General features: G+C 65.9%; 114 protein-coding genes, 1 tRNA gene and 1 pseudogene (1 of these 116 running past the window's edge). 71 read left to right on the top strand and 45 right to left on the bottom strand.

All coding sequences use genetic code 11. The features are described 5' to 3' along the window. The 3 genes from V7Q48_RS02850 to alr form a co-directional block, all read left to right on the top strand. Positions 1–225, top strand: the final stretch of a protein-coding gene (locus tag V7Q48_RS02850) for an HpcH/HpaI aldolase/citrate lyase family protein (protein WP_333836145.1). 621 nt of this gene lie to the left of the window's left edge; 225 of the gene's 846 nt are visible here — the last part of the coding sequence; the start codon falls outside the window, past its left edge; its stop codon occupies positions 223–225. Positions 226–304: 79 nt separating this feature from the next. Next, positions 305–3,373 (top strand): sensor histidine kinase, encoded by a 3,069-nt coding sequence (locus V7Q48_RS02845; protein WP_333836144.1) that lies wholly within the window; start codon positions 305–307, stop codon positions 3,371–3,373. Between the two features lie 121 nt (positions 3,374–3,494). After that, positions 3,495–4,604: an alanine racemase gene (gene alr, locus V7Q48_RS02840; protein ID WP_333836143.1), complete on the top strand. Its 1,110-nt coding sequence runs from the start codon at positions 3,495–3,497 to the stop codon at positions 4,602–4,604. A 9-nt stretch (positions 4,605–4,613) separates the two neighbouring features. On the opposite strand, the gene V7Q48_RS02835 is transcribed toward alr, so the two are convergent. From V7Q48_RS02835 to V7Q48_RS02825, 3 genes are all read right to left on the bottom strand, one after another. After that, positions 4,614–5,987, bottom strand: coding sequence for a M24 family metallopeptidase (locus tag V7Q48_RS02835; protein WP_333836142.1), 1,374 nt, complete (start codon positions 5,985–5,987; stop codon positions 4,614–4,616). Positions 5,988–6,067: 80 nt separating this feature from the next. Next, a complete protein-coding gene (locus V7Q48_RS02830) occupies positions 6,068–6,838 on the bottom strand; it encodes an ABC transporter permease (protein WP_333836141.1) in 771 nt (256 codons plus the stop codon). After that, positions 6,835–7,761: an ABC transporter ATP-binding protein gene (locus V7Q48_RS02825; RefSeq protein WP_333836139.1), complete on the bottom strand. Its 927-nt coding sequence runs from the start codon at positions 7,759–7,761 to the stop codon at positions 6,835–6,837. The genes V7Q48_RS02830 and V7Q48_RS02825 overlap by 4 nt, the downstream gene beginning before the upstream one ends. 169 nt (positions 7,762–7,930) lie before the next feature. Here V7Q48_RS02825 and V7Q48_RS02820 point away from each other — a divergent pair, with 169 nt between their 5' ends. Continuing rightward, positions 7,931–8,716, top strand: coding sequence for a hypothetical protein (locus V7Q48_RS02820; RefSeq protein WP_333836138.1), 786 nt, complete (start codon positions 7,931–7,933; stop codon positions 8,714–8,716). A 105-nt stretch (positions 8,717–8,821) separates the two neighbouring features. On the opposite strand, the gene V7Q48_RS02815 is transcribed toward V7Q48_RS02820, so the two are convergent. Further along, positions 8,822–8,912 (bottom strand) — tRNA-Ser (locus tag V7Q48_RS02815). 74 nt (positions 8,913–8,986) lie between these two features. Between V7Q48_RS02815 and V7Q48_RS02810 the strand changes: the two genes are divergently transcribed. After that, positions 8,987–9,940, top strand: coding sequence for a peptidylprolyl isomerase (locus tag V7Q48_RS02810; RefSeq protein WP_333836137.1), 954 nt, complete (start codon positions 8,987–8,989; stop codon positions 9,938–9,940). Between the two features lie 44 nt (positions 9,941–9,984). Here V7Q48_RS02810 and V7Q48_RS02805 read toward each other — a convergent pair whose 3' ends face one another. After that, the gene (locus V7Q48_RS02805; RefSeq protein ID WP_333836136.1) at positions 9,985–12,075 is read right to left on the bottom strand and encodes a RelA/SpoT family protein; all 2,091 of its coding nucleotides are present in this window, start codon (positions 12,073–12,075) and stop codon (positions 9,985–9,987) included. Positions 12,076–12,192: 117 nt separating this feature from the next. Then, positions 12,193–13,305: a helix-turn-helix transcriptional regulator gene (locus V7Q48_RS02800; protein ID WP_333836134.1), complete on the bottom strand. Its 1,113-nt coding sequence runs from the start codon at positions 13,303–13,305 to the stop codon at positions 12,193–12,195. Positions 13,306–13,634: 329 nt separating this feature from the next. Between V7Q48_RS02800 and V7Q48_RS02795 the strand changes: the two genes are divergently transcribed. Both V7Q48_RS02795 and V7Q48_RS02790 read left to right on the top strand, forming a co-directional pair. Further along, positions 13,635–13,937: a hypothetical protein gene (locus V7Q48_RS02795; RefSeq protein WP_333836133.1), complete on the top strand. Its 303-nt coding sequence runs from the start codon at positions 13,635–13,637 to the stop codon at positions 13,935–13,937. Then, positions 13,931–14,542 carry a hypothetical protein gene (locus V7Q48_RS02790; protein WP_333836132.1) on the top strand — a complete coding sequence of 204 codons (612 nt, stop codon included), beginning with the start codon at positions 13,931–13,933 and terminating at the stop codon, positions 14,540–14,542. The genes V7Q48_RS02795 and V7Q48_RS02790 overlap by 7 nt, the downstream gene beginning before the upstream one ends. A 20-nt stretch (positions 14,543–14,562) precedes the next feature. Here V7Q48_RS02790 and V7Q48_RS02785 read toward each other — a convergent pair whose 3' ends face one another. Continuing rightward, complete coding sequence (locus V7Q48_RS02785; RefSeq protein WP_333836131.1) at positions 14,563–15,210, bottom strand: GNAT family N-acetyltransferase; 648 nt, start codon at positions 15,208–15,210, stop codon at positions 14,563–14,565. Beyond that, complete coding sequence (gene hemF / locus V7Q48_RS02780) at positions 15,210–16,073, bottom strand: oxygen-dependent coproporphyrinogen oxidase (protein ID WP_333836130.1); 864 nt, start codon at positions 16,071–16,073, stop codon at positions 15,210–15,212. The genes V7Q48_RS02785 and hemF overlap by 1 nt, the downstream gene beginning before the upstream one ends. A gap of 58 nt (positions 16,074–16,131) precedes the next feature. Here hemF and pdeM point away from each other — a divergent pair, with 58 nt between their 5' ends. After that, positions 16,132–16,824, top strand: coding sequence for a ligase-associated DNA damage response endonuclease PdeM (gene pdeM / locus V7Q48_RS02775; RefSeq protein ID WP_333836129.1), 693 nt, complete (start codon positions 16,132–16,134; stop codon positions 16,822–16,824). Between the two features lie 143 nt (positions 16,825–16,967). Next, positions 16,968–17,492: a translation initiation factor IF-3 gene (gene infC / locus V7Q48_RS02770; protein ID WP_333836284.1), complete on the top strand. Its 525-nt coding sequence runs from the start codon at positions 16,968–16,970 to the stop codon at positions 17,490–17,492. Positions 17,493–17,563: 71 nt separating this feature from the next. Here the strand turns inward: infC and folP are convergent, their stop codons facing one another. Further along, positions 17,564–18,676: a dihydropteroate synthase gene (folP, locus tag V7Q48_RS02765; protein WP_333836127.1), complete on the bottom strand. Its 1,113-nt coding sequence runs from the start codon at positions 18,674–18,676 to the stop codon at positions 17,564–17,566. Positions 18,677–18,695: 19 nt separating this feature from the next. Then, positions 18,696–19,835, bottom strand: coding sequence for a site-specific DNA-methyltransferase (locus V7Q48_RS02760; protein ID WP_333836126.1), 1,140 nt, complete (start codon positions 19,833–19,835; stop codon positions 18,696–18,698). A 369-nt stretch (positions 19,836–20,204) separates the two neighbouring features. On the opposite strand from V7Q48_RS02760, the gene V7Q48_RS02755 reads away from it, so the two are divergent. The 3 genes from V7Q48_RS02755 to V7Q48_RS02745 are packed head-to-tail and all read left to right on the top strand — an operon-like array spanning position 20,205 to position 24,212. Further along, on the top strand, positions 20,205–21,308 hold the full coding sequence (locus V7Q48_RS02755) for an LLM class flavin-dependent oxidoreductase (protein WP_333836125.1): 1,104 nt from the start codon (positions 20,205–20,207) through the stop codon (positions 21,306–21,308). Positions 21,309–21,312: 4 nt separating this feature from the next. Next, positions 21,313–21,882, top strand: coding sequence for an NADPH-dependent FMN reductase (locus V7Q48_RS02750; protein WP_333836124.1), 570 nt, complete (start codon positions 21,313–21,315; stop codon positions 21,880–21,882). Beyond that, positions 21,879–24,212 (top strand): glycoside hydrolase family 3 C-terminal domain-containing protein, encoded by a 2,334-nt coding sequence (locus tag V7Q48_RS02745; protein ID WP_333836123.1) that lies wholly within the window; start codon positions 21,879–21,881, stop codon positions 24,210–24,212. The genes V7Q48_RS02750 and V7Q48_RS02745 overlap by 4 nt, the downstream gene beginning before the upstream one ends. A gap of 139 nt (positions 24,213–24,351) precedes the next feature. Here the strand turns inward: V7Q48_RS02745 and V7Q48_RS02740 are convergent, their stop codons facing one another. The 9 genes from V7Q48_RS02740 to V7Q48_RS02700 form a co-directional block, all read right to left on the bottom strand. After that, positions 24,352–24,558, bottom strand: coding sequence for a DUF2945 domain-containing protein (locus V7Q48_RS02740; protein ID WP_333836122.1), 207 nt, complete (start codon positions 24,556–24,558; stop codon positions 24,352–24,354). 147 nt (positions 24,559–24,705) lie between these two features. Then, positions 24,706–25,257 (bottom strand): F0F1 ATP synthase subunit B family protein, encoded by a 552-nt coding sequence (locus V7Q48_RS02735; RefSeq protein ID WP_333836121.1) that lies wholly within the window; start codon positions 25,255–25,257, stop codon positions 24,706–24,708. Then, positions 25,250–25,744, bottom strand: a complete 495-nt coding sequence (locus V7Q48_RS02730) for a F0F1 ATP synthase subunit B family protein (protein ID WP_333836120.1) — start codon at positions 25,742–25,744, stop codon at positions 25,250–25,252. The genes V7Q48_RS02735 and V7Q48_RS02730 overlap by 8 nt, the downstream gene beginning before the upstream one ends. Before the next feature lie 86 nt (positions 25,745–25,830). Next, complete coding sequence (locus V7Q48_RS02725; protein ID WP_022677864.1) at positions 25,831–26,058, bottom strand: F0F1 ATP synthase subunit C; 228 nt, start codon at positions 26,056–26,058, stop codon at positions 25,831–25,833. Positions 26,059–26,115: 57 nt separating this feature from the next. Next, positions 26,116–26,898 (bottom strand): F0F1 ATP synthase subunit A, encoded by a 783-nt coding sequence (locus V7Q48_RS02720; protein WP_333836119.1) that lies wholly within the window; start codon positions 26,896–26,898, stop codon positions 26,116–26,118. Between the two features lie 91 nt (positions 26,899–26,989). Next, positions 26,990–27,307 carry an AtpZ/AtpI family protein gene (locus V7Q48_RS02715; protein ID WP_333836118.1) on the bottom strand — a complete coding sequence of 106 codons (318 nt, stop codon included), beginning with the start codon at positions 27,305–27,307 and terminating at the stop codon, positions 26,990–26,992. Between the two features lie 211 nt (positions 27,308–27,518). Further along, entirely contained in the window at positions 27,519–27,923 is a 405-nt protein-coding gene (locus V7Q48_RS02710; protein ID WP_333836117.1) for a YdbL family protein, read from the bottom strand. Between the two features lies 1 nt (position 27,924). Beyond that, complete coding sequence (locus tag V7Q48_RS02705) at positions 27,925–28,203, bottom strand: YnbE family lipoprotein (RefSeq protein WP_333836116.1); 279 nt, start codon at positions 28,201–28,203, stop codon at positions 27,925–27,927. Next, positions 28,200–31,421: an intermembrane phospholipid transport protein YdbH family protein gene (locus V7Q48_RS02700; protein ID WP_333836115.1), complete on the bottom strand. Its 3,222-nt coding sequence runs from the start codon at positions 31,419–31,421 to the stop codon at positions 28,200–28,202. The genes V7Q48_RS02705 and V7Q48_RS02700 overlap by 4 nt, the downstream gene beginning before the upstream one ends. A 119-nt stretch (positions 31,422–31,540) precedes the next feature. Here V7Q48_RS02700 and V7Q48_RS02695 point away from each other — a divergent pair, with 119 nt between their 5' ends. The 8 genes from V7Q48_RS02695 to V7Q48_RS02660 all read left to right on the top strand — a co-directional run bounded on the left by V7Q48_RS02695 (position 31,541) and on the right by V7Q48_RS02660 (position 37,702). After that, complete coding sequence (locus V7Q48_RS02695) at positions 31,541–32,149, top strand: JAB domain-containing protein (RefSeq protein ID WP_333836114.1); 609 nt, start codon at positions 31,541–31,543, stop codon at positions 32,147–32,149. Between the two features lie 177 nt (positions 32,150–32,326). Then, on the top strand, positions 32,327–33,580 hold the full coding sequence (locus V7Q48_RS02690) for a tyrosine-type recombinase/integrase (protein ID WP_333836112.1): 1,254 nt from the start codon (positions 32,327–32,329) through the stop codon (positions 33,578–33,580). Next, positions 33,577–33,996, top strand: a complete 420-nt coding sequence (locus tag V7Q48_RS02685) for a nuclease (RefSeq protein WP_333836111.1) — start codon at positions 33,577–33,579, stop codon at positions 33,994–33,996. Before V7Q48_RS02690 ends, V7Q48_RS02685 begins: the two co-directional genes overlap by 4 nt. A gap of 43 nt (positions 33,997–34,039) precedes the next feature. Next, on the top strand, positions 34,040–34,408 hold the full coding sequence (locus tag V7Q48_RS02680) for a type II toxin-antitoxin system RelE/ParE family toxin (protein WP_333836110.1): 369 nt from the start codon (positions 34,040–34,042) through the stop codon (positions 34,406–34,408). Position 34,409: 1 nt separating this feature from the next. Then, positions 34,410–34,796, top strand: a complete 387-nt coding sequence (locus V7Q48_RS02675; protein ID WP_333836108.1) for an XRE family transcriptional regulator — start codon at positions 34,410–34,412, stop codon at positions 34,794–34,796. Then, on the top strand, positions 34,717–35,700 hold the full coding sequence (locus tag V7Q48_RS02670; RefSeq protein WP_333836107.1) for an ABC-three component system protein: 984 nt from the start codon (positions 34,717–34,719) through the stop codon (positions 35,698–35,700). Before V7Q48_RS02675 ends, V7Q48_RS02670 begins: the two co-directional genes overlap by 80 nt. Further along, on the top strand, positions 35,697–35,942 hold the full coding sequence (locus tag V7Q48_RS02665) for an ABC-three component system middle component 6 (RefSeq protein ID WP_333836106.1): 246 nt from the start codon (positions 35,697–35,699) through the stop codon (positions 35,940–35,942). The genes V7Q48_RS02670 and V7Q48_RS02665 overlap by 4 nt, the downstream gene beginning before the upstream one ends. After that, complete coding sequence (locus tag V7Q48_RS02660; protein ID WP_333836105.1) at positions 35,939–37,702, top strand: ABC-three component system protein; 1,764 nt, start codon at positions 35,939–35,941, stop codon at positions 37,700–37,702. Before V7Q48_RS02665 ends, V7Q48_RS02660 begins: the two co-directional genes overlap by 4 nt. Positions 37,703–37,857: 155 nt before the next feature. Here the strand turns inward: V7Q48_RS02660 and V7Q48_RS02655 are convergent, their stop codons facing one another. After that, positions 37,858–39,753, bottom strand: a complete 1,896-nt coding sequence (locus tag V7Q48_RS02655) for a putative bifunctional diguanylate cyclase/phosphodiesterase (RefSeq protein ID WP_333836104.1) — start codon at positions 39,751–39,753, stop codon at positions 37,858–37,860. Positions 39,754–40,153: 400 nt separating this feature from the next. Here V7Q48_RS02655 and V7Q48_RS02650 point away from each other — a divergent pair, with 400 nt between their 5' ends. From V7Q48_RS02650 to V7Q48_RS02635, 4 genes are all read left to right on the top strand, one after another. Then, positions 40,154–41,347, top strand: coding sequence for a DUF932 domain-containing protein (locus V7Q48_RS02650; protein WP_333836102.1), 1,194 nt, complete (start codon positions 40,154–40,156; stop codon positions 41,345–41,347). 175 nt (positions 41,348–41,522) lie between these two features. Further along, a complete protein-coding gene (locus tag V7Q48_RS02645) occupies positions 41,523–43,643 on the top strand; it encodes a ParB/RepB/Spo0J family partition protein (protein ID WP_333836101.1) in 2,121 nt (706 codons plus the stop codon). A 59-nt stretch (positions 43,644–43,702) separates the two neighbouring features. Further along, positions 43,703–43,921 carry a hypothetical protein gene (locus V7Q48_RS02640; RefSeq protein ID WP_333836100.1) on the top strand — a complete coding sequence of 73 codons (219 nt, stop codon included), beginning with the start codon at positions 43,703–43,705 and terminating at the stop codon, positions 43,919–43,921. 67 nt (positions 43,922–43,988) lie between these two features. Next, positions 43,989–44,402 (top strand): hypothetical protein, encoded by a 414-nt coding sequence (locus V7Q48_RS02635; RefSeq protein ID WP_333836099.1) that lies wholly within the window; start codon positions 43,989–43,991, stop codon positions 44,400–44,402. Positions 44,403–44,560: 158 nt separating this feature from the next. Here V7Q48_RS02635 and V7Q48_RS02630 read toward each other — a convergent pair whose 3' ends face one another. Together V7Q48_RS02630 and V7Q48_RS02625 are read right to left on the bottom strand one after the other, a co-directional pair. After that, positions 44,561–45,004 carry a hypothetical protein gene (locus V7Q48_RS02630; protein WP_333836098.1) on the bottom strand — a complete coding sequence of 148 codons (444 nt, stop codon included), beginning with the start codon at positions 45,002–45,004 and terminating at the stop codon, positions 44,561–44,563. A gap of 113 nt (positions 45,005–45,117) precedes the next feature. Continuing rightward, positions 45,118–45,477 (bottom strand): hypothetical protein, encoded by a 360-nt coding sequence (locus V7Q48_RS02625; protein WP_333836097.1) that lies wholly within the window; start codon positions 45,475–45,477, stop codon positions 45,118–45,120. A 228-nt stretch (positions 45,478–45,705) separates the two neighbouring features. On the opposite strand from V7Q48_RS02625, the gene V7Q48_RS02620 reads away from it, so the two are divergent. The 22 genes from V7Q48_RS02620 to V7Q48_RS02515 all read left to right on the top strand — a co-directional run bounded on the left by V7Q48_RS02620 (position 45,706) and on the right by V7Q48_RS02515 (position 65,597). Continuing rightward, positions 45,706–50,034, top strand: coding sequence for a strawberry notch family protein (locus tag V7Q48_RS02620; RefSeq protein ID WP_333836095.1), 4,329 nt, complete (start codon positions 45,706–45,708; stop codon positions 50,032–50,034). Further along, the gene (locus V7Q48_RS02615; protein ID WP_333836094.1) at positions 50,034–51,071 is read left to right on the top strand and encodes a DUF7146 domain-containing protein; all 1,038 of its coding nucleotides are present in this window, start codon (positions 50,034–50,036) and stop codon (positions 51,069–51,071) included. The genes V7Q48_RS02620 and V7Q48_RS02615 overlap by 1 nt, the downstream gene beginning before the upstream one ends. 313 nt (positions 51,072–51,384) lie before the next feature. Continuing rightward, positions 51,385–52,308, top strand: a complete 924-nt coding sequence (locus V7Q48_RS02610) for a DUF2493 domain-containing protein (RefSeq protein ID WP_333836283.1) — start codon at positions 51,385–51,387, stop codon at positions 52,306–52,308. A gap of 84 nt (positions 52,309–52,392) precedes the next feature. Beyond that, positions 52,393–52,971, top strand: coding sequence for a hypothetical protein (locus V7Q48_RS02605; RefSeq protein ID WP_333836093.1), 579 nt, complete (start codon positions 52,393–52,395; stop codon positions 52,969–52,971). Positions 52,972–53,195: 224 nt separating this feature from the next. Beyond that, on the top strand, positions 53,196–53,363 hold the full coding sequence (locus V7Q48_RS02600; protein ID WP_164714525.1) for a hypothetical protein: 168 nt from the start codon (positions 53,196–53,198) through the stop codon (positions 53,361–53,363). A 140-nt stretch (positions 53,364–53,503) separates the two neighbouring features. Then, entirely contained in the window at positions 53,504–53,947 is a 444-nt protein-coding gene (locus V7Q48_RS02595; protein WP_333836092.1) for a hypothetical protein, read from the top strand. A gap of 560 nt (positions 53,948–54,507) precedes the next feature. Next, the gene (locus V7Q48_RS02590; protein ID WP_102959702.1) at positions 54,508–54,834 is read left to right on the top strand and encodes a DUF736 domain-containing protein; all 327 of its coding nucleotides are present in this window, start codon (positions 54,508–54,510) and stop codon (positions 54,832–54,834) included. Positions 54,835–55,017: 183 nt separating this feature from the next. Then, on the top strand, positions 55,018–55,260 hold the full coding sequence (locus V7Q48_RS02585) for a helix-turn-helix domain-containing protein (protein WP_333836090.1): 243 nt from the start codon (positions 55,018–55,020) through the stop codon (positions 55,258–55,260). A gap of 120 nt (positions 55,261–55,380) precedes the next feature. Continuing rightward, positions 55,381–55,644, top strand: a complete 264-nt coding sequence (locus V7Q48_RS02580) for a DNA -binding domain-containing protein (protein WP_333836089.1) — start codon at positions 55,381–55,383, stop codon at positions 55,642–55,644. Positions 55,645–55,763: 119 nt separating this feature from the next. Next, positions 55,764–56,072 carry a transcriptional regulator domain-containing protein gene (locus tag V7Q48_RS02575; RefSeq protein WP_333836088.1) on the top strand — a complete coding sequence of 103 codons (309 nt, stop codon included), beginning with the start codon at positions 55,764–55,766 and terminating at the stop codon, positions 56,070–56,072. A 130-nt stretch (positions 56,073–56,202) separates the two neighbouring features. After that, on the top strand, positions 56,203–56,529 hold the full coding sequence (locus V7Q48_RS02570) for a DUF2285 domain-containing protein (protein ID WP_333836087.1): 327 nt from the start codon (positions 56,203–56,205) through the stop codon (positions 56,527–56,529). Between the two features lie 127 nt (positions 56,530–56,656). Further along, on the top strand, positions 56,657–56,941 hold the full coding sequence (locus V7Q48_RS02565) for a helix-turn-helix transcriptional regulator (RefSeq protein ID WP_333836085.1): 285 nt from the start codon (positions 56,657–56,659) through the stop codon (positions 56,939–56,941). A 12-nt stretch (positions 56,942–56,953) separates the two neighbouring features. Continuing rightward, positions 56,954–57,841, top strand: coding sequence for a replication initiator protein A (locus V7Q48_RS02560; RefSeq protein WP_333836084.1), 888 nt, complete (start codon positions 56,954–56,956; stop codon positions 57,839–57,841). A gap of 208 nt (positions 57,842–58,049) precedes the next feature. Next, complete coding sequence (gene parA / locus V7Q48_RS02555) at positions 58,050–58,688, top strand: ParA family partition ATPase (protein ID WP_333836082.1); 639 nt, start codon at positions 58,050–58,052, stop codon at positions 58,686–58,688. Beyond that, positions 58,685–58,939 carry a hypothetical protein gene (locus tag V7Q48_RS02550; protein WP_333836081.1) on the top strand — a complete coding sequence of 85 codons (255 nt, stop codon included), beginning with the start codon at positions 58,685–58,687 and terminating at the stop codon, positions 58,937–58,939. Before parA ends, V7Q48_RS02550 begins: the two co-directional genes overlap by 4 nt. Further along, positions 58,936–59,454, top strand: a complete 519-nt coding sequence (locus V7Q48_RS02545; protein WP_333836079.1) for a DUF2840 domain-containing protein — start codon at positions 58,936–58,938, stop codon at positions 59,452–59,454. Before V7Q48_RS02550 ends, V7Q48_RS02545 begins: the two co-directional genes overlap by 4 nt. Continuing rightward, entirely contained in the window at positions 59,451–59,996 is a 546-nt protein-coding gene (locus V7Q48_RS02540; protein ID WP_333836078.1) for a S26 family signal peptidase, read from the top strand. Before V7Q48_RS02545 ends, V7Q48_RS02540 begins: the two co-directional genes overlap by 4 nt. A gap of 45 nt (positions 59,997–60,041) precedes the next feature. Beyond that, positions 60,042–60,389, top strand: coding sequence for a DUF736 domain-containing protein (locus V7Q48_RS02535; protein WP_333836282.1), 348 nt, complete (start codon positions 60,042–60,044; stop codon positions 60,387–60,389). A gap of 93 nt (positions 60,390–60,482) precedes the next feature. Next, entirely contained in the window at positions 60,483–61,157 is a 675-nt protein-coding gene (locus V7Q48_RS02530) for a lytic transglycosylase domain-containing protein (protein ID WP_442947080.1), read from the top strand. A gap of 244 nt (positions 61,158–61,401) precedes the next feature. Further along, complete coding sequence (locus V7Q48_RS02525) at positions 61,402–63,141, top strand: relaxase/mobilization nuclease domain-containing protein (protein WP_333836076.1); 1,740 nt, start codon at positions 61,402–61,404, stop codon at positions 63,139–63,141. 25 nt (positions 63,142–63,166) lie between these two features. Beyond that, entirely contained in the window at positions 63,167–65,152 is a 1,986-nt protein-coding gene (locus V7Q48_RS02520; RefSeq protein WP_333836075.1) for a conjugal transfer protein TraG, read from the top strand. Positions 65,153–65,162: 10 nt separating this feature from the next. Continuing rightward, on the top strand, positions 65,163–65,597 hold the full coding sequence (locus V7Q48_RS02515) for a CopG family transcriptional regulator (RefSeq protein WP_333836074.1): 435 nt from the start codon (positions 65,163–65,165) through the stop codon (positions 65,595–65,597). Here the strand turns inward: V7Q48_RS02515 and V7Q48_RS02510 are convergent. From V7Q48_RS02510 to V7Q48_RS02500, 3 genes are all read right to left on the bottom strand, one after another. Further along, the gene (locus V7Q48_RS02510; protein WP_333836073.1) at positions 65,578–66,504 is read right to left on the bottom strand and encodes a LysR family transcriptional regulator; all 927 of its coding nucleotides are present in this window, start codon (positions 66,502–66,504) and stop codon (positions 65,578–65,580) included. The genes V7Q48_RS02515 and V7Q48_RS02510 overlap by 20 nt on opposite strands. 86 nt (positions 66,505–66,590) lie before the next feature. Beyond that, positions 66,591–67,784, bottom strand: a complete 1,194-nt coding sequence (locus V7Q48_RS02505) for a serine hydrolase domain-containing protein (RefSeq protein WP_333836072.1) — start codon at positions 67,782–67,784, stop codon at positions 66,591–66,593. 34 nt (positions 67,785–67,818) lie between these two features. Beyond that, entirely contained in the window at positions 67,819–69,036 is a 1,218-nt protein-coding gene (locus tag V7Q48_RS02500) for an MFS transporter (RefSeq protein ID WP_333836071.1), read from the bottom strand. 169 nt (positions 69,037–69,205) lie between these two features. Here V7Q48_RS02500 and V7Q48_RS02495 point away from each other — a divergent pair, with 169 nt between their 5' ends. The 12 genes from V7Q48_RS02495 (at position 69,206) to V7Q48_RS02440 (ending at position 80,126) form a co-directional block, all read left to right on the top strand. Next, a complete protein-coding gene (locus tag V7Q48_RS02495; protein WP_333836069.1) occupies positions 69,206–70,108 on the top strand; it encodes a LysR family transcriptional regulator in 903 nt (300 codons plus the stop codon). A gap of 278 nt (positions 70,109–70,386) precedes the next feature. Next, a complete protein-coding gene (trbB, locus tag V7Q48_RS02490) occupies positions 70,387–71,370 on the top strand; it encodes a P-type conjugative transfer ATPase TrbB (protein ID WP_333836068.1) in 984 nt (327 codons plus the stop codon). 11 nt (positions 71,371–71,381) lie between these two features. Then, positions 71,382–71,696, top strand: coding sequence for a TrbC/VirB2 family protein (locus V7Q48_RS02485; RefSeq protein WP_442947083.1), 315 nt, complete (start codon positions 71,382–71,384; stop codon positions 71,694–71,696). Beyond that, positions 71,696–71,977, top strand: coding sequence for a VirB3 family type IV secretion system protein (locus V7Q48_RS02480; protein ID WP_333836066.1), 282 nt, complete (start codon positions 71,696–71,698; stop codon positions 71,975–71,977). Before V7Q48_RS02485 ends, V7Q48_RS02480 begins: the two co-directional genes overlap by 1 nt. Positions 71,978–71,988: 11 nt before the next feature. After that, the gene (trbE, locus tag V7Q48_RS02475; protein ID WP_333836065.1) at positions 71,989–74,445 is read left to right on the top strand and encodes a conjugal transfer protein TrbE; all 2,457 of its coding nucleotides are present in this window, start codon (positions 71,989–71,991) and stop codon (positions 74,443–74,445) included. Then, positions 74,442–75,212 (top strand): P-type conjugative transfer protein TrbJ, encoded by a 771-nt coding sequence (gene trbJ / locus V7Q48_RS02470; RefSeq protein ID WP_333836064.1) that lies wholly within the window; start codon positions 74,442–74,444, stop codon positions 75,210–75,212. The genes trbE and trbJ overlap by 4 nt, the downstream gene beginning before the upstream one ends. Positions 75,213–75,222: 10 nt before the next feature. Then, a complete protein-coding gene (trbK-alt, locus tag V7Q48_RS02465) occupies positions 75,223–75,585 on the top strand; it encodes a putative entry exclusion protein TrbK-alt (RefSeq protein WP_333836063.1) in 363 nt (120 codons plus the stop codon). Between the two features lie 4 nt (positions 75,586–75,589). Then, a complete protein-coding gene (gene trbL, locus V7Q48_RS02460) occupies positions 75,590–76,942 on the top strand; it encodes a P-type conjugative transfer protein TrbL (protein WP_333836061.1) in 1,353 nt (450 codons plus the stop codon). Further along, positions 76,942–77,625 carry a conjugal transfer protein TrbF gene (trbF, locus tag V7Q48_RS02455; RefSeq protein WP_333836060.1) on the top strand — a complete coding sequence of 228 codons (684 nt, stop codon included), beginning with the start codon at positions 76,942–76,944 and terminating at the stop codon, positions 77,623–77,625. Before trbL ends, trbF begins: the two co-directional genes overlap by 1 nt. After that, the gene (gene trbG / locus V7Q48_RS02450) at positions 77,622–78,668 is read left to right on the top strand and encodes a P-type conjugative transfer protein TrbG (protein ID WP_333836058.1); all 1,047 of its coding nucleotides are present in this window, start codon (positions 77,622–77,624) and stop codon (positions 78,666–78,668) included. Before trbF ends, trbG begins: the two co-directional genes overlap by 4 nt. Before the next feature lie 5 nt (positions 78,669–78,673). Further along, positions 78,674–79,891 (top strand): TrbI/VirB10 family protein, encoded by a 1,218-nt coding sequence (locus V7Q48_RS02445; RefSeq protein WP_442947082.1) that lies wholly within the window; start codon positions 78,674–78,676, stop codon positions 79,889–79,891. Between the two features lies 1 nt (position 79,892). Beyond that, complete coding sequence (locus V7Q48_RS02440) at positions 79,893–80,126, top strand: DUF2274 domain-containing protein (RefSeq protein WP_333836055.1); 234 nt, start codon at positions 79,893–79,895, stop codon at positions 80,124–80,126. Here the strand turns inward: V7Q48_RS02440 and V7Q48_RS02435 are convergent. From V7Q48_RS02435 to V7Q48_RS02390, 10 genes are read right to left on the bottom strand one after another with little or no spacing between them, the layout of a single operon-like run. Continuing rightward, the gene (locus V7Q48_RS02435; protein ID WP_333836053.1) at positions 80,105–81,007 is read right to left on the bottom strand and encodes a LysR substrate-binding domain-containing protein; all 903 of its coding nucleotides are present in this window, start codon (positions 81,005–81,007) and stop codon (positions 80,105–80,107) included. The genes V7Q48_RS02440 and V7Q48_RS02435 overlap by 22 nt on opposite strands. Positions 81,008–81,057: 50 nt before the next feature. After that, complete coding sequence (locus tag V7Q48_RS02430; RefSeq protein WP_333836052.1) at positions 81,058–81,699, bottom strand: glutathione S-transferase family protein; 642 nt, start codon at positions 81,697–81,699, stop codon at positions 81,058–81,060. Continuing rightward, positions 81,696–82,244: a cupin domain-containing protein gene (locus tag V7Q48_RS02425; protein WP_333836050.1), complete on the bottom strand. Its 549-nt coding sequence runs from the start codon at positions 82,242–82,244 to the stop codon at positions 81,696–81,698. Before V7Q48_RS02425 ends, V7Q48_RS02430 begins: the two co-directional genes overlap by 4 nt. A gap of 30 nt (positions 82,245–82,274) precedes the next feature. Continuing rightward, positions 82,275–83,183 (bottom strand): alpha/beta fold hydrolase, encoded by a 909-nt coding sequence (locus V7Q48_RS02420; protein WP_333836049.1) that lies wholly within the window; start codon positions 83,181–83,183, stop codon positions 82,275–82,277. A gap of 8 nt (positions 83,184–83,191) precedes the next feature. Continuing rightward, the gene (locus V7Q48_RS02415; protein WP_333836048.1) at positions 83,192–83,785 is read right to left on the bottom strand and encodes an isochorismatase family protein; all 594 of its coding nucleotides are present in this window, start codon (positions 83,783–83,785) and stop codon (positions 83,192–83,194) included. 11 nt (positions 83,786–83,796) lie between these two features. Beyond that, on the bottom strand, positions 83,797–84,882 hold the full coding sequence (locus V7Q48_RS02410) for an alkene reductase (protein ID WP_333836047.1): 1,086 nt from the start codon (positions 84,880–84,882) through the stop codon (positions 83,797–83,799). After that, a complete protein-coding gene (locus V7Q48_RS02405; RefSeq protein WP_333836046.1) occupies positions 84,879–85,307 on the bottom strand; it encodes a hypothetical protein in 429 nt (142 codons plus the stop codon). Before V7Q48_RS02405 ends, V7Q48_RS02410 begins: the two co-directional genes overlap by 4 nt. After that, the gene (locus tag V7Q48_RS02400) at positions 85,304–86,023 is read right to left on the bottom strand and encodes an SDR family NAD(P)-dependent oxidoreductase (RefSeq protein ID WP_333836045.1); all 720 of its coding nucleotides are present in this window, start codon (positions 86,021–86,023) and stop codon (positions 85,304–85,306) included. Before V7Q48_RS02400 ends, V7Q48_RS02405 begins: the two co-directional genes overlap by 4 nt. Further along, on the bottom strand, positions 86,020–87,663 hold the full coding sequence (locus V7Q48_RS02395) for a CocE/NonD family hydrolase (RefSeq protein ID WP_333836044.1): 1,644 nt from the start codon (positions 87,661–87,663) through the stop codon (positions 86,020–86,022). Before V7Q48_RS02395 ends, V7Q48_RS02400 begins: the two co-directional genes overlap by 4 nt. 2 nt (positions 87,664–87,665) lie before the next feature. Then, entirely contained in the window at positions 87,666–88,511 is an 846-nt protein-coding gene (locus tag V7Q48_RS02390) for an NmrA family NAD(P)-binding protein (RefSeq protein WP_333836043.1), read from the bottom strand. Between the two features lie 190 nt (positions 88,512–88,701). Here V7Q48_RS02390 and V7Q48_RS02385 point away from each other — a divergent pair, with 190 nt between their 5' ends. Together V7Q48_RS02385 and V7Q48_RS02380 are read left to right on the top strand one after the other, a co-directional pair. Next, positions 88,702–89,673: a LysR family transcriptional regulator gene (locus V7Q48_RS02385; RefSeq protein ID WP_333836042.1), complete on the top strand. Its 972-nt coding sequence runs from the start codon at positions 88,702–88,704 to the stop codon at positions 89,671–89,673. Positions 89,674–89,912: 239 nt separating this feature from the next. Next, the gene (locus tag V7Q48_RS02380) at positions 89,913–90,782 is read left to right on the top strand and encodes an AraC family transcriptional regulator (RefSeq protein WP_333836041.1); all 870 of its coding nucleotides are present in this window, start codon (positions 89,913–89,915) and stop codon (positions 90,780–90,782) included. A gap of 74 nt (positions 90,783–90,856) precedes the next feature. Here the strand turns inward: V7Q48_RS02380 and V7Q48_RS02375 are convergent, their stop codons facing one another. Further along, positions 90,857–91,342 carry a hypothetical protein gene (locus V7Q48_RS02375; protein WP_333836040.1) on the bottom strand — a complete coding sequence of 162 codons (486 nt, stop codon included), beginning with the start codon at positions 91,340–91,342 and terminating at the stop codon, positions 90,857–90,859. A gap of 302 nt (positions 91,343–91,644) precedes the next feature. Between V7Q48_RS02375 and V7Q48_RS02370 the strand changes: the two genes are divergently transcribed. The 5 genes from V7Q48_RS02370 (at position 91,645) to V7Q48_RS02350 (ending at position 96,246) form a co-directional block, all read left to right on the top strand. Beyond that, positions 91,645–92,124, top strand: coding sequence for a (2Fe-2S)-binding protein (locus V7Q48_RS02370; RefSeq protein ID WP_333836039.1), 480 nt, complete (start codon positions 91,645–91,647; stop codon positions 92,122–92,124). Next, a complete protein-coding gene (locus V7Q48_RS02365) occupies positions 92,121–93,131 on the top strand; it encodes an FAD binding domain-containing protein (RefSeq protein WP_333836038.1) in 1,011 nt (336 codons plus the stop codon). The genes V7Q48_RS02370 and V7Q48_RS02365 overlap by 4 nt, the downstream gene beginning before the upstream one ends. 13 nt (positions 93,132–93,144) lie before the next feature. Next, complete coding sequence (locus V7Q48_RS02360; protein WP_333836037.1) at positions 93,145–95,505, top strand: xanthine dehydrogenase family protein molybdopterin-binding subunit; 2,361 nt, start codon at positions 93,145–93,147, stop codon at positions 95,503–95,505. Between the two features lie 148 nt (positions 95,506–95,653). Then, on the top strand, positions 95,654–95,962 hold the full coding sequence (locus V7Q48_RS02355; protein WP_333836036.1) for a hypothetical protein: 309 nt from the start codon (positions 95,654–95,656) through the stop codon (positions 95,960–95,962). A gap of 137 nt (positions 95,963–96,099) precedes the next feature. Continuing rightward, positions 96,100–96,246: a hypothetical protein gene (locus V7Q48_RS02350; protein WP_333836035.1), complete on the top strand. Its 147-nt coding sequence runs from the start codon at positions 96,100–96,102 to the stop codon at positions 96,244–96,246. 61 nt (positions 96,247–96,307) lie between these two features. Here V7Q48_RS02350 and V7Q48_RS02345 read toward each other — a convergent pair whose 3' ends face one another. Together V7Q48_RS02345 and V7Q48_RS02340 are read right to left on the bottom strand one after the other, a co-directional pair. After that, a complete protein-coding gene (locus V7Q48_RS02345; RefSeq protein WP_333836034.1) occupies positions 96,308–96,817 on the bottom strand; it encodes a cupin domain-containing protein in 510 nt (169 codons plus the stop codon). A 55-nt stretch (positions 96,818–96,872) separates the two neighbouring features. Further along, on the bottom strand, positions 96,873–98,030 hold the full coding sequence (locus tag V7Q48_RS02340) for an epoxide hydrolase family protein (protein WP_333836033.1): 1,158 nt from the start codon (positions 98,028–98,030) through the stop codon (positions 96,873–96,875). Between the two features lie 282 nt (positions 98,031–98,312). Here V7Q48_RS02340 and V7Q48_RS02335 point away from each other — a divergent pair, with 282 nt between their 5' ends. Further along, a complete protein-coding gene (locus V7Q48_RS02335) occupies positions 98,313–99,194 on the top strand; it encodes a LysR family transcriptional regulator (protein WP_333836032.1) in 882 nt (293 codons plus the stop codon). Positions 99,195–99,266: 72 nt separating this feature from the next. After that, entirely contained in the window at positions 99,267–100,349 is a 1,083-nt protein-coding gene (locus V7Q48_RS02330) for an Acg family FMN-binding oxidoreductase (protein ID WP_333836031.1), read from the top strand. Between the two features lie 137 nt (positions 100,350–100,486). Here V7Q48_RS02330 and V7Q48_RS02325 read toward each other — a convergent pair whose 3' ends face one another. Next, positions 100,487–100,681, bottom strand: a complete 195-nt coding sequence (locus V7Q48_RS02325) for a hypothetical protein (RefSeq protein WP_333836030.1) — start codon at positions 100,679–100,681, stop codon at positions 100,487–100,489. A 101-nt stretch (positions 100,682–100,782) separates the two neighbouring features. After that, positions 100,783–101,960 (bottom strand): IS3 family transposase gene (locus V7Q48_RS02320; protein WP_333836029.1). Its coding sequence is split into 2 segments (ribosomal slippage): positions 100,783–101,696 and positions 101,696–101,960, totalling 1,179 coding nucleotides; the frame shifts between segments, so codons are not numbered across the junction. Positions 101,961–102,270: 310 nt separating this feature from the next. Here V7Q48_RS02320 and V7Q48_RS02315 point away from each other — a divergent pair. After that, positions 102,271–102,501: a helix-turn-helix transcriptional regulator gene (locus V7Q48_RS02315; RefSeq protein WP_333836028.1), complete on the top strand. Its 231-nt coding sequence runs from the start codon at positions 102,271–102,273 to the stop codon at positions 102,499–102,501. Positions 102,502–102,604: 103 nt separating this feature from the next. Beyond that, positions 102,605–102,769 (top strand): annotated as a pseudogene (locus V7Q48_RS02310) (JAB domain-containing protein); the annotation flags it as partial. A 62-nt stretch (positions 102,770–102,831) separates the two neighbouring features. On the opposite strand, the gene dapA reads toward V7Q48_RS02310, so the two are convergent. Beyond that, positions 102,832–103,713 carry a 4-hydroxy-tetrahydrodipicolinate synthase gene (dapA, locus tag V7Q48_RS02305; protein ID WP_333836026.1) on the bottom strand — a complete coding sequence of 294 codons (882 nt, stop codon included), beginning with the start codon at positions 103,711–103,713 and terminating at the stop codon, positions 102,832–102,834. 138 nt (positions 103,714–103,851) lie between these two features. Between dapA and V7Q48_RS02300 the strand changes: the two genes are divergently transcribed. Further along, positions 103,852–105,882 carry a lytic transglycosylase domain-containing protein gene (locus tag V7Q48_RS02300; RefSeq protein WP_333836025.1) on the top strand — a complete coding sequence of 677 codons (2,031 nt, stop codon included), beginning with the start codon at positions 103,852–103,854 and terminating at the stop codon, positions 105,880–105,882. 26 nt (positions 105,883–105,908) lie between these two features. On the opposite strand, the gene V7Q48_RS02295 is transcribed toward V7Q48_RS02300, so the two are convergent. The 4 genes from V7Q48_RS02295 to recN are packed head-to-tail and all read right to left on the bottom strand — an operon-like array spanning position 105,909 to position 111,009. Then, a complete protein-coding gene (locus tag V7Q48_RS02295) occupies positions 105,909–106,547 on the bottom strand; it encodes a LysE family translocator (protein ID WP_333836024.1) in 639 nt (212 codons plus the stop codon). A gap of 6 nt (positions 106,548–106,553) precedes the next feature. Continuing rightward, positions 106,554–108,659: an NAD-dependent DNA ligase LigA gene (gene ligA / locus V7Q48_RS02290; RefSeq protein WP_333836023.1), complete on the bottom strand. Its 2,106-nt coding sequence runs from the start codon at positions 108,657–108,659 to the stop codon at positions 106,554–106,556. Beyond that, positions 108,656–109,348, bottom strand: coding sequence for a GNAT family N-acetyltransferase (locus V7Q48_RS02285; RefSeq protein WP_333836022.1), 693 nt, complete (start codon positions 109,346–109,348; stop codon positions 108,656–108,658). The genes ligA and V7Q48_RS02285 overlap by 4 nt, the downstream gene beginning before the upstream one ends. Continuing rightward, a complete protein-coding gene (recN, locus tag V7Q48_RS02280; RefSeq protein WP_333836021.1) occupies positions 109,345–111,009 on the bottom strand; it encodes a DNA repair protein RecN in 1,665 nt (554 codons plus the stop codon). The genes V7Q48_RS02285 and recN overlap by 4 nt, the downstream gene beginning before the upstream one ends. Before the next feature lie 207 nt (positions 111,010–111,216). Here recN and V7Q48_RS02275 point away from each other — a divergent pair. Continuing rightward, positions 111,217–112,091, top strand: an 875-nt coding sequence (locus V7Q48_RS02275) for a UDP-2,3-diacylglucosamine diphosphatase (protein WP_333836020.1), incomplete at its 3' end; no start/stop codon positions are given.

Here is a 112,091-nt window from a genome sequence, read left to right as displayed (position 1 = left end):
CGGCGTGACGGCTTTACCGGCATGATGGCGATCCATCCCGCGCAAGTCGCCGCGATCAACGCCGGTTTCTCGCCGACCGAGGCCGAAGTGGCCCGCGCCCGCGCCATCGTCTCCGCCTTTTCGGACAACCCCGGGGCCGGCGCCCTGCGCGTCGGCGGGATGATGGTCGACCGGCCTCACCTCGTCCAGGCGCAGGCCCTGCTCGCGCGCGCCGACGAGGCCTGAGGCCAACACGTCCCACCCGTAAGTGCGCAATCTCCGGGGCGCCATTGACGCAGCCGGTGATCGTTGCGACACGGGCTCCATGAGCGGGGGCACAGCGGCAAAACCGAACCGATTGCGGACCAGGGTTCAGCCCGCCAGGCTTCTGGCGCTTGTCCTTCCGGCACTCGCCCTGCCCGCGCTGGCGGTGGCCGGCCTTCCCTCTGCCCCGCCCGATCGACGCGCCGAGCGCGCAACAGCGCCGAACGCCGCCCAGCCGGCGCAAACCGCCCGCCCGCCTGCCTGGATGCACCGTGCCTGGACCACGCGCGACCACGCGCCGCGCTTTGTCCAAGCGTTGGCGCAGGATCGCGCGGGCTATCTGTGGGTCGGCTCGTTCGAAGGGCTGTTCCGCTTCGACGGCACCACGTTTTCCTACGTCCCGCCGGCGCCGGGGCATCCGCGCACCGCCTCGGCGGTCAGTTCGATGACGGCCGCGCCGGACGGATCGTTGTGGATCGGCTATGCCGGAAGTGGCGGCGTGTCGGTCTACCGCGATGGCAAGGTCCGCGATACCGGGCTCGATGCCCCCAACAGCGAAGTCACCCGACTGGTCGTCGATGCCGACGGCAACGCCTGGGCGGGTCTGGGCAATGGCCCGCACGCCATCTATCGCCACCACGACGGCAAATGGACCCCGCTGATCGATCCTGTTCTCGACGACCGGGAAGGCGAACCCCAGTTCGTCGATCGCAACGGGACGCTGTGGATCGCCACCTGGGGCAGCGACGTCTATTTCGTCCGCCGGGGAGAAACCCGGGCGACACGGGTGCCGATCGCCTCGCGCGGCGGGGGCGTGATGATCGAGGATCGCGACGGCCGGCTGTGGCTGATCGACGACGTCGGGCTGCGCTTGGTGCCCGGTGATGGGCGCGCCACGACAACCGGCCCCGCGCCGGTCGTCCCGCCCGACAAGGCCTTCCCGCCTGCCGCATTCCTGCGCGCCGCGGTCGACCCATTCGGCCAGATCTGGGCGACGACGTATCGCACCGGCGTCTTCACGATGCAGCCCGGCAATCCTACGATCTCGCGGTTTACCGCGCGCAACGGGCTGACCTCGGACCGCGTCTCGCCGGTGCTGGCCGACCGCGCGGGCACGGTATGGGTGGGCGGCGAGCGTGGCCTGGATCGCTTCACGCCCTCGCCGCTTGCCAACGTGCCCGAACTGAACAACCCCGAGGACACCGCATCACGCCGTTACGTCCACAGCGGCGCCAGCGCTGCGGGGCGTGCGTACCTCTCGCTCGGGCACAAGGTCTGGCGCGCCGATCCGGGCCAGCCACTCACCGTCCTCGGACAGGTCGACGACGACATCGGTGCGATTTGCGCGGGCAGCGACGGGTCGGTCTGGGCGATGGACGGCGACGCCATCACCCAGCTGTCCGCCACGCGGCCGCGCGAGAGGATCAAGCTGCCCGAACATGTCACCGACCAGGAAGGCTGCGTGGTCGACGGTCGCGGCGCCGTGTGGATCGCCGCCAACGAATTCGGCTTGCGCCGGCGCGAAGGCGGCGCATGGCGCAGCGTCCCGTTGCCGGCAGGCAGGCAACGCCCGCAGTCCCTGGTTTTCGATCAGCGCGGTCGGTTGCTGCTGATCTTCGACCGTCGTGCCATCGGCATCCTGGCCGACGGTCGCTGGACCGTCCTCGACGGTGAGCGGATCGGCTTCGAGCGTCCCACGTTCGTCACCGTGCGCGACAGCGGCGAGATCATCGCCGGCGGGTTGACAGGCCTCATGCGCCTGACCGAACACGGCCCGCAGATCCTCGACATCCGCAACCATCCCTGGCTCTACGACACGCGCGGCATCGCGAGCGTCGCTGGCGGCGTGAGCTGGCTGATCGGCAATCGCGGCGTCATCCGCATCGCGACAGTGGCGCTCGACCGCGCCTTCGACACGCCACTCCAACCCCTGCCGCATACCGCATTCGACGAGGACGATGCCCGCATCGCCCTGCCCCAGCGCGATAGCGGGCCGCAGGTCGTGGCCGATGCGGAGGGACGCACGTTCCTGATGACGCTGGGCGGCGTGCTCGTGGCCACGCGCTGGACCAACCCGCTGCCGACCGCGCCCTTCCGCCTCACCGTCGATCGCCTGTCCGCCGACGCCCGGTCCTATCCGGCGGTCAACGGCACCGTGCTGCCGATCGGCTCGTCGACGGTGACCATCGACTACAGCGTGCTCGACCTCGTCACCACCGGCCAGCGCCGCTTCCGCGTCCGCCTCGGCGGCCTCACGCGCACATGGTCCGACAATGGCACGCTGCGCCAGATCACGTACGGCAACCTCTCGCCCGGCACCTATCACTTCGAGGTGCAGACCAGCGACGCGAACGGATTGTGGCAGGACGGCGGGGCCAGCGTCGACTTCACCATTCGGGCGGCGCTCTGGCAGCAGACCTGGTTCCGGCTGCTCGGCGCCGCAATCCTGGCTGTGCTCGCGTGGGGCGCATTCCGCTGGCGCACGCATACGCTGGTCGAGCGCGCACGCGCCGCCCGCGAGGGACAGGTTGCCGAGCGCGAACGCATCGCGCGCGAACTGCACGACACACTGCTGCAGGGCGTCCAGGGCATGATGCTGCGCTTCTATGCCATCGCCCACCGCCGCACGCTGCCGCCCGAGGTCAAGTCCGAGATCGAAACCGTGCTCGACCGCGGCGACACCGTCATCGCCGCCGCCCGTGACCGCGTGCTGCAACTGCGCACCGCCAGCGGCACGATCGATCTGGCAGCACGGCTCAACGACGTCATCGAGCCGGGGGCCATGCCGCCCGTGGTGCTCCACTGCGAAGGCGAGCCACGGCCGGTCTGCGCCGGCATCGCCGAGGATCTGCTGGGCCTGATCGGCGAGGCCGTATCGAATGCCCGCCAGCATTCGCAGGCGACGCGGATCGACGTCGTGCTGCGGTTCCGCCGGCGCGAGCTCATCGTCCGCATTCGCGACGACGGCATCGGCTTCAAGGGCACGCCATCCAGTGCAGAGGGGCATTTCGGGCTGGTCGGGATGCGCGAGCGGGCACGGCAGCTGCAGGCACGGATCGACATTCGCAACCATGCCGATGGCGGCGCGATGGTCGAAGTGATCGTGCCGGCGCGCGTCGCGTTTCTCTGATCGGCATAGTGTCCGTTCACAGCAGGGGGATGGTCGGATGCCTTGTCAGGCCCGCGCCCCCGGCGTATCCGCCACAGGCTCCGGTCCCCCAGCCGGCGACGGACGACGAACGAAAGCAGGCATGACCACAGTATCGACCGGCACCGCAGGCACGCTGCACATCGACCTCTATGCCGTTGCCGCCAATTACCGCACTCTGGCTGGCCAGATCGGCAGCGCGCGATGCGGCGCGGTGGTCAAGGCCGACGCCTATGGCCTCGGCGCCGTGCCCGTGGCGCGCGCCCTGGCAGAGGCAGGCTGCCGGCACTTCTTCGTCGCCCATCTGTGCGAGGCCCTGGAGGTCCGCCCGGCGCTGCCCGATGACGCGTCGGTGTTCGTCATGCACGGCCTCAACCCCGGCGACGAACCTGCCTGCGCCGCGCAGGCGATCGTGCCGGTGCTCAACTCCCTCGACCAGGTCGATCGCTGGGCCGCGCAGGCACGGGCGGAGAACCGGCCGCTTGCCGCCGCGCTCCAGGCCGATACCGGCATGTCGCGCCTTGGCTTGTCCGCCGAGGAACTGGATGTGCTCGAAGCGGACCCGCACCGCCTCGGCGGGCTGAGCGTGATTCTCGTCATGAGCCACCTTGCTTGCGCGGACGTCCCCGCGGACTTCTTCACCCAGACCCAGCTGGCCCGCTTCGATGCCTTCGCCGCCCGCTTCCCGGGCGCGGCACGCTCGATCGACAACTCTGGCGGCACCTACGTCACACGCCCCGACCACGGCGACATCGCCCGCCCGGGCATGGCGCTTTATGGCGGAGAGGTCCGCGAAGGCGTACCGACGCTTGCGCGCGTCGCCACCCTCAACGCACGTATCATCCAGCTGCGTACCGTCGAGGCGGGCACGGGTGTCGGATACGGCCTGACGCACCGCACCGCCAAGACCACCCGCCTTGCGACGATTTCCGCCGGATATGCCGATGGCTGGCCGCGCAGCCTGAGCGGCCGCGGCGCCGTTTTCATCGGCGGGGTCGAGGCGCCGATCCTGGGCCGCGTATCGATGGACAGCACCATCGTCGACGTCTCGGATGTTCCCGAAGACGCTCTCTACCCCGGCGCGCCGGTCGAGCTGATCGGCCCCAACCAGAGCGCCGAGCGCGTGGCGGAACTCGCAGGAACCTTGTCCTACGAGATCTTCACCCGGCTCGGCCGCCGCTACACCCGCATCTACACGAACGAGCAGGCCTGACCACGTCCTTCAAGGTCTGGACGGAATGAGCGCCAGTTCGGTCTGCCGCCCGTCGATGTAGCGCACGCTCTTGCCGTCGAAGAACGCGTTTTCCTCCGCGCGGAAATCAACGCGCTGGCCGCCCCATTCCGGCACCGGCGCGTAAGTCGTCAACTCGATCGACCAGGCCGTATCCGGATCGATCGGCCGCGCGCCCTGCGGATCACCGGCCTGGTTGTCCCAGAAACCGATCGACGGCCCGGCGCCATGGCCATGCAACCCGATGGGATGCGAATAGATCGACGGATCGAGTCCGGCCGCCTTCGCTTCGGCGCGCGCGCGGGCCAACACCTCGTTGCCGCTGCGGCCAACTTCGAATTGCCGCGTCAGGATATCCTGCAGCCGGTTGCTATTCGCCAGCCCCTGCCGCAGCCCGACCGGGGCCTGCGTCTCGCCGGGCTTGAGCACATAGGCCAGGTGCTGCGTATCGGTATTGAGCCGCAGGTACGTGATGCCGAAATCGGTCCAGAGCAGGTCGCCGGGGCGGATCACTTCAGGCCCCTCGATCATGCCCTTCACGCCCTGCCGCTGGATTGCGACCGAGGGATGGAACCAGGGTTCGAGACCCAGTTGCAGCAGGCGGTCGCGATACCACCACTGCACCTGCTCGGCGGTCGTGACGCCCGGCGTGATCACCGCGCGCGAGAACGCCTCGCTGATGATGGCGTGGGCGGTGCGCTCGATCGTCGGGTAAAGCTGCATCTCGGCCGGGGTGCGCGTCTCCAGCCAGCGGATGGCCGTTCCTTCACCGCTGACGATCCGCTGTCGCAAGTCGGGCGCCAGCGCGGCGGTGAAGGCCTCGCGCTGGCTGGCAGTCATGCCATCGGCGAACTGATAGAGGTCTGAGACATTGATCGCGATGCGCTTGGGGTTGCGCGCCGCCACGATCTCGGCAGCGGCCTTCCACTGATCCGGCTGCTTGGCCGGATCCCACGCCGGGGCGAACAGGCCGCCAAGCCCGTAGCGGCTCACGGTCAGTCGCTCGACGGCACGCCCCTGCCCCGGATCGTGGAAGATCAGGATCGTGCGCCGCCGGGCATGCATGTTCTCGCCGTCGAGCATCGAGGCGACGACCGGCTCCTCGAAATACTCGCGCGCCACCAGCAGCCATGTGTCGATGCCCTCGGCCCGCATGATCGCGGGGATCACGGTATCGAGCCGCTCGCGCAGGATACGGTTCTCGGTGTCCGCTCGGTCGCGTGCCGACAGCAGCGGCGGAACTACCGGCGACCGCTCCTCGGTCTCGCGCAATGCCGGCGCTGCGGATGGCGCGGCCAAAACGCCCGCCGGCACCCCGGCCAGACCCATCGCCACGGCCGCCAGCGCCATTCCCCGTATCGTCATCTGCCCCCCTCGATCCCTGAACGGCGCCCACACTGGCCAGTCGGTGCCTTGCGATCAAGCGCGGTTTCGGCCCTGCGGTATCAGGGCTTTAGACGCCAGCCGGTGCGGAAGATCCAGGCGAGCGCGATAAGGCACAGCGCCATGAAGCTGGCGGTGAACGCCAGGCTCGCCGCCACGCCCACGTCGCCGATCCCGTAGAAGCTCCAGCGGAAGCCGCTGACGAGATAGACCACGGGATTGAACAGGCTGACCGTGCGCCACGGCTGGGGCAGCATGTCGATCGAATAGAACGCCCCGCCCAGGAACGTCAGCGGCGTCACGACCAGCGAGGGGATGATCGCCAGCTGCTCGAAGCTCTTGGCCCACAGCCCGATCAGGAACCCGAAGAGGCTGAAGGTAATCGAGGTCAGCAGCAGGAATGCCACCATCCACACCGGGTGCAGGATGCGCACATCTGTGAAGAAGGTCGCCGTGGCGAGGATGATCAGGCCGATCACGACCGACTTGGTCGCCGCCGCCCCGACATAGCCGATCACCGCCTCGACCGCCGACAGCGGCGCTGACAGGATCTCGAACATCGATCCGGTGAACTTGGGAAAGTAGATCCCGATCGAGGCGTTCGAGATGCTCTGCGTCAGGAGGCTGAGCATGATGAGCCCGGGCACGATGAACGCGCCATAGCCCACCCCGCCGACCTGGCTCATCCGCGACCCGATGGCCCCGCCGAAGACGACGAAGTAGAGCGCGGTCGTAATCACCGGCGTCGCGATGCTTTGCCACACGGTGCGCAGCGCCCGGGCCATCTCGGTGCGATAGATCGCCCAGATGCCGTGAAAATTGATGCCGCTCATGCCGCTTGCTCCACCAGGGTCACGAAGATGTCTTCCAGCGAACTGCGTCCGGTATCGAGATCGCGATAGGCGATGCCCAGTTCGCTAAGCCGCTGGAGCAGCGCCGGCATCCCGGTATCATCGGCCTCGGCGTCGAAGCTGTAGGCCAGATGCAGGCCATCCTCGCTCAGCGTCAGTGGCCAGGCGGCAAGTTCAGCCGGCACGCTTTCCAGCGGGGACTGCAGCGTCAGCGTCAGCCGGCGCTTGCCCAGCTTGCGCATCAGCGTGGCCTTGTCCTCCACCAGCAGCAGGCGCCCGCCGCTGATGACCCCGACCCGGTCGGCCATCTCCTCGGCTTCCTCGATGTAATGGGTGGTCAGGATGATGGTCACACCGCGCTCGCGCAGCTTGCGCACCAGCGCCCACATGTCGCGCCGCAGATTGACATCGACGCCGGCGGTCGGCTCGTCGAGGAACAGCAATTCGGGCTCATGGCTCAGCGCCTTGGCGATCATCACGCGGCGCTTCATGCCCCCCGACAATTCCATCGTCCGGGCATTGCGCTTGTCCCACAAGGACAGGTCGCGCAGGATCTGCTCGATATAGGCCGGATCGGGCGCCTTGCCGAACAGGCCCCGGCTGAAGCGTACGGTGTCGATGACCGAGGCGAACATGTCGAGCGCGATTTCCTGCGGCACCAGTCCAATCCGCTCCCGCGCCGCGCGGCGCGCACCGTCGATGTCGTAGCCCGCCACGCTGACGCTGCCGTTACTCCGCGTGACCGCGCCGCAGACGATGCTGATGAGCGTGGTCTTGCCCGCGCCATTGGGGCCGAGCAGCGCGAAGATCTCGCCCCGCTCGATGGTGAGGTCCACGCCCTGAAGCGCCGTGTGACCGGACTTGTACTGCTTGCCGAGTGCTTCGATCGAGAGGATCGGTGGCATGAAAGCTCCTTGGGGGGACAGGAGAAAAAGCGCACCAAGGCATGCCGGCATCGCACCCGCACCCTCGCGCGGCGCGTCGCTAGCACCGATCCATCGCGGCGAGTAGCCGTCTTGGCGTGTGGTTTGCAGGCAGGACGCACAATCCGGGGCCGAGATACCTCCAAAGGTGATGAAACACCCTCTGGTCATCCTGTCGATGCAAGGCGATCAGAACGAATATATGAAGCTCGCCATCATCAGTTCACCGCGTTGCGGAAATACCTGGCTGCGCCGCGTTCTGGCCGAGGGGCTAGATCTGCAGGAAATGGCGGTTCACAATTTTCTCGATGTCGGGGCGGTGCCCGACGCGTGCATTCTACAATTGCACTGGTACCGGGAACCGAATTTCCAGGTTTTCCTTCAGCGACACGGCTTCAAGGTCATCACGCTCGCGCGTCATCCGCTCGACATCCTCCTCTCGATGCTTCGTTTCATCCGGTATGAACCCGAGACAGCCCGGTGGCTCGAAGGCAACTGCGCTATTCCGGCATCGCTGACCTCGGCGACACCGGCATCACCCGAATTTCTCGAGTACGCGCTAGGCTTCGGCTTCGAAAACCTGCTGTCCGTCAGCTACCAGTGGTGGCACGACGAAGCGGCCATCAAGGTTCGGTACGAACAGCTCGTTGCGGCCCCGGAAATCGAAGTGGCAAGGCTCGCTCACCGCCTGGACGCGCCAGTAGATCCCATCCTGGCTGCACTCGCCCGAAACCCTCTGGGACGATTGCAAGCGACTCCCAATCGGCATGGCTGGCGAGGACAACCAGGGCTATGGCGCGAATTGATTCCTCGACCCACCGCCGTCGCCATTCACACCCACTATCGCACTCTGTTTAGACGGATGGGATATACAATTGAACGCGGTGGCGTGGCTCGGCAAGACGCCGAACGCCGATGGTTGCAGCTGGCCGAGTGACCGCCAGATCTCTCGACCCGATGCGTCGTAAAATTTCCGCATCGGAGAAGGCTATTCAAAGGCAGGCCCGGCCCTGTTTAGGAAGCGTCTGGCTTTGAAGAGTGATGGCGGAGCGGGAGGGATTCGAACCCTCGATACGCTTTTGACGTATACTCACTTTCCAGGCGAGCGCCTTCGACCACTCGGCCACCGCTCCGCATGCTCTGGAAGGGGCGCCCTAGCGACCCCGGCGGGGTTGCGCAAGGCCGGTTTGGCGGCCAGAACGGCAAAATGTCGATACGTCGCTTGCTCGCCTTCGTGATCCTCTCGGCCGCGTCCCCTGCGGCGCTCGCGCTCACGCCTGCCCTGCCGGCGCCCGAGGTCGCGCCCTCGGAAATCGTCGCTGCGGCGCCGGCCGAGGCCTGGACCACGATCGCCGCGGACCAGTTGCTGGTCATGGATCTGGCCCCCGATGCTGCAGGTCATGCGCGCCGGGTGGTGATCCAGCTGGTTCCGGCGCCGTGGTCGCAAGGCTGGGTCGGCAATATCCGCAAGCTGGCCCAGGCGCATTGGTGGGACGCGACCGCGATCACACGCGTGCAGGACGGCTATGTCGTGCAATGGGGCGATCCCGATGCCGAGAACAAAGCGCGCGCCAAAGCTCTGCCGTCAGGTTTGCTGACGACATCTCAGGGCGGCTATGTGCTGACCGGCGGGGCGGCGCCGCCGTTGTCGGGGCCAAAGCTGGCCGATGCGCCCTATTCGGCCAAGATACGCTACTTTGCGGGCTGGCCCATCGCCATGGAAGCCGGCCACGCGCCTGCCACCTGGCCGGTGCACTGCTATGGCACGGTCGGCGTCGGCCGCGACATGCCGCCCGATGCCGGCACCGGCGCCGAACTCTATGCGGTCATCGGCCAGGCGCCGCGCCAGCTCGATCGCAACATCGCCGTCGTCGGCCGGGTCATCGATGGCATGGAATGGCTGTCGAGCCTGCCGCGTGGGCACGGCGAGATCGGCTTTTACCAGACCCCGGCCGAACGCACGCCGATCCGCAGCATCCGCCTGGGCAGCGAGGTACCCGACCTCGGCACGTGGCAATACCTGTCGACCGACAGCCCCGCGTTCGCCCGATACGTGGCGGCCCGCGCCAATCGCCGCGACGCATTCTACGTCCGCTCGGCCGGCGGGGTGGACGTGTGCAATGCGCCCGTGCCCATCCGCCGCGCGCTCGCGAAACGCTGATTTTTTGGGGGGAGACGCCGGCCTTCCCCCCGGTCGCCACATCGTCAGACGCGGTCGGCTTGCGCCACCGCATCGCTGGCGCGCAGGGCGCTGGTAATCCGGGTCAGGTGCGCCAGATCGCGCACCTCGAGATCGACCAGATAGGTGTGGAACGGGTTTTCGCGCTGGGTCATTTCGAGGTTGACGACGTTGGCGTGGTTCTTGGCGAAAATCCCCGCCATTTCCGCCAGGGTGCCGGGCCGGTTGTAAAGCTCGGCGCGAATGCGGCCGACCGCGCCATCGGTGCGCTTGTCCCACGACAGGTCGATCCAGTCGGCATCCACCCCGTCCGCCAGCGTTTCGCAGTCGATCGCATGGACCTCGACGCCCTTGCCCGGCCGGCGCAGTCCGACGATGCGGTCGCCGGGCACCGGATGGCAGCAATCGGCCAGCTTGAAGGCCATGCCCGGTGTCAGGCCCTGCACGGCGATAGCCCGCTGCTGGCGCGGCCATTCCTCGGCCTCGGGCAGGTTGGCGGTGCTGCCGGGCACCAGCGCTTCCATGACCTGGCGATCGTCGAGCTTGGCCGTGCCGATCGCGACCATGAGGTCTTCCTCGGTGTTGAGCTTGAGCCGCTTGACCGCGTCGGCCAGCGCCTTCTTGCCCACCTGCGTCGGCAGGCGCTCGGCAATTTCCTCGTAGAGCTTGCGGCCGATCAGGGCGACCTCAGCGCGTTCCTTCTGGCGCACGGCGCGGCGGATCGCGGCGCGGGCCTTGCCGGTGACGGCGAAGCCCAGCCACGAAAGCTGCGGCTCGTTAGTGCGGCTCTTGATGATCTCGACCACGTCGCCGTTGCCGAGCGGCGTGCGCAGCGGCACGTGGCGGCCGTTGATCTTGGCCCCCACTGCCTGCGCGCCGAGGTTGGTGTGCACGGCGAAGGCGAAGTCGATCGGCGTCGCGCCCTTGGGCAGCTGGAACAGCGACCCCTTGGGCGTGAAGGCGAATATGCGATCCTGGTAGATCGCCATCTTGGTGTTCTCGAGCAGTTCCTCTGCATCATGGCTCGCATCAAGGATCTCGACGAGGTCGCGCAGCCAGCCCACCTGGCCATCGGGCTCCCCGCCCTGCTTGTAGGCCCAGTGCGCGGCAAGACCATATTCGTTGCGATGGTGCATCTCGCTGGTCTTGATCTGCACCTCGACGCGCCGCGCATTGTTGTAGATCAGCGAGGTATGCAGGCTCTTGTAGCCGTTGATCTTGGGCGTCGAGATGTAGTCCTTGAAGCGCCCGGGGATCATCTGCCAGGTCTGGTGCAGCACGCCCAGCGCCTGGTAGCAGGCGGCGGTGTCGTCGACGAGCACGCGGAAGGCCATGATGTCGGTGATCTGCTCGAACGACACATGGCGTTCGGCCATCTTCTTCCAGATCGAGTAGGGATGCTTCTCGCGGCCGGCCACCTCGACGCGCAGGCCCGCTTCGGCCAGCGCCTGCTTGATCGATAGCGCGATGTCATCGACCTCGCCGCCGCCCTCGCTGCGGATCGCGGCAAGCCGGCCGGTGATCGTGGCATAGGCCTCGGGCTCGAGCTGCTCGAAGGCGAGCAGCTGCATCTCGCGCATGTATTCGTACATGCCCACGCGCTGGGCCAGCGGCGCGTAGATCTCCATCGTCTCGCGCGCGATGCGCCGGCGCTTGTCCTCGCTCTTGATGTAATGGAGCGTGCGCATGTTGTGCAGGCGGTCCGCCAGCTTGACCAGCAGGACGCGCAGGTCCTCGCTCATCGCCAGCAGGAACTTGCGCAGGTTCTCGGCCGCGCGCTCGCTCTCGGTCATCGTCTCGATCTTGGAAAGCTTGGTCACGCCGTCGACCAGGCGCGCCACGTCGGCACCGAACAGCCGCTCGATCTCCTCGGTCGTTGCCAGCGTATCCTCGACCGTGTCGTGCAACAGCGCGGTGACGATGGTTTCCTGGTCGAGCTTGAGCTCGGTCATCAGGCCCGCAACCTCGACCGGATGCGAGAAATAGGGGTCGCCGCTGGCGCGCTTCTGGCTGCCATGCTTCTGCACGGTATAGACATAGGCGCGGTTGAGCATGGCCTCGTCCGCCTGGGGGGCGTAGGCCAGCACGCGTTCGACAAGTTCATATTGGCGGAGCATTACCCGGCCTAAATGGGGGAAAGACAAGCGAAAGGGCAAGGGGAATTGCCACGATCACTGTGATCGGAAGCCCACGTGCCCCCCTGTTCCCGTGCACGCGATCGTAAAACACGTCGATTAACCCAACCGAGCAATCATGCCAGCGAGTTCGGCCTGCCGCGTGATTCCAAGCTTGCCGAATACCGCCTTCAGATGCTGTCGGACAGTGTGCTCGCTGATGGCAAGGCTGGCCGCGACCTTTGCAATGGCATTGCCCTCGCCCACCGAGGCGGCGACGTCCGCCTCACGCGGTGTCAGATCGAAAAGCACCATCAGATCGTGCCGGCTGGCCCGAACCGGCTGGTCTAGATCGGTCACGGTGATGAGCGCAACGGGATGAAAGATCGCGAAGGCATCGGCCATCGCGGTCAAAGGCAAGGCGCGCAGGATGAGGCCGCGCGGCGCATCGATGGACGCCAGCCGTACCGGTGCCGGTGGGGCATCTGTAATACCGGCACGGATCGCGCTGGCGACGAAACGCTCGACCAGGCTGCGGTGCTGCGGCGCAATCCCAACGAGCCGGGACCGGCGTACCCCGAGCACACGCCCGGTACGCAGGACGCGGGCAAAGCCCGATGAGCATTCGGCCACGCGCCCGGCCCGATCCAGCAGGGCGAAGGCGCGTTCGCTTCCCAGAGCGTCCAGCGCAACAAGGTCGTTGCGCAACCGGTTTGCCGACAACGCCCGGCCTACGGCGACGGCATTGACCAGGTGCGGCGTCATCCGCGTGAAAACCGCGCGATGGTCGTCACTTGCCAGCCCGTGCTGCTTGCTGAAACTCGCCGTCAGAAAGCCGGCATGACTGCCGCGGTTAAGGATCTTGCCACCGATGATATAATGATACGGCGCCCGGCCCAGCCAATCGAGAAACTCATCGAGATGAGGATCGCCCGCCCTCAGAAGTGTGCGGTCGTCGGCAATATGTCCTTCGGGCATTGCGACCGCCCGCGCGATGCGTGGATTGATGTGGAAGACCCGCTCTTCGTAAGCGCGCCGCACATCGTCGTCGAGCGGGACCACATTTTCGATATGTGCGGCGCCAGTGGCCAGGTCCGTCAGTTCCAGTGTGCATGTCACCGCGCCCAGAGCATCGCTCAATGCCGCCATGGCCGGCATCCACCCGGCAGGATCGATCGCTGCCTGGGTAAACTGCCCGATCAGCCGATCGACCGTTTCCGCATCAGGCGTCACGCCAGCCTCCGCAGCGAACCGTCCAGCCGCTCCGTCTTGTTGAATCGCATCGCGCTCCCCGAGATTCGCCTGATGGTCTCAATTCATGGCGCCCCGTGCAAGTAACAACACATCAATTCGGCCACCTTCCCCTGTTTGGGGGAAGCTGGCGGCGTGATTGCGGGATAAGTGCCCCACTGCGGTTCAGAAATGGCATTGGTCCCTCGCCGCGACTATTGTCGCCTGCTGTCGGCCATCTGCCACTGACGACACCCGCACCGAGACTTACGTATCGCCGAAAGGGATTTGTTATGAGGGCATTAGGGGGTTTTCGCAATCGCACGACCGTCGTGGTTACAGCGGGGCTGGTCATTCTGGGGGCGGCCACGGCAAGCAATGTCGCCCTGGCGCAGGACGGGTGTGCCTCGTATCGACAGATAACGCACAGTCCATCTCCTGAAGGTGCCCTCGCCTCGCTGCGCCATCTTATCGAGGTTCTCGAGGCGGCAATCGCTGCGATGGATTCAAAATGCGATTTTGCCATCGAGAACCTCAGCCCCAGCCAGCAAATCGAACAACGCCAGGCTTTCGTCGATCGCCTGCGCCAAACACGAGAGGCCTGCAGCCAGATCGCGTCAGGCTCGTCATGCTGATCCGCATGCCCCCCTGTCTCCGACGGACCATTATCGCCGCCGTCACGTTCGCCGGGGCGGGCATTTCGGGGCTTGCGGGGCTAGCACATGCAGCCCCCAACAGCTGGTCGACCCACGCCGCCGGCGCGTGCAACGTCATCGTCAATTCGGGCAATCTCTACGGGTTCGAAAACCCCGTGGCCGTCACGAAGGTCACCTGGTCCGGCGGCTGCACAGGCGGCCAGGCGGACGGCAGCGGCGTGATGATCGTCTACTTCCGGCAGGACAACGCCCAGATCTACGCCGATTACCACTGCACGTTCGTGCGCGGGCTGATGCAGGGGCCGTGGCGCCAGGCCAGTTTCGAAAAGATGCCCGGATACACCGGAAAGACCGGGCCGGGAGACCCGGCATACATTGGCTCGGCGATCTATACCAACCTGGAACTGGCGGACGGCTGCGTCCTGCGTTTCGAGGGAGAACCGGTCCCGGCGGGGTGTAACAGGGTCACGGGACGCCAGATGGCACAGTCCGCGCTTCAAGCAGCACCCCGCCCTTCGATTACGCCGCAGACCCAGGGGAGCCGGCGCGTCCCCCAAGGCGAGGGTTCACGCGTTTCCCAGTAACCCACGCGCGCCCGGCCACCTTAGCCGGGCGCGTTGTGCCCCAGCATAGGCAAGGCACCCGCGATCTCCAGTGGCAGCCACCCTTGTTCCCGCGGATCGGCAAACACCTCGACAAAGCGGGCATAGGGGGTGAATCCTTGCCCCATGTAGAACGCCAGGGCATGTGGCCCATCCAGCGTGCAGGTATGGACCCAGACCCGCTCCACGCCCGCGCGTCCCCAGGCGCGTTGCAGTGCGCGCCGCATCAGCCATTTGCCGAAGCCCTTGCCGGTCGCGCCGGGGATCAGTCCGAAGAAGGCGATCTCGGCCTCGCCGCTCTTGCGGAAATCGAGTTCGAGCATGCCGATCTCCACCCCGGCGCGGTCGGCCACGGCATAGACCTCGACATCGGCATCATGGACGATCGCAGCCAGCGCAGCGTCGTCCAGCGCGAGGCGCGACCACCACAGCCAGGGCGCGCCGACGCGGCGGAAGAGCATCCGGTATTTCCCGGGCTCGGGCGCCTTCCAGCGCACGAGTTGCAACGGCACGTCGGCCTCGGGCGTCAGGCGCCTGAGGCTTGCCGGCGGCGCGCGCATCTCCAGCGCGGTCACCACAGCCGTGAGATCACCGGGCGCGACCGGGTGGAAGCCATGCGCCAGGGTCGCGCCCGATTGCCCGATCGCCATTAGCTCCAGACCGCTTCGGGCGGCAGGCTCATCAGGATGGCGTCGATGTTGCCGCCGGTCTTGAGGCCGAACAGCGTGCCGCGGTCGTAGACCAGGTTGAATTCGGCATAGCGCCCGCGCCACTGCAGCTGCTGCAGCTTGTCCGCCTCGGTGAACGGCATCGCCATGCGCCGGCGCACCAGGCGCGGGTAGACATCGAGGAAGGCCTCACCGACATCGCGGGTAAAGGCGAAGTTCTCTTCGAACCCGGCGTCGTCGGCGCATTCGAGGTGATCGTAGAAGATCCCGCCGACGCCGCGGTGCACCTTCCGGTGCGGGATGTAGAAGTACTCGTCGGCCCAGGCCTTGAAGCGGGGATAGTACCCCTCGTCATGCGCGTCGCAGGCCGCCTGGAAGCGGGCGTGGAAATCGGCCGTGTCCTCTTCATAGGGCAGCGGCGGGTTGAGATCGCCGCCGCCGCCGAACCAGGCCTTGCGCGTGGTCAGGAAGCGCGTGTTCATGTGCACCGCGGGCACGTGCGGGTTGGCCATGTGCGCGACGAGGCTGATGCCGGTGGCGGTGAACGCCGGGTTCTCGGGATCGGCACCGTTGATCGTGCGGGCGAACTCGGGGCTGAAGGTGCCACCGACGGTCGAGACGTTGACACCCACCTTCTCGAACACGCGGCCCTTCATCAAGCCCTGCACCCCGCCACCGCCATTGGCGACAGGCTCGCCCTCGTGCTCGCGGTTCCACGGCGTGTAGGTGAAGCGCGCATCGCTGCCCGCCTCGCGCTCGATGGCTTCGAATTCGGCGCAGATGCGGTCGCGCAGGCTCTCGAACCAGGTCCGGGCGCGGGCGGTGTGCGGGGTCCAATCGGTCATGCCATCTCCTTGCCGCACCGCGCTTGCCAAATCGGCGGGGCTGCGGCAAGGGGAAGCCATGGTTCCCCTTTCGTTCGCGCCGTTCGAGTTTGCCGGGCACGAGTTGCTGCTGGGCACCGGCCGCGCCGTCTATTGGCCGGCCGAGCAGGCCCTCATCGTCGCCGACCTCCATCTGGAAAAGGCGAGCTGGTATGCCCGCGCCGGGCAGATGCTGCCGCCGTACGACAGCCGCGAAACGCTCGAGCGGCTGGCCGCGCTGGTCGATGCCACCGGCGCCCGGCGCGTGCTGTGCCTGGGTGATAATTTCCACGACGCTCACGGGCCCGCGCGCCTCGATGCCGTCGCCGCCGATCGGCTTGCCGCGCTTGCCCGCCGCGTCGATTGGGTCTGGGTCACCGGCAATCACGACGAGAAGGACGGCGCGGCGCACGGGACCATGCTGCCCGAACTGGCACTGGGCGGGCTGATGCTGCGCCACGAGGCGCGCAGCATGGAAACCATGCCCGAGCTTTCGGGCCACTACCACCCGCAGATGCGCGTCGCCGCGCGCGGCCGCAGCGTGCGCCGCCCCTGTGCCGTCGTCAGCGAGCGCAAGCTGGTGATGCCGGCTTTCGGCGCGCTGACCGGGGGCCTCGACGCCGCCCATCCTGCGCTGCTCAAGGCCCTGCAGCCCGCGCGCAGCATCGCCGCGCTGGTGCCAACCGCGTCGCGCGTGGCCCGATTTGCGTTGTGGCAGGCACAGGCCGCTTGAAATCGGGGCTTTGCGTGCCCACTTTGTGGCCAAGGCTCTTTATCTGCGCCGCCATTGTGGTATGTGCGCGACCCTGAGTCTTATCCAAGACACACCGGATCAACTGTTCAGGAGAAAGCACTATAGCTCCCCCACCCCGGCGCATATTGGCGCCCCCCGTCAAGAGTGGCCCTCGCTTCAACCAGATGATCAACGTGCCCAAGGTGCGCGTGATCGATGAGAACGGCGAAAACCTTGGCGTGATGTACACCCGCGAAGCCATCGATCAGGCAGCCGAGGTTGGGCTGGACCTGGTCGAAGTGTCGCCCAACGCCGACCCGCCGGTGTGCAAGTTCCTCGACGTGGGCAAGTTCCGCTACGAGGCGCAGAAGAAGGCCAACGCTGCCCGCAAGAGCCAGAAGACGCAGGAGATCAAGGAGATCAAGATGCGTCCGAACATCGATGATCACGACTATGACGTGAAGATGCGCAACGTGCAGCGCTTCATCGAGGACGGTGACAAGGTGAAGGTGACGCTGCGGTTCCGCGGTCGCGAGCTTTCGCACCAGCAGCTGGGCATGAACCTGCTCAAGCGCGTGCAGGAAGACGTGGCCGAAGTTGCCAAGATCGAAGCCTTCCCCCGCATGGAAGGCCGGCAGATGCTGATGGTTCTCGCCCCCAAGGGCTGACGACCTTCACCAACCTGAACAAGGAAGGCGCGCCGCAGGGTGCGCCTTTTTTGTATGCGCGCCGCGGATGGTCAGTCGGCCACCTGGGTGAAATCGGTCAGCGCCGCATCGCGCAGCCCCCGCCACACCCGCAAGGCCTGTGCCGTTTCGGCGGCGTCGTGCACGCGCACCAGCTGGCAACCCGCATCCGCCGCGCGAATGGCAAGCTGCAACGATCCGCCAAGCCGCTGGTGCGCCGGCGCCTCGTTCGATAGCGCACCGATCATCCGCTTGCGGCTGGCACCGAACAGGATCGGTTGGCCCAGCGCATGAAACAGCGGCAGCGCGTTGATGAGGGCCAGGTTCTCGGCAAGCGTCTTGCCGAAACCGATGCCCGGATCGATCAGGATCTTCTCGCGCGCGATCCCGGCGACGACGGCGGCATCGCGGCGCTCGCGCAGTGCATCGAAGACATCGAGCACGACATCGTCGTAGCGCCCGTCGGCATGCAGGTCCGCCGCATCACCCGGCGCGTGCATCAGCACCACGGGTGCTCCGCTGGCCGCCACGATCTCCATGCTGCGCGGATCGTGCCGCAGTGCCGAGACGTCGTTGACGATATGCGCCCCGGCCGCAAGCGCGGCGGCGATGACGCTCGAGCGGCGGCTGTCGATCGAGATCGCGGCACCGGCGGCCGCGAGGCGCTCGATCACCGGGACGACCCGCTTGATTTCATCGCCTTCCCACACCGCCGGGGCATTGGGCCGCGTGGACTCGCCGCCGATGTCGATGACCGCGGCGCCGGCCTCGAGCATGGCGTGGGCATGCGCCAGTGCCACGTCGGGCTTGTCGAGGAATTGCCCTCCATCCGAAAAGCTGTCCGGCGTCACGTTGAGGATGCCCATGACCAGGGGCTGGTCGAACCGCAGCAAGCGCTCGCCGCACCCGATCGGTGCGTGAACCCGGCGCAAGTCCGCCCACTGCGCCTGGGCATCTTGGCCGAGCGCATCAGGCAGCGCGGCGATGGCGTCAGGCATGCCATCCGCGCCCACCACCCGGCGCGAGACGACGCGCCCGCCCTCGCGGACGATCACGGCGAAGCGGCTGGCGCAGGCCAGACCCCCGGCCAGGCGAACGGCCTGCCCCTCGTCGGCCTGCGGGCTGTCGGCCAGCGCGACCGGACGCAGATAGACCTTGCGGCTCATGGCCTTGCGCCCGGCCCGCTCAGTCTTCGACCGCCAACAGGTAGCGCTGGCGCAGCACGTCGATCGGCTTCATCTCGCCCTGGTCCATGACGTGCCAGAACGTCCAGCCATTGCACGAGGCGGCGCCCTGCACCTTCGAACCCATGCCGTGGATCGAGCCGCTGTCCTCGCCGACCGCGATGCTGCCATCGGCGCGCACGGTCGCCTGCCAGCGGCGCTTCTTGTCGGCCAGCACGGTGCCCGGCGTCAGCCAGCCCGCCTCGACGAGCGAGCCGAACGGGACCTTGGGCGCGGCCCGCTTGCTCTGCATGGTCTTGAGCGCGCTTTCGTCGAGCGGCAGCGCCATCGCAATACGCTCCTCGGCGACCTCGATGTAATTGTCCTCGCGCTCGCAGCCGATCCAGTTGCGCCCCAGGCGCTTGGCGACCGCGCCGGTGGTGCCGGTGCCGAAGAACGGATCGAGCACCACGTCGCCGGCATTGGTCGTCGCCAGAAGCATGCGATAGAGCAGCGATTCCGGCTTCTGAGTCGGGTGCGCCTTGGTGCCGTTGCGCTTGAGGCGCTCCTTGCCCGAACAGATCGGCAGGACCCAGTCCGAGCGCATCTGCAACTCGTCGTTGAGCGTCTTCATCGCGCGATAGTTGAAGGTGTACTTCGCCTTCTCGCCCTTGGCGGCCCAGATCAGCGTCTCGTGCGCATTGGTGAACCGCGTACCCTTGAAGTTCGGCATCGGATTGGTCTTGCGCCAGATGATGTCGTTGAGGATCCAGAAGCCCATGTCCTGCAGCATGGTGCCGAGGCGGAAGATGTTGTGATAGCTGCCGATCACCCAGATCGAGCCATTGGGCTTCAATAGGCGATAGGCCTCGGTCAGCCATTCACGGGTGAAGCGATCGTAGACCGCGAAGCTGTCGAACTTGTCCCAGGCATCGGTGACGGCATCGACATGGCTGCCATCGGGACGCGCCAGATCGCCGCCGAGCTGGAGGTTGTAGGGCGGGTCGGCGAAGATCATGTCGATTGATCCGCTCGGGAGGCTGCGCATCATCTCGATGCAGTCGCCCTTGAGGATACGGTTGAGCGGCAGGACGGGCGCCTGGACCTGCGCCGCCTTGAAGGCCCGCAGGGCGCGTGCGCGCGGTTTGACTGCCGTAACCATGAACTTTCCTTCCAACATCGCGTGAACGAGGCGGAATCTGAATCATCGCGACTCGCGCGTCAAGTCGCGACTCGGCGAAATACGGCGAGTCGCACCCGGAACGGAACGAGTTCGCAGACTACATCTTGAGTCTGCGCACAGGCACCTGACTCCATATGTGGTGGATACGACGCCCCTAAAATAAATTCGCCGTGCGTCCCGGGATAATCGGTCGGCACGGCAAACGGCGCATTTCGCCGCACGGCTCGAAATTGCAGGTGGACATAGTGGAATTACAGTTCTAATTCTTGACCGTATCGCAGCGCGGGAACGACGGGGCACGATGCCCCTGTCGCAACACCGGCGCGCCAGAACTGTGGGGGAGATACCATGCGCTTTTCCGTCTTCCTGAATGCCCGTTCGATGAGCCCGGCCGAGGACGGCCGCCTGATCACCGACCTGATCGGCCACGCCGAACATGCGGCGACCAATGGCTTCGAGGCGGTGTTCATGCCTGATCACCATTTCAACGGCTACATGCCGGTCGCCAGCGACAGCTTCATCATGGCCGGCTACCTCGCCGCCCGCCTGCCCGACATGTATTTCGGCTTCTCGGTGGTCTCCGTCCCGCTGCATCACCCGGTCCGCTTTGCCGAGCGCATCAACGTGCTCGATCACCTGACCAAGGGCAAGCTGCTCGTCGGCGTCGGCTCGGGCACCACGCCCGAGGAAATGATCGGCTTCAACGTCAACTACAAGGACGCCGGCGCGCTGGCCGACAAGAACCTCGCGATCGCCGAGGAACTGTGGGCCAAGTCGATGTACGACCCCACCGTCGTGATCGACAACGGGCCCTACCAGGGCCGCGTCCTCCAGCGCATCACCCCTGCCCCCTATGGCGAGAAGCATGCCCGCCTGATCCCGGTGGCGATGAAGGAAGCGAGCGCTCGCCGCGCCGCCAAGCACGGCTGGCCGGCGTTCATCCCCGCCTTCACCCCGCCCAAGATCGGCGGTACCGAACCCTTCACTCACGTGAAGAAGTACTTCGACATCTACAAGGGCATGCTGCTCGAGGAAGGTCACAGCGACGAAGTGGTGAAGGATGCGCTGTCGTGGACGACGCACACTTACCAGATGGTCCATGTCGCCGAGACCGAAGAGCAGGCGCGCGAGGAAATGATGGTGATCCTGCGCTCGTACCAGGATGCGATCGAGCGCGAGGCCGAATACAACAACCGCGCCGAAAGCGACGAGGCCAACACCAAGACCGACCGCACGCCCAACGCCCTCACCGAGGACTGGATCGGCACCTGGTGCCTGTGGGGAACGCCGGATTCGGTGATCGAGCACCTGCGTCCCTACAAGGAGCTGGGCATCGGCAACATCCTGTGCGGCACCACCACCGGCCCGCTGACCGAGGAACGCCTGCGCCTCGGCAACCAGACGCTCGACCTGATGGGCAGCAAGGTCATCCCCGCACTCAAGGGGCTTTGATCGCATGCCACGTCCGCTCAAGGTCGTCGGCATCGGCGGCACCCTGCGCGACGGATCCAGCACGGAGCGCCTGGTGGCGGCCGTGCTGGCGGCCTGCGCGGACCAGGGGGCACAGACCCGGCTGTTCGGCGGCAGCGCGCTCAAGGCGCTGCCGCACTTCAATCCCGAAAGTCCCGAACGCACCGAGGGCGAGCGTGCGCTGGTCGAAGCCGTCCGCACGGCCGACGCGATTGTCATCGGCTCGCCCGGCTATCACGGCGGCGTATCGGGCCTCGTCAAGAACGCCATCGACTTGCTTGAGGACTTGGCGCGCGATATCCGGCCTTACTTCGACGGGCGCCCGGTCGGCCTGATCGTCAGTGCCGCCGGCTGGCAGGCCACCGGCATCACGCTGGCCGCGCTGCGCGGCATCACGCATGCCATGCGTGGCTGGCCGACGCCGCTGGGCATTGCCGTCAATACCGTCGCGCAAAAGCCCTTCGGCGCCGATGGCGCCTTGGTCGATGCTGACGTCGCCGCGGCAATCGCTGCGCAGGCACGCCAGATCATGTCTTTTTCCTTAGGTGCTGCATGACCCTTTCCCTCGCCGATGCCGCCCGTCTCACCGCCGGCGCCACCATGTGGACCACCGGCGCCGTTCCCGAACAGGATGCCCGCTCGCTCATGCTGGCCGATGGGCCGATGGGCGTTGCCAGTGGCCGGGTCGACGAGCGCGATGTCTCGATCCTGACGCCCGCCCCGGTGGCGCAGGGCGCCAGCTGGGACCTCGACTTGGTCGAGCAGATGGGCAAGCTGGTCGGCAATGACGCCATCACCATGGGCGTCGACGCGCTGCTGGCGCCCAACGTCAACATGGCGCGCAGCCCGCTCGCCGGCCGGGCCTTCGAATACTATTCCGAGGATCCTCTGCTCACCGGACTGTGCGGCGCGGCGTGGGTACGCGGCATCCAGTCGACCGGAACGGCCGCCGTCGCCAAGCACTTCGTCTGCAACGACAGCGAAACGCAGCGTGACACCATGAACGCCGTCATCACCGACGAGGCGCTGCGCCAGGTCTATCTCCTGCCCTTCGAACTAGCCTGCGAGGCCGGCTGCGGCGGGATCATGACCGCCTACAACCGGATCAACGGCGACTGGTGCGCCGAGGCGGCCGGGCCGCTCTCTATCGTGCGCGACGAGTGGGCCTACGGCGGTGTGCTGATGAGCGACTTCTTCGCGACGCACAGCACGGCAGCGACACTCAATGCCGGTCTCGACCTCGAGATGCCTGGCCCGGCCCGCTTCCTCGGCGCCCGCGCCGCAGAGGCGGCAGCGGCGGGCGACGTGAGTGAGGCGCGCATTGCCGACGCGGCCGAACGCGTGATCCGCTTCAACCAGCGCTTCGGCGGTGACAAGATCCCCGCCGCGCTCGACACTGAAGAACTTCTGACCGCCGGGGCTGCCGCCGGTTTCGTGCTGCTGCGCAACGATGGCCTTCTGCCGCTGTCGAATACGCTCAAGACGATCGCGGTGATCGGGCCCAATGCGACCGCGCCCTGCTACCAGGGCGGCACCTTTGCCCGCATCGCCGTGACGCCCGACGCGCTGACGCCGTTGCAGGCGATCGAGGCGGCACTGGGCGACACCTACACCATCGTCCACGAACCCGGCGTCGATCCGCAGCCTCGCCTGCCGAGCCTGCCCGTGACCCCGGCCCGGGACCTGGGCGATGGGTGCACCAGCGGCATGACGCTCGAATACTTCGCGGGCCACGATTTCAGCGTCGAGCCGCTGAGCCGCGAAACCCGCGCGACCAATTCGCTCGTCTGGTTCCACGGCGTTCACGACCAAGGCCGGTTCAACGAAGCCGGCGCCGTGCGTGCGAGCGGATGGTACACCGCGACCGCCGATGGCCCGCACCGGTTCTATGCCGGCGCAACCGCACCCGTCGTGCTCAAGGTCGACGGCACCGAGATCGTCCGCCGCGACATCCAACCACCGGCGTCGGACATCATGGGCGTGCTCAAGGCGGGCGACGCAGACAGCGACACCGTCCAGCTGCAGGCGGGCCAGCGCGTTCTGGTCGAGGCCGAACTGCGCTACGCCCCCGCGCGTGTGCAGGGCCTGTGGTTCGGCGTACGCGCGCCCGACACGCCCGACGCCATGATGGCCCGGGCGGTATCCGCCGCGGCCCAGGCCGATGCCGTCATCCTCATGCTCGGCGAGACCGCCGACGCCAGCGTCGAGAGCAAGGACCGCGCCGATACCCGCCTCGACCCGGCGCAGGTCGCATTGGCCGATGCCGTACGCGCTGCCAATCCGCGCACCGCAATGGTCGTCAACGTCGGCCACGCCTTCGATGCCAGCTTCGGCGTCGAGGCCGCCGCGCTGATGGTCGCCTGGTACCCGGGCCAGAACTTCGGCATCGCGCTGGCCGACGTGCTCACCGGGCGCCGTGAGCCCGGCGGGCGACTGCCGATGACGCTCGCGGCTAGCGAAGCCGACTATCCGGCCTTCGACCTGACCCCCGCGGCCAGCGGAGACCTAATTTACGACGACGGCGTGCTGGTCGGCTATCGCGGACTGCGCGAGAAGGGCACAGCGCCCCTCTTCGCGATGGGCGCCGGCCAGGGCTACACCACGTTCGAGTGGGCCCAGCCCCGCGTCGAGGGCGGCGTGGTCCTGGTGGATGTCACCAATACCGGCGACCGCTCTGGCAGCGACGTCGTTCAGGCCTATCTGGCGGAAAGTCCCTATGCGCTGGTCGGGTTCGCCAAGGTCCATCCGGCGGCCGGCGAGACGGTGACCGCCCGGATCGAGCCGAGCGCCCATATCCTCCGTGCCGTTGCAGGCACCGGCGCTGTCGGGCTGGTGATCGGGCGTACGGCCGAAGATCGCACCTTTACGGTCGACTTGCCGCGCTGACTTGTGCGGGTGCGTGAGACCTAGTCTCACGCACCCGCCAGTTTGCTCCTCCGCCCGCACTTCCCGCCGCCACCTCCCCGTCGCATTGCGACAGGGAGGTTTTTTGTTGCGCCTGATGCGTCGAGACGGGGTGGAAGCCTTAGCCCTTCTTCAGCGCGTCCGGCTTGTGCGCGGCGCGTTTACCTTCCTCGGTTTCGACGAGATACTGCGGGTCGTCACGCGATGCGTCGACCTTGTGCCCCTTGATCTTGGTCGGCTCGGTCAGCTTCTTGACCACCTTGCCCTCGGCCGTTCCGCCGTGGCTCTTCCACTCGACGTGATCGCCCTTCCTGAGTGTCTTGGTCATGTTCGTCTCTCCTTCGCAGGGCTCAACGCGCTGCGGGAGCTACGGGTTCACCCCTTACCCGAAGGTCCGTGTCCAGAACGCGCATGCAAAAAGCCCCTCCGGATCGAACCGGAGGGGCCATTTGTTCGAGGCTGCCGGGCAAGACCCTCAGTGAGTCAGGCTGGCAATCGCGTTATCGACCAGGGCCTTGTCGGCATCGACGCCATGACGGGCGGCGATGATTTGGCCGGCGGCGGCCGCAGCGGCCGAAGCAGCCTTGGCACGCAGATCGTCCACCGCCGCACGTTCGGCGGCTGTGATCTTGTCGGCGGCCATCTTCTCGCGACGAGCGATCACGTCGCGGGTGTCGGCCTCGGCCTTGGCGACGATCGCCGCAGATTCGGTGCGGGCATGCTCGAGCATGCTGGCCGCGTCCTTCTCGGCGTTGGCGATCTTCGCGGCGTATTCGGCGCGGAGGGCTTCGGCCTCGGCGCGCAGCGCCTTGGCGTCGTCCAGTTCGCGGCGGATCGCCTTGATCTGGTTATCGAGGCCCTTGGTGATGGCACCCGGGACCTTCTTCCAGACCAGGATCAGCAGGAAGACGAGCATGGCAGCAGCGACGATCGCGCCGGCGCCGATACCGTGGATGGTCGGCTCGGCCGCTTCGTGGCCGCCGGCATGCTGTTCGACCGTGGCGGTGGGCGTGGTGGCGTTAGCCATGGGCAAGAACTCCCTGCACCGCACCGCGAGCGTCTTCGGCCGAAACCGAAAGACCGGCCAGACGGCTGGCGATGTCCTGCGCGGCTTCGGCGGCGACACCTTCCACCTCGCCGAGCGCAGCGGCGCGGGCGGTGGCGATGCGGGCTTCGGCGGCCGTGGTCGTCTCGTCGATCCGCGCGGAGGCGGCGTCGAGCGAGGCCTGGGTTGCGCGGGCGGCGTCGGCCTTGGCGGCAGCGATCAGGGCATGAGCCTCTGCGCGCTGCTTGCCTTCGGCGATGCGCCAGGCCTGTTCTTCTGCATCGGCGGCGCCCCGCGCGGCTTCTGCCGCGGCGAGATCGTCGGCGATCTGCTTGTTACGCTGGTCGATCGTCGACACCACGCCCGGGAGCATGCCCCGGCCGATGACGAAGAAGACCACGCCGAAGCACAGCAGCAACCAGAAGATCTGGCTGGCGTAGGTATCGGCGAGCTGGGCTATCTGGGGCATCGCGTTGGTCCGCGCTTCCTGTTTGTCGTTCGGGCCGGCCGGAGCTTATCCCCGGCCGGTATCGTTCAATGATCCGCTTCGACGCCTCAGGCGACGAAGATCAGGATCATCGCGACGACGAACGACAGCAGGCCCAGAAGTTCGGCGGCGGCGAAGCCGATGAACAGGCGGCCCTGCTGGCCGTCGGCAGCGCCGGGGTTGCGCAGCGCGCCTTCGAGGAACTTGGCGAAGACGTTGCCCACGCCCAGCGAGGCCAGACCGGCGCCGATGGCAGCGAGACCAGCGCCGAGAAGCTTTGCGCTCTGTGCGTCCATGATAAAAACTCCCTCTTGATCAGAACCGGTGTTGAAAGCGGTTTGTGGTGGTGACGGTCAGTGAAGGTTTTCCGCGTCGTTGAGATAGACGCAGGTAAGCAGGGCGAAGACGTAGGCCTGGATGCCGGCAACCAGCAGTTCCAAGGCGCAGATGCCGATCATCAGCAGGAAGCTGGGAACGCCCGCCAGGAAGAAGGTGCCGACGCCGGCATTGGTGCCCGAGATCACGAAGCCCGAGAGCACTTCGAGAAGGACGTGGCCGGCCATCATCGCGACGAAGAGACGCAGGCCCAGCGAGAACGGACGCACCAGGAACGAGATCAGCTCGATCGGGAAGATCACCGGCACCATGACCGCCGGCGTGCCGTGCGGCACGAACAGCGAGAAGAAATGGAACCCGTGCTTGGCAAAGCCGACGATCAGCACGATCGCGAAGCTCATCACCGCCAGGACGCCGGTCACCGTGAAGTGGCTCGTCGCCGTGAAGGGGTGCACGCCGACCAGAGCCAGCGGCAGCAGCCCGAGCATGTTGGCGAAGAGGATGAACGTGAACAGCGAGAACACGTAAGGCAGGTACTTGCGGCCATTGTCGCCGATGTTCGACTGCAGCAGCGTATCAACGAAGCCGGTCAGCCCCTCGACGGCCATCTGCCAGCGACCGGGCACCTGCGCCCGCTTCGCGCCGCCACCGACGAACACCATCAGCACCAGGGTCGTGATGACCATCCACAGCGCGGAATTGGTGAAAGCAATGTTATGCCCGGCAATCGCCCAATGATCGGTGCCGAACAGCGGCTCGATCGTAAACTGGTGAACCGGATCGACCTTTCCTTCGGCCACAGTGCTTGTCCCCGTCACGCGCAAAAACATCAAGGCGCCCCTGCCCGACCGGTTTGCCGGCCGGATTTTCCGCCAGATCCTAAAGACCCGGTCAGGAACGCCCGCTCGAAATCCTGATGATATTGCGGAAGGCTACGCCGATCCCCACAAATAGCATCACCAGAAGCCCCCAGGGTCGCGTTCCGGCAAACTGGTCGATGACCCAACCGATGAACGCGCCGCCCACAAGACCGCCGATGAGTTCGGCCAGGACCCGGTTGCCCAAGCGATAGTTCGCATCGGACTTTTCCCGGTCTGGCGCGGGCTTGCGCCCCTGTTCCCGCTGGCGGGCGGCATCGAGCCGCTCGTTCAACCGGGAAAGGCGTGCATCCTCACCGATGGCCTCTGCGTCGGTCTGGTCGTCGTCCATGCCATGCTCCCTGCCAGAAACGAACCCCATAAGGGGCACCAACCTGCCGCAAAGCGCGTCATGCACAACGGCATCCCGCCGAGGGCGCCTGCCCCTTAGGCGGCGGGTTTTCGCAAGTCAACCGCTGCCCGCCGAACTTGTCACACTTGCCCGCATACGATTGCGCCAAATGTGCGACACCGTTCGTCGCGGCGGGCCTATCCGGCTGGCGTCAAAGGCAGCGGGAGTCGCGCTGCGGCGGGGCGCTGGTGCGGGTCTGCCAGGTGCCGTTGGGCGCCTGATACTTCTCACCCGGCTGGGTCTGCGCGATCAGCAGGCAACCCGAGGTAAAGGCATATTCCTCGACGGTCGCCTTCTGGGCCTGCGCCTTTTCGGAATAGACCGCGCGGCGCTTCAGGTTGATGTCCTCGACCACCGCCTTGAGCGACGGCGCGGGCGGCGTCACGTAGCCGAGGTACCCGTCCATCTTCTCGCCCACCTGGCCGGCAGCGCGCGCGGCAGCGTAGGCCGGATCGCGCTGCGCAAGAGCGGAAGCGGGGCTCAACGCCAGCGGCAGGGCCACCGCAGCGGAGAGAACGACGGAAAATGCAGCCCTATGTGCCATTTCGCGTGCCATCTCAGAAGATGTCCTTGTTCTTGTCGATCGTCTGGCTGGCGTCTCCGGCCAGGCGATATACGACTTCCTGCTTGATGTTGATGTTCAACTCGATGACGATCGGCTTGTCGGGCGCCTTGACCGAAATGCAGCCCGACAGCGCGATGGCGCCAGCGGCAAGCGCCGCGCCTGCCAGAATCCTCACCATGATGCCCCCGCCCTCTTGCGAATTCCCTGTACCAGCGCCCGTCGCAGCCACCGGCTGCGCGGTCAAGGTGGGCCGGTTCGTGTTACGCTTCATCGCATGGCTCCACTTGCTGCAGGCTGAATGACGGGGGCGGCGCCGCTCGATGCCGCCGGACGCGGCACCTTGCTGCCCTTGGGGTCGAGCAGGCCGATCGTGCGCGGGTCCTTCACCACCGACGGGTCGTACATCGACTTGTAGGTGCCCAGCAGGCTGTAGAAAGGCGCGCGGATATTGAGGTTGAACTGGATCGGCAGCCCGGCGATCTGGCGGGTGAAGAAATTGCGCTTCGCCCCTGCCCCCTGGCTGACGCCGCCGAACTGGATCTGCGTGACGAAATCACCGGCAATGTCGCCGCGCAGCGCGATCGTCATGCTCTTGTAGTCGAGCGAACGCAGCGACTGGAACGCATAGTTCGCCATGAAGGTCAGGTCCTTGTAGGTTAGCGCCCCGACGTAGGAGACATTGCCGCCGCCGCGCGAGTGCAGCGCGCCGCCGACGATGTGGCCGCCGCTGGCATCGAACACCACCGGCAGCTTGCCGTCGAACACGCCGGTCGCGCCGACGTTGGCCATCTCCATGCGCGAGACGAACTGCGCGGCATCGAGGCCGTCGATCACCAGCGTGAAATTGCGCGGCTCCGCCTCGGCAAACCGCAAGATCGTCGGCTCTAGCGAAAGCTGGCCGCCCATGAAGGGCCAGCGCGCGCCATTGACCTGCACCACCTGGTTGCGCAGCAGTTGCAGGTCGACCACGCCATCGGTCACCTCGACACCGGGATTGATCGAGGCGACCTTGAGCATCTGGTGCGGGGCCGTCTCCATGGCCAGCAGGTCGGTGAAGTCCAACGTGCCGGAAAGACCGCGCACCGGACCAAAAGCGGCCGCGAAATCAAGACCCTTCGTAGTGAACCTGCCACCGCTTGTCACGGTATCGCGGCGCCAGTCGATGCGACCCTTGCCGGTGATCGTGCCTTGTGCATTGGCGACCAGACCGAGCGCCAAACTGGTCAGTTGGGCCGGTTGCAAGCGCTTGTCGAAGGTGAGGCCGGCGACGTCGAGGTCCGCCGATCCACGCGCCGCGGCCAGGTCGTGCAGCACGTGGGCGTGGACCACAGGAGCCTGGCTCTTCGCTTCGCGCAGCAGGGCATCGGCGGTAATGCGACCGCCGGCGAGCGAAAGCGTCGCCCCTTGCGCCACCAGCGGTTCGAAGCGCGCCGGCGTAGCGCGATCGGTCAGGCCGAAGCGCGTATCCGCCAGTTCGAGCCGCCCGTCGGCGTAGCGCCACGTTCCGGTGGCTCCGGCCAAGTCGAGCGGCACGGCCGCCATGCGCGCCTCGACGCCTGCAAAGGTACCGGCAAAGTCCTTGCCGATCCGCGCCGTAAGGTCGGCCAGCTTCAGCCGCGTCGGCGCGCTGGGCGGCCCGAGGGCAAGATCGACGCCGCGGGCCGTCAGCGTTCCAGGCCAGGCAAGGCCGACCGCGCCGCTGTCGAGCGTCATCGGGCTGTCGCCGAACCGGCCGGTCAGGTGGAGCGCGGAGGTTCCCAGCGCAACGCGCAACGGTGCCGCGCCCGCAGTGACGATCGCCTTGCCGGTGCGGCCGCCTGCCGCGTCCAGCCCCGGGCACAGCACGAGGCTGTGCGAATCGAGGCGCATCTCGCCGAGCGTGAGTTCGTCGAACCGCGGCGTCATGCAGGTCCGCCACAGCGACAGTGTTCCCCGGCGTCCGTACGTCCCGTTGATCGGCAGGACGAGATTGCGCACGCTTCCCCCCGGTATGGCACCCGACAACAGGCTGCGCCCGGCAAAACCAAGCGTTCCGTCGGTCGCCTGGACGACGACAAGTTCGGGCACCGCCAAGCGTCCGCCGCCCGCCGCATAGTCGGCCATGGCAAGGTGGAATTGCGCCCCGCCGCGGCCGCGGCGCTCCATTGTTCCGCTGATCCGCGGCAGGCCCTGCCCGCCAGTCAGGAAATTGCCGGCGAACCGCGGCGTGGTCATGCCATCGCCCGCGACCTGAACCTTGCCGAGCGACACGAGCGCCTGGCCGCTGCCACCGCGCAGGGTGCCGCGCGGGACGACGACGGACCATTTGCCGTCGCCTGCCTTGCGCACCGTAAGGTCCGCGGCAAAGCGACTGCCGCGCTCCTCCTCGCCAAGGCGACGGCGCACCTGCGCGATCATGGGGGCCGCAAGCGTGCCCTGCGCGGCCGCTTCGGCGGATGCAAGGGCACGGTCCAGCGCTGGGCCACGCCGCAGCCCGCGCGCATCGGCCATGCCGCGAAACTCGGTGGTTGCAAAACCGTCGCGGGCCTTGACCAGTCCGTCGACCTCGAGCAGCCCGACCGAACCCTGCGCCGTCCGCAACCCGCCGATCGTGGCATCGACGCGGCCGCTCAAAACACCGCCCCGCCACGCCAATGCGCTGTCGAGCCCCAGTTGCTGCGCCGTCAGCGCATCGGTCGCCAGCGCCACGCTGCGCAACCGGGCCTTGCCACTCGCGCCGCCGAAGTCCTTGTCCGCCACGACATCGAGCGTCATGTCCGCACCGGCCAGGCGGAGCGACCCCAGCGGGGATTCGCCGGAGCAGGCTAGGCGGGCCATCCGCACCGGGCCGGCAAATCGCGGCTTGCCTTGGTCGACCGTGATTCGCCCGAAGGCGGTGGCCTGGCCCGTCGTGCAGCCACTCGCGGCGAGGCGCGGCGCGACGGCCGCCAGCGTGCCGGCAAAGCCGTTGCGCAGGTTGCCCGCGCCCTCGGCCTTGATCCCGATCCGGCCAACGTCGCTGTCGATTAGCGCGCGACCATCTTCCAGCGTCAAGCGCCAGTCGGGGAGGCGCAAGGGCTCCTTGGACGCCGGCTTCGCGTAGATGACGCGATCGAGCGCGCCGAAGCTGGCATGGCCCTCGTGCACCGCGCCGTAAAGTCGGGGGCGGACCAGTCTGACCCCTCCGATCCTTGGCCCAGAGAGGCTCCAAGCCAGAGTCAGTTCGGCACGGTCGATGGTCAGGTCCGGGTGTCGCGGATCGCCGACGACCACATTGGCCAGCACCTCGCGACCCGGCCCGATCGAGACGATGTCGTACCGCGCAGGGAGGCCCAGCGCGGCCAGTTCACGCGCGATGACACCTTCGGCAATCCGGTTGCGCGCGATCCACAGGCCGCCGCCCACGGCAAGCACGGCGACGCCCGCCGCCAAAGCGACGATGCGCCGCCGCGACCAGCCACGCGCTGCGACCGGGTCTTCCGGTTCAGCCAAATCGGTAGAATCCGCCATTCGCCCCCTTCTTGCGCATGGTCACGGGCTGGGCAATGCAAAACACCGCATCGATTGCTCCGGTCCGTTGCCCTGCAACACCCGCCGCCAGCTTTGGTGCCGGCCACGGTGGAGACCAGATGCCTCACGAACGCGGACTCTTTCCTGAACGACAGGACGATCAGGCAACGGATCGCGTTCGTGAGGCAGGGCAGGATCCTTCCGGCCACCGCGCCAGGCTGCGTCGCCGCCTGCTCCACGGCGGGGACGACGCGCTTGCCGATCACGAGCTGATCGAGGCGCTGCTGATGACCGTGATCCCCCGCATGGATGTAAAGCCGCTCGCGCGGATGCTGCTCCAGCGCTTCGGCTCACTCGCCGGGGTTTTCAACGCCGACCCGCGCGCGCTGCAGGCGGTGCCCGGGATCAAGGAGGCGGCCGCGGCTGCTCTGCGCATCGCCGGGGTCGCAGCACGCCGCCTCGCCCGCGCGCAAGTACAGGCGCTGCCGGTACTATCCAGCTGGCAAGCGCTGATCGACTACCTGACGATCGACATGGCCCACCTCAATCACGAGCGCGTCCGCGTGCTCTATCTCAACACGCAGAACCGGCTGCTGCTCGATCAGGTGGTCAGCGACGGCACGCTCGATGAAAGCGCGATCTACACGCGCGAGATCATCGCCAAGGCGCTGTCGATCGGCGCTGCTGCGCTGATCCTCGTGCACAACCATCCCACTCGCCCATTTTGATCACGCCGGATCACGCTGGATACCGCTGATCCACAAGGCTTTTTTGGGTTGTCGTAGAGTCGGATACCATGGCATAGTGGGGTCGGTTTTAAGGGGGATTGAAGCCCCTTTTGACCCCAGTCGCCGACCCCACAAACCCGTCTGGCGACCCCACTTGGAAGCCGATGGAGAACCCCAGTGCCAAGCCTTACCGATGGAGAAATACGCCGCGCCCTGAAAGAGGTCGAACAGACCGGAAAACAGCTCAGCCTCGTCGATGGCGAGGGACACGGAACGGGGCGCCTCGTCCTCGTGATGAAGCCGATGCCGACCCGTGTCACCGCCGACTGGATGGCCCAGCAGTGGCGCGATCAGAAGCGCATCAAGAAGAAGCTCGGATCATATCCCTCGATGCCGCTCAGCAAAGCGCGAGAGGTGTTCAACCGCGATTTCGCGGAGATGATCCAGAAGGGCCGCAGCATCAAGATCGCCGGCGACACGCGTCCTGGCACCGTCGCCGACCTCTTCGAGGCCTATGTCGCGTACCTCAAGGGCGCGGAGAAATCGTCCTGGAAGGAGGCGGAGAAAGGCTTCAACAAGATCGCCGACACGCTCGGGCGTAACCGCCCTGCGCGCGACATCGAGCCGGACGAGATCACCGCGATCCTCCGCCCCATCTACGAGCGCGGCAAGCGCTCGATGGCGGATCACGTGCGAAGCTACATTCGATCGGCTTACAGCTGGGGCCTCAAGTCGGAGCATGACTACCGCTCGGCCTCCGCACGTCGCTTCCGTCTGGCCTACAATCCTGCCGCAGGCATACCGACCGAACCGAAGAAGGTCGGAACGCGCTGGCTCGATGAGGATGAGTTCCTCCGTCTCTACCGCTGGCTCGAATACCCCGACACGCCGGTGCATCCGCCATACGCGCGCGCGGTCAGAATCCTGATGCTGACGGGGCAACGCGTGCAGGAGATCGCACGCCTGCATATCGACCAGTGGGATGCGAAGGAGCGGATCATCGACTGGTCGAAGACGAAGAACGGGAAACCCCACGCGATCCCCGTGCCGACGATCGCCGCTGAACTCATCGAGTCCATCAATGTGAACGAGCATGGCTGGTTCTTCCCTTCGGCGACCGACCCCTCGAAGCCCGTGAGCCACGGGACCCTCTATTCCTTCATGTGGCGCCAGCGGGATCGCGAAGTGATCCCGTACGTGACGAACCGCGATCTGCGGCGGACCTGGAAAACGCTCGCGGGCAAAGCCGGCCTCTCCAAAGAAATCCGGGATCGCCTGCAGAACCACACGCTGCAGGACGTCAGCTCCAAGAGCTACGACCGCTGGAATTATATGCCGGAGAAGCGCGCCGCCATGGCGAAATGGGATAAGTTCGTTCGAGCGCTCCTTAAGACGAAGAAGACCAACAGCGCCCTGAAGGCTGCCGCGTGAGTCGCCAGCCTCTGCTTCTTGCCGGCGCGCTTGCCTTCTTCAGCTCGGTCGCCCCTGCCTATGCAGACCCATGCGAGGCGCCTCTGCCAACACACGCCGGAGCGCGCTTCTCCGGCACCGTCCGATATGTCGGCGACGGCGATGGCCTCTGCGTGGGCAGGACTGCCGATCCGCGCGAGTGGATCGAGGTCCGCCTTGCCGATTTCGACGCGCCTGAGCTTCACCAAGCCAATGGCGCCGCGGCTAAGGCGGCGCTCGAACGCATCGCCCTCCTTCGCCAGGTCAGATGCACGGCCGAACGCGGCCGCAGCGGGCGCGTCGTCTCGTTCGACCGGGTGATCGCGCGATGCCGGATTGGCTCCGACAGCATCGGCAATCTCCTTCGCCACGCCGGCGCCGTCGCGGGTGGCAACTGATGCGAGGACGTTCCCCCTTGACCCGACATAGCTTGGAAGCTATATGACTTGGGACGTCGAACTACACGATTCCTTCGAGGCGGAGTTCCTGGCTTTCGAGCGCGAGGTCCAGACCGAGCTGCTGGCCGTGGCGAAGCTGCTCGCCGACTACGGGCCGCAACTTGGTCGGCCCTATGTCGACACGCTCAAGGGCTCGAAGCACGCCAACATGAAGGAGCTGCGTTTCTCGGCCGACGACGGCGAATGGCGCACAGCCTTCGCGTTCGATCCCGAACGGAGGGCAATCCTTCTGGTCGCGGGCGACAAGTCCGGCGTCAGCCAGAAGCGCTTCTACAAGCAGCTTATCGCAAAGGCGGATAGCCGGTTTTCCGATCATCTGGAAAGCCTGAAATCCGCAAAGAAGGGAAAGTAGGATGGGCAGGAGCCTCGATGACGTTATCGCCTCGCTGCCCCACGAGCAGCAGCTGCAAATCGACGCCCGCTATCAGGAACTGAAGCAGGAAGTCGAAGGCCTCCGCGAGCTGCGCCAGATCGCCGGCAAGGCGCAGGCCGACGTTGCGACCGCCCTCAAGATCAAGCAGCCGTCCGTCTCCAAGATCGAGAAGCAAACGGACATGTATCTCTCGACGCTTCGCAGCTATGTGGAAGCGGTTGGGGGGGAATTGGAATTGACCGTCAAGCTGCCGAAGCGGCCGGTGATGCGCATTCATCACCTGGGAGATGTCGCTCCCGCGGCCCCTACTAAGGCCCCCGCGCGGAGGAAGAGCGATGCGCCGTCGTCGAGGCGGCGCCATGGATGAATTGCAGCGGTCCATCTACGTCGACCGCTTTCGGCTGGCGTTTCATACCCAGAAAGGCGCCGCCTTTCAGGACTGGTTCGTCCGTCTGGCCGGTCACGCCTTCGGCGCCGATTTCGAGGAAGTCCGCCCCTACGGCTCTTACGGTGACCTCAAATGCGACGGGCGGCGGATCAGCACGCAGTCGGTGTTCCAGTGCTACGCGCCGGACGCCATGAAAGAAGCCGACCTCATCGCCAAGGTCGATGCGGACTTTCATGGCGCGCGCGGTCATTGGGCCGGCAACATGCAGGAATGGGTCTTCGTCCATAACGACGGCCGCGGCCTTCCGCCCAATGCCGTCCAGCATCTCGACGCGCTGCGCAAAGCCCATGCACCTCTTTCGATCTCGACCTGGTCCGAGCCGGAGCTGCTCCCGCTCGCCATGAGCCTCGACATCTCAGCGCTCCAGGCGCTGTTCGGTCCCGCCGCCTCGATCGCCATCGTCGACCGGCTGGTCATGTCTGACCTGATGCCGATCATCGACGCCTTGCAGCGCCAGGAACCCAATGCGGGCGACCCGCCGCTGACGCCACCGTCGGCGGAGAAACTGGAGAAGAACGAGCTGTCGGAGGAATCCGGCCTGTTCCTGCGCATCGGCAGGCGTAAGTCGAGCCTCGTCGACACCTTCTTTCGCAAGAGCCCGCGTCCCGATCTGGGCGAGCGCATCGCCGAGGCTTTCCGCATGCGCTATGCCGAGCTGAAGGCGTTCGATCTGCCTGCCGACACCATCTTCAAACATCTTCAGGACTATGCCGGCTTCAACGGCGAGCCGAAGCGCCAGGGCGCAGCCCTCGCCGTGCTCGCCTATTTCTTCGACAGCTGCGACATCTTCGAAGATCCGGTCGTTTCCGAGGAGGCGCTATGATCCTCCCGACCAAGCATGTCCGACCGGATCGTGCGCTGATCGGCGTCGGCGCTGAAGTGCTCGAGATCCTGAAGCGGCCGATGACCATGTCGCGCCTCTGGGACGAGGTGCGCGGGCGTCGCACGCTTCACGCACCGAACGCACCGATCGATTATCAGTGGTTCGTCCTCTCCCTCGATCTGCTTTACATGATGGGCGCGCTCGATTTCGATCGCGGCCTGGTGCGGAGGGTCGAGCCATGATCCGCCGCTTCGGAAGCGACCTCGCCTCCTTCAAGACGCTCACCTTCAAGCCGGGCCTGAACATCCTGCTCGCCGACAAGAGCGAGGGCGCGAACGATCGCCAATCGCGGAACGGCGCTGGCAAGACCAGCTTTATCGAGCTCGTCCACTTCCTGTTCGGCGCGGACGCACGCAAGGAAAGTATCTTCCGTTCCGACGTGCTGTCGCCCTGGACCTTCGACGTCGCCGTCGACATCGCAGATGCGGCCGTTTCGGCAGCGCGCAGCGGAGCCAAGCCCAGCCGTATCTTCCTCAATGGCCCCGTCGAGACCTGGCCCATCCCGCCCCAGCTCGACCAGCGCGCTGGCGTGCTGGAGCTGTCCAACGAGAACTGGAAAGCCAATCTCGGCCAGCTCTGGTTCGGCCTGCCGATCTCGGCCGGTGACGAAGCCGAGCGCTTCCAGCCCTCCTTCCGCTCGCTGTTCTCCTATTTCGTCCGGCGCCAGCTCAGCGGCGGCTTCCAGCAACCGATGCAGCATGCGTCCATGCAACAGGCTTGGGATCAGCAAGTCTCGATCTGCTATCTGCTCGGCCTGGACTGGAGCATACCAGGGCGATTTCAGGAGTTGCGCGCGCAGGAGAAGGTCGCCCAGGAACTCCGCAAGGCTGCCCGTAGTGGCGACCTCGGCCGATTCTTCGGTAAGGCCGCCGATCTTCGCACCCGCCTCGCCATCGCCGAAGCGCGTGCGGAGCGACTCCGGGGACAGCTCGAGACGTTTGAAGTCGTGCCCGAATATAAGGCGCTGGAGCGGGAGGCGAACGAGATCACGCGCGAGGTCGACGCCCTCAATGTAGAAAATGTCGTGGATGGCGACCTGCTGCAGCAGCTTCGCGCTTCACTGACGGAAGAGGACGCGCCCGACTTGGGGGATGTGACCAGGCTCTATGCCGAGGCCGGCGTCGTGTTGCCGGACATGGTTCGGCGTCGCTTTGACGAGGTCGAGCGCTTCCACCGTTCGATTATCGAGAATCGCCGCGCCCATCTGAATGCGGAGATCGCGTCGGCCGAGGCGCGTGTCATCGAACGCGACCAGCGCGTCGCAGAGCGCGACCGACGTCGGCGCCAGATCATGGGTGTGCTCCAGTCCGGCGGCGCGCTTGAGCACTATACGAGCCTGCGTGAAGAAGCCGGACGCGCCGAGGCGGAAGTCGAAGGACTGCGTCAGCGGCTGGAAACCGCAGAGCGGATCGAAAGCACGAAGGCTGAACTCGACATCGAGCGCGCCAATCTGAGCAAGGCGCTCCGCGATGACATTCATGAGCGCGGCGACGTTATCCGCGAAGCCATCCTCGCATTCGAAGCCCTGTCAGAGTCCCTGTACGAGAAGGCCGGAAGCCTGACCGTTTCAGAGACCGGCTCAGGCCCGCAATTCGAAGTCCATATCGACGGACAACGAAGCAAGGGCATCACCAACATGCAAATCTTCTGCTTCGACCTGATGTTGACCGAGATCAGCCTCAAGAATGGACGGGGCCCGGGCTTCCTTGTTCACGACAGTCATCTCTTCGATGGCGTGGACGAGCGTCAGGTCGCCAAGGCGCTCCAGCTCGGCGCGGAGCGGGCACAAGCCGCCGGTTTCCAGTACATCGTCACTATGAATTCCGACGCGCTCCCGCGCGAGGGCTTCCAGCGCGGTTTCGATATCCAGGCCCACGTCATGGAAACCAAGCTCACTGACGCGACCGACACGGGAGGCCTTTTCGGCCTGCGTTTTGAGTAGACGCGCCCCGCACGCGACCGATGCCCAGACGAGAAGTGCAACAGGCTGTTGCACTAACGGTGCCGTCCACCACGCTATCAGGATGATGCCGGTCAGAGCCCCGCCGAAGGTTGCTCGACCGTTTTCCGCCTGCCCGACAGCGTAGTCGACAGACTTCAGCCCGTTCCGGTGAGGAGTATCGCCGAACCGTCGCCGGGTGCCGGACCCGGCCTCGCCCGCCGGTCTGCAAAGAGTGGAACCGCGCTCGTCGTCCACTGAGCATGCCGATGAAACAGGTCGGTCATCTCCATTCGGTCGACGGCTTGGGAGAAGGCGAAGCCCTGCCCAAGCATGCATCCCATCGTCCAAAGTTGGCTCGCTTGCACTTCTGTCTCAATGCCTTCCGCTACGATGCGGACGTCGAGTTGCTTGGCCATATCGATCAGCCCTGGGACGATCACCATGCTCGGATCTCCCGGCCAAAGACGCGCGATGAACGATCCATCGATCTTGATGATATCGACGGGAACGCTGAGGAGACTCGTCAGCGACGCTTGGCCGGTCCCAAAATTGTCGAGCGCTACGCACACCCCCCGATCGCGAAGGCGCTTGATCTCCCGCGCGACGACATTGTCTCTTCCCCCTGTGGGAGCATCCTCCTTCACCTCGATGATGACGTGGTCGAGGGACACCCCCAGGCGACCAAAGCTCCGCTCCAGCTTGCCGAGAAGATCGCCCGTGTAGAAATCCGCGGTTGAGACGTTCACGCCGACGTGCTGAAGCGGAATGCCCGCGTCGAGCCAGCACCGGACGTCCTGGGCTACAAGCGACAGCATGCGCTCCGTCATCTCGGCCGCAACGCGCGCATCAGACGTCGCCTCCTGAAAAGCCGCTGCGGGCAAGATTTCGCCTGACGGCATCCGCAAACGACATAGCGCTTCGGCCCCGACGATCTTCCGCGTGTTGAGGCAAACAACTGGTTGATAGAAGGCGTCGATCCGCTCCTCCGCCAGAGCCGCGGTCACATTCCGGATTGCCGCCTGTCGCTGGACAATACGCGTGCCGAGGCCCGGCCAATAGCGCACGAATCCGCCGCGTCCCGTTTCCTTGGCGTGATACAGCGCGAAGTCGGCTTCCCTATAGACGGCCTCCGCGCTCGCGCTGCCGGCCGCCAGCACCGCGCCGCCGATGGTGGCCGCTGGCACGATGGCGTGGCCATCGTAATCAGCCGGCATTTCAAGCGCGCTGAAAATGCGGGTCGCGAAGGCGTCGAGATCCGAAAGCGCATCCGCCCGTTGCACGATGACGGTGAACTCGTCGCCGCCGATGCGGAACATGATGTCGGGAGCAACTGCGGCGGCGATCCGCGCGCCGGCAACACGGATCAGGGCGTCTCCAGCCTGGTGGCCAAAGGTGTCGTTGACTGTTTTGAGATTGTCGAGATCGACAATGAGCAGCGCCCATGCGCCCGGCTGATCACAGGAAAGGCTACGGACTGCTGCGTGAAACGCAGTGCGGTTCGGCAGCCCGGTCAGCGCGTCGACGGTCGCGCGACGCTCACGCTCGAGCACGCGCTCGTGGCGACGTAGCGCCATCCCGCAAAGATCAACGCAGGTAGCAATGATCGCCTCTTCCCGCTCCGTCGGCCCGCGACAATCCTGGAAGTAGACGGCCAGCGCCCCTATCGCCTCACCATCAACACCCATGACCGGCGACGACCAGCACGCCTTGAACCCGGCCTGCACGGCGAGGTCGGCATATTTCCTCCATTTCGGATCATTGGCGATATCCGTGACGAGCACCGGCACGCGCCGGTAAGCGGCCGCGCCGCAAGACCCGACATCGGGGCCGATCATCACGCCGCCACTGATGTCACCACATTCATCTGCGACACGAGGCGCCAGGGTCCGCAGCAGCCCCGCTCGGTCGACGCTCACGATCGTGCAGCGTACGCCGGGCAGAATGGCTTCAACTTCCCGGGATAGCTCGTCGGCGGTCTCGTCCAGGGCGGCGCCATCGGCGATCAGTCGTAAGATACGGTTTTCAAATTCCAGCAAAACAACAAGGGCCACCTACCCCGCCGCGGCTTCGTGATCGCGCCGTCGGCGACTATAATAGTCGCCCAGCATGAAGATCGAGTGAGTCAAAATGCTAAAAATAGACTTAACCAGCCTTCTTTGCGTGAGATGGATTTGCCGGTGCCGCCACCTTTCTGTCTCGGCCGTACTTCCTGAGAAACACACACTTACTGTGGACGCCCGAAGAGGGCATGCTCCGGCTCTGATTCTACGCGATTGCGACTTTGCGCCTTTGCGGGGAATGCCTTCCCCTGCGGCCGAGCCTTGCGTCTCGGCCGACCCCTTCTGCGGGGAGACCCCGCAACGCCCCTTGAGAGTGAGAGTGCGGACCGGTTTCCGTGACGGGTGAATAGCTGGGAGAGAGGCTCCCGCGCCCGTCGTGGAGATTGGTCCCATGAACATGCAAGTTCTCGATGCGCGCCGCGAGACGACCGGCGGCTACAGGGTGGATGTCAGCCGCGGCGAGCGGGTCGGCCGCGTCTCGTCGGAATGGTTCTCGCGTCCGGCCGACGAGCGATACCTCTCGCTGTCGGAGCTGTCGCGATCGGTCCGTGACCGCGCCGATCGCAGCAGGACGCGCGTGGTGGAAAGCGCGCTGATCCATGTGGAGGCAAACCGCAACGATGCGGAGCGGCTGGCCCTGATCCTGCCGGGCGCGGATGCCGCGATCGCGCCGACACACTGGTCCTTCGGCCAACTCGCCGGCTTGGTCGGCGCACCCGCCGCCTATCTACGCCAGCTCCCGGCCGCGCTCGCCGCCATCAATCTGCAATATGGCCTGACTTCCAATCGCGCCGAGCAGATCAAGACGCTGGAAACCGACGACGGCCGGATGGAACTGCGCGCCGTCACCGGGCCGGATTATGGGAGGATATTCGACGCCGAACTGGTGGAAGCCGTGCAGCGCATCGCCGGCAACGGCACTGGCGATACGCGCTGGAAGGTGCCGGGCGTGCTCGACTGGGCGACCGGCGTCTACAATCCTCGCGTCGATATCACCAAGGACACGACGACGCTCTATGCCTCCGATCGCGACGTCTTCCTCTTCCTGGTCGACGACCTGAATCCGATCGAGGCCGGTCGACTGCCGGACGGTTCGCCCGACCTTTATTTCCGGGGCTTTTATTGCTGGAATTCCGAGGTCGGCGCCAAGACCCTCGGCATGGCGAGCTTCTATCTCCGCGCGGTTTGCCAGAATCGAAATCTCTGGGGCGTGGAGGATTTCGAGGAAATCACCATCCGCCACTCCAAATATGCCGCCAATCGCTTCGCGCACGAGGCGGCCCCTGCGCTTGCGAACTTCGCCAATTCCTCGCCGCTACCCTTCGTCAACGGGATCAAGGCGGCGCGCGAGCGGATCGTGGCAAGGACCGACGAAGACCGCACCGACTTCCTGCGCCGTCGCGGTTTCTCCAAGGCCGAGGCCGGGAAGATCATCGACACGGTACTGGCTGAGGAAGGCCGACCGCCGGAGAGCATCTTCGACTTCGTTCAGGGCATCACCGCCGTCGCCCGCGACAAGCCCCATCAGGACGCCCGCCTCGACATGGAGGCCAAGGCCAAGAAGCTGCTCGATCGAGCGGCCTGATCTTCGTGATGCCGGGGAAGCGGGTTTCCGTGTCTCCGGCTTTGCGCTTCCGTGTTTCTCCGGTTCACCGGTCCGTGGCGCTGCCCCCTTTAGAGGAAGAGGGCGGCGCTTCGCTCCGTGACGGGTTGGAGGTCGAGAGAGAGTCTTTCGGCCGCCCGTCGCGGAGTAAATCCCGATGGCTACTGCTGTTCAGAAGATCGTCCTGTCGTCCTCGCGCGACATCCCCTTCAACAAGCTGGTGCTCAGCCAATCCAACGTCCGGCGCGTGAAGGCCGGCGTCTCGATCGATGACCTTGCGGCCTCGATCGCCCGACGCGGCCTGATCCAAAGCCTCAGCGTCTTTCCGGTGGTCGACGCCGAGGGCGTCGAGACCGGCATTTACGAGGTGCCCGCCGGCGGCCGCCGCTTCCGCGCGTTGGAGATGCTGGTCAAGCAAAAGCGCCTCGCCAAGGTCGCACCCGTGCCGTGCGTTGTGCGCGAACGGGACGGCGCCATCCTCCCCGAGGAGGTGTCGCTGGCCGAGAATATCGAGCGCGCGCCGCTCCATCCTCTCGACCAGTTTCGCGCCTTCCACGACATGCTGATCAAGGGCATGACCGAGGAGGAGATCGCGGCCGCCTTCTTCGTGCCGGTCCAGGTCGTGAAGCAACGGCTTCGCCTGGCCTCGGCATCGCCGGCGCTGCTGGAGGTTTATGCCGAGGATGGCATGACGCTGGAGCAACTGATGGCGTTCACCGTGTCGCCCGACCATGCCCGCCAGGAACAGGTCTGGGATGCGATAAAGGACGCTTGGTCGAAGGAACCCTATCAGATCCGGCGCATGCTCACCGAGACCACGGTGCGCGCCTCGGACAAGCGCGCCGTCTTCGTCGGCGTCGAGGCCTACGAGGCCGCCGGCGGCGTCATCATGCGCGATCTCTTCCAATCCGACGATGGCGGCTGGCTGCAGGATCCGGCGCTGCTCGATCGTCTGGTCGCTGAAAAACTGAAGGCCACCGCAGGGGAGGTCGCGACCGAGGGTTGGAAGTGGATCGAGGTCGCGGTCAGCTTCCCCTATGACGCGACCCGCAGCCTGCGCGAACTGCAGGGCGAGGCCCTCGACCTGACCGCCGAGGAACAGGCGACGATCGACGCCCTGATCGGCGAGCAGCAGAAGCTCGAGGCCGAATACCAAGATGCCGACGAGCTGCCGGAGGAGGTCGACCAGCGGCTCGGCGAGATCGAGACGGCGCTCGCCGCCCTCGAGGCGCGACCGGTCCGCTACGAGGCTGACGACATCGCCCGTGCGGGCGTGTTCATCAGTATCGCCCATGACGGCCAGGTCGACATCGATCGCGGCTATGTCCGGGCCGAGGACGAGGCGCCGACCGCCTCGGAGGGCGAGACTGGCGGGGAAGCCGGCAGCGATCCGGTCGAGCCGATCGTACAGCGGGCCGTCATCACGATCGGCTGCCAGCCCGCCGAGCCGGAGGACGACGAGGACGATGCGATCAAGCCGTTGCCCGATCGCCTGGTCACCGAGCTGACGGCTCACCGCACCCTGGCGCTGCGCAATGCGCTCGCCAACAACCCGCATGTCGCGATGACCGCGCTCTTGCACAAGCTGGTCTCCGACGCCTTCCAGCACCGCATGTACAAGGGCGCGATCGAGGCCTCCGTCAGTCACGTCTTCTTCCCCGTCCAGGACGACGCTCTGAAGGACAGCCCGGCGGCCCGCGCGGTGCAGGAGCGGCACGAGGCCTGGGCGGGCGACATTCCCGCCGAGGACGACGCGCTGTGGGACTGGCTGGCGGCACTCGACGATGCGAGCCGGATGGCGCTGCTGGCGCATTGCGTGAGCTACGGCGTCAACGCGCTCTACGAGAAGCCGAACCCCTATGGCGGCAATGGCGTCTCGCAGCACGGCCTCGACATGCGGCTCGGTCAGGCTGATCGACTGGCCCGCGCCACCGGCCTCGACATGGTGGACGTCGGCTGGCGTCCGACCGTCGGCAACTATCTGGGCCGCGTCACCAAGCCGCGCATCCTTCAAGCGGTCCGCGAGGGCGCCGGCGAACAAGCAGCGCAGCTCATCGACCACCTGAAGAAGGGCGACATGGCCAAGGAGGCCGAACGCCTGCTGGCCGGCACCGGCTGGTTGCCGGAGCCGCTACGCTTGGTCGCCGAATCCGAGGCGACGACCCCGGACACCGATGCGGGCCGCGAGGATGACGGCGCGTTGCCCGACTTCCTTGCGGGCGACGACGAGGAGGCTCCCGCCGAAGACGAGGAACAGCACCTCGTCGCGGCCGAGTAAGCGCACCGCGGAGCGGCTTCGGCCGCTCCGCCCCTTCCTCCAACACAAGGAGCTGCGCCATGTCGCAATCCAACCCGGCGCCCCGCCGCGTCGTCTTCCAGTTCCTCGTTCCCGTGCATGTCGAGGTCGAGGATGGTCTGATCCGCCGCGTGACGATCATCGACGAAACACCTGTGCGCGACCCCACGGTCGTCGAGGGCGACCCCGCCTATCTCGACGACGCGGTGCGCGCCGCCGATGACGGCCAGTCATGGCCGTCCTGGCAGTTCGGCTACTAGCCGACGCCATCCCATTTCCACTCCAAGCCCGGCCAAGCGCCGGGCTTTTTCGTTTCAGGAGCCCGACATGACCGACTATCTCACCCGCTTCTCATGCCTGCTCGACGTCGGCACCCCCGCCAACGCGGCGCAGGCCTTTGACATCTACACGGCACTTATGGCCGAGAACGACCGCGAGAACCCGCCGGCCGAGCCGTTCTTGCTCTCGCTAACGCCCGAACATGGCGCGGCCCGCCTGTGGCTTCGCGATCCCGGCAGCGCCGACCCGCAGCTTATGATCACCTTCGTCGCGCGATGCGCCGAAGCCTTCGCGCTCAGGGGGCGCTGGGGATTTCAATGGGCTGGTATCGCCTCAAACCCCGTCATCGGCGGCTTTTCCGGCGGAGCCCATGTCCTCGACCTGGCCACGGGCCGGACTATCGACTGGATGAGCAGCGGGCGCTGGCTTGCCGAACATCTTGCCGAGAGAGGTGCGCGATGAACATCCCGATCACGTGCGCCAATCTCCAGACATTGCTGCGCGTGGCCGAGAACGACCTCGTGTTGATGGAATGCATCGATCCCAGCGAACCACGCCACACGGCGATAGAGGATCCAAAATTGCAGCACCTCGCGGCCAGCCGCATGGTAACGGAGATGTCACCCGCACGCGATTGCATCGATCGTGCGCGATTTTTCGTTGAAGCTGATGTTCATGCGAGTCATCGCCAGATCCTGAGTCACCGCACAGCTTGAGCAGTGCGTCCGCCAGACCTGCCCTTGTGGTGCTTCAGGCATGTCCGCGAGCGGGCGGCCGACGAGGTGCTGATATCGCGACGCGTGGCACTGGTCGCCGAAATAATACCGACCCGGCTGTCCCACCGCTTGCGCGATCCATATCCCTGCTTGCCGGGGGTGATTTCGTATCGTCGAGCCTTCGTTCGCCCAATAGGTGAATGGCGGCGGCGGATCAGCCTCGATCACGACTTTTGGTCGGGCCAGAGCAAAGGAGATCGTGGAAACGCTCTGTTGCTGTCGGTCGGCTGGAGCGCAGGCCAACAGGAAGAACGACAGGCAACTCGCGATTGGAAGCAGAGATTTCATAGAGCAGTTCGGCACTCCTAAAATCGCCAAGGGTTTCTTGTTTGATTTCTCCACCATAATATCCAGCCGATACTGTGAGGGGGCAAGTCCTGGCCGCTTGTTACGGACCTCCTCTACCAGACCGCGACCTCCCACTGCCCGTTCACGCGTGCAAAGCCGATCGGCCGGTTCTGCGGTGTCGCGTTCGGCTTCGTTGAATCCATCACGAGCTGCGTCATGCAGGTCACGCCCGGGCCGACCCCGCCTGGCGAACAGTCGCCGAGCTTCAGCTTGGCATTGGTGAGCGATGTTCCCGTGAACAGGCGATGACGTCGGACCGCCGCAGTCGCCTCCTCCTCCGTCGGCTGCGCGACCCCGGCTGCGACGGCGGTCGACGCGGACACCGGCGCAATCACAGGCCGCAGGACGAACCCCGCGCCAAACCCGACCACTAGGCAACCCGCAGCAATAATGCCGATCACGCTTCCCTTCATCTCGCCTGCCTCTTTCCTACCGGCACGGCGAACTCCAGTGACTTGAGACGCCGCGGCTTCTTTTCCCAGGAAAGTTTAGCGTCGGATCGCCTCCGCCGGAAGGCTGGGCGATGAGCCGGGCCCGCCCTGCGCCAGAGTGAGAGGACGGCCGGGACGGGTTTGAGCCCGTCCGGTCGAGAGAGAGCGCCGGGCCGGCTCGTCCTGTCTCAGCTCTCCGAGGTCTCCATCATGGTTTACGCTTCACTTCCGGCCGCCGCCCCGGCGGTCTCGCGCCCCCTCGCGCCTGCGACGCCGCCCCCCGCCGCCGTGCTGGCCGCCGCCAAGCATCTCCTCCCTCATCTTGAGCGAGGCCGACCGGTCGATGCCGGAACGCTGCGCGCGGCCATGGAAGCAGCCTTCGGCGCGTCCGACGCTGCCGGCGCCTGGGATTGGAGGACGGCCTATGACGCCTGCGAGGTCGCGACGGTCCTCTTCCTGCGCAAATACGGAAAGGCGCTTTTCCGCAAAGCCGCTTCGCCGGCTTCATGCCTTTCCGGGCTGACCAAGATCGTCCACCTTCTGCCGACGCACACGCGTCGCTCCGAGGAAGCGCAGGCCTTTCAGCAATTCTCGACGCCGGTCCCGCTCGGTCTCGCCGCCCTGACCGCGGCATCGCTGACACCGACCGACCGCGTGCTGGAGCCTTCGGCCGGGACCGGCCTGCTCGCGATCCTCGCCGAGATCGCCGGCTCCGATCTCATCCTCAACGAGCTTGCCAAGACCCGCGCTGATCTCCTCACCTCGCTCTTTCCGGCCAGCCCGGTCACGCGCCTCGACGCCGCCCAGATCGACGATCACCTCGATCGGGCGGCCGTTCCCAGCGTCATCATCATGAACCCTCCATTTTCGGTGATGGCGAACGTCACCGGACGTGTCGCCGACGCCGCCTATCGCCATGTCGCCTCCGCCCTTGCGCGTCTCGCCGATGGCGGTCGCCTCGTCGCCATTACCGGCGCGAACTTCTCGCCCGATGCCCCTGCCTGGCGCGACGCCTTCATTCGGCTGCAGGAACGCGGGCGTGTCGTGTTCACGGCCGCCGTAGCGGGCTCGGTCTATGCCAAGCATGGCACGACCATCGAGACGCGCCTGACCGTCATCGACAAGGCGCCGGCCGAGGACGTCACGCGCTTTCCGGACTCTCCCGGCCTCGCGCCCGATGTCGCGACGTTGCTCGCATGGATCGACCAGCAGCTCCCGGCCCGGTTGCCGGTGTCGCTTCCTAAGACGATCGCCGAGGCGGCGGTCGCGCCGCGCACCGTGCGCGGCTATCTCGCCCGGGTCGCGTCCGCAGCGCCTGCGCGCCGCATCGCCCAACCTCAAGGCGTGCCCCTCGACTATGAGACCATCGACTGGATGCCGCCGGAGGGCGGTCGCCTCTCGGACTCGATCTATGAGACCTATGCGCTCCAGTCGATCCGCATTCCCGACGCGCAGCCACATCCCACCAAGCTGGTCCAATCTGCCGCGATGGCGTCGGTCGCTCCGCCGAAGCCGAGCTACCGGCCGCTGCTCCCCGCTCACATCGTCACGGACGGCGTGCTGTCCGACGCCCAGCTTGAGACGGTGATCTATGCGGGCGAGGCCCATGGCGAATATCTCGCCGGCGCTTGGACTGTGGACGAGACCTGCGATCTCGTCTCGGCCGCGCCGGACGACGCAGAAAACGCCGTCCGCTTCCGCAAAGGCTTCATGCTCGGCGATGGCACCGGCGCGGGCAAAGGCCGCCAGTCGGCCGGGATCATCCTCGACAACTGGCTCCAGGGTCGGCGCAAGGCAGTCTGGATCTCGAAGTCGGACAAGCTGCTCGAGGACGCCCAGCGCGACTGGTCCGCGCTCGGCATGGAACGGCTGCTGGTCACGCCGCTGTCGCGCTTCCCACAAGGCACGGTCATCCGTCTGGCGGAAGGCGTCCTTTTCACCACCTATGCCACGCTACGGTCCGACGACCGCGGCGATAAGCTTTCGCGCGTCAAACAGATCGTCGAATGGTTGGGCTCCGATTTCGACGGAGTGATCATTTTCGACGAGAGCCACGCCATGCAGAACGCCGGTGGCGGCAAGGGAGAACGGGGCGATGTCGCGCCTTCGCAGCAAGGCCGTGCCGGCTTGCGCCTTCAGCACGCACTGCCGAACGCGCGCGTCGTGTACGTCTCGGCAACCGGCGCGACCACGGTCCACAATCTCGCCTATGCCCAACGGCTCGGGCTCTGGGGTGGCGAGGATTTCCCCTTCGCCAATCGCGCCGAATTCATCGAGGCGGTCGAGAATGGCGGCGTCGCGGCCATGGAAGTGCTCGCCCGCGACCTGCGCGCGCTCGGCCTCTACACGGCTCGGTCGCTCTCCTATGACGGCGTCGAATACGAACTGGTCGAGCATCAGCTCACGCCCGAGCAGACCCGCATCTACGACGCCTATGCCGGCGCCTTCGCCATCATTCATAATCATCTCGATGCGGCGATGCAGGCCGCCAACATCACCGGCGACAGCGGCACGCTGAACCGGCAGGCAAAGTCGGCCGCACGCTCAGCCTTCGAGAGCGCGAAGCAGCGCTTCTTCGGCCATTTGCTGACCAGCATGAAGACCCCGACCTTGGTCCGCTCGATCGAGCAGGACCTGGCCGACGGCCATTCCGCCGTGATCCAGATCGTCTCGACCGGCGAAGCGCTGATGGAACGGCGTCTCGCCGAGATCCCAACCGAGGAATGGAACGACGTTCGGGTGGACATCACGCCCAGGGAATATGTCCTGGACTACCTCGCCCATTCCTTCCCCGTGCAGCTCTACGAGCCATTCACCGACAGCGAGGGCAATCTGTCGTCGCGTCCCGTTTATCGCGATGGTCAGCCTGTCGAGAGCCGGGAAGCCGTCGCCCGCCGCGACGAGCTGATCGAACGGCTCGCATCGCTTCCGCCTGTGCCCGGCGCCTTGGACCAGATCGTCCAGCGTTTCGGCACCGACATAGTCGCGGAGGTGACGGGCCGATCGCGCCGCGTGGTGCGCAAGGGCGACCGTCTTGCCGTCGAGAACCGCGCCGCCTCCGCAAATCTCGCCGAAGCTGCCGCGTTCATGGGTGACCAGAAGCGCGTGCTCGTGTTCTCGGACGCCGGCGGCACCGGGCGCAGCTATCACGCAGATCTTGCGGCGCGGAACCAGCGCCTGCGCGTCCACTATCTGCTCGAACCGGGCTGGAAAGCCGACGCCGCCATCCAGGGCCTTGGTCGGACCAACCGGACCGACCAGGCGCAGCCGCCGCTCTTCCGACCGATCGCGACCGACGTTAAGGCCGAAAAGCGCTTCCTATCGACCATCGCGCGCCGACTCGACACGCTCGGCGCGATCACGCAGGGCCAGCGCCAGACCGGCGGACAGGGCCTCTTCCGACCCGAGGACAATCTGGAATCGCACTATGCGCGCGATGCGCTGCGCCAGCTCTATGTCCTGCTGGTGCGTGGCAAAGTAGACGGCTGCTCGCTCGCCCGCTTCGAGACCGCCACCGGCCTGAAGCTGATGGACGACAACGGCATCAAGGACGAGCTGCCGCCGATCACCACTTTCCTCAACAGGCTCCTGGCGCTGACCATCGATCTGCAGGGCGTGCTCTTCACGGCCTTCGAGCAGCTCCTCACCGCCAAGATCGAGGGCGCGATTCGCAGCGGCGTCTACGATGTCGGGTTGGAGACGCTGCAGGCCGAGAGCTTCATCGTCACCGACAGCCAGGTGATCCATACGCATCCTGGCACGGGAGCCGAAACGCGGCTGCTGACCATCACCCGCCGGGAGCGCAATCGGCCGACGGCCTTGGCCGATGTACTCGGCCAGCTTTCCGATCCTCGGGCCCGGCTGCTGGTGAACGGTCGCTCCGGCCGCGCCGCCGTGCAGGTTCCTGCACCGTCGATGATGCTCGACGACGGCGAGATCGAGCGGCGCGTCTGCTTGATCCGGCCGATGGAGCAGCATTACGCGCCGCTGCGCATGATAGACGAAAGCCATTGGGAGGAAGCCGATCGCGCCGCTTTCGCAACCGCCTGGGATACCGAACTGGCCGAGGTGCCGGAGTTCTCCGACAGCACCATCCACATCGTCGTGGGCCTGTTGTTGCCGATCTGGAAGCGGCTGCCCAACGAGTCGACGCGGGTCTATCGGCTCCAGACCGATGACGGCGAGCGCATCATCGGTCGCCGCGTCTCGCCCGCCTGGGCGGCGAACGCTATGACGACGGGGCCCGCGTCGCTCACTCCGGAGCAGGCCTTCACCGGGCTGATAGACGGCACGACGACCCTCGATCTCGCCGAGGGCATGCAGTTGCGCCGCGCCCGCGTGATGGGGACCAACCGCATCGAGCTGTCGGGCTTCACCGATGCGATGCGCGATCGACTGGGGGCCTATGGCCTGTTCAGCGAGATCATCTCGTGGAAGCTGCGCTTCTTCGTGCCCGTCGATGCTTCCGGTCTCGCCATCCTCGCCAAGCTGCTCGACACCTTTCCCGTCGCACGCATCTCCGAGCGGGAGGCTGCGTGATGGCCCGGCAGGACGCTTCCGATCTTGCGCACAGTCTCGGCCGACAGGCCGAGGCGGTGTGCCGCCACTATCTGTCGAGCGGACGTCGCGAGGGCCGCTACTGGCTGGTCGGTGATGTGCGCAATACGCCCGGCCGCTCGATGTATGTCCGGCTCAAGGATTCGCCCAAAGGTGTTGCGGGCAAATGGACCGACGCCGCCACCGGCGAACACGGCGATCTCCTCGACGTCATTCGTGAAAGCTGCGGCCTGGTCGACTTCAAGGACGTCGCCGACGAGGCTCGGACCTTCCTCAGCATGCCACCACCCGCACCGGAGCCACGATTTCAGGAGCGCCAGCGGCCAGCACCAAGCGGCTCGCCGGAAGCAGCGCGACGTCTCATCGGCATGTCGCAGCCGATAACGGGCACAATCGTGCAAGCGTATTTACGAGAACGCGGCATTACGGATTTGCGCGGAACCGGAAACCTTCGCTTCCATCCACGCTGCTATTATCGGCCCGACGAGCACGCGCCGACCGAGACCTGGCCGGCGATGATCGCCGCTGTCACCGATCTCGACGGCAGGATCACGGGCGCGCACCGAACCTGGCTCGATCCCCGATCGCGTGACAAGGCGCCCATCGACACGCCGAGGCGAGCAATGGGCGACCTGCTCGGCAACGCCGTCCGCTTCGGGATCGGCGGCGAAGTGATGGCGGCCGGCGAAGGCATCGAGACCGTCCTGTCGCTCCGACAGGTCCTTCCCGACATGCCGATGCTGGCGGCGCTCTCGGCGGCGCATCTCGCTGCCATCCTGTTCCCCGATACGCTGCGACGGCTCTACATCGTGCGCGACAATGATCCGGCCGGCGACGGTGCGCGTGACAGCCTGATCGAACGGGCCAACGCCGTCGGGATCGAGGCGATCGTCATCTCGCCAGCGCTCGGCGACTTCAACGAGGATCTCCGCACCTTGGGCATCGAGCATCTCCGGCAGCAGTCGCGGATGCAGATCGCACCCCAGGACGTCGCAAGGTTCATGGCGCTGGCGGCATAGCCGGGCACGCGAGAGCGGCATTGAGACGGTGCGTCGTCGTGCTCGCAGATGCACCAACCGTCGGAGGGGACCGCGCCTCGGCCTTCGAGAGGGCGATCGGCCAGCAAACGGGCCCGCCCAGCAATGGCTGCGGCCGACGATTTTCCGGCGGCGCGTGCCGCGCCTTTCCATCGCGAGGCAAAATCGCCGGCCTTCGCCATCCTCCGCTGACGCTCCGGCCCTGCGCTGCGCGCCGGGTGCAGGGCTGGCCCGCCCGCCGGCTTTCGTCGCCATGAAGGCCGCGACGGTCGCGGTCCAACCGACGGAGCATCCCATGAGCGAGCACGACGACTTCGAACCGCATCACGCCTCATCTCCCACGGACCATGTCCTCACCGAGCTTCAGCTCCACGGCTACCGTCCCTTCGAGGATGAACCAGACCAGCGACTTCTCCCCGACGGCAATGCAGTCGCAGGCGCGATCGCCGACATCTTCGACGCCCTGATTGGGACGCTGGAGGACACTCGCCTCGAACCCGACCTCGACGATCTCCTGTGGTCGACGGTCAACGTCTTTCACCGCGCCACCGACCGGATCGCGCGCGAACTCGACGACAACGAGCAGGCGCAACGCCGCGGGCAGCGTGAACAGGACGGCAGCGAAGTGAAGGCAGTCGAACTCGAGCGCCATATCGCCGAGGGGCAGACGCTGATCGAACGTCAGAACGCCTTCGAGCTGATGCGCGACCAGGCGGCCGAACATTACGAGCGCCACGTCGGCAAGACCTGGCTTCCGCGCAGCGGGTCAAGGGTCAACCATCGCAATCTGACTTCGGCGATGATCGACAGCCGCGACTTCCTGGCCGCGAAGCGGCGCGCAGAGCAGACAATCCTCCTTCCGCCTGGTCCGAAGATCCTCGTTACCGGAGGGCTCGACTTCAACGATCACCGGCTGATCTGGGCCAAGCTCGACCAAGTTCACGAGAAGCACCCCGATATGGTGCTCATGCACGGCAAATCGCCGAAGGGCGCCGAGAAGATCGCCTCGCTCTGGGCGACGAACCGCAACGTGCCGCAGATCGGTTTCGCTCCCGACTGGACGAAGCACGGCCGCGCAGCGCCCTTCAAACGTAACGACGAGATGCTGGAAATCCTGCCCAAAGGCGTGATGCACTTCCCCGGCACGGGCATCAATGACAACCTTGCAGACAAGGCCAAGAAGCTCGGCATCCCGGTCTGGAAGTTCGGCGGCGCGTGAGCGCCGCCTGCCGCAAAACGGCTGAAACGCTGGATCGCACTGCGCAGCGTTCTACTTAAGCACTGAGCGGACAGCGAGGATTCGATGAGCACAATCACAGACGACGACTACAAAACCCATATGGCACCTATCGTCGCCGAGGGCTTTACACTCGATCCTCCCGGATTCGAACGTCTTTCGTCGTGGACGCATATGCTGATGCACCTCGTCAACGCGCGCACAAACTTCGAATGGGTGCGTGACCACCCGGTCGAACTCGCCGAAATGGAAAACTCGCTGCGCCAACAAGCATTCTTCGTCGCCGGGATCATGGCCTACTGCCGCTGCTATGCGTCGTCAGGATCGGGAATTCCGATGCTTGATGCGAAGAAGGTCTACGAGGGATCAGACGACGGAAAGCAGGTCCACGAACGTCTTATCGGCCTGCGCAATTCAATCGCCGCACACACCGACGCGTCGGACATCGTTCGCCTCACCCTCGCAGTGAAGGAGGAGCCCGAACGTCTTGTCATCCGGCACCTGTGGACGATGGCAGTCCCCGTCGACGAGATCGCCGACTTCTTGGAAGCTGTCGCTCACACCGAGCACTTCGTCACGATCAGCCTGAACAAATACTTGAACTGGCTCGAAAAGGACCGTGGCAAGACCATTGAACTCGACTGACGCTTTCCCGGTATCACCGCGGCTCCTGGCACGAAAACCACCCCCGCTTATCTGCGCTGATCCTTGGTCAGACTGATCGCCTGACGCCATCAACCCGTAAAGGGTCGGCTATGCGAGCATGCCGCCGCTTCGGCTGCGCCTGCGCGGTGATTGCAGCGTTCAGTCCGACACTTCGGGCGCCTGTCAGCGGGGGATGGTCCTCCGCTCAAACAGGAGCCGGATCGATGTCCCTCAACGACGCGCACGCCTTCGCCTTCAGCCTCGCCACCACCCTGATGGCCGCCATCATCATCTTCCAGGCCGGCGACGGCACCCTCTCGGTGACGCCCGCCAGCGAATACGACGGCGACATGGCCGCGATCGTCCATGAGATCGATCCCTTCGCCCCATAACCGGGGCGAACCGGCGCCGCCGCGCGGAAGTCGCACGCGATTTCCGCTCCCGGCGCAGCCGATTTTCAGCTATAGTTCGAGCGCGCCGTGGTGGTGGTGGAGGCGCAACCGTCAGACCTTTTCTCACGGAGACCACCACCATGATCATTCTCGCAATATTCGCATCCCTTGCAGCCATCGGCCTGCTCTGCTGGCTGCTGTTCACGCTGGCCGTCTTCGCGCTGCCGGCGTTCGTCGGCGTGACCGCGGGCGCCTGGGCGCACGGCACCGGCGCCGGCATCCCGGGCGCGGTCCTTGTCGGCGCTGTCGCGGCCGCCATCACGCTGGCGGCCGGTCATTTGCTGCTCACCTTCGTCCGGCCCATGTGGCTCAAGCTGATCGTCGCCGCCGCCTTCGTCGTCCCGGCGGCGATCGCCGGCTTCCATGCCTCCCATGGCATCGTGAAGCACCTCATGCCGTCCGACGCTTGGCAAATCGCATTCTCCGTCATCGGCGCGACCGCGGTCGGCATTACCGCGTTCGTTCGGGTCGCTGGAATGGCGGCGGCTCCGGCCCCGTCCGACCGGGATCTCGCGCGCGCCTGATCTCCGTCATCGCCGTTAGGAGGATCAGGGCAGTCGTTGTCGCGGTCTCTCCCGTCGTCTCATGTCGAGTGATTGGCGCATGGGCACGGATCAACGCTCGTCCGGAAAGGCGGTCCTCTCTGGAGCGCTGCGGGAGCTGAGCCGTATCTTGGCGAGCACCGGACATCGGGCGCGGCGATCTCCATCGTGGCGGCGGGAAGCCAAGATGCAGCAGCGTCGCCTGGCGGGAGGAGACGAAGCCGGTGAGCCGCCATGCGGCCGGTCTGCCGGTGCGGGATGGCCGCCATCTTCTCCGTTTTTTGACCCTTCCTCGACCGCTCCGAACGGCCTCTTCAATGGCCTGATCTGGCCGAAGGCCGGCTGCGCCTCGATCGCCTATGACGCAACAGCCGCGTCAAACTTTCTTCCCCTGCCGGCTGCGCCGCCATTCCTCGCGCGCCAAGAAAGCCCTCCTTGGCTGTCAGGCCCCTGACGGGGTGCGCCGTCGATCGCCTCCGGCCTGCCGATCGCCATCGAGGCCGCAATGGTGCGGGCTCGGGAACGGAAAACGGAGACTTACAATGGCGACCATCGGCACCTTCAAGAAGACCGGCTCGAACGAGTTCACCGGCGAAATCGTCACCCTCAGCGTCCAGGCCAAGAACGTTCGCATCGTCCCCGACCAGCGCGCCACCGGCGAGAACGCTCCCAGCCACCGGGTCCTGGTCGGCCGCGCCGAAATCGGCGCCGCCTGGTCCAAGCGCTCCAACGAAGGCCGCGACTATCTGGGCCTCAAGCTCGACGATCCGAGCTTCAACGCCCCCATCTACGCCAACCTCTTCGACGACGAGGAAGGCGACACCTTCTCGCTGATCTGGTCCCGTCCCAACGGGCGGCGCGGCGACTGAGACCCCGCGCAAGGCCCCGGCCGGAAGGCCGGGGCCTTGGCTATGCGGCGACCGAATCAGTTGCGGCGTTTAGCGGTCTCATTGAGCCCAAAGAGGGATTTCCGACTGGAAGAGCATGCCGAGAGCGACTATTATAGTCGTAGTTTTGGCGTGCGCGTAGGTCCGTGTGGGAGGTGATCATGCATGATCACCGCCCGACAATCACGGGCCGCACGCGCGTTACTGGGTTGGACACAGGAGACGCTCGCTGACAAGGCCCGGGTATCGCTGACCGCGCTCAAGCGCCTCGAATCCGCAGGCGGCCTCGAGGTGTATGAGAGCACACGCGACGAAGTCCGGCGCGCGTTCGAGCAGGGCGGGATCGTCTTCCTGAACTCTGACCAGGGCGTGGGAGTGATGCTTGTCGATAGGAAGAAGAGAGGCTGACGCATCGGCGCGGGTTCAGACCGCCCGGTCGCCCTGCGACGGCGTCGCCGGTAGGCAATGCCTTCAAAACAGCGTTAACAATTCCCTTCAAAATGGATACATCCTTCGTCGGGGGATGCCGTGACCAAGGAAGACTTTCTGGACCAGCCGCCCGGCGGCGCCGCTCTGACAGCCTACGACCAGGCGCATCTAAAGCTCTATCTGCGCCTGCTCGACGCGGAGGCCGAAGGCGCGGACTGGAAAGAGGTCGTGGAAGTGCTGTTCGGAATCTGTGCCAAATCCGAACCGGAACGGGCCGCGCGCGTCCACACCTCCCATCTCGCCCGGGCAAAATGGATGACCGAGAACGGCTTCGGCGAGCTCCTTGGGCCTCGTCTTCATTGAGGTGATGCAGAACCTGCATCACGTTGATCCGACTTCGTTCTTCCCAGCAAATATTCAACTTGGAATCGTGACGTCCGCGCAACTCGCGTCGCAGCAACATCACGCGGAGGCGGTGGAGGATGTCCGAAGATGAAAATTGGCGGTCGCAGGCCGCCTACGACTATGTCGATGACCTGACGCCCAGCGAACTGGCCTGGGAGTTCCTGCGGCGGAATCCCGACTACAGACAATCCTACTATCAGTTACTGTCCAGCGGCCGTCTGACCGAAGAGACGGCGCAGGAATTCGCCCAGCAATGGGGGTTACGATTTCGCGGCCGACCCTCGCAACTCGGCACTCGTGCAGCCGATCTTCTGGACCCCGCAAACCGATCCCGCCACGCTTCCGTTCACTCCCGGGCCCACCCCGGCAGGAAATATCAGTGTTAGCGCTGACGATCTGCGCGCCCGCGCCGTCTTCCAACATGATGCAGGCCTGATCCGGATCGCGGTCCACGGCGACCCATACGATATCGCGCTCCCAGACATCGATGATGGCCGTCCCTTAGGCGCCTTCGTCATGTTCGACGAACTGACGCCGGATCGATTGAGCGCGATCGAGCGCCTCTGGCAGGCGATGTTCGGCAAGCGCCTGCTGCCCGACCCGCGAATGACGCCACAAAGACGACAACGCGCGCGCCAGATGCTCCGCGCCGTCGATGCGCGACACGCCGGCGCCATCTATCGCGTCGTCGCCGAGCATCTCTTCCCGCAGCACAAAATCGACGCGGCGTCCTGGGTCGGCGACCCGATCCGGGAAATCACCATCCGTCTCGCCCGCGACGGCATGAAACTCGTTCGCGGCGGCTATCGGACATTGCTGCGCCGGCCACGCCGCGACCGCTGATACCAGCCCACGTGTCGATCTTAGCCGCCTTACTTCGACATCGTCGGAGGCGCCGTCTTCGCGCCACCGTGCTCGCAACCCGCCGCTCGTTCGCAGCGGCCGCCCGCGAGACCACGGAGGTTCGATCATGGCCGAAAAAGCCGCCAATCTACCGCCACGCTACCTGAGAACGCAGGAAGCCGCCCGCTTCCTCGGCCTCTCCGAGCGCACTCTTGAGAAGCACCGGACCTACGGAACGGGACCGATCTATCGCAAGCTTGGCGGCCGCGTCGTCTACTCCGTCGAGGACCTGCAGAGCTGGGCGGATCGTGGCCTCGTCACCTCGACCTCCGATCCGCGCGGCGGGACGGTCTTGCCGGCCAAACGCCAACCCGCCCCCGCCGCCGCCACTGGCGGCCGCTTTCCGCGCTGAGGTCGGCCGCCCATGTCGTCCCGCCACGACCATCGCGACGAGCGCGCGCAGCTCGATCTGTTCCGGGCGCTGCCCGGCGATCTCGCGCCGCGCGATGCGCAGGATCTGATGGCCTACCCATTCTTCTCGCTCGCCAAGTCGAAGCGCCTGACGCCCATCGACTTCAAGGCGGGCTCGGTGAAGATACGCGTGGAAGCCGTGCCCGAGCACGGCATGGCCACGATCTGGGACGCGGACGTCCTCATCTGGGCCGCCTCGCAGATTGTCGAGGCGCGCGACGTCGGCTTGCACCCGTCGCGCCTGATGGCGACCACCCCCTATGAGATCCTGAACTTCATCGGCCGCGGCGTCAGCTTACGCGACTACGACCGTCTCAAGGCCGCGCTCGACCGGCTGCAATCAACCACGGTGGCGACCTCGATCCGCCAGCCGACCGAGCGGCGCATGCACCGCTTCTCCTGGATCAACGAATGGAAGGAACGCGCCGATCACCGCGGCCGTCCGCTCGGCCTCGAGCTGATCGTGCCGGACTGGTTCTACGGCGCCGTCCTCGACGACGCGCTCGTGCTGACGATCGACCGCAGCTATTTCGGACTGACGGGCGGGCTGGAGCGCTGGCTCTACCGGCTGGTGCGCAAGCATGGCGGCAAACAGGAGTTCGGCTGGAGCTTCGATTTCCCGCATCTCCACGCCAAGTCGGGCAGCCTCTCGCCACTCAAGCACTTCGCCTACGACCTGCGCGACATCGTGCGCCGCCAGCCGCTGCCAGGCTACCGGCTGACCGTCGAGCAATGCCTTGGCGGCCCGGAAATCCTCTCCTTCGCACCCACTGATCCGGACGCGCTCGGCATCCCGCGCCGCCGTCGCCGTCCGGCAACCCGGCCTGTGGATAAGCTGTGAATCGCCTCGTGCTATCAGGGACCGGCACTATCGTGCCATCGGGGACCGGACTCTCGTGCTATCGGGGACCGGAATCGCCGATTCCTCGCGCTGAATCAGCTGCTTGCGAGTCCTCTAACTTATCTAACTTAGATTCCTTCGGAATCTTTCTAACGGAACCGGCTTTTTCGCGCCGTGTGGACGAGTCCTCTTTTCCCGGGAGACCGTCATGATCGTCGCGCTGCTCAATCAGAAGGGCGGCGTGGGCAAGACGACGCTCGCTCTGCATCTCGCCGGCGAATGGGCTCGGCATGGCAAGCGCGTCACGGTGATCGACGCCGATCCCCAGGGCTCGGCGCTCGACTGGTCCCAGCAGCGCAGCCGGGAGGGGCTGGAGCGGCTGTTCGGTGTCGTCGGCCTCGCGCGCGACACCCTGCATCGCGAGGCGCCGGAGCTCGCCCGGGACGCCGATCACGTCGTCATCGACGGGCCGCCGCGCGTCGCCGGGCTGATGCGCTCGGCACTGCTCGCCGCCGATCTCGTGTTGATCCCCGTCCAGCCCTCGCCGCTCGATGGCTGGGCCTCGGCTGAGATGCTCGCGTTGCTCGGCGAGGCGCGCATCTATCGGCCTCAGCTCGCCGCCCGCTTCGTGCTGAACCGCTGCGCCGCGCGCACGGTGCTCGCCCGCGAAACCGCTGAGACGCTCGCGGATCACGACCCGCCATTGCTCGCCACCACGATCGGCCAACGCATCGTCTTCGCCGATGTCGTGCAGACCGGCCGGATCGCCGCCGAGCAGGACGAAGATTGTCCGGGTGCGCGCGAGATCGCCGCTCTCGCCGCCGAAGTGGCGAGGATCGGCGCATGAGCGAACGGTTCCCCAAGCGCAGCTTCGCATCCCGGCCGGCCGATCCGGAGAGCTGGATCAAGGCGCCCGATCCTCAGACGCAGCGCGTGCAGCCTGCCGAGGAATTCTCGGCTCGGCTGACGATCGATGTCACCGCCGACATGCGCGGCCGCATCAAGATCGCCGCCTTCCGGCGCGGCCAGACCGTCGCCGACATGCTGCGCGCGCTGTTCGAACGCGAATTTCCACCACCGTCAGGAGAAGGATCATGACTGGCCTTGCCGCATCCGGGCGCGCCGGCCGCGCTCCCGTCGCACTGCCGCCAGACGATCTGACCCAAGTCGAGCTCGTCTGGATCGAGAAGCAGATCGAGCATTGGATCCGCTTCGGCCGCGAGGTCCGCGAACAGGTCCTCGATCGCCGCCGCCGGCTCCTCTTCTTTCCTCCCGGCAGCATCTTCGCGCTCGTGCGCTGGGCCGCGAACGAGCACGGCACCGTGCTGTCCCGGCTCGACATCGTGCGCGCAGTCGGTTCCGGCGAAACCTGCCAGACGATCCCGACCGTGACGCCCGGCGGCGACATCCTGCTGCGCGTCGATGGCTGGCCGAAGGTCGAACGCGCGCTCCAGCTCATCGATGCGATCGAGGCGATCGACATCGATCCCGTCGAGGCATCCCCTGATCATTGGAGGCACGTCCACAACCGCCTGACCGCCGGCGAGACGCCACGCGCCTATACGGTGGCGCGTCACCGCGCCTTCCTCCTGGCGCGGAGGATCGGCGCATGACCCGGCTCGGCTACGCCATCACGACCGCCGCCGCCGTGTCGTTGCTCGGCGTCATCTCGGCCGCGTCCTTCACGCCGAAGCTGATCTGGAACGCCTCGGCCAGCACGCCGATCGGCCTCTATGCGATCGAGCCGGAGCGGTCTGCGGTGGTCACCGATCTGGTCGCCGTGCGCGCGCCCGAGCCGCTGGCGAGCTTCCTCGCCGATGGCGGCTACCTGCCACGGGGCGTGCCGCTGATGAAGCGCATCGCAGCGCGTCCGGGGCAGCGGGTGTGCAGGACCGGCCTCGCCATCACCGTCGATGGTGTGCCGATGGGCAAGGCGCTGGAGCGCGACCGCCGGGGTAACCCGCTGCCCGTCTGGCAGGGCTGCCGCGTCGTCGCCAATGGCGAGCTGTTCCTGATGAACTGGGAAGTCCGCGACAGCCTCGACGGCCGCTACTTCGGACCCCTGCCTGCCGCCGCCGTGATCGGCCGGGCGATCCCTCTCTACACCGACGAGGACGGCGATGGCCGCTTCGTCTGGCGCGCGCCGACGCGGTGACGGCGTGCCCATTCCCAACCTCACCGCAATCCTATGGAGGCAATCATGTCCCTGATCGGTCAATTCACCCGCGACGATGGCGGCTTCATCGGTCATTTGGAAACACTCCTGCTGCACCAGGACATCATCATCATCCCGGCCGAGCCGTCCGATGCCGAGAATGCGCCGGACTTCCGCGTGCACGTCTTCGACGGAATGAACAACGAACCGCGCGCGGAGATCGGCGCGGGTTGGAAGCGCACGGGCGAGAAGGCCGGAGACTACGTCGCGCTGCAGCTCGACGATCCGTCTTTCGTGCAGCCGATCCGTGCCAACCTGTTTCAGTCGGCCGACGACAAATCCGCATGGGGTCTGCACTGGAACCGCCCGCCCAAGCGCAGTGAGCGGGACTGAACGATGTCGGCTCGTCGCCTTCGCGCTGCCGCCGGACAGTTCGCCACCGTCCGGCCCACAGCCCTCCTTCTCCTTTCCGGCCTGGCTCTCGCGATGCCGCTCACCGCCCTCGCTCAGGCACGGGATACGCCAGCGGAGCGGACATCTCCGGCCGATCCCTATGCCGGCTATATCAGCGAGGCGGCGCAGCGCTTCGGCGTGCCCGAAGCCTGGATACGCGCCGTGATGCACGTCGAGAGTCGCGGGGACGTGCGCGCGGTCTCGCCCAAGGGTGCGATCGGCCTGATGCAGATCATGCCTGCCACCTGGGCGGAGCTGCGCGCCCGACATGGTCTTGGCAACGATCCCTATGACCCGCGCGACAACATCCTGGCGGGCGCCGCCTTTCTGCGCGAGATGCACGACCGCTACGGTTCGCCCGGCTTTCTGGCGGCCTACAATGCCGGTCCCGGCCGCTATGAGGCATATCGCGCGACGGGCCGCCAACTGCCGGCCGAAACGCGCGCCTATGTCGCCGCCCTCGTGCCGATGATCGACAGCGGCAATGTCGCCGCTCCCGTCACGGTGGCGGTCGCTGATCCGCTCGCCTGGACGCGCGCGCCGCTGTTCATTGCCCAGGCCGACAGCAGCTCGGGTGCAGATCGGCGGCGGAGCGAGGACGATCCGCCCGCACCGTCGTCGCGCGCGCTTGATCGCGATATTGCGCCCGCTGATCCGCAAACCGGAGGCTTGTTCGCCACTCGGACGGCCAGCGCGGCGCCGCGATGAGGGTCTTCGCACTCCCTGCGGCGGTATCGGGGTCTGGCGTGGATTTGGCGTCAGAAGTGGGAAGAGCAGTCACCACAACCGCACGATGGCAGGATAAAGGGCCGCGATGTGCGGCCTTGTGCGGTTGTGGTTTTTCAAGGGGTTATGGCGCGTTTGCGCGAGGTATGCCTGATCGGCACAGCCTGCGCGCGCGGCGCTTTCCCAACGATTTCCTGAGCTTCGCGCGATGTGCGGGGCAGCGCCCATGAGCGCCGAGGACGATTTCCGCATCCGGCCAGGCCGCATCCGTTCGACGCGCGCCCAGCAGGCCAGACCCTTCATCGCGCAGGCGCTCGCTGCCGCCCAGAAGGCCGGCGGCGCGGTATCGCGGCAAGGAAGGATCGGGCCCGGCAACCGCTCGCGCTTCGGCCGCGGTCAGCGCGCGGCGGTGCAGGCCAATCGGCTGCTGACCGCCCGCTCGCGTGGCGCCGTCGTCAAGGCCCGCGTCGTGCGCCAGGGTGGACGCAACGCGCCGCTCGGCACCCACCTCAATTATCTGCGCCGCGAAGGCGTGACCCGGGATGGTGAGAAGGCCCGGCTATTCGGTCCCGGCGGGGATGACGCCGATCCCAAGGCTTTCGCAGAGCGGTGCGAGGATGACCGCCACCATTTCCGTTTCATCGTGTCGCCCGACGACGCGATGGAGATGGCCGACCTCAAAGGGTTCACCCGCGAGCTGGTCGGTCAGATGGAGAAGGATCTCGGCAGCAGGCTCGACTGGGTCGCTGTCGATCACTGGAACACCGAGCATCCCCATATCCATCTGATCGTGCGCGGCGTGCGAGATGACGGCGAGAACCTCGTCATCTCCCGCGACTACATCAAGGAGGGCATGCGCGACCGGGCGCGCGATCTCATCACGCAGGAGCTGGGGCCGCGAACCGATCAGGAAATCCGTCGCACCATCGAGCGCCAGGTCGAGTCCGAGCGCTGGACCAATCTCGACCGCCAACTCGCGCGCGACGCCTACAGGACCGGCGTCGTCGATCTCGCCCCGCATTCCGACCGCCAGCCGGATGAATTCCACGCCCTCAAAGTCGGGCGGCTGCGCAAGCTCAAAGGCCTCGGCCTCGCCGACGAGATCGGTCCCGGCCAATGGACGATCTCGGAGAAGGCGGAGGCGACGCTGCGCGAGCTCGGCGAGCGCGGCGACATCATCAAGCGCATGCACCGCGCGCTGACCGATCGCGGCATAGAGCGCGGCGCGGCAAGCTATGTCCTCGCCGGCGAAAGCCTGAACGACCCCGTCGTCGGCCGACTGGTAGAGCGTGGCCTCGACGACGAGCTCAAGGGCACGGCCTATGCGGTAGTGGACGGGGTCGATGGCCGAACCCACCACATCAAGCTTCCCGACCTCGAGGCCGCCGGCGACAGCGCGCCGGGCTCGATCGTCGAGCTGCGCAAGTTCGACGATGCGCGAGGGCAGCGGCGCGTCGCGCTTGCCGTCCGTTCGGACCTCGACATCTCCGCCCAGGTTACCGCGACCGGCGCGACCTGGCTCGACCGGCAGGCGATCGCCCGCGAGCCGGTGGCGCTTGGTGGTGGCGGGTTCGGCGCCGAGGTGCGCGACGCGATGGACCGCCGCGCCGAACATCTGATCGATCAGCGCCTGGCCGAGCGCCACGGCCGCAGCGTCATCTTCTCCCGCAACCTCATCGACACGCTGCGTCAGCGCGAGGTCGAAGCGACGGCTGAGAAGCTCGCGGCCGAGACCGGACGTCCGTTCGCCAAGGCGGAAACGGGGGAATATGTCGCCGGCGTCTATCGGCAGCGCATCGCGCTCGCCTCAGGCCGTTTCGCCATGATCGACGACGGCCTCGGTTTCCAGCTCGTGCCCTGGTCGCCGTCTCTCGAAAAGCACCTTGGCCAGCAAGTCTCCGGCGTCGCCCGCGGCGATGGCGGGGTCGACTGGAGTTTTGGCCGCAAACGCGGCCTCGGCCTGTAGCCCGTAATCAAGAAAGGACCCCGCCATGTCGGCGACCAAAATCCTCTGGGGCCAGATCCTCACCGTCTTCATGGTCGTGCTGTTCACGACATGGGCGGCCACGGAGTGGACGGCCTATCGTCTTGGCTTCCAGGCGCAGCTCGGCCCCGCATGGTTCGATCTGGTCGGCTGGCCGATCTACTACCCGTGGTCCTTCTTCCCGTGGTGGTACTTCTACGACGCCTATGCCCCGCCGATCTTCGTCGAGGGCGCCTATATCGCCGCGTCCGGCGGATTCATCTCGATCGCCGTCGCCATCGGCATGTCAGTGTGGCGCGCGCGCGAGGCGAAGAACGTCGAGACCTACGGTTCGGCACGATGGGCGCGGGACGAGGAAGTGAAAGCAGCCGGCCTGCTTGGTCCCGACGGCGTCGTGCTCGGCAAGCTCGATCGCGACTATCTGCGCCATGATGGGCCAGAGCATGTGCTCTGCTTCGCGCCGACCCGCTCTGGCAAGGGCGTCGGCCTCGTGGTGCCTTCGCTGCTGACCTGGCCGGGCTCGGCCATCGTCCATGACATCAAGGGCGAGAACTGGACGCTGACGGCGGGCTTCCGCTCGCGCCACGGCCGGGTGCTGCTGTTCGACCCGACCAATCCGAAATCGGCCGCGTACAATCCGCTGCTGGAAGTCCGGAAAGGGGAATGGGAGGTCCGCGACGTTCAGAACATCGCCGACATCCTGGTCGATCCGGAGGGCTCGCTGGAGAAGCGAAATCACTGGGAGAAAACGAGCCATGCACTGCTGGTCGGCGCGATCCTCCATGTCCTCTATGCCGAGGCAGACAAGACGCTCGCCGGCGTCGGCGCCTTCCTCTCCGATCCCAAGCGGCCGATCGAATCGACCCTGGCCGCGATGATGAAGACCGCGCATCTGGGCGAAGCCGGCCCGCACCCCGTCATCGCCAGCGCCGCGCGCGAGCTGCTGAACAAGTCGGACAATGAGCGGTCCGGCGTGCTCTCGACAGCCATGTCGTTCCTTGGCCTCTACCGTGATCCCGTCGTCGCCGAGGTGACCCGGCGCTGCGATTGGCGCATCGCCGATATCGTCGGCGGCAAGCACCCGTTCACGCTCTACCTCGTGGTGCCACCCTCCGACATCAACCGGACCAAGCCGCTGATCCGCCTGATCCTCAATCAGGTCGGCCGGCGCCTGACCGAGGATCTGCAGGCGAAGGGCGGGCGGCACCGGCTGCTGCTCATGCTGGACGAGTTTCCGGCGCTCGGGCGGCTCGACTTCTTCGAGAGCGCGCTCGCCTTCATGGCCGGTTACGGCCTGAAGAGCTTCCTGATCGCCCAGTCGCTCAATCAGATCGAGAAGGCATACGGGCCCAACAATTCGATCCTCGACAATTGCCATGTCCGCGTCAGCTTCGCGACCAATGACGAACGGACCGCCAAACGAGTGTCGGATGCGCTCGGCACCGCCACCGAAATGCGGGCCATGAAGAACTATGCCGGGCATCGGCTTTCGCCCTGGCTCGGCCACATGATGGTGTCGCGCTCGGAAACAGCCAGGCAACTGCTCACGCCCGGCGAGATCATGCAGCTTCCGCCGTCCGATGAAATCGTCATGGTCGCGGGAACGCCGCCGATCCGCGCCGAGAAGGCCCGATACTACGAGGATCGCAGGTTTCAGGAACGGATTCTGCCACCGCCCGCGATCACGAAGCCGACCGGAGCATCGACCGACGACTGGAGCAAGCTGGCCTTGCCGCCTTCGCCGCAGGCGCTCACGGCAGGGACGAGAGCCAATCCAGATGAGGAGGGCACGACCGAATCCGAACGTCGCCGCCAGCCCGAGCTCAGCCGCGTGCAGCCGAACGCGAAGGTGGCGCCGATCGAGAACGAATTCGAGATCGACCCAGCGGACGATGCCGATGATGACGCCGCGCGCCTCAGTCGCATGAACCAAAACATGCGACAGGTCGCCCGCCAGGCCTCGCTCGATCCTGGCGACGGCATCGAGTTGTAGGAGATTTTCCATGACAAAATCTCCGAAAAAGCAGCGCTTGTCGGTCTATCTTGAGCCCGATGTGATGAAGACGCTTGCCGCGCATGCCGCACGTCGCGGCCACTCGTTATCGCTGGTCGCCGAAGCCGGCATCGCGTCCTTCCTGTCGCCCGACGCCGCGGAACGCCAGGAGGCGGCGATCACCAAGCGGCTCGACCAGATCGACCGGCGCATGGCCCGCATGGAGCGCGACGTCGGTATCTCCGTCGAGACTTTGGCCATCTTCGTCCGCTTCTGGCTGACCACGACGCCTGCGCTTCCCGAGCCTGCCGCTCAGGCCGCTCGCGCCAAGGCCGCCGAGCGGTACGAGGCCTTCATCGCGGCTCTGGGTCGGCGGCTCGCGAACGGGCCGAAGCTCAGGCAGGAGATTTCCGAGGAGGTTGAGCCTACCGGGCAATCAGAATAGGCGGCACTCGCGCGTCCGTATGTACGGCGAGCAGCTCAAGCAACCGCATCAGGGCCGGGTTGCGATTGTTCGGTTGCCAAGCCGCGCGCCAAGTGACGGTCTCACCAACAGGATCGATGGGCCGAAATTTCACCCCGGGATAGCCAACCCCGATGGTGGAGCTTGCGACAACGGTCAGTCCATATCCCTTGCCCACCATATTGAGCAGGTTCTCGCGACCGACTCCCTGCACAGAAATCTTGGGGTGGAAACCTAGATTGGACGCCTGACGGATGACGATCCCTTCGACCTCCGGCCCGTGGCAGCCAGCGGTGATGAGGAAGATCTCGTCGCGAAGATCCTCCCAGGAGACGCGCGGGACCGCGGCTAACGGATGGTCTGTCGACACGGCAACATAGAGTGTCTCAACCCAAAAGTGTCGTACTTCACAACCGGGCGGGCTCCGAGTGCCTGGAATGAACGCCACATCGAGGCGTCTGTTCATCACCCCTGCCGCATTCGCCTGCAACGTCGCCTCCTCGATTTTGACATGGATCCTTGGATACCGACCGCGATAGGCTTCGATCAGCTCTCCCAGCGGTCCCTGTGCGAGCGAGCCCATAATGCCGATCCTCAATTCGCCCTCGTCGCCTCGCCGCAGCGTCGCCATTCCACTGATGGCCTGACGAAGAGATTCAGCGCCGACGGCCGCATCACGTATGAACAGCTCTCCCCAAAGCGTTGGCCGCGTGCCCGTCCTGTCACGCTCGAAGATTTGCGCGCCAATCCTCCGCTCGAGCAACTGAACGCGCCGGCTAACGGTGGACTGGGAGAGGTTCAGCATGTCGGCCGCCCGGCGAAAACTGCCACACTCGGCGACGACGAGTGCGTACTGGAGGTAGCGCAGATCGAACGCGAGATCCGGCATCTTACCAGCACACCTCTATCACCGTCTGCAACGCCTGCGAACTTAGAGCGCCGAGTACGTTGGGCAGATTGATGGCGACGCGCACGCTACATCCCGGCATAGATCGCTTGGGAAAGGTCAGCAGGAAACCGGCCGCCGGGTGACTGGCCCTCCAGCCCCGAATTCGTGAAGGCGACGACCGTGAGCTTGTTCGTCCGGTCGACTGACCACGAATGCCCATAGGCCCCGCCCAGCCGCCATGTTCCGGGCGGCTCCGGGAAGCCTGCCGCCACGGGATTGCGCATAATGCTGAAGCCGAGACCGAAACCACGGCCCGGCCAGGGCGCGAGGTCCATGCCGACGGCGTGGTCGACTGTCATCTCCTCCAGTAATGGCGTCGGCAGCAGCGGAGCGCCGCCGTTGCGGAGCGTCTCGAGGAGGCGGAGCAGATCGCCAGCCGTGCCGATCATGCCGGCACCGCCGGACGGAAAGGCGTTCGCGTTGAAGGCCCGCGTCGGCGAGAGGCGCAAGCCTTCGACCCCCTCCCACAGGGGCACGATCTCCAACTCGTTCATGCGGCGTAAGCCGGCCGGATCGCCCGTATAGGCGGCTGCCAGGCGATCGGCACCTGTCAGCATGAAGCCGGTATCGACAACGCCGAGCGGCTCGGTGACGAGATCGCGCACCGCCTTGTCCAGCGGCAGGCCGGCCGCGTGCTCGATCACTGCGCCGAGCACGTCGGTCGCCAGCGAGTAATTCCAAGACGTGCCCGGCGTGAAGAGCAGCGGCACCGTGCCGATACGGCGGACATTTTCGTCGAGTGTGAGGCCCGACAGGTCCATGCCGTCCGAGACGCCCGCCCGGTGATAGGGACCGTCCGGCGCTTCGAGAAATCCATAGCCCAGACCCGCGGTGTGGCTGAGGAGCTGCCGGATAGTGATGTCAGGCATCGTACCGTCCGGTGCAGGCGGCTTGAAATCCGCAAGCCAGGTCGTCACCGGAGCGTCGAGCGCCAGCTTGCCTTGATGCACCAGCACCAAGGCCGCGACGGAAACATAGGGTTTGGAGACGGACGACAGACGAAACAGCGTGTCGATCCGCATCGGCCGTTCCGCCTCGCGATCGGCGAGGCCAGCGGCGCGGGCGTACACCGTCTCGCCATCGCGGGCGATGAGCACCACGGCCCCAGGGATGCGCTGTTCGGCAATCGCCGTGTCGACGACGTGATCGACACGCGCAGAGAGCGTTGCGATATCCGGAAGGCGCTCCGGCGATGAAGGGTGGGCGGTGACTTGCGGCATAAGCGCCTCCTGTACGGATGTTTGATGTTTCGAATTAAGATCGGCGCGTGGCCGGGAACCCGTGGGTTCGCGAAGCCCAAGCCACCACAAAGGCCGCCAGCAGCAGCACGACCAGCGCCAAAGGGAACGCGCGGACCCCGAAGCTTTCGAGCAGCAAGCCGCCGACGATGCCTCCGCCCGCGATGGCCGTGTTCCAGACCGTGACGAGCATGGACTGCGCGACATCGGCGGCGTCGCCTGCCGTTTTCGCCAATGCCGTCTGAAAGAGCGTCGCGGCGCCCCCGAAGGCGAGGCCCCATGCCGCGACCGCGCCATAGATCACGGCAGGGACATCACCCCAGATACCGAGGGCCAGAGCCGATAGGCCGAAGAGTGCCGTGCTGGAGAGGGTCAACGTCCTCAGCCAGTGGTCGATCAGGACGCCGACGATCCAGATGCCGATGAGGGAGGTCACGCCGAAGACCAGCAGGACGAGATCGGTCCGCTCGCTCATGCGGGCCTGGCCGAGAAAGGGCGCGATATAGGTGTAGAGGATGTTGTGGGCGAGCACGAAGGCGAGCGTGACGAACAGAACCGGGCGGATGCCGGGCATGGTGAAGACAGCGTCGAGCCGCTGCCTCCTGCCCGCCGCCTGGCCGGGAAAGTCCGGCACCTTGGTAAGCACCCAGACGATCAGGATCAGCGTCAGCACGCTCATGATGCCGAAACAGGCGCGCCAGCCGATGGCCGCGCCCAGGAACGTGCCTGCGGGCACCCCGAGCGACAGAGCCAGCGGCGTGCCGACCATGGCGACCGCGATGGCACGTCCCTGCAGATGCTCCGGCACCATGCGCGCGGCGTAGCCGGCGAGCAGCGCCCAGAGCAGCCCCGCCGAAACGCCCGCGAAGAAACGGGCCACCATCGTCAGCGTGTAGCTGCCTGACACAGCTGTCACGCTGTTGGCGACCGCAAATCCGGCGATGGCGGCAAGCAGTAGCGGCCGCCGCCGCATCCCTTGCGAGGCAGCGGTCAGCGGGATGGCGGCGACCAGCGAGCCGATGGCGTAGACGGTGACAAGTTGCCCAACCAGTGCCTCGGATACCACGAGGCTTTCACCGATCTGCGGCAACAGGCCGGCCGGCAGAGCCTCGGTCAGGATGGTGATAAAACCGGCCATGGCGAGCGCCAGCAGTCCAGCCATGGGAAGTCGCGCCGGTCGGACATCATCCTTCTGCGCTTCGTCGATCGTCTTCGTCTCGGTGCTGATCGTCATGCGTCCGCCTGTCCAGAGATGCGGCGGGCAGGCGCGCGCCAGGATCGGCGGCAACGCCGGTCCCCGGCTAAAGCTTTGGCAGCCATAATAAATCGATTGGATATAGATGATAATGCGGCTATAATTCAAAAAACACAGGACATTTTTGTCCGCAATCACGATGAGACGAATGGATAGTCTCGGTTCGCTCAACGCCTTCGTTCAAGCGGCGGAGGCCCGCAGCTTCACGCTCGCCGGACGCCAGTTGGGCGTGTCTCCATCGGCGATCGGCAAGGCGATTGCGCGCCTGGAAGAGCGATTGAATGTGCGTCTGTTCCATCGTTCCACCCGCACAATCACGCTGACGCCGGAGGGCACGCTGTTTCTCGAACGCTGCCGGCGCATCTTCTGCGAGATTGAGGCGGCCGAACTGGAGCTGTCGCAGACGCAAGGCGCGCCGCGCGGCAAGCTGAGGGTCAGCCTGCCGCTCGTCGGCATGCTGATGATGCCCACGCTGACCGCCTTCATGCGCACCTGGCCGGAGATCGAACTGGATCTCGATTTCACCGATCGGCTGGTCGATGTGATCGACGAGGGCTTTGACGCCGTGGTGCGCACCGGGGAGATGAGCGACTCACGGCTGATGATGCGGGTGCCGGGCGCCTATCATCACCAGATCGTGGCGGCGCCCGATTATCTCGACCAACGCGGCACACCCCGGATGCCTGACGATCTCCTATCGCACGTCTGCCTTCACCACCGTTATCCGACCACCGGCAAGCTCGAACGCTGGCCGCTGAAACGCGGTCGCAAGGATCTAGACATCGTACTTCCCCACTCGGCCATCGCGAACAATATCGAGCCGCTGATCCATATGGCCGAACAGGGCATCGGCATCGCCTGCCTGCCGGATTTCGCCGTGCGCCAACAGATTGAAGAGGGGCGACTGGTGGCTGTCCTCACCGATCATGTCCAGAACGCGTGTGCCTTTCGGATTCTCTGGCCATCCAGCCGTCAGATCTCCCCCAAACTGCGCGTCTTCGTGGACTTCATGGCTCAGAACCTGTTCGCAGGGCGGTCTGCGGGCCTGTGACCACCGAGGGAGGTGGTGAGAGCCTCTTCCGTGTCGATCAGCGTCACGGTCTTTAACCAGATTGCGACCGCTCGGGAGATTCGGTGAGGACTTCAGTTGAGCGACTTAGCCTGAACCCAAGTCCTCGCAAGCACACCGCTACTCCGCCGTTTCCCTGTCTTTGTACGCCACAGTACGACGACCACATTTCGGCTGTTGTCACGCCCTGAATTCTGCCTCTTCTACTCATCCCCGATCCAGGGCCGCATGTCGCGAGCCCGCACAAGGACGGGGACGACGTGGCGGCCACTCACCAGAAATCGGAGGCGATCCTTCGCGGCGCGCGCATGCTGCGCACGGCCCTTGGGCCCGCGATCGCCCAGTTTCTGGAAGATCCGCTTGTTGTCGAGGTGATGCTCAACCCCGACGGGCGGCTCTGGATCGACCGCCTCTCCGAAGGACTCTCCGACACGGGTGAGCGGCTTTCGTCGGCGGACGGCGAACGCATCGTCCGTCTCGTCGCGCACCATGTCGGCGCCGAGGTTCATCCAGGCAGCCCGCGCGTTTCTGCCGAGCTGCCGGAAACGGGAGAGCGGTTCGAGGGGCTTCTGCCCCCCGTTGTCGCCGCGCCGGCCTTCGCGATTCGCAAGCCGGCCGTCGCCGTCTTCACGCTCGACGACTATGTCGCGGCCGGCATCATGGCCGCCGAACAGGCTGAGGCGCTACGGTTCGCCGTCGCCGAGCGCCGCAATATCCTGGTCGCGGGCGGCACCTCGACCGGCAAGACCACGCTCACCAACGCGCTGCTGGCCGAGGTGTCGAAAACCTCGGACCGCGTGGTGCTGATCGAGGACACGCGCGAGCTGCAATGCGCCGCTCCGAACCTCGTCGCCATGCGCACGAAGGACGGCGTCGTCTCGCTCTCCGATCTCGTGCGCTCCTCGCTGCGCCTGCGCCCCGACCGCATCCCGATCGGCGAGGTGCGCGGCGCCGAAGCGCTCGATCTGCTCAAGGCCTGGGGCACCGGACATCCCGGCGGCATCGGCACCATTCACGCCGGCACGGCGATCGGCGCGCTCCGCCGCCTCGAGCAGCTCATCCAGGAAGCCGTCGTGACCGTCCCGCGCGCCCTGATCGCGGAGACCATCGATCTGGTCGCCGTGTTGTCGGGCCGCGGCGCCTCGCGCCGGCTCGCCGAGCTCGCTCGCGTCGAAGGCCTCGGCCCCGACGGCGACTACCGCGTCATCCCCGCCAGCCAGCATCGAACAGGAGATCAGTCGTGATTCAACAAGCCATGCGTATTCGCCGTGCCGTGACGGCAGCCTCCGTCACCTTTCTAAGTTTGGTGCTCGCACCCGCTGCCCACGCGTCGGGTTCGTCGATGCCCTGGGAGCAGCCGCTGCAGCAGATCCTGCAGTCAATCGAGGGTCCGGTCGCCAAGATCATCGCGGTGATCATCATCATCGTCACCGGCCTCACGCTTGCCTTCGGCGACACTTCGGGGGGCTTTCGCAGGCTCATCCAGATCGTCTTCGGCCTGTCGATCGCCTTTGCCGCGTCCAGCTTCTTCCTGTCCTTCTTCTCGTTCGGCGGCGGGGCGCTGGTCTGATGGCGACCTCGGCCGAGACCGTGAGCGAGGTGCCGGGCTTCTCGGTCCCGGTCCATCGCGCACTGACCGAGCACATCCTGCTCGGCGGTGCGCCGCGCTCGATCGCGATCCTCAACGGGACGCTGGCGGCGGCGCTCGGCCTTGGCCTGCGCCTCTGGCTGGTCGGTCTCGGACTTTGGGCGATCGGCCACTTCGCCGCTGTTTGGGCCGCCAAACGCGATCCCCAGTTCGTCGACGTGGTGCGCCGGCATCTCCGCGTCCCCGGCCATCTCTCGGTCTGAGGCCCGCGCACATGATGAACCTCGCCGAATATCGCAACCGCAACACCCGGCTTGCCGACTTCCTGCCCTGGGTCGCGCTGGTCGGGGAAGGCGTCGTCCTCAATAAGGACGGTAGCCTGCAGCGCACCGCCCGGTTCCGCGGCCCTGACCTTGACAGCGCCGTCCCCGCCGAGCTGATCGCCGTCGCCGGCCGGCTCAACAACGCCTTTCGCCGTCTCGGCTCCGGCTGGGCGATCTTCGTGGAGGCTCAGCGACACGGGGCTGCGACCTATCCCGCCAGCCTGTTTGCCGACAGCGCGTCCGCGCTGGTCGATGCCGAGCGCAAGGCAGATTTCGAGGAAGCAGGCAGCCACTTCGAGTCGAGCTACTTCCTGACCTTCCTCTATCTGCCGCCCGCCGAGGATGCCGCTCGCGCCGAGACCTGGCTCTACGAGGGCCGCGACCACGCCGGCGTTGATGCGCGCGAGATCCTGCGGGGCTTCGTCGATCGCACCGACCGCATCCTGCAGCTTATCGAAGCCTTCGTCCCGGAATGCGCCTGGCTCGATGACGCCGAGACGCTGACCTTCCTGCACTCGACCGTCTCGACCAAGCGCCACCGCGTACGCGTGCCCGAGACGCCGATGTATCTCGACGCGCTGCTTGCCGACCAGCCGCTGACCGGCGGCCTGGAGCCACGCCTTGGCGATACGCATCTGCGCGTCCTGACCGTCGTCGGTTTTCCAACTGCCACCACGCCCGGCATCCTCGACGAACTGAACCGGCTGGCTTTCCCCTATCGCTGGTCAACCAGGGCGATCCTGCTCGACAAGACCGATGCCACCAAGCTGCTGACCAAGATCCGACGGCAATGGTTCGCCAAGCGCAAATCCATCGCCGCCATCCTCAAGGAGGTGATGACCAACGAAGCGTCGGTGCTGGTGGACACTGACGCCGCGAACAAGGCGGCTGACGCCGACCTAGCGCTCCAGGAGCTCGGCGCCGACTATGCCGGTCAGGCCTATGTCACGGCGACGATCGCCGTTTGGGACGAAGATCCGCGCATCGCCGCCGAGAAGCTGCGTCTGGTCGAGAAGGTCATTCAGGGCCGCGACTTCACCGCGATGCCCGAGACGATCAATGCGGTGGATGCCTGGCTCGGCAGCCTTCCGGGGCACGTCTACGCCAATGTCCGGCAACCCCCGATCAACACGCTCAATCTCGCCCACATGATCCCGCTGTCGGCGGTATGGGCGGGACCGGAACGGGACGAGCATCTGGCAGGGCCCCCACTGCTCTTCGGCAAGACCGAAGGCTCGACCCCGTTCCGGCTTTCCATCCATGTCGGCGACGTCGGTCACACGCTGATCGTCGGACCGACCGGCGCCGGCAAATCGGTGCTGCTCGCGCTGATGGCGATGCAGTTCCGCCGTTACGAACGCTCCCAGGTCTTCGCCTTCGACTTCGGCGGCTCGATCCGGGCCGCGGCCCTCGCGATGCGCGGCGATTGGCACGATCTCGGCGGCGGGCTCACCGAAGGCGCCGAGGACAGCGTCTCGCTCCAGCCGCTGGCCCAGATTGACGATGTCGCGGAACGCGCCTGGGCGGCCGACTGGCTGATCGCGATCCTCGCGCGTGAGAGCGTGACGATTACCCCCGAAGTGAAGGAGCATCTCTGGTCGGCGCTCTCCTCGCTCGCTTCCGCGCCGGTCGGCGAACGCACGCTCACCGGTCTGTCGGTCCTGCTGCAATCCAACGACCTCAAGCAGGCGTTGCGGCCCTTCTGCGTCGGTGGCCCCTATGGTCGCCTGCTCGACGCCGAAGCCGAGCATCTCGGAGAAGCCTCGGTCCAGACGTTCGAGACCGAGGGTCTCATCGGGACCGGCGCTGCGGCTGCCGTCCTCGCCTATCTCTTCCACCGCATCGAGGATCGCCTCGATGGCCGTCCGACGCTGCTGATCGTCGATGAAGGCTGGCTCGCCCTCGACGATGAGGGTTTTGCCGGACGACTTCGCGAGTGGCTGAAGACACTGCGCAAGAAGAACGCCAGCGTCATCTTCGCCACACAGTCGCTCTCGGACATCGACGGATCGGCGATCGCTCCAGCCATCATCGAGAGCTGCCAGACCCGCATCCTGTTGCCGAACGAACGCGCGATCGAGCCCCAGATCACCGCGATCTACCGCCGGTTCGGCTTGAACGACCGCCAGATCGAGATCCTCGCGAGGGCCATGCCCAAGCGCGATTACTACTGCCAGTCGCGGCGCGGCAATCGCCTGTTCGAGCTGGGGCTTTCCGATGTCGCCCTCGCGCTGTGCGCCGCCTCCTCAAAACAGCACCAGGCGCTGATCGCCGAGGTGCATGCCCGCAGCGGCACCGAGGGCTTCCTTCGCGAATGGCTCATCGAAAATCGGCTCGCCTGGGCCGCTGACCTCATCGCCGATCTCACCAACGTCGCCCCTCAAATAGACCCGGAGACTCGCTCATGAAGCACTTGCTCGCACACCGTTCGCGCGTCGTGCGCCTCACCGCCGCGCTGCTGACCGCTCCCGTCGCACTCGCACCGATGCTCGCGACGCCAGCCCACGCCATCATCGTCTACGACCCCACCAACTATGCCCAGAACGTGCTGCAGGCATCGCGCGCGCTCCAGCAGATCACCAATCAGATCACCTCGCTGCAGAACCAAGCGCAGATGCTGATCAACCAGGCTCGCAACCTGACCAGCCTGCCCTTCTCGTCACTCCAGCAACTTCAGCAGTCCGTGCAGCGGACCCAGCAATTGCTGCAGCAGGCTCAGGGTATCGCCTACAACGTCCAGCAGATCGACCAGGTGTTCCAACAGAAATACGCGAACGTCTCCCTATCCGCCTCCGATCAGCAACTCGTCGCCGATGCCCGCTCGCGCTGGCAGAACACCGTCGGCGGCCTGCAGGACGCCATGCGTGTTCAGGCCGGCGTCGTCGGCAACATCGACACCAACCGTAGCCAGATGTCGGCGCTGGTCGGTGCGAGCCAGTCGGCCACCGGCGCCCTGCAGGCGACGCAGGCCGGCAACCAGCTTCTCGCGCTTCAGGCGCAGCAGCTCGCCGACCTCACCGCAGTGGTCGCCGCCAACGGCCGCGCCCAGGCGCTCCAATCCGCCGAGCAAGCCGCCGCGGCTGAACAGGGCCGAGAGCAGCGCCGCCGGTTCCTCACGCCCGGCTCCGGCTATCAGCCCGGCAACGCCAGTATGTTCCCAAGCAGCGGCAAGTGAGGGCGCGGCGATGGACGGCAAGCTGCTCGCCCGTCTCGGCGCCGTGGTGTTCGTGGCCGTCGCGATCACCGCGACAGCGATCGAGATGAGCCGGAACGAGAAGGCGGGAGAGAGCTGGACCTCCTCGCGCCCCGCCATGGTCTCCCCCGACCCGCTGCGCGACGAGTTGTTCCGCTGCCAGGCCCTGGGCGAAGCCGGGCCGCGCGACCCTGCCTGCCTTCGGGCCTGGGCGGAGAACCGCCGCCGCTTTCTCGATCCGGGCGCCCAACCCGCGCCGCCCCTGTCGGCAGCCGCGCCAGCGCCGCGCCCGTCCACGGATTTGACGCCACCGGCGCAACCGGCTCCGGCTTCGCCGCCGGCCGAGGCGCGGTAGCACCATGGGCAACACCGGCGTCATCGACCATTTTCTCGAGGTCTTCACCCGTTACATCGATTCCGGCTTCGGGCTGCTGAGTGGCGAGGTCGCCTTCATCGCCACGACGCTGATCGTCATCGACGTCACGCTGGCCGCGCTCTTCTGGTCCTGGGGCGGCGACGACGACATCTTCGCCCGGCTGGTGAAGAAGACCCTCTTCGTCGGCGTGTTCGCCTACATCATCGGCAACTGGAATAATCTCGCGCGCATCGTCTTCGAAAGCTTCGCCGGCCTCGGCCTGAAGGCCAGCGGCACCGGCTTTACGACCGCAGATCTGCTGCGCCCCGGCAAGGTCGCGCAGACCGGCCTTGATGCCGGGCGGCCGCTTCTGGAATCGATCTCCGGCCTGATGGGCTATTGGTCGTTCTTCGAGAACTTCATCCAGATCGCCTGCATGTTCCTCGCCTGGGCGCTGGTGCTGCTCGCCTTCTTCATCCTCGCCATCCAACTCTTCGTCACGCTCATCGAGTTCAAGCTGACGACGCTCGCCGGCTTCGTGCTGATCCCGTTCGGCCTGTTCGGCAAGTCCGCCTTCATGGCCGAGCGGGTACTGGGCAACGTCATCTCGTCCGGCATCAAGGTGCTGGTGCTCGCCGTCATCATCGGCATCGGCTCGACGCTCTTTTCCGAGTTCACCGCCGGCTTTGGTGGCGCCACGCCCTCGATCGACCAGGCGATGGCGATCGTGCTTGCCGCGCTGTCGCTGCTCGGCCTGGGCATCTTCGGCCCCGGCATCGCCAGTGGCATCGTCTCGGGCGGCCCGCAGCTCAGTGCCGGGGCAGCCGTCGGCACAGGTCTCGCTGCGGGCGGCATGGTCGCCGCCGGCGCTGGAGCGGTCGGCGCCGTCGCATCCGGGGGCGCTGCCCTTGCCGGCGGTGCCGCCGCCGCTGCGCGTGGGGGAGCGGCGATCGCTGGCGGAGCATCCACCGCCTACAGCCTCGGTGCAGCGGGCCAATCGGGCGCCGCCGGCGTTGCGTCCGGTCTGGGCGGCGTCGCTCGCGCCGGCGGCAGCGCGGCGGTCTCGCCGCTCCGCCGTGCCGCCTCGCGCGCTGCCGAGAGCATGCGTTCGAGCTTCAATGCGGGAGGGCGTGCGGTCCTGGAGTCAACCGGCGGGAGCTCGACCGCAGGAACGATCGGCGGCGACACTGCTGAATCACCGCCGCCTGCCGAGACCAACGGCCCGCCTGCCTGGGCCCGTCGGATGAGTCGGCATCAACAGATGACCCATGCCGTCCAGGCGACCGCCCATGCCGTCCGCTCCGGCGATGCCCATGGCGGCGGCTCCTCCGTCAATCTCTCCGAAGGAGACCGCTGATGTTTAAGCGACCATCCACGCACTACGGAAAATCTCCCGAGCCTGAGACGCCCTATCAGCGCGCCGCACAGGTCTGGGACGAGCGTATCGGCTCCGCACGGGTCCAGGCCCGCAACTGGCGCACAATGGCCTTCGGCTCGCTGATCCTCTCCGCCGGCTTCGCCGCCGCTCTCGTCTGGCAGTCGGCGCGTGGCACGATCGTGCCCTGGGTGGTGCAGGTCGACCGGCTCGGCCAGGCACAGGCAGTCGCTCCGGCCGTCGCCGACTATCGTCCGACCGACCCCCAGATCGCCTTCCACCTCGCGCGCTTCATCGAGCAGGTTCGCTCGATCCCGGCCGACGCCATCATCGTCCGGCAGAACTGGCTGCGCGCCTACGACTTCACGACCGACCGCGGCGCGGCGGCGCTCAACGATTATGCGCGGGCCAACGATCCCTTCTCTAAGGTCGGGCGCCAACAGGTCGCGGTGGAGGTCTCCAGCGTCATTCGCGCCTCCCCGGATAGCTTCCGCGTCGCCTGGATCGAGCGCCGCTACGAGAACGGTCAGCTCGCCACAACCGAACGCTGGACCGCGATCCTGACGATCGTGATCCAGACGCCGACAAACGCCGACATCCTGCGGAAGAACCCGCTCGGCATCTACGTCAACGCCATCAACTGGTCACGGGAGCTTGGTCAATGAAGCCGTCTTTCCGTAAAGCTGGACCGGCTTCGCACGATTCCGCCGTCCCGACATTGCGCAAAGCCGGGTTGCCGCTCGCGTTGATGGTGACCACGGCGCTGGCCGGCTGTGCCACCAGCACTCCGCCTCCGGAAATCTCCTACGACAATGCGGCGCCCGCCGTGCAGACGGCAGACCCGCCCGCGCCTGTCACCGTCGTCGAGGTGCCGCGGCCCCTGCCGCTGCCCGGCCAGATGCAGCGTGTGGAGCCGTCGCGATCGATACCCGAACCGGCCGATCCGACCGCACGCGTCAATCAAGCGAACGCCGCCGCCCGCATGCAACCGGTGCGAAACGGCTTCATCAATTCGATGCAGGTCTATCCCTTCGTCCAGGGTGCGCTCTATCAAGTCTACACCGCTGTCGGTCAGATCACCGACATCGCGCTGCAGCCGGGCGAGCAGCTCGTCGGCTCCGGCCCGGTCGCCGCTGGCGACACGGTGCGCTGGATCATCGGCGATACGCAGAGCGGCGCGGGCGCAACCCAGCAGGTCCATATCCTGGTGAAGCCCACCCGCCCGGAGCTGATGACCAACCTCGTCATCAACACCAACCTGCGCACCTATCACATGGAACTGCGCTCGACCGAGCGCACCTACATGGCCTCGGTCTCCTGGCAGTACCCGCAGGACCAGCTCATTGCGCTACGCAGGCAAAATCAGGAGGCCCAGGCCGCACAACCGGTCGCGACCGGCGTTGATCTTGCCAACATCAACTTCCGCTATGCTATCGATGGTGACCGCGCACCCTGGCGTCCGCTGCGCGCCTATGATGACGGCCGTCAGATCTTCATCGAATTCCCGCGCGGAATCGCGCAGGGCGAGATGCCGCCCCTCTTCGTGGTCGGACCCGAGGGCAAGACCTCGGAACTGGTCAACTACCGGGTCCGCGCCAACTACATGATCGTCGACCGGCTCTTCGCCGCCGCCGAGCTGCGCTTTGGCTCAGGCGATCACCAGAAGCGCGTTCGGATCGTGCGCACCGATGGGAGGCCGGCGTCGTGAGCGACATGGATCCCCGGAAAGAAGAAGAGCCGGATGACGAGGCCCGGCCGCTGACCGGCGGGCCGGTCAACCCCGCGGCCATGCGGCTGCGCGCGGAGCCGCCCCGAGTGACGCGCCTGTCGCGAAAGGTGCTGGCAAGTCTCGGTCTGGTCGCCAGCGTCGGAATCGGCGGGGCGCTCGTCTATGCGCTCCAGACTCGCGACGGCGGGCGTCCGAACGAGGAACTCTATTCGACGCAAAACCGCCCGACTGCCGATGGCATGGCCGGTCTGCCGCGCGATTATTCCGGCGTGCCTCAGCTCGGACCGCCCCTGCCGGGCGACCTCGGTCGGCCGATCCTCGACGCGCAGAATCGCGGCCAGCCCGTACCCGCTCCCGGCGTCGCCGCTCCCAATCCCGGTGTCAGTGCCGAGGAGCAGCGTCGGCTTCAGGAACTGGAATCGGCCCGAACCGCCCGGTTGTTCGCCGCGACAGAGACACGCGAGGCCAATCCGGCGCCGGCGGCGCCAGCCGGCACGACCGCTGCGCCCATCCCCGATCTCACCGGCCTCGGGCTCGCACCGACGCCGGCGACGCCGTCCGCCCAGGACCGGCAGAACGCCTTCCTCAATGCGGCTGCCGATCGGCGCACCGTCGCAGCGGACCGCGTCGCCGCGCCAGCATCGCCGAACATCCTCCAGGCCGGTGCCGTCATCTCGGCTGCGCTGATCACTGGTATCCGCTCCGACCTTCCCGGCCAGATCACCGCGCAGGTGACCGAAAATATTTACGACAGCCCGACCGGTCGCATCCTGCTCGTGCCGCAGGGTACGCGCGTCATCGGCCAGTACGACAACAATGTCCAGTTCGGACAAAGCCGGGTGCTGTTGGTATGGAACAGGCTGATCTTCCCTAACGGCCGGTCGGTCGTGCTCGAGCGCCAGCCGGGGGCAGACGCCGAGGGCTACGCCGGCTTACAGGATGGCGTCGACTACCATTGGTGGGATCTTGCCAAAGCTGCCGGGCTCTCAACGCTGCTCAGCGTCGGTGCCGAACTCGCCGTCGACAATGACGATCGACTGATCCAGGCGATCCGCAACGGCGGTCAGGACACGATCAATGATGCGGGCCAACAGATCGTCCGGCGCCAGCTCAATATCGCTCCGACGCTCACGATCCGGCCTGGCTTTCCGGTGCGTGTGATCGTCACCCGCGACCTCGTGCTCGAACCATACGGAGGGTGACATGGCCAAGCTGAAGCTCGGCGCGATCGTCGACGACAGGCCGGTTAAGATTAGCATCGAGCTGCCTGCCAAATTGTATGCTGATCTTAAGGTATATGCGGAGGTGCTCAGCCGCGAGCAAGGGCAGACAATAGCCGATCCCGCGAAGCTAATCGCGCCGATGCTGACACGCTTTATCCAGACTGATCGCGCATTTTTGCGCCTTCGGCGCACTCAGCCATTCGGATCAGAATAACCATTCTTGAATCCTGACTTCAGCGCGGACACTAAATTGTAAACCGCCTTGTTCTTCCCCTGCGGTGACCAGGCCACCGACCACGCAATTCCTTCTTGGTCGTCTCCGATGAGTTTGAACACAGCATTGCGGTAAAACGCTCCATCGATCGATGAGCACAAGACAGTAACGCCAAAGCCCAAACCAACCATGTTAATAAGGTCCTCCCGCGTCACGCCATGTAATTCAATCTTTGGTTCGATACCGAGCCGCCGAAGGCGCTCTACCAGAAAAATGCTGAAATTCTGGTCCGGACCAGAACGTGAGAAAAGAAAAAGCTCACTCGCTATGTCACTCCATCCGATACGCGCTTTAATTGCCAAAGGGTGCGATGGAGGCAGCACGACTACAGGACTCTCGTGCCAAAGCGTCTGGAAATCGAATCCTACAGTGTAGGTGTCTCCGGGCAAAAAGGCGATGTCGATGTCACCTGCACGCAATCCTTCAACGTGCTCGGTAGGCGCCCCGAGATGAAGTTTGATCGTCACTTTCGGATTAACTTTGATCAAACGCGCGATCGCATCTCGGAGAGGCTTGGAGTTGAGACCCGTTACGATGCCGACCTGCAGGCTCTCCGAGCGAACCATCTCGATCCGCTCCACGACCTTATTCAACTGTGCAAGCGCCGGACCCGCATCAATCAAGAATTGTGCGCCAAGCGTGGTCAGGCGCGCACCCGCACGGGAGCGATCAAACAGAACTATACCTAGGCGATCCTCTAACGAATGAACGCGACGGCTGACAGTCGCCTGGTCGATACCGAGTTCTTTGGCAGCACGTCTAAAGCTACCCCACTTGGCTACGGCCTCGGCAACATGAAAATAACGAATATCAAGAATCACGTTCTTTACACATCATCAGAACGTAAACATGGAGGTGCACGACGTTGATCCTAGAGTTCGCCCCAGAGCTGCCGCACTTTATGCACAGCAGGGCGAGCGACCATGCGACGGAGGTGATGTTGCAGGTTTATAGGCAGCGTGATCCCATTCTGCGGCGCCCATCGCTCGACGTAGAACAGGGCCATGTCGGCTATGGTGAGTGCATTCCCGGCGGCGAAGTCGTGGCGTGCGAGCATGGGGTCAAGAATGGCGAAACCCCGCTCGATGATCTCCAGACCCTTTGCCTTCACCGATCGCGAGCCGAGACCGGTCGCCTGGTGAACGACATCCTGGGGTCCGAACATCTCAGGCATGAAGATCCGCGCGAAGCCCTGGCCATGGATCGTACCCTCGACGTAAGCCAAGGTCTCGATTGTGCGCGCTTCGCCTTCCGCGTCAGTCGGCAGCAGCGCCTTTTCCGGATAGGTCCGTGCTAGCCACGTCGCAATCGCGCCGAACTCCGTCAGCACGCTGCCGTCGTCCCGCACCAGGGTCGGCACCTTACCCTTGGGGTTGATCGCGAGGAACGGCGGCGCGTGGGTCGCGCCGCCGGCCACGTCGAGCTTCTCGGTTTCATAATCCGCGCCGACTTCCTCGAGCAGGATGTGAATGCCGATGGCGCAGGTGTGGGGTCCCCAGAAAAGCTTCATCATGCGCGATCCAGCATTTCGGTCCTGTATTTGGGGGCCAGCTCCTCCGCGAGCTTGCCCTTGGCGGCCTGCTCTTCCTTGCTGAGCTTCGGCGGCGGCCCGTCGCGGCTGTCGACGGGAACGCCGACCGCCATGAAGAACTCGTCCTGCCCGGCAGGCGTGCACATGCAGAGCATGTGGACCGTCGCGCCCGAAGCGTTCTTGAACTGATGGGGCGCGTTGGCGGGGATGTTGACAGTCGCCGGCGCTTTCACCGTCTGCGTCTCGCCACGGAAGGTGAACTCCAGTTCGCCCTCTAGCAGCGAGAACATCTCCTCGAAGTCGTGGCGGTGCGGCGGCGGCCCGCTGCCATCGGGCACCAGCATGTCAATGAGACAATATCGACCCTGCGTGTCCTTGCCCGACACCAAGATGGTGTAGGTGTCGCCCACGACCGAGATATGCCGCGCCTGCCGGTCCTCCGGGTTCGTGACGGTAAGGCTGCGGGCAGGATCATCTGCCGGTATTGGCCCCTGGTCGCCCCGGGCGGTGATCGAGTGATCTTCCATTATATCGTCTCCTTTCAGCTGAAATTGATGTCAGGCAAGCTTGGCGGCGATTGCCCAGATGTGGCGGATCACGACGTCGGGCCGTTCTTCGGGCACGAAATGCCCACAATTCTCGACCGTCTCCGTCGACACATTTTCGGCCACGCGAGCGACCCCTTCGCCGACCTTGTCGCCAAGGCCTTTGACGCCGCCGATCGCGATCACCGGCACGCCGACCTTGTCGGTCCTGAGCGGCTCGGTCTGATCGATGCTGTCAAAGGCGGCGCGATAGACGCCCATCGCTCCGAGCAGGCCCGCCCGGCCGGAGAAGGTCCGCAAATATTCCTCGACGGTTCTGTCGTCGAACACCTCCGGACGCGCCGTTGCGCCCTCGTAAAACCAGGTGAGAAAGGCCCGCTCATTGCCGACGATCAGTCGCTCCGGCACGCCCGGTGCGAGTGGAAGCACCCACCACCACATCGATCCCTGCGCCATGGCCTGACGGTTGTAGGCGATCACCTTGTTCAGGACGTCGCCCAGCATGACGGGAGCCTCGATATAGACGAGCGCCTCGATCTCCTTGGGATGGTCGGCGGCCCAGATCAGCGCTGGCGGCGCACCCATGTCATGTGCGGCGACGATCAAGGGCTGGCCACGGCCAAAGCCGATCGCCGCCACGAGCGAGCGAAACTCCTCGGCGAGCGCGCGGGCGTCATAGCCCTTCGTGCCGTCTGGCTTGTCGCTGTCGCCGAAGCCGCGCATGTCGGGCACCAGCACCGCCAGGCCGGCCTTGGCGAGTTCCGGCGCGATGTGGCGCCAGGCATAAGCGGTGGACAGGAAGCCATGCCAGAGCAGCACCGGCCGGCCGTCCTGGGGACCGCCGATCCAGTAATGCAGCCGGACGCCGTCGACCGTCACGGTCTCGCTGCGCAGTCCTTCGATCCTAACCTTTTCGACCATGGCGACCGTCACTCCACCGGCTGCATCGGCGCCGCGGCGAAGAGCAGCTGCACCAGCTCCTGGCCTTGCGGCGTGCTCCAGTCCTGCACCAGTTCGGCGACAATGGTGTTGGTCACCGTCATGTGCACGCCGGCCGCGATTAACCTCTCGCGGGAGATCGCCTCGTTGATCTCGAACGGCGAGCCGCAGGCATCCATTACCGCCTGCACCTCATAGCCGTCCTCGACCGCGCTGATGCTCGGGAACACCAGGCAGATGTCGGTCGTGATCGCGCCGATGATGAGCTGGCGCCGGCCGGTCTTCTCCACGGCCGCCTTGAAGTTCGGATCCTTCCAGGCGTCAACGATGCCTTGGCGCTTGACGCGCGCTTCGAACGCGTCGGGGATTACGTGCTGGAGCCGCTCGTCGATCCGGCCCTGGATGCGATCCTCCTGGCTCGCGGTGACGACGATCGGCATCTTGAAGGCGAGCGCCGCCTTGGCGAGCGTGATCGCGTTGCGCAGCGCGACATCGGCCGGGTTGGTCTTGGCGAGCTGAAGTGTGCCGACCTGATAGTCGATCAGCAGCAGCGCGGCGGCGTCGGGCGTGAAATGCGGGACCATCAGTGACCTCCTCAGGCGTTCGCGGGATCGAGAAACGGGTAGTCGGTGAAGCCTTCCGGTCCCTCGCCGTAGAAAGTCGCCTTGTCGGGCGTGTTGAGCGGCGCATCGCGGCGGAGCCGCTCCGGCAGGTCGGGATTGGCGAGGAAGGGAACGCCGAAAGCGATTCCATCGGCCTTGCCGGCGGCCAGCGCGGCATTGCCCTTGGCCTTATCGAAGCCGGTATTGCCGATCAGAGGCACCGACACCTGGCCACGGAATGTCTCAAGCACGTCCTTGACCTGCTCGGTCTTGCGGTCCTTCTCGTTGGGATCGAGCAGGCAGAGATAGGCTGGCTTGAGAGCGTCCAGCGCCTCGATCACGTGGCCGAACGTGGCACGCTTGTCGCTGTCGTTCATCCCGTAGAGGGTGCTCGCTGGCGACAGGCGGATACCGACATGCCCACGGTCCCAGGCCTCGATCATCGCCTCGGCCGTCTCGACCATCAGCCGCGCACGGTTGGCGACAGCGCCGCCATAGCCGTCGGTGCGCCGGTTGCTGCCGTCTTCCAGGAACTGGTCGTGGAGGTAGCCATTGGCACCGTGCAACTCGACCCCGTCGAACCCGGCGGCTTGCGCGTTGCGGGTCGCGGAGGCGAAATCCTCTACGATGGGCGCGATTTCCTCCTGGCCGAGTTCACGGGGCACTGGGAAGCCGACCTCGCCCGTGGGCAGGAAGAACTTGCCCTCGGCCGGGATCGGGGATGGGGCCACCGGCGGCTCGCCGCCGCGCATGTCGGGATGGGCGACGCGGCCGCAATGCCAGATCTGGCAGACGATGCGACCGCCCGCGGCGTGGACCGCGTCGGTGACCTTGCGCCACCCGGCGACCTGATCGTCGCGGTGGATGCCCGGGCAGCGAATGATGCCGTGCGCCTGGTCCGAGACTTGGGTGCACTCAGTGACGATCAGCCCGGCGCTCGCGCGCTGTACGTAATAGTCGCGCATGAGATCGGTCGGCACGCCGTCCTCGCCGGCGCGAGTGCGGGTCATGGCCGACATGAAGATGCGGTTCGGCAGCGTCAGGCCGAGCAGCTCGACCGGCGAGAAGAGATCCGTCATGGGACGAGCTCCGTCGGAGTGAAGAACGAAGGGCGCGCGACAATGAGGGCGGCGAGGGAGAGCGCCACCATCGCGACGTGGATGACCTGCGCGGGAAGGTTCGGGGCGGAGAGCGCGGGGAGGAACGGCTCGCCAATCCAGAACGGTGCGTAATAGCCAAGCATCAGGACCAACCCGATCCACCACGTCACCGGCGTGCGCCACCGCGCCGCGCCGAAAAACAACAGCAGGAACACCACCATCTTCGCGACATCACCGCACACCTCGCGAAAGACGTGATACCAGCCGTGTGTCGCGCCGAACGGATAGGCGGGCGTCAGGAAGTCGGCGTTGCCGATATGCCCGACGCTCTCGCGCCAGCTCAGCAGCCCGACGCCGAGCCCGATCACAAGCAACACGCGCGCGATGTGGAGGCGGGTCATCATAGCATGTGCTTCCCGCCATCGACGTTGATGGTCTGGCCGGAGATGAAGTCGGCATCGGGCGAGGCGAGGAAGAAGATCGCGCCGATCAGATCCTCGCCCGTTTCCTCGCGCGGAATCGCGCGCAGCTGGATCTGCTGTTCGATCAGTTCGGCCGGCATGTGTTCCTTGACCGCCGGCGTGACGGTCAGGCCCGGCGTGACGACGTTGACCGTGATGCCGTCCTTGCCGAACACCCGCGCCAGGCTGCGCGACAGGCCGAAGATCCCGGCCTTGGCCGCGACGTAATGGACCTGATCGGGCACGCCCTCGAACGCCGAGGCCGAGCCGATATTGACGATCCGACCCCATCCGCGTCCGCGCATCAGCGGCACGACAGCCTTGATCATCAGGAAGGTCCCGGTGAGGTTGATGTCGATCACCTTGCGGAAATCGTCGGCGGTCATTTCGTCGAACGGCTGCATCGGAAAGAAACCCGCGACGTTGACCAGCACATCGACCCGGCCGCCGGCGGTGTCGGCAACACGCCGGCAATCCTCTTCCCTGGAGATATCGGCGACGACAGTCCGCAGCCGGTCGTTCGGCGTCAGCTTGCCGAGCGCGCCCTGCGCCGTATCGCTGGCCACCACGGTATCGCCATTGGCGAGAAAGCGTTCGACAGCGAGCTTGCCCATGCCGCCGCCGGCACCGGTGATCACGACGATGCGATCGGTCTTCATGGCTGTTCTCCCTGGTTCCGGGACCGCTCGTGCAGGCGCAGGCGCGACGGATGAGCGGCGTCGTGGTGATAGGTGTCGGTGCCGACCTTCTGGCCGTACCAGTGCGTCATCGGCGCCTCGGTGATGGTCGAATCCCAGTTCGAGATCTCCAGCCGCAGGCGATCACCCTTGCGGACGAGGACCGACATCGGCAGCAGCTCGACGCGCAGCTCGTAGATTTCGCCAGGCACGATCGGTTCGGCCCGGTCGTGCTTCAGGAAGGGACGCATCTCCGTCGTGAGATCGGCATCCTCGGCGCGGTGCGAGGCGCGCAGCCAGCCTTGCGAGACCTTGATGAACTTCGGTGTGTCCGTGCCTTCGGGCAGGACGGAGAGCTTGACGAACAGGTCGAGGTCGTTCTGGTCGGACGAGGCGTGAAGGTGCAGCACGCCCTGGCCGGTGAACTCGCGATCCCGTTCGAACGGCGCGCTGGTATAGGTGATGACGCGCGAGAAATGGTCGGGAATGCCGTCCCGACCGATCGTCGTCACGCCGGCCATCCATTTGGGGTCGGGATAGCTCCAGCTGGTCGAGCCTTTGGCCGCAAGCGGGGGCTGTTCGGTCAACGAACCGTCATTGAGCGAGGATTGCGTACCACTCCTGTCGCCGCTGAGGTGGAATTCGGCGATGCTGACATCGGACGGCGGCCAACTGTCGGCCGACAGTGTATCTCCGTCATTCTGCACGAAGAAGCGCACCCGCGGGCGCTCCATCACGCCGTTTTCCATGCCCTTCAGGTGATGGTCGTACCAGGGCAGCAGTTCGCCGCGGTGGAACGCCTCGTCGAAATACAGCGTCTGTGTCTCGGCGAACGTCCCGGCGCCGACGATCAGCAACTGCTTTGGCCCTCTGACCAGCCGAAACCCCTCGAAATTGCCGCGCAGGTGGAGTGATGCCTTGCCCCAGGCGCCGATCGACAGGACGGGAATATCGACCTGATCAAGCTCCCAGAACGGCGAGCGCGTGCGCTGCCAGTCGTCGTCGAACGGATGCTCGTACATTTTCGACAGGATGTCGCCGCGACCATGATCGGTCAGCGACAGGCCGTTGGCCATGTGTTGGAGAAGGACCGAGCCGTAGAGCCAGCTATTGAGGAAGCCCTGGATCGGGATGCCGCCGTGGTACATCCAGTCGCGGTACATGTCGGTCGCGCCGTCGAACGCGCCGATCGTGACGAGATGCGGCGGCCTGGTCCGTGCGGTGTTCCACTGGCTCCAGCAATAATAGGACATGCCGATCATGCCAATCTTGCCCGTCGACCAGTCGAGCGTCGCGACATGTTCGATCATGTCGTGGATCGCCTCGCCCTCGGCGCGGCTCACCGGGTCCCAGGTGCCTTCGGAGCGGCCCATGCCGGGCACGTCCATCGCGACATAGGCGTAGCCTTCGTCGAGATACATCTGCATCGGACCGTATTCGATGAACGGGAACACCGCAGGAGTCGGCGGCAGATGGCGCAGCGCCTTCTGATACGGCGAGGCGCCGAGCAGCACGGGCACCGGCCCGTCTGCACCTACAGGCAGGTAGACGTCGGCGCGGACCAGGTCGCCGTGGCGGGTCCGGGTCTCGATCTCGAACGGCTGGACGTTGACGTCAACCATCGTCAGTGGTCTCCGCCATCGCTGGCCAGTTCGGCGAAGAAGGCATCAAGCCGCCGCGGCTCGCGCCCGAGAATGGCCCGCAAGGTGAGCGGATTGCCGCGCAGGCCGACTTGCTCGTAGTGGTCGAACATCGGACGCATCGGCTTCGCCTGGTCGCCGAGCATGGCGGGATCGATCCGCTCCGCCCGGATGTCGCGCCCGAGCACCTTGCCGATCAGGTCCGCGACGTCATGGCGGTTGAGCCAACCGTCCGAGCACAGCTCGAACGTCCCGTAGTTCAGCCGGTCCTCCGCCAGCGCGATGGCAGCCACCTCGGCGACGTCGCGGTAGTCGACCCGACTGAAGCGCGTGTCGCACGACCAGGGTTCGGCGAGCACTCCGGTTTCCACGACCTTGGGCCAGGACTGGAGATAATTCTGGAAATAGAGCGCGGGGTGCAACAGCGCATAGGTCATGCCGCTGTCGAGGATCGCCTCTTCGACAGGCTGCTTGGCGGAATGGTTCGAGAGCCCGCTCAGGACCGGGTGGATGACCGAGGAGAAGACGAAGCGCTTCACGCCCGCGGCGACACAGGCGTCGACGACGCTCCGCCCGACCTCGGCCTCCCGAGCCATAAAGGCGGGCGCGATGTAGAACACCCGGTCGATGCCTTCGAGCGCGCGTTCGATGCTCGCGCGATCCGTGAGGTCGCCCAGCGCCACCTCGTCCGTGCCGTGCTCGCGGGCGGTATCCGCATCCTTCTCCTCCCGGACGAAGCCGCGAACATGCAGCCCGCGCGCCTTCAAGGCGGGGACGACAAGACCGGCGAATTTCCCTGAGGCGCCGAATGCAAGCAGGTTCGCTGTCATCGGCCTTCTCCCACCGGCATGGCGGCGTCGACGAGTAGCTCTTTGACGAGCGCCGAACCAACATGGCCGGCGCCCCTGATAACGAGGTGCGGCATAGCGCGTCTCCGATTGGCGTCGGCAATCTAACTCGCGCAGGAAAGAATAGATCGTTCCTGTGGCTGTCATCACTGTTCCATGCTATGGACAATCCATGATCGACTTGAATGATCTACGTATTTTCGAGCGCGTGGCCGCCCTAGGGAGCTTCTCAAAGGCGGCGCAGGCATTGGCGATGCCGAAGTCAACCGTCAGCCGATGCGTTGCCCGACTTGAGGAAGCGCTGGGAATACGGCTTCTTCAGCGGACGACGCGCGATGTCGTCGTGACAGAGGCCGGGCGCCTGCTGCACGAGCGCTCGAATACGCTGCTTTCTAACATCGATGAGACGATGGACCTCGTCGGTAGGTTGGTTGGTGAGCCCCGAGGATTGCTCTGCGTGAGCGCGGGCATCGGCTTCGGGATCAACATCCTCTCCGAAATCCTTCCCAAATTCAGGCACCGCTATCCGCTCGTGGAGGTGTCCCTCGATCTTACAAGCCGCGAGGCCGAACTCGTCCAGGAGCGTATCGACGTCGCGATCCGGATGGGGCCTATCGCAGACTCATCCCTGATCGCCACCAAGCTGGGGAGCTTGCCCCGATATATGTGCGCATCGCCGCGCTATCTTGAGCATCGTGGTACGCCGCAGGCTCCTGCGGATCTCTCCAGCCACGACTGCATCGAGATGCCCGGCCGCGATGGACGCGCGCGCACGTGGACAATGATGCGAGGCGATGAGACGGCGGAGATTACACTCACTCCCAAGATCAGCATCAACGACGCGCTCACGATCCACAATCTGGTCCGCAGGGACGCCGGCATCGGCGTCATTTCCGCCTACCTCTGCGGTCCCGACTTCGAGGCTGGTCGGCTGGTCCGTGTGCTGCCCGACTGGTCGATGCCTCCGGTGGAGGTCTCGATCGTCTTTCCCAGCCGTCGTGAGTTGTCGCCGACCGTGCGGGCGTTCGTCGACTTCGTGCGCGAAACGGCTATCCCGGGCGCAGGATGGCAAGCTGACATCGGGAGCGAAGCACGTGCTGTTCCGCCGGACCGAGCGCCTGCTGTAGATGGGACTGGCGACTGAAGCAGGGGACAAGATCACTGCCCACGCAGCAGTATCGGCATGGTTGAGCAGCTCAGCTCGGCACCTTGGTCCTGATTTCGAGTTGTTCGAGCGTTGAGCCAGCCCTGCGGTGAACAGAGCTAATTTCGCATTCTGTTGCCTCGCTCTCTATGCGATCCCTTGCTACGGATTGCGGTAAGCGGCGCTTTCGACACGCGTGGGAGGAAAGAGAACAGGTAAGTCAGATCGGATCGAGCGTGATGATCGATGGGATTACAGCGGCCGAGCACCTACCCGGCAGGCTCGAGGAGTGCAGCCGTCGTGTGGGCTGGAGCTCGTTGCTTCTACGTCGCTATCAAGAACCGGTATCGACGGACGCGTTCGAGACGGCACCAACGCCTGGGCAGTTGATCGTGCTGGTCCGGTCGGGCTCGACGTCCCTCGAGAGTTTTCGGAGCGGGCGCTGGCATAGAACCGAATATGCGCCCGGCGATCTCGGCCTCACGCCACAAGGGGAAACCGCGCGCCTCCGATGGGCCGGGATGGAGCGCCATATCACTCTTCAACTGCATCTGCCCGACGCCTTGATGACTCGGGCGCGGGACGAAGTGCGGGATCACCTCGGTCGATCTGCTGCCAGGCTGAGTATGCTGTGCACGCAGGATCCGGTTGTGCGCTCAACCCTGCTCGCCCTCGAACGGGCGGTCGAACATGGCTTGCCCGATCTCTACGCCGAGCATGCCGCTCACTTTCTCGCCCTCCATCTAATCTGCTGGGGCTCAACCTCGACTCGCGAGACGGGCCGCGACTCGAAGCTGCTCGGCCGTGTCGAGGACTATATGCGAGCAAACCTCGCCAATCCGATCTCGCTTGCCGATCTCGCCGGCGTGATCGACCGCAGCACGTTTCAGCTCATCCGGCTCGCGAGACGCGGATGGGGGCAGACGCCGTTCGATTATCTGACGCGCTTGCGGATGGAGCATGCTCGGCGGCTCCTCGATACGACCGACATGAGCACGATGGCGATTGCGATCGAGTGTGGCTACAATAACCCCTCTCATTTCGCGACGGCATTTCGCCGCCTTTCGGGCTACTCTCCGACCGAATACAGGGATCTTGGTCACGAATAGATGTTTCGGTCGCAACTTGTGCTTCGAACAATTTTTACGTGAGCCTAACTAGGTCTCTCATTCAAATAAATCGCTCAGCTGTCCTTCAGACATTCCACGGAGGGATAGAGCCAGCCGTGGAACAGCCTCGTCAGCAGCGGCATGATGGGCCACGTGATCAGGGCCGACAGGATACAGACGGAGACGAACGCTATCAGCCGTTCCGGCAATCCTCGGGCCAGAGGCACCAGCAGCGTGTTGAGGACCAGAACAGTCGGATACAGTCCGACGATGCTCAGTATCGCCAGTTTGTGGCCTGGCGGTGAGTTTGCGTACCGTGCCGCGGACGAACTGAACCATACCTCGACGCCATTCCGGATCTTCAAGCGCGGTTTCTCCAACGCCAGGTTCTCGAGCCGGGCCCTCCAGACCGCCGCCGCCTGCGGGGCGCGCCACTGCTCGAGAGTCTCTTCCGGCTCGAACCGGACGGTGACCAGCCATTGGTCGCTGTCTCCGATCCGGCCATGGGAGACTACGTCTACACCGATGGCGCCTCCGGTCGTATCGGCCGCCTCACCCATCGCTCGCGCATATCGCTCGAAGAGCGCTTCGACTTCCCGGCACCGAAAAATCCAGTCGTATAGCCGCAGGCCCCTGCCCAGGAAATGCCCCCGGCATATAGATCTCCTTGTGAGCTAAACGGTCTCCTTGGATCTTGCGCAAATCTCGACCCAGTTCAAGTCCAGTCTCGACAGATTAGAAGTATGGCGGGTGGAATAAAGGGCTTTCGCAATCTCGCGATCGGTACCGCAATTACGCGATAATATTGCAAATGTCGGCGAATTCTGAATACTAGAAACTCAAGCCAGTGGAGACACATTCCATGACGTGCGAAGTGGCTCTATCGTTGACTGTCAACGGCGCGACGCGGAATGTCTCCGTGACGCCGTGGACCACGCTGCTCGACCTCCTGCGCGAGGATCTGGACCTGACGGGCACCAAGAAGGGGTGCGATCACGGCCAATGCGGCGCCTGCACGGTGCTCGTCGACGGCAAGCGGATCAACAGCTGCCTCGCCCTTGCCGTGACACGGCCCGATGCCCAAGTGGTCACGATCGAGGGCTTTGCGGATGGCGACATGCTGCATCCCGTACAAGCCGCGTTCCTCCAGCATGATGCATTTCAGTGCGGCTATTGTACGCCCGGACAGATCTGCTCGGCGGTCGGGCTGATCGCCGAGGGCCACGCCCACTCGCGCGAGGAAGTGACTGAGCTGATGAGCGGCAACTTGTGCCGCTGCGGCGCCTACTCGAACATCGCCGACGCGATCCTGCAGGTGATCGACGAGGAGGCGCAGGCGTGATGCCGTTCGCTTATGCCCGGGCAGGCGATCTCGATGAGGCGGTGAGGCTCGGTGCGGAGCCGGGCGCGCGTTATGTCGCCGGCTGCACGAACCTCGTCGACTTGATGAAGTACTTCGTCGAGAAACCGCGCAAGCTGGTCGACATCAACGCGCTGCCGCTGCGCGCGATCGAGGAACTGGAGGGTGGCGGCCTTCGGCTCGGGGGGCTCGCCACCAATGCGGATACCGCCTACGACGCGCGCGTCCAGTCGCGCTATCCGGTCGTGGCGAGCGCCATCCTGGCTGGCGCGAGCGCGCAGCTGCGCAACGCCGCGACCAACGGCGGTAACCTCAACCAGCGCACCCGATGCTACTATTTCTACGACATCGAGACCGCCTGCAACAAGCGCACGCCCGGGTCCGGCTGCGGCGCGATCGGCGGCTTCAACCGCATCCACGCGATCCAGGGCGCCAGCGACCAATGTATCGCCACCCACCCGTCCGACCTGTGCGTGGCGCTGCTGGCGCTCGACGCCGAAGTGCGGGTCATCGGGCCGGAGGGCGAGCGGGTGGTCCCCATGGTTGACTATCACCGTCTTCCGGGCGACGAGCCATGGCGCGACAACAACCTGAAGCATGGCGAGATCGTCACCGCGATCGATCTGCCGCCGGAAGGCTTCGCGCCCAACCACACCTACCTCAAGATGCGCGACCGCCAGTCCTATGCCTTCGCGCTGGTCTCGGTCGCGGTGGTGATGCGGGTCGAGGACGGCGTGATCCGGGAGGGACGGGTGGCGATGGGCGGGATGGCGCACAAGCCGTGGCGGGTCGCCGAGGCCGACGCGTTGCTCACGGGCAAGCCGATCGATGCCGATTTCGTCGACGTCGCCGACGCGCTGATGGCCGGAGCCGCCGGCCAGGGCGAAAACGACTTCAAACTCGATCTGGCGCCGCGCGCGATCCGGCGCGCCTGCTCGCAGGCTGCCGCCGGCACGCCGCAGATCCAGTCCGACAAGCGCATCGTCTGAGGAGGAAGCCCGCATGGCCACGATGCTCGACTCCTCGCTTACCGCGCCGATCCCTGCCCAGCGGCTCGCCGATGCGCCGCGCCGCATCGAGGGCTTCGACAAGGTCACGGGCCGACTCCGCTACGCCGGCGACATCAGCACCGCCTCGCTCGGCATCGCCGAGGAGGCGCTCCTTCACGCGGTCGCGATCGTTAGCGCCCGCGCAAGCGGAAAGGTGCTCGGCTTCGACGCGGAGGAGGCGCTGCGGGCACCCGGCGTCCGGCTGCTGATGACGCATGAAAACGCGCCCAGGCTGAAGAAGGTGTTCGTCTTCAACGGCGCCGAGATCGGCGAGCTGCTGCCGCTCCAGGAAGGCGTGATCCACTATGGCGGCCAATGCATCGGCGTCATCGTCGCGGATACGCTCCAGCACGCAATCGAGGCGAGCATGCTCGTCAGAGTCCGCTATTCCGATCCGGAGCCCGGCACCGCCTACACGATCGAGACGGGCCGCGGCCGCGCTCAGGACGCGAAGTCGCTCGGCGCCGGCAGTCCGGGGCAGGTCAAGCTCGGTGACGCCGAGAAGGGCTACGACGAGGCGGCGCACAAGGTCGACATCACCGTCACCACCTCCGCCCATCATCACAATGCGATGGAGCCAGGCGCGGCGATCGCGTTGTGGGATCGCGACGGCGGCCTGACCGTCCATGTTCCCACCCAGTTCAGCTACAATGAGGCGGTGGTGCTCGGCGAAGCCTTCGGCTTTGGCCTCAAGGAGCGGCTGCCGCGCGTCATCACCCAGATCATCGGCAAGTTCGAGTTCAGCAACAAGGTGCGGGTGATAGCTCCGCCAGCTGGCGGGGCGTTCGGCGGCAAGAACGGTAACGGTCATCTGTTGCTCGCCGCGATGGCGGCGAAGCTGGCCGACGCGCCAGTCAAGCTGGTACTTGCCCGCGCGCATACCTACACGATGATGCCGTTCCGCGGGCAGACCTGGCAGCACATCCGCCTCGCCGCCGACGAGAACGGCAAGCTCCAATCGTTCATGCGCGAGGCGATCGTCGCGCAGGGCGCCAAGGGCAGCTACTCCGAACCCGCGAATGAGACCGCGCCCAAGACCTATGCTTGCCCCAACCTGCTGCTCAAGACACAGACCGCGCGGCTTGACACCGGCGCACCCGGCTGGATGCGCGGCCCCGGCGCCGGTTGCGACGCGATCGGGCTCGATATCGCGATGGACGAGCTCGCCCATAAAATCGGCATGGATCCGCTCGAGTTCAGGCTGCTCAACCACGCCGACGTCGAGCCGGACACCGGCCACGAATGGTCGTCCAAATCGCTCAAGGCCTGCTATCGGGCGGCCGCCGAGCGGATCGGCTGGTTCGAGCGGAACCCCGTCGTTGGCTCGATGCGCGAGGGCCGGCACCGTGTCGGTTTCGGGCTGGCGACCTCGATCTACCCGACGCTCCAGATGCCTGCGCTCGCGCGGTGCATCCTGGCTGGGAACGGCCGCGCGACATTCCAAACGGCGCAGCACGAGATCGGCCAGGGCATGGTCACCGCGCTCACTCAGATCGGGGCGGAGGCGCTCGGGCTGCCGCTCGATCACGTGACGCTGGAATATGGCGACACCGCGCTGCCCTATGGCGGCCTGACCGTCGGTTCGATGACCACGTTGTCCAACGGCGCCGCCATCCACGAGGCCGCGGCGGCTGTGAAGCGGGCGCTGATCAAGCGCGCGACGCTGGACCAGGGATCGCCGCTCTACGGCCTTTCCCGGCATGATCTTGAGGTCCGGGACGGGCTGGTGATCGGTCCCGATGGCGAGAGCGAGAGCGTGATCGCGCTCATGGCGCGCCACCCCGACGGCCTGATCGAAGAGGAAGCGGTGACCGGCCGCACCATGGGCCACAGCAGCTACGCGCGCTTCTGCTTCGGCGCGCAGTTCGCGAAGGTGCTGGTCGACCCGGACACGGGCCATGTTCAGGTCGCCCGGTTTATCGGCGCCTTCGCCGGCGGCCGTGCGGTCAACCCGTTGCTGGTCCGCAGCCAGTTGATGGGCGGGATGGTCTGGGGTCTCGGCCAGGCGCTGCTCGAGGAATCCGTGATGGATGAGCGGTTCGGCAGCTGGATGAATCGCAACCTCGGTGAGGCGCTCATCCCCACCAATGCGGATATTGCCGAGATCGACGCCCTCATCATCGAGGAAGACGACACCCGTGGCCATCCCCTCGGGGTCAAGGGTATGGGCGAGGTCGGATCGATCGGCGGCCCAGCCGCGATCAGCAACGCGATTTACCATGCGACCGGAGTGCGCCTGAGGGATCTGCCGTTCCGCATCGAAAAGCTGCTCGCAGGTATGGACAGTCCGGCCTGGGCGGCGGGAGATAGCTGACGGGAGGCGAGCGATGAGCAAGTTGGTCATCGAAGCCCGTTCGGCGGATGCAGCCTGGTCGTCATGCCACGGGTAGACGTGCGCGCCCGCTATATCCCGGCTGATTATCGCGCAGCGGCGCTCGCGGCCGGTCACGTCCACCCGTGGCATGCCCGAGCTGCCGGCGTGGAGCGTAGATAAGGCGCTCGCGTTGATGGACCGATTGACCATCCACACCGCCATGCTCTCCGTCTCGTCACCGGGCGTGCATTTCGGGGATGATGCCGTAGCGCGGAAGCTTGCGCGCTCGGTCAACGAGCAGCGCGCTGCGCTGGTCCGCGCTCATCCCGAACGTTTCGCCCTGTTCGCCGCCTTGCCGCTGCCGGATGTGGATGGTGCGATCCGGGAAGCCGCCTACGCTCCCGACGAATTGGCCGCCGACGGCGTCGCGGTCGAGACCAACCACCGCGGCGTCTAAATAGGCGATGCGGCGCTGGACCCCCTAATGGCGGAGCTGGACCGACGCCGCGCGATCGTTTCATGCATCCGACATCGCCGCACTGCGCCGGTTGCCTCGCGCTTGTCCTCGGCCAGCCCAGACCGATCATCGAGTTCATGTTCGAATCGACACGTGCGGTTGCCAACATGCTCGATCGGCGGACGCTCGATCGCTTTCCTAACCTTCGGCTGATCGTCACCCATGCCGGGGCCGCGATGCCCGTGCTGGCCGACCGCATCGCCGATCAGGCGCATGTGCTGTAATCCCTCTTGCCAGAGCAAACTCTGAGATACCCTGCAATTCTCTCTCGTTCTTCGCTCATCGCTACTCCCCCTCTCGCGGGCTGCGCATCCCGATCTCATCGATCAGGCGCTTGAGCAATTCCGGATCTGACTTTGGCAGATCGGCCGGGGGTAAGGTGCGCGCCGTGGCGGGCACGCCGGCGCCGATGATGAGCTTCTCGAACCCGCCGGGTGTGTACCAGTTGAGGAAGCGCAGCTCCGTGGTCGCCTCGAACTCGTGCCACGTCTTTTTGGGCACCGTCACAAAGTCGCCTGGCCCCGCCTCGATCGTCCTGCCGTCGACCACGAAGCGCGCGTGGCCTTCGAGAATGTAGAAGCCCTCGCGCATCCACTCGTGGAGGTGACGGGGGGCCTGAGGCCCCTTCGCCATAAACTGCTCCATCAAGGTGAAGTCGCCACCGGTCTCTTCGGCGGTGGCAAGCATGATCCAGAGAATGCCGTTCTGCCAGTACGCTGGCGCAGTGTCTCGGCCGCGCATGAAGGCCGCCATCGGCCTGAACTGCTCGGGCAGGATGGTTGGTTTATCGCTCACGGTGTTTCCTCTCAACGCAGGCCAGCGACGGTGGTGTAGATCGCAGCGAAACCGCCTAGCGCAGCTGCGCGAACGTCTTTCGCACCTCATCGACGAAGGGGGCGGGCTGCTCCATCGCCACGAAATGGCCGCCCTTTTCCAGCTCGTTGAAATGGATCAAAATGCTGTACCGACGCTCCACCCAGCGTCGCGACTTCCGTACCTGCTCCTCGGGCGTCATCGTGAAGCCGGTCGGAAGGGCAATGGGATTGGCCTCGCTTGCCGGCGGCGACCAGTTGCCCTGGACCATTTCCCAATAGAGCCGCGCTGACGACGCGCCGGTATTGGGCAGCCAGTAGAGCATAATGTCGTCAAGCATATAATCGAGCGAGAACGACGCTTCCGCATTGCCGGGCGTGCCACAGGTGTCCTGGAACATCTGATAGATCCAAGTCGCCTGTGCTACTGGCGAGTCCGCCAGCGCATAGCCGATCGTTTGCGGCCGTGTTTGCTGCAACTTGGCGTAGCCCGACAGCTTGTCCCAAAAATACTTGGAACTGGCGAGCATCGCTTTCTCGTCGGGCGTGGCGGCGGCCATTTCGTCTGGTGTTGGCGGGAACATCGCGAAGTTGGAATGCATGCCGATGCATCCCGCCGGCGCCTTCTGCGCAATCGTGTCGGTGATCGCCGCGCCGAGGTCGCCGCCCTGCATGGCCCAGCGTTTGTAGCCTAGCCGCCCCATCAAGGTGACATAGGCGTCCGCAATCCGGTCCAGCGACCAGCCGGCTCCAGCCGGTTTGTCCGAGAAGCCATAGCCAGGCATCGACGGAATGATCAGGTGGAATGCGTCGTGCGGATTTCCACCATGCGCCACCGGAGCGCTCAGCGGGCCGATGACGTCCCTAAACTCGAGTACGGACCCCGGCCAGCCATGACACATCAGCAGCGGCAAGGCATCCGGATTGGCAGACCGGATATGAAGGAAATGGATGCCGAGCCCATCGATCGTCGTCTTGAACTGGCCAAAGCCATTCAGGAGTGTCTCGCAGCGGCGCCAGTCGTAACGCTCAAGCCAATATGTGCAGAGCGCCTGAATTTTCTCGAGTTGCGGGCCTTGGCTGGTGTCCGGCACCGTTTCGGGGGTCGGCCAGCGGGTATGCGCGAGGCGATTGCGCAGATCGTCAAGCTGGGTGTCGGCAATTGCCAGACGGAAAGGTTCGATTGTTTCGGACATGGCGGGAGCGCCTCCTTGGGGGGTAGCAGGGCGGGATGGGGAAGCGTTGGCGAACGAGGCCGGCGCGAGCGCAGAGGCCGACAGCACCGCACCTGACTTGAGCAAGGTTCGGCGGTCGACCCGGGTTGGTTCTCTGTCTTTCATCAAATGCCTCCAATGGCGTCGCTGGCTCGTCGCGCTCGCGTATCGGATGCGTTGCAATCGACTGACGAAAGAATAGGATGTTCCACATTGTTTGATTAGCCGCTTGAGATGCAACAAGGTGTTCCCGAATTGGAACGTATGGATATTGTCAACCTCCGCGCCTTTGTCAGGATTGCCGAGCTGAACAGTGTGTCGGCGGCGGCACGCGCCCTGAAGGCGCCCAAGTCGTCGGTCAGTCGTGCGCTATCGCGGCTGGAGGCATCGATCGGAATAGCGCTGATCGAACGCTCGACCCGCCATCTGCGGCTTACCGACGCCGGTATATTGCTGCTGCCCCATGCAATTCGCATCCTTGACGACCTCGATGAAGCCGGCGCAGCGCTCGATGGCTTGGCCGGTACGGCCAGCGGATTGCTGCGAGTGAACGCATCCTACGCCTTCGGTCAGGGGCTGATTGCTCCGATGCTCCCGGCGTTCCTCGCGCGATACCCGCAGGTCAGCGTTATGCTGGATCTTGACTATCGCCGTATCGACATGCTCGCCGAGGCGACCGATGTCGTAATCCGCATCGGGCCGCTGCTGGATTCGGGTCTCGTCGCCCGAACCCTTCCCCCGATCGAGTTGTGGCTGTGCGCCAGCCCGGGCTACCTCAGTGCGCGAGGCACTCCCGGATCGCTGAGTGAGCTTGCAAGCCATGACATTGTCGAACGAGAGCAAACCACCATCTGGCCGTTCTCGACAGGAGACGCCCTGAAGCAAATCGAGGTACGGGCGCGTTTGACCATCCCAGACGCCGGCGCTCAGAAGGTCGTTCTCATGGGGGGAGCAGGAATCGGACGGCTTCCCGATTATCTGGCGGCGCCTGCCGTCGCCGCGGGGGATCTGATCAGACTATTGCCCGACCTGACGGGCGAAAAGATCGAAGTTCATGCGCTTTACCCCAGCCATCGCAGCCTATCGGCCAAGGTTCGCGTCTTTATCGACGCATTAATGGAGCATATTACACCGCATTTTGCGTAGTTTCCGATGCTGCGTAAGGTGCCGATAGACGTGACTTCGCGGGGAACGGACTTGCTCATGCACCGACGACACATGCTTATCGGCGCGGGGACCACCATCGCGCTTGGTGCGGGAGCCGCCTATCTCACGGCATCCGGCATGGGGTCGTCATCGGACTATGCCATCGGGATCGCCCCGCTACGAAGGCCGCTGGCGGATACGCCATCCGCGCGCGATCTCATCCGCTACGCCACGCTCGCACCCAATGGCCACAACACGCAGCCATGGCTCTTTCGTATCGGTGATCGGAAGATCGACATTCTGCCCGACTTCTCGAGGCGAACGCCTGTCGTCGATCCCGACGATCATCATCTGTTCGTGAGCCTCGGCGCGGCCGCTGAGACTCTGTCGCTCGCGTCCGCCGCGCGCGGCGCGCCAGGCGCCGTCAACTTCGATCCGAGCGGCAAAGGCTCTGTCGTCTTTGACTTCGAGAAAGCGCGGGCAATTTCATCGCCCTTGTTCGATGCCATCGCCAGCCGACAATCTACCCGCGCTGATTACGATCGCCGCATGGTCGGTTCGGGCGACCTCGACATGCTCGTCCGGGCGGCGGCCGTGCCCGGCGTTGATCTCGTTCTGCTCACGGATCGCAACCGGATCGACCAATTGCGCGACCTCGTCCTGACAGGCAACAGCACGCAGATGGCCGACGCCGCCTTCGTCCGCGAGCTCAAAACGTGGCTTCGGTTCAACCCGCGACAGGCGCTGCGAACCGGCGACGGCCTCTACAGCGTGGCAAGCGGCAACCCCGCATTGCCGGACTGGCTTGGGCCGCATGCGTTCGACTGGTTCTCGACGGCGCAAGCCGAGAATGACGCCTACGCTCGCCAGATCCAGTCCGCGTCCGGGATCGCGGTGTTCGTCGGCGCCGGGGAAACCCCCGCGCATTGGGTGGCGGTGGGGCAGTCCTGTCAGCGTTTCGCCCTTCAGGCGACGGCGTTGGGATTAAAGCACGCCTTCATCAACCAGCCAGTCGAAGTTGCTCGCCTACGCCCCGAACTCGCAACGCTGATCGGCCTGTCCGGCAGGCGGCCCGATATCGTGATGCGGTTCGGCTACGGCCCGACGCTGCCCTGGTCGCCACGTCGAGCGCCCGAAGCGGTGATCGTGGCCTGAGAGCCTGGCTTCATGACCCACACACAAGACGCGGCGCGCCATCATGGCGGTTCATGTCTCGGCCGGCGCTTTTTGTGCTGACGATCTGCGAAATGGGCATTGGCCGCGGTGGCTCGGCCGCCGGGCGCCTGCAAGCACTACCGCCCGATGGGCCGCAACGCTTCGCGCAACGCGACGTCGCGGGGATCGCCTGCGATCGTCGTTCCCATCCGGTTGGTGACATAGGCATAGGCAATGCCCGCGTCCGGGTCGGCGTAGCCGAGGGACCCACCAGCGCCCGGTGCGCCGAACGCGCCCGCATGGCCGAAGCGCCATTGCGGGCTGGGCTTCATGAAACCCAGCGAGAACTGGACCTCGCCTCTCAAGGTCATGTCGTAGAAACCATGCGTGGGCGGTGTCGCCGGTGGCCTGCCCCCGATCGGGGATCCAGGGCCTATGAGAGACTTGGCCCGTGTTCTGGCCTGGCCGTCTGGCCCTGCCGGAGCGGAGCGTAGGCGGGGCCAGACGGCCAGGGCAACACTGCTTCTGGTGCCGGCGGCCGATAGCCCAGCGCGCTATGCGGCCTGATGGTGTTGTAGTGCCGCCGCCAGCGCTCGATCAGCACCTCGGCTTCCCGCAATGAATAGAAGATCTCGCGGTCCAGCAGTTCGTCCCGCAGCTTGCCATTGAAGCTCTCGTTGTAGCCATTCTCCCAGGGGCTGCCGGGCTCGATGAACAGCGTCGTCACCCCGACCCGGCCTAGCCAACCGCGCACCGCCTTCGCCACGAACTCTGGCCCGTTGTCAGAGCGGATATGCCCAGGCGGCCCCCGCTCGACGAACAGCTCGCACAGCACCTGCAGCACATCGTCCGACGTCAGCCGCCGCGCCACCACGATCGCCAGGCACTCCCGCGTGTACTCGTCGATCACCGTCAGCATGCGGAACCGCCGCCCGTCATGCGTCCGGTCCTGCACGAAGTCATACGCCCAGACATGTCCGGGCCAGCACGGCCGCAGCCGAACGCAGGAGCCATCGTTCAGCCACAGCCGGCCCCGCTTCGGCTGCCGCCGCGGCACCTTCAGCCCCTCGCGCCGCCAGATGCGCTCCACCCGCTTGGCGTTCACCTGCCATCCCTCGGCCCGCAGCAGCGCCGTGACCCGACGGTAACCATAGCGGCCATACTCCGCCGCCAGCGACACCACCGCATCGGTCAATGCCGCCTCATCGGCCGGCACCACTCGCACCTTGCGCTGGGTAGAACGCGGCTGGCCCAGCGTGCGGCAGGCATGACGCTCGGACACCCCGAGCACCGCCTGCACATGCCGCACGCCAGCCCGGCGGCGCTCGGGGCCTAGAAGTTTCCCTCCGCAGCCTCTTTCAAGATCTGCTTGTCCAGTGTCAGCTCCGCCACCGCCCGCTTTAGCCGCGCATTCTCCCGCTCGAGGTCTTTCATCCGACGCACCTGGTCCACCTTCAGGCCGCCGTATTCAGCCCGCCAGCGATAAAAGCTCGCCTCGGAGACGCCGAGGCCACGACAGATCTCCCCCACCGTTCGGCCCTGCGCCAATTCCACCTCGGCCTGCCGTAACAGCCCGATGATCTGCTCCGCCGTGTGACGCTTCCTCGGCATCCCTGCCTCCTTCCAAGGTGCCCAACTCTCTCATCACAGATGGATCCCGTTCAGGCGGGAAGCCCACCGTCGACGACAGGCGGTGCAGTCAATCCCGCCTATGTAGCCTCCACGGTATCCATTTGTACGACACCTGCCTCTGACGTCTTCCGCCCCGCTGAATTGCGCAGCATGTATGTCCGTGCGGAGGCGTGAGGCACCGGGCCTGAGCGCGTGAAACAACGACGCGTGGCGAACCTCTACGGACTACCGCGATGATCAACTCAAGACGCGGCGTCACGCCTTGGTCGTGCTGTCGAGGGAGGCGGTAATGACAGACAGCAAATTCCTTACTCCGGAGGAGGTAGCTGAACGGTATCGTGGTGGAGTTTCTGTTGGCACTCTTCGAAACTGGCGCGCCATGCGTCTCGGCCCGTCGTTCGTCAAAGTCGGCAAGGCGGTACTCTATCCGGTGGACGAGCTTGATGCGTGGGACGAAAAAAATAGAGTGCAGTGCCGTGCGTCCAAAAAACTCACTGAACGCCTGGGTGATCGGGCGTGATTATCACGATGGGGCACTAGAGACCGATCCCAATTAGCGGCACCACCTCCTCGAAACTTCCATATTAACTCTTTAAAATCAGTAAGTTATAGATATGGCTGGCGTTGTGCACAACCACCCCTCTGGCAATCCGCAGCCGAGCAAAGCGGACATCCAGATCACGCAGAAGATCATCGAGGCGGCGCGCCTGCTCGGCGTGACCGTCCACGACCATGTCATCATCGGCCGCGAGGGCCATACCTCGATGCGCGCCAAGGGGCTGATCTAGCAGGTCCGGTTCGGCCTTGGGCGCAGGCGCCCATCGCCACTCGACGAGGCGAAGCCCCCGGATCAAACCAGCCCGGCAAACTCCAGCGCTTCGTCCACGGCGCGGCGCGCAGCGTCGCTGCACGGGACCATGGGCAGGCGCAGTTCGTCCTCGATCCAGGGATGCACGCGCGACAGCGCATACTTGACCGGACCGGGCGAGGCGTCCTCGAACATCGCATAGTGCAGCGGGTAGAGCCGGTCGTTGAGCTCGCGCGCCAGCGCCAGGTCATTGGCGGCGCAGGCGGCCTGGAATTCGGCGCACAGCCGGGGCGCGACGTTGGCGGTGACTGAAATGCAGCCGACCGCGCCCGCTGCATTGGCGGGCAGCGCCAGTTCGTCGTCGCCCGACAGCTGGCAGAAGTGCTTGCCGATGCCCATGCGGTGATCGGTCACGCGCGAGAGGTCGCCGCTGGCATCCTTGATGCCGACAATCTTCTCGGGAAAGCGCTTGGCCAGTTCGCACACGGTTTCGGGCAGGATGTCCGTCACGGTCCGGCCCGGCACGTTGTAGAGGATGATCGGCAGGTCGTTGTGCTCGGCCAGATAGCTGAAATGGGCGATCAGCCCTTCCTGGCTCGGACGGTTGTAATAGGGCGCGACGCACAGCGCGGCCTGCGCACCGCACTTCTTGGAAAAGGTCATGTGCAGCAGCGCGTTCATCGTGTCGTTGCTGCCGCATCCGGCGATCACGGGCACGCGCCCCGCCGCCTGCTCGACGCAGACCTCGATCACGCGGTGGTGTTCGGCATTCGACAGCGTCGAGGCCTCGCCAGTGGTGCCGCAAGGCACGAGGGCGGAAGATCCGTTTTCGATCTGCCAGTCGACCAGGCGGCGAAAGGCTTTCTCGTCGAAGGCTCCGTCGCGGAACGGTGTCACCAAAGCCGGAATGGAGCCGGAAAACATGGACAATTTCCCTCGTCTTGTCGCACAATGACAATGCGGCCTTGCGCCGATGCGTCCACCCGGCCAAGACGGGGTGACACGGCCTTGCCGCATTCAGCGCCTGATAAGGAGGGGCAACCCACTATGTCCAGCGTGGACATGCCCAGACGCCATCTTTCCGTCATACTGCGCAACGGCGCGTGCGGCCTCGCGGCTGTGCTCGCCCTTTCCGTAACGACGCGCGCCAGTGATGCCGGGCCCGACACCGACGGCAGCGCGTGGGACCGCGCGCGTGCCCAGCTTGTCGCCGGCCAGCAAGGGCCGATGGCGCTGGCCATCTCGCGCTGGCAATTGCTGACAGGCTCGAACCGCTTCGCTTTTTCAGATTATGCCGGCTTTCTGCTGTCCTACCCGGGCTTCCCCGATGCGGATCGCCTGCGCCGCTATGCCGAGGGCGCACTTGATCGTGATGCGCAGGCCGGAATTGCCGCCGATCCGCGCACGATCGTCTCGTACTTCGATCGCCAGCCACCGCTGACCAATCCGGGCCGTGCGCGCTATGCGCTGTCGCTGCGTGCGCTCGGCCGCCCCGATGCCGACGCCATGGCCCGCACCGCCTGGCGCGGCGGGCCGATGAGCGACGCCGACGAGGCGGCGATTCTCGCCACCTGGGGCAGCACCTTCACGGCCGACGACGCCGATGCGCGGATGGACGCGCTGCTGTGGTGGGCCGCCCTGCCCCAGGCGACACGTGCCTTCGTCAGCGTCTCGCCTTTGCGGCGCGGGATCGACGGCGCGCGCCTGATGGCGTTGCAGGGTCTCGATCCCTACTCCGCCGCCGGGGGTATTCCCCCGGCGCAGCTCAACAGCGATCCCGGCTTCGTCTATGCGCGCGTGCGCCAGCTGCGCAAGCAGGGCCTCGGCACGATGGCGCAGCAGTTGCTGGCCACGCGCCCGCCGCTTGCCAGCCGCCCCTTGTTGCGCGGCAAGTGGATCGACGAGATGCTCACCAACGCGCGCGGCGCGGCTGCCGGCGGCGATGCCCGCAGCGCCGTCGCGATCGCGCGCGGGATCGACGATGCGTTCGATCCGGGCGAAGACATCAGCCAGATGGCCTACGACCTGCGTGACGATTACACCTCGCTGGTCTGGCTCGGCGGAACGCAGGCGCTGTGGAAGCTGGGCGATCCGGCCAGCGCGGCGCCGCTGTTCTGGCGCTATGGCGCCGCCGCCCGCACCCCCGGCACGCGCGCCAAGGGCTTCTACTGGGCTGGCCGCGCGGCGCAGCAGGCCGGGCTCGGCGCCGACGCGCAGCGCTATTTCGCGATGGCCGCGCGCTATTCCGACCAGTTCTATGGCCTGCTCGCCATGGAGCGGCTGGGTCAGCCGGTGCCCAACTTCGCCTGGGATTCGCGCGCCGTGCCCACGCCCGACGAACGTGCCCGGTTCAACGCCGCGCCGCTGACCCTGGCGGTGCGTGAGGTGGCGCGCAGCGGCGAGTGGCGCACGACGGTGCGCTTCTTCAAGGAAATCGCCGACCAGCAGCAGACCGAGGGCCAGCACATGCTGGTCGCCGAACTGGCGCGCGAACTGGGCCGCCGCGACCTGGGTGTCATCGTCGGGCAGGCCGCAGGCGCGCGCGGCTATCTCGATTTCCAGCACATCGCCTTCCCGCTGATCCCCGTGCCGACCGGCAGCGAGCAGTCGTGGACGATGATCCATGCCATCACCCGGCAGGAAAGCCAGTTCGCGCAGAACGCGATGAGCCACGCCGGGGCGCGCGGCCTGATGCAGCTCATGCCTGCCACCGCCAACGAGCAGGCGGGTAAGCTCGGCCTCAGCTACAGTTCGCAGGCGCTGACCGACGACGCCGGGTTCAACATCGCGCTGGGCAGCGCCTTCTTCGGGCGGCTGATGGACATCTACGGCGGATCGACGCCGCTGGCGGTCGCGGCCTACAACGCCGGGCCGGGCAACGTGAACAAGTGGCTACGCGCCAACGGTGATCCGCGCACCGGCGCCGTCGAATGGGTTGACTGGATCGAGCGCATTCCGCTGTCGGAAACCCGCAATTACGTGCAGCGCGTGCTGGAGAACGCGGTCGTCTACGAGGCGATGAACCCCGACAAGGCCACATGGCGCGGTCCCAACCCGATGAGCCACATCCTCGGCAAGCCGACACCGGGCTGACCTAATTTCGCCAGCCCGGTGTCGCCTCAGGCGCGGCTGCCCGCCATCGCCAGTCCGAACGCGACAAAGATCGCACCGGTCACGCGGTTGAACACCTTGCGCGGGCTGGGCTTTTCCAGCCACCGCGCCATCGAGCGGCCGCCCAGCGCATAGAGCAAGTACGAGGTCACCTCGATCACGCCGAAGGTTGCGACCATGATCGCGAATTGCGGCACGCGCGGCCGCGCCGGGTCGATGAACTGCGGCAGGAAGGCACCCGCAAACAGCAGCGCCTTGGGATTGCTGATGCCGATCAGGAATGCAGTGCGAAACAGCTGCCAGCCTGAAGGCCCGACGACCGGCACACCAGCGCCCTCGATTGCCCCCGCATCGATCGGTGCCGCATCGGCGGTCCAGGCCTTGTATCCCAGGTAAAGCAGATAGCCCGCGCCGATGATCCGCAGCGCGGTGAACACCTCTGGCATGGCCGCAAGCACGGCGGACAGCCCGGCTGCCGACAGGCTCAGCAGGGTGAGCACCGCCAGGAAGCAGCCGCTCATCGCCAGCATCGCGCGCGAGAAGCCCAGCGTCACGCTGCGCGTCATCACATGCAGCATGTTGGGGCCGGGCGAGATCGAAATGAAGAACACGGTGACCACGAAAAGCCACCAGGTATGAATTGCCATCGCGCCTTATCCTGCCGCCTTGACGATGTCGGCCCAGGCCGCCTCGTCGATCACTTCGATGCCCAATTCCGCCGCTTTCTTGAGCTTGCTGCCCGCGCCCGGCCCCGCCACGATCAGGTCGGTCTTGGGCGATACGCTGCCCGCGGCGCGCGCGCCCAGTGCCTCGGCCTGCGCCTTGGCCTCGTCGCGGCTCATCGTCTCGAGCTTTCCGGTAAACACCACGGTCTTGCCCGCGACCGCGCTGGCGCGCGTTTCGACAATGAAGTCCGGCGGGCTGACCTCCGACAGGAGATCGTCCCACACCGCGACATTGTGGGGCTCGTGGAAGAATTCGCCCAGCGCCTCGACCACCACGGGGCCGACCCCATCGATCGACAGCAGTTCTGCCCGTGCCTCAGGATCGCCCTCGACGCCCTCACCCGGCCAGGCGCGCTGTGCCGCATCGCGCAAGGCCGGCAGCGTCACGAAGCGCTTCATCAGATCGCGCGCCGTGACCGCGCCGACGTGGCGGATGCCGAGGCCGAACAGCAGCCGCGCGGCGTCCGGGGCGCGCTTGGCCTCGATCGCCGCCAGCAGATTGTCGACCGACTTGTCCTTCCAGCCTTCGCGCCCGACGATGTCGTCACGTCGCTTGCGCAGGCGGTAAATGTCGGCCGGGCTTTCCAGCCAGCCCAATGCGAAGAACTCGGCGATGGTTTTCTCGCCCAGCCCCTCGATGTCGAGTGCCGCGCGGCTGACGAAGTGGCGCAACCGTTCCGTCCGCTGCGCCGGGCAAATCAGCCCGCCGGTGCAGCGCACGTCGACTTCGCCTTCTTCCGCCACGGCTTCGCTGCCGCATTCGGGGCAGTGATCGGGGAAATGATAGGCGTCGCGCGGCGTCTCGCGCGTGAGGTTCTCGACGACTTGCGGGATGACGTCGCCCGCGCGCTGCAGCACGACGCGATCGCCCACCCGCACGCCGAGGCGGCCGATCTCGTCGCGATTGTGCAGCGTGACGTTAGTGACGGTCACGCCCCCCACCAGCACCGGCGCCAGCCGTCCGACCGGGGTCAGCTTGCCGGTGCGACCGACCTGGATGTCGATCGCCTCGAGCGTGGTCTCGGCGCGCTCGGCCGGGAACTTGTGCGCCATGCCCCAGCGCGGGGCCTTGGCAACGAAGCCCAGGCGACGCTGCCACTCGAGGCTGTCGACCTTGTATACCACGCCATCGATATCATACGGCAAATCAGCACGTTGCGCCTGAATGCTGCGATAGTGGGCAAGCATGTCCGGGGTCGATCCGCAGTGCACCAGCAGGGGCGAGACCGGCACGCCCCACGCGGCGATGCGTTGCATCATGGCAAACTGCGTGTCCTCGGGCACGCTGCTCGCCGCGCCCCAGCCATGGGCCAGGAACCGCAGCGGCCGGGCCGCCGTGATGCTCGCGTCCTTCTGGCGCAGCGAGCCGGCGGCGGCATTGCGGGGATTGGCGAAGACCTTGTCCTCGCGCTCCGCCTGCGCGGCATTCAAGGCGAGAAAGTCGGCCTTGGCCATGTAGACCTCGCCGCGAATCTCGAACACATCGGGCAGCGTCTCGTCAGGACGGGCGGCAAGTTGCTGCGGTATGTCCTTGATATAGGCGACATTGGCAGTAACATCCTCGCCCACTTGGCCGTCGCCGCGCGTTGCCGCGCGCACCAGCTTGCCATGCTCGTAGCGCAGCGAGCACGACAGGCCGTCGATCTTGTCCTCGGCCGTCATCGTGACCGGCGCATCGGCGGGCAATGCCAGGAAGCGCCGGACACGCGCGACGAAGTCCTCGACCTCCTCGTCGGTATAGGCATTGTCGAGGCTCATCATGCGAACCTCGTGCGTCACCTTGCCCAAGGGCGAGGCCGACACTTCGTGCCCCACGGCGCGCGACGGACTGTCCGCCCGGATCAGATGCGGAAACGCCGCTTCCAGCCAGGCATTGCGCCGGACCAGCGCGTCGTATTCGGCGTCGCTGATCTCGGGCGCGTCCTCGGCATGGTAGCGCCGGTTGTGATAGGCGATCTGCCGGGCCAACCGCATCAGCTCGTTCGCGGCCGCCGCTTCGTCGGGCAGGTTCGTGTCGCGCACGGGATCGGTCATGATGCGGCTCTTCCCCAAACGGTTGCGGTCATCGGCCGGCGAATACGGAAACCCAGGCTTTCGTAAAGGCGGATCGCGCCGGCGTTCTCGGCATAGCTGTGGAGGAACGCGATGTCGCCCCGCTCGGCAAAGCCTGCCATCACCCGCCGGATCAACGCCGCCGCCCAGCCCCGCCCGCGAAACTCGGGCCAGACCGCCACCCCGCTCACTTCCGCATAGCCCGGCGCCGGCCGCATCCGCTCGCCCGCCATCCCCGCCAGCCGGCCATCGACGAAAATCCCGAAAAAGTCGCCATAGCGCCAGGTCCCGCGCGCCCATGGGCCCGGTTGCGTCGCCTCGGCCAGCGCCGCCATGGCGGGCGCATCGCCCTCACCCAGCAGACGCATCGGCGGCATATCGGCAGCTCCGGTGTTCGGCGTCGCGCCATTCGACGCCACCATCTGCACCAGCGCGGCCGTGCGCAGGGCAACCAGCCCATCGGGAGCCGAAAAGGGTTCGGCCTCCACCGTCCAGACAGTGTCCTCGCATGCCTCCAGAAGACCGGACAGCGCATGTTCCTGGCCAGGGGCGGCGGCCGCAAAGGGGCCGTAACGCGGATCGATCCGCAGCGCCGGCAGCGTCCCTCGCGCCAGATGCGCCTGTGCCCCGGTCAGCGCATGCCACACCGGGCGATCGAGCGAGCTGGTCATGCCTGTTCCAGCAAGCGTTCCGCCTGCGCCCGCGCCTCGGCCGTGATCTCGGCGCCGGACAGCATGCGGGCGATCTCCTCCTTGCGTCCCTCGTCGCTGAGCAGCGCGACCGAGGTGCGCGTGACCGTGCCCTCGCTCGACTTGGCGATAAGGTAGTGGGCGTTGCCGCGCGCGGCCACTTGCGGGCTGTGCGTCACCGCCAGCAACTGCCCGCCATGGGCCAGCCGCGCCAGTCGCTCGCCGATCGCGCTCGCCACCGCGCCGCCGACGCCGCGGTCGATCTCGTCGAAGATCACCGTCGCCGCCCCGCCCTGCTCGGCCAGAGCAACCTTGAGCGCGAGGATGAAGCGCGAAAGTTCGCCGCCCGAGGCGATCTTGCCCAGCGGTGCGAAGTCGCTGCCGGGATTGGTGGATATCAAGAACTCAACAGCATCGACGCCATGCGCCGACCAGCGATCCTCGGGCAGGCGGACCACAGCGGTGCGGAACCGCGCGGCATCGAGCCGGAGCGGCTTGAGCTCGGTCGCGACCGCGGCGTCCAGCCGCCGCGCCGCCTCGGCCCGCTGCACCGAAAGCGTTTCGGCCTTGGCGCGATAGTCGAGACCGGCGTCCGTGGCCGCGAACTGCAGCTGGGCGATCTGCGCCTCGCCGCCCTCGATCGCCTGAAGCGTGGCATGCAGCGCCTCGCGCCGGGCCGGAAGGTCATCGACCGTGCAGCCATGCTTGCGCGCGGCGGCCCGCAGGTCGAACAGCCGCGTCTCGATCCGGTCGAGCAAGGCGGGGTCGTGCATCAGCGCATCGGCGGCGGCGGCCAGCTTGTCCTCGGCCTCGCCCGCCTCGATCACCGCGCGGTCGAGTGCCTCGAGCGCTTCGGCCAGCAGCGGATGCTCACCGGCGATCCGGTCCAGCCGCCGTGCGGCCCCGCGCAGCTGCGCCAGCGGCGCATCCGATCCGGTCCACAAGTGCTGCAGCTCGCCAAGATCGCCCGAAAGCCGCTCGCCCTTCTGCATCGACGCGCGCTGGAGCGCGAGGTCCTCTTCCTCGCCGGCTACCGGCGCCAAAGCGTCGAGTTCGGCGACGTGCGCCTCGATCAGGTCCTGCTCCGCCGCCGCTGCGTCGACCTGCGCGCGTGCCTGTGCCAGCGCATCTTCGGCCCGGCGCCACTTGTCCCACGCCTGCGCGACCCCGGCGCTGTCGGCACCGGCATAGCGATCGAGCAGCAGGCGGTGGCCGCGGGCATTGACCAGCCCGCGATCGTCATGCTGGCCGTGCAGTTCGACGAGAAACCGCGCCAGCTCGCGCAGCAGCGCAACGCCGACCGGCTGGTCGTTGATATGGGCACGGCTGCCGCCATCGGCGCGCACGCGGCGGCGCACCAGCAAGGGCTCGCCCGGCTCCCAGTCGATCTCCGCCTCTGCCAGCAGCGCCACGATCCCGGCGGGACGGTTGGCGAATTCGAAAGTCGCGGTGACGCTGGCCTGCTCCTCGCCACTGCGGACAAGCCCACTGTCGGCCCGGTCGCCCAGCACGAGGCCCAGCGAATCCAGCAGGATCGACTTGCCCGCCCCGGTTTCACCGGTGAGCACGCCCAGCCCGCCGGCAAACGACAGGTCCAGCGCTTCGATCAGGACGACATTGCGAATGGAAAGAGCGGTGAGCATCGCAACCTTTCTAGCGCCTCGAAACGGCGGCGTCACCCCGCGACGTTCTCGTCTTGTTTCACATCGGTGACATGGTGTCGCGCCACGGACATGTGACGATGCCATGAGATTCGCAAGACGACGATCACACCCGGGATCACAACCGGCTGCAACACCGCCTCCACATCCCGCGCGGGGGACCGACCGCGCCAGGAAAAGGACTGGGCCATGGACAACGCGAACCTCCGCAAGCCTGCCGTAGCTTCCGCCATCGGCGACTGGATCAAGGGTGCCCCCGACTGGCTCGACCTGCCCGAGCCGCGCGGCTTCCGTCCCAAGCGGCGGGTGCGCACCGTCTGGATCTCGGACGTCCACCTCGGCACGCGGGGCTGCAACGCCGAGATGCTGCTCGATTTTCTCGCCTCGATCGAGTGCGAGACGCTCTACCTCGTGGGTGACATCGTCGACGGCTGGCGCCTGCGCCGCGGCTGGTACTGGCCCGACGCGCACAACGAGGTGATCCGCCGCATCCTCAAGATGGCGCATCGCGGCACGCGGGTCGTGCTCATTGCGGGCAACCACGACGAGATGCTGCGCCCCTATGCTGGCATGACCTTCGGCGGCGTGGAACTGGCGCTCGACACGATCCACACGACCGCCGACGGGCGCCGGCTGCTGGTGACGCACGGCGACGGCTTCGACGGCGTGGTGCTCTATGCGCGCTGGCTCGCCTTCCTTGGCGATGCCGCCTACGAAGTGCTGCTCAAGGCCAATCGCTGGGTCAACCTGATCCGCCGCCAGTTCAAGCTGCCCTACTGGTCGTTGTCGGCCTACATGAAGAAGCGCGTCAAGAACGCGGTGCAGTTCATCTGCGACTTCGAGGAAGCGGTCGCCCACGCTGCCCGCGACATGGGTGTCGACGGGGTGGTCTGTGGCCACATCCACTGCGCCGAGATCCGCCAGATCGGCGACGTCACTTATTACAACGACGGGGACTGGGTCGAAAGCTGCACCGCGCTGGTCGAGGATGCCTGCGGCGCGATCAGCATCGTCGACTGGGTCGAGGAGGAGCGCCGGCAAGTGCCCTTCACCCCGGCCCTCGC

It is taken from the genome of Novosphingobium sp. (genome assembly GCF_036803765.1).
Classification (GTDB): Bacteria; Pseudomonadota; Alphaproteobacteria; order Sphingomonadales; family Sphingomonadaceae; genus Novosphingobium.
Note: the sequence above shows the minus strand (reverse complement) of the source record. Positions and strands in the feature narration are given on the sequence as shown.

Bases quoted from the DNA above. Each gene is read 5' to 3' on its own strand.
- trbG (WP_333836058.1), top strand. From the start codon at position 77,622: ATGAAGCCGTCTTTCCGTAAAGCTGGACCGGCTTCGCACGATTCCGCC.
- V7Q48_RS02570 (WP_333836087.1), top strand. From the start codon at position 56,203: ATGTTCGACGAACTGACGCCGGATCGATTGAGCGCGATCGAGCGCCTC.
- V7Q48_RS02485 (WP_442947083.1), top strand. From the start codon at position 71,382: ATGCGTATTCGCCGTGCCGTGACGGCAGCCTCCGTCACCTTTCTAAGT.
- V7Q48_RS02610 (WP_333836283.1), top strand. From the start codon at position 51,385: ATGAGCGAGCACGACGACTTCGAACCGCATCACGCCTCATCTCCCACG.
- V7Q48_RS02705 (WP_333836116.1), bottom strand. From the start codon at position 28,203: ATGAAGCGTAACACGAACCGGCCCACCTTGACCGCGCAGCCGGTGGCT.
- V7Q48_RS02745 (WP_333836123.1), top strand. From the start codon at position 21,879: ATGACCCTTTCCCTCGCCGATGCCGCCCGTCTCACCGCCGGCGCCACC.
- V7Q48_RS02835 (WP_333836142.1), bottom strand. From the start codon at position 5,987: ATGACGATACGGGGAATGGCGCTGGCGGCCGTGGCGATGGGTCTGGCC.
- V7Q48_RS02395 (WP_333836044.1), bottom strand. From the start codon at position 87,663: ATGGTTGACGTCAACGTCCAGCCGTTCGAGATCGAGACCCGGACCCGC.
- V7Q48_RS02560 (WP_333836084.1), top strand. From the start codon at position 56,954: ATGTCGTCCCGCCACGACCATCGCGACGAGCGCGCGCAGCTCGATCTG.
- V7Q48_RS02785 (WP_333836131.1), bottom strand. From the start codon at position 15,210: ATGGCGATCGGGCAATCGGGCGCGACCCTGGCGCATGGCTTCCACCCG.
- V7Q48_RS02650 (WP_333836102.1), top strand. From the start codon at position 40,154: ATGAACATGCAAGTTCTCGATGCGCGCCGCGAGACGACCGGCGGCTAC.
- V7Q48_RS02635 (WP_333836099.1), top strand. From the start codon at position 43,989: ATGACCGACTATCTCACCCGCTTCTCATGCCTGCTCGACGTCGGCACC.
- V7Q48_RS02645 (WP_333836101.1), top strand. From the start codon at position 41,523: ATGGCTACTGCTGTTCAGAAGATCGTCCTGTCGTCCTCGCGCGACATC.
- V7Q48_RS02495 (WP_333836069.1), top strand. From the start codon at position 69,206: ATGGATAGTCTCGGTTCGCTCAACGCCTTCGTTCAAGCGGCGGAGGCC.
- V7Q48_RS02295 (WP_333836024.1), bottom strand. From the start codon at position 106,547: ATGGCAATTCATACCTGGTGGCTTTTCGTGGTCACCGTGTTCTTCATT.
- V7Q48_RS02730 (WP_333836120.1), bottom strand. From the start codon at position 25,744: ATGCCCCAGATAGCCCAGCTCGCCGATACCTACGCCAGCCAGATCTTC.
- V7Q48_RS02760 (WP_333836126.1), bottom strand. From the start codon at position 19,835: ATGGTTACGGCAGTCAAACCGCGCGCACGCGCCCTGCGGGCCTTCAAG.
- V7Q48_RS02330 (WP_333836031.1), top strand. From the start codon at position 99,267: ATGCTTATCGGCGCGGGGACCACCATCGCGCTTGGTGCGGGAGCCGCC.
- V7Q48_RS02660 (WP_333836105.1), top strand. From the start codon at position 35,939: ATGATCCGCCGCTTCGGAAGCGACCTCGCCTCCTTCAAGACGCTCACC.
- trbF (WP_333836060.1), top strand. From the start codon at position 76,942: ATGTTTAAGCGACCATCCACGCACTACGGAAAATCTCCCGAGCCTGAG.
- V7Q48_RS02755 (WP_333836125.1), top strand. From the start codon at position 20,205: ATGCGCTTTTCCGTCTTCCTGAATGCCCGTTCGATGAGCCCGGCCGAG.
- V7Q48_RS02710 (WP_333836117.1), bottom strand. From the start codon at position 27,923: ATGGCACGCGAAATGGCACATAGGGCTGCATTTTCCGTCGTTCTCTCC.
- V7Q48_RS02600 (WP_164714525.1), top strand. From the start codon at position 53,196: ATGTCCCTCAACGACGCGCACGCCTTCGCCTTCAGCCTCGCCACCACC.
- V7Q48_RS02680 (WP_333836110.1), top strand. From the start codon at position 34,040: ATGACTTGGGACGTCGAACTACACGATTCCTTCGAGGCGGAGTTCCTG.
- V7Q48_RS02480 (WP_333836066.1), top strand. From the start codon at position 71,696: ATGGCGACCTCGGCCGAGACCGTGAGCGAGGTGCCGGGCTTCTCGGTC.
- V7Q48_RS02420 (WP_333836049.1), bottom strand. From the start codon at position 83,183: ATGGTCGAAAAGGTTAGGATCGAAGGACTGCGCAGCGAGACCGTGACG.
- V7Q48_RS02325 (WP_333836030.1), bottom strand. From the start codon at position 100,681: ATGAAGCCCAGCCCGCAATGGCGCTTCGGCCATGCGGGCGCGTTCGGC.
- V7Q48_RS02790 (WP_333836132.1), top strand. From the start codon at position 13,931: ATGCTGATCCGCATGCCCCCCTGTCTCCGACGGACCATTATCGCCGCC.
- V7Q48_RS02390 (WP_333836043.1), bottom strand. From the start codon at position 88,511: ATGACAGCGAACCTGCTTGCATTCGGCGCCTCAGGGAAATTCGCCGGT.
- V7Q48_RS02740 (WP_333836122.1), bottom strand. From the start codon at position 24,558: ATGACCAAGACACTCAGGAAGGGCGATCACGTCGAGTGGAAGAGCCAC.
- recN (WP_333836021.1), bottom strand. From the start codon at position 111,009: ATGCTCACCGCTCTTTCCATTCGCAATGTCGTCCTGATCGAAGCGCTG.
- V7Q48_RS02350 (WP_333836035.1), top strand. From the start codon at position 96,100: ATGTTCGAATCGACACGTGCGGTTGCCAACATGCTCGATCGGCGGACG.
- V7Q48_RS02615 (WP_333836094.1), top strand. From the start codon at position 50,034: ATGGCCCGGCAGGACGCTTCCGATCTTGCGCACAGTCTCGGCCGACAG.
- V7Q48_RS02620 (WP_333836095.1), top strand. From the start codon at position 45,706: ATGGTTTACGCTTCACTTCCGGCCGCCGCCCCGGCGGTCTCGCGCCCC.
- V7Q48_RS02830 (WP_333836141.1), bottom strand. From the start codon at position 6,838: ATGAGCGGCATCAATTTTCACGGCATCTGGGCGATCTATCGCACCGAG.
- trbE (WP_333836065.1), top strand. From the start codon at position 71,989: ATGATGAACCTCGCCGAATATCGCAACCGCAACACCCGGCTTGCCGAC.
- V7Q48_RS02405 (WP_333836046.1), bottom strand. From the start codon at position 85,307: ATGATGACCCGCCTCCACATCGCGCGCGTGTTGCTTGTGATCGGGCTC.
- V7Q48_RS02525 (WP_333836076.1), top strand. From the start codon at position 61,402: ATGAGCGCCGAGGACGATTTCCGCATCCGGCCAGGCCGCATCCGTTCG.
- V7Q48_RS02640 (WP_333836100.1), top strand. From the start codon at position 43,703: ATGTCGCAATCCAACCCGGCGCCCCGCCGCGTCGTCTTCCAGTTCCTC.
- V7Q48_RS02515 (WP_333836074.1), top strand. From the start codon at position 65,163: ATGACAAAATCTCCGAAAAAGCAGCGCTTGTCGGTCTATCTTGAGCCC.
- V7Q48_RS02315 (WP_333836028.1), top strand. From the start codon at position 102,271: ATGACAGACAGCAAATTCCTTACTCCGGAGGAGGTAGCTGAACGGTAT.
- V7Q48_RS02540 (WP_333836078.1), top strand. From the start codon at position 59,451: ATGACCCGGCTCGGCTACGCCATCACGACCGCCGCCGCCGTGTCGTTG.
- parA (WP_333836082.1), top strand. From the start codon at position 58,050: ATGATCGTCGCGCTGCTCAATCAGAAGGGCGGCGTGGGCAAGACGACG.
- V7Q48_RS02500 (WP_333836071.1), bottom strand. From the start codon at position 69,036: ATGACGATCAGCACCGAGACGAAGACGATCGACGAAGCGCAGAAGGAT.
- V7Q48_RS02825 (WP_333836139.1), bottom strand. From the start codon at position 7,761: ATGCCACCGATCCTCTCGATCGAAGCACTCGGCAAGCAGTACAAGTCC.
- V7Q48_RS02625 (WP_333836097.1), bottom strand. From the start codon at position 45,477: ATGAAGGGAAGCGTGATCGGCATTATTGCTGCGGGTTGCCTAGTGGTC.
- V7Q48_RS02510 (WP_333836073.1), bottom strand. From the start codon at position 66,504: ATGCCGGATCTCGCGTTCGATCTGCGCTACCTCCAGTACGCACTCGTC.
- trbJ (WP_333836064.1), top strand. From the start codon at position 74,442: ATGAAGCACTTGCTCGCACACCGTTCGCGCGTCGTGCGCCTCACCGCC.
- V7Q48_RS02380 (WP_333836041.1), top strand. From the start codon at position 89,913: ATGATCGATGGGATTACAGCGGCCGAGCACCTACCCGGCAGGCTCGAG.
- V7Q48_RS02805 (WP_333836136.1), bottom strand. From the start codon at position 12,075: ATGCTCCGCCAATATGAACTTGTCGAACGCGTGCTGGCCTACGCCCCC.
- V7Q48_RS02700 (WP_333836115.1), bottom strand. From the start codon at position 31,421: ATGGCGGATTCTACCGATTTGGCTGAACCGGAAGACCCGGTCGCAGCG.
- V7Q48_RS02590 (WP_102959702.1), top strand. From the start codon at position 54,508: ATGGCGACCATCGGCACCTTCAAGAAGACCGGCTCGAACGAGTTCACC.
- V7Q48_RS02670 (WP_333836107.1), top strand. From the start codon at position 34,717: ATGTCGCTCCCGCGGCCCCTACTAAGGCCCCCGCGCGGAGGAAGAGCG.
- V7Q48_RS02665 (WP_333836106.1), top strand. From the start codon at position 35,697: ATGATCCTCCCGACCAAGCATGTCCGACCGGATCGTGCGCTGATCGGC.
- V7Q48_RS02375 (WP_333836040.1), bottom strand. From the start codon at position 91,342: ATGGGTGAGGCGGCCGATACGACCGGAGGCGCCATCGGTGTAGACGTA.
- V7Q48_RS02415 (WP_333836048.1), bottom strand. From the start codon at position 83,785: ATGGTCCCGCATTTCACGCCCGACGCCGCCGCGCTGCTGCTGATCGAC.
- ligA (WP_333836023.1), bottom strand. From the start codon at position 108,659: ATGACCGATCCCGTGCGCGACACGAACCTGCCCGACGAAGCGGCGGCC.
- V7Q48_RS02425 (WP_333836050.1), bottom strand. From the start codon at position 82,244: ATGGAAGATCACTCGATCACCGCCCGGGGCGACCAGGGGCCAATACCG.
- alr (WP_333836143.1), top strand. From the start codon at position 3,495: ATGACCACAGTATCGACCGGCACCGCAGGCACGCTGCACATCGACCTC.
- V7Q48_RS02845 (WP_333836144.1), top strand. From the start codon at position 305: ATGAGCGGGGGCACAGCGGCAAAACCGAACCGATTGCGGACCAGGGTT.
- V7Q48_RS02715 (WP_333836118.1), bottom strand. From the start codon at position 27,307: ATGGACGACGACCAGACCGACGCAGAGGCCATCGGTGAGGATGCACGC.
- V7Q48_RS02565 (WP_333836085.1), top strand. From the start codon at position 56,657: ATGGCCGAAAAAGCCGCCAATCTACCGCCACGCTACCTGAGAACGCAG.
- pdeM (WP_333836129.1), top strand. From the start codon at position 16,132: ATGGTTCCCCTTTCGTTCGCGCCGTTCGAGTTTGCCGGGCACGAGTTG.
- hemF (WP_333836130.1), bottom strand. From the start codon at position 16,073: ATGACCGATTGGACCCCGCACACCGCCCGCGCCCGGACCTGGTTCGAG.
- V7Q48_RS02550 (WP_333836081.1), top strand. From the start codon at position 58,685: ATGAGCGAACGGTTCCCCAAGCGCAGCTTCGCATCCCGGCCGGCCGAT.
- V7Q48_RS02440 (WP_333836055.1), top strand. From the start codon at position 79,893: ATGGCCAAGCTGAAGCTCGGCGCGATCGTCGACGACAGGCCGGTTAAG.
- V7Q48_RS02370 (WP_333836039.1), top strand. From the start codon at position 91,645: ATGACGTGCGAAGTGGCTCTATCGTTGACTGTCAACGGCGCGACGCGG.
- V7Q48_RS02585 (WP_333836090.1), top strand. From the start codon at position 55,018: ATGATCACCGCCCGACAATCACGGGCCGCACGCGCGTTACTGGGTTGG.
- V7Q48_RS02335 (WP_333836032.1), top strand. From the start codon at position 98,313: ATGGATATTGTCAACCTCCGCGCCTTTGTCAGGATTGCCGAGCTGAAC.
- V7Q48_RS02360 (WP_333836037.1), top strand. From the start codon at position 93,145: ATGGCCACGATGCTCGACTCCTCGCTTACCGCGCCGATCCCTGCCCAG.
- V7Q48_RS02820 (WP_333836138.1), top strand. From the start codon at position 7,931: ATGAAACACCCTCTGGTCATCCTGTCGATGCAAGGCGATCAGAACGAA.
- V7Q48_RS02520 (WP_333836075.1), top strand. From the start codon at position 63,167: ATGTCGGCGACCAAAATCCTCTGGGGCCAGATCCTCACCGTCTTCATG.
- V7Q48_RS02285 (WP_333836022.1), bottom strand. From the start codon at position 109,348: ATGACCAGCTCGCTCGATCGCCCGGTGTGGCATGCGCTGACCGGGGCA.
- V7Q48_RS02430 (WP_333836052.1), bottom strand. From the start codon at position 81,699: ATGATGAAGCTTTTCTGGGGACCCCACACCTGCGCCATCGGCATTCAC.
- V7Q48_RS02530 (WP_442947080.1), top strand. From the start codon at position 60,483: ATGCCGCTCACCGCCCTCGCTCAGGCACGGGATACGCCAGCGGAGCGG.
- V7Q48_RS02400 (WP_333836045.1), bottom strand. From the start codon at position 86,023: ATGAAGACCGATCGCATCGTCGTGATCACCGGTGCCGGCGGCGGCATG.
- V7Q48_RS02750 (WP_333836124.1), top strand. From the start codon at position 21,313: ATGCCACGTCCGCTCAAGGTCGTCGGCATCGGCGGCACCCTGCGCGAC.
- V7Q48_RS02605 (WP_333836093.1), top strand. From the start codon at position 52,393: ATGAGCACAATCACAGACGACGACTACAAAACCCATATGGCACCTATC.
- V7Q48_RS02545 (WP_333836079.1), top strand. From the start codon at position 58,936: ATGACTGGCCTTGCCGCATCCGGGCGCGCCGGCCGCGCTCCCGTCGCA.
- V7Q48_RS02630 (WP_333836098.1), bottom strand. From the start codon at position 45,004: ATGAAATCTCTGCTTCCAATCGCGAGTTGCCTGTCGTTCTTCCTGTTG.
- V7Q48_RS02385 (WP_333836042.1), top strand. From the start codon at position 88,702: ATGATCGACTTGAATGATCTACGTATTTTCGAGCGCGTGGCCGCCCTA.
- V7Q48_RS02695 (WP_333836114.1), top strand. From the start codon at position 31,541: ATGCCTCACGAACGCGGACTCTTTCCTGAACGACAGGACGATCAGGCA.
- V7Q48_RS02535 (WP_333836282.1), top strand. From the start codon at position 60,042: ATGTCCCTGATCGGTCAATTCACCCGCGACGATGGCGGCTTCATCGGT.
- V7Q48_RS02735 (WP_333836121.1), bottom strand. From the start codon at position 25,257: ATGGCTAACGCCACCACGCCCACCGCCACGGTCGAACAGCATGCCGGC.
- V7Q48_RS02575 (WP_333836088.1), top strand. From the start codon at position 55,764: ATGTCCGAAGATGAAAATTGGCGGTCGCAGGCCGCCTACGACTATGTC.
- V7Q48_RS02340 (WP_333836033.1), bottom strand. From the start codon at position 98,030: ATGTCCGAAACAATCGAACCTTTCCGTCTGGCAATTGCCGACACCCAG.
- V7Q48_RS02595 (WP_333836092.1), top strand. From the start codon at position 53,504: ATGATCATTCTCGCAATATTCGCATCCCTTGCAGCCATCGGCCTGCTC.
- trbK-alt (WP_333836063.1), top strand. From the start codon at position 75,223: ATGGACGGCAAGCTGCTCGCCCGTCTCGGCGCCGTGGTGTTCGTGGCC.
- V7Q48_RS02300 (WP_333836025.1), top strand. From the start codon at position 103,852: ATGCCCAGACGCCATCTTTCCGTCATACTGCGCAACGGCGCGTGCGGC.
- V7Q48_RS02725 (WP_022677864.1), bottom strand. From the start codon at position 26,058: ATGGACGCACAGAGCGCAAAGCTTCTCGGCGCTGGTCTCGCTGCCATC.
- V7Q48_RS02675 (WP_333836108.1), top strand. From the start codon at position 34,410: ATGGGCAGGAGCCTCGATGACGTTATCGCCTCGCTGCCCCACGAGCAG.
- V7Q48_RS02505 (WP_333836072.1), bottom strand. From the start codon at position 67,784: ATGCCGCAAGTCACCGCCCACCCTTCATCGCCGGAGCGCCTTCCGGAT.
- V7Q48_RS02445 (WP_442947082.1), top strand. From the start codon at position 78,674: ATGGATCCCCGGAAAGAAGAAGAGCCGGATGACGAGGCCCGGCCGCTG.
- trbL (WP_333836061.1), top strand. From the start codon at position 75,590: ATGGGCAACACCGGCGTCATCGACCATTTTCTCGAGGTCTTCACCCGT.
- V7Q48_RS02810 (WP_333836137.1), top strand. From the start codon at position 8,987: ATGTCGATACGTCGCTTGCTCGCCTTCGTGATCCTCTCGGCCGCGTCC.
- dapA (WP_333836026.1), bottom strand. From the start codon at position 103,713: ATGTTTTCCGGCTCCATTCCGGCTTTGGTGACACCGTTCCGCGACGGA.
- V7Q48_RS02355 (WP_333836036.1), top strand. From the start codon at position 95,654: ATGCCCGAGCTGCCGGCGTGGAGCGTAGATAAGGCGCTCGCGTTGATG.
- V7Q48_RS02410 (WP_333836047.1), bottom strand. From the start codon at position 84,882: ATGACGGATCTCTTCTCGCCGGTCGAGCTGCTCGGCCTGACGCTGCCG.
- folP (WP_333836127.1), bottom strand. From the start codon at position 18,676: ATGAGCCGCAAGGTCTATCTGCGTCCGGTCGCGCTGGCCGACAGCCCG.